Genomic DNA, 115,343 nt, shown 5'->3' with positions numbered 1-115,343 from the left:
TGAGGGAAAACGGTTAGAAAGATAGATTCATGCTCTGTGGGAGACAGTCAGAATCTCATGTACCTCTTTTTACGTTGTGGTAGAATAGAGGCATTTTACCCACTTTTTGGAGGCATTTAATCTGATTTGTCGTATTATGGAGGGGAAAGAAGACACTTGAGGTTGTAAGAAATGAGGAATGTAAAATGATAGAACTCCGGGATGTACGAAAAAAATATCGTTCAGGGACAAAGCACATGGAGATATTGCGCGGAATGAATCTTCGTGTGGAACAGGGAGAGTACGTGGCAATCATGGGGAAGTCGGGTTCAGGTAAGAGCACGATGCTCAATTTGTTAGGAACCCTGGATTTGTTAGATAAAGGGAGTTACGAGCTAGCTGGAAAATCCGTACATAAAATGGGGAAGGCCAGTCGAGCAAGACTCCGTAACGAAGAGATTGGTTTTGTGTTCCAGCATTTTCAACTTATTCCTAATTTATCGGTTTATCAAAATGTACTGCTCCCATTAACCTATGGGAAAAAAAGGTTTAAAAGAAAGAAATCTCGAGTGCTTGCCATGCTAGATGAGATGGGAATCTTAGACAAGAAAAAACAAAAGCCAGATCAATTATCTGGTGGAGAAAAGCAACGCGTTGCAATTGCAAGAGCCTTGGTCAATGAACCATCTCTTATACTAGCTGATGAGCCTACCGGGAGTTTAGATGAAGAAACGACGGAAAGTATTTTAAAGCTATTTGACCGTGTACATGCAAAGGGTGCTACTCTTATTGTGATCACACATGATATGGAAGTAGCTTCTCGTGCTCAGCGTATTTTAACGTTACAGAACGGGGTGCTTATATGAAGCTATTTACATCATTTAAATTGGCTTGCTTTGGCTTATGGTCGAATCGCCTTCGCGTATTATCGGCGATGACCGGTGTGATAATTGGCATGTTTGCGGTCATTGTGTTATCTTCGATTGCCATAGGGGTAAAAGATACACTGATGAAGCAGATGGGGAGCCTCGGAGCAGAGCAAATTCTCGTAATGCCAGGGAGGCTATTAGATACGACAACTGGAGAAAAGGATTTGCTTAGTGGATTGACTAGCGTACCTAGTACACTTACATATGATGATGCTGAAGTGGTAGAAGAATTAGAAGAAGTGAAAACAGTTACTCCTATACTCGAAACTATTAATGTAGTGAAACATGAAGGAAAAAGTGCTCAGTCTTCCATGGTCGGTACCACGGATCAATTCTTGCGAGTTCAGCACGCGGAGCTTTCGGAAGGTCGTTTTTTTACACAAGCGGAACAGGATGCCAAGGCAAGGGTAATCGTGTTAGGAAATAACATACATGAAACTCTTCTTGGAAGTAAGGAAATAGCCGATGATGAGGGAAAGAGTTCTGAAAGACCCACAGTGGAGCCGGAACCTTGGTGGAAGCGGATTATGAACAAACTTCTTGGAGAAAGTGCTTCAGCTGCTGGTCTTTCTACATTAGTTGGTCAAACTGTAACGATTAATGAAGAAACGTATGAGGTCATTGGAGTACTCGCACCAAATGCTACCCTGGGATCTAGTACAGACAATAATGTCATCATTCCAATTAAGACGGCTCTAGAAACAACAGATATGAAAAACCTTACAAAAATGATTGTAGAAGCTAATAGTATAGAAGCTGTCGATCAAGTTGATGGAGCTGTGTTTGGAGCAATTAAGACTAATCACTCTGAAATAGATTTTAGTGTGGTGAAGCAGGAGCAAATGCTTGGAGCTTTAGGCAAGGTTACTTCTATATTGCAGGTGATGTTATTTGGGATTACAGCTACGGCCCTAGTCATTAGTGGTATGGGAATTATGAATGTCATGGTGATGTCAGTTAGAGAAAGAACGAAGGAAATAGGTATAAGAAAGGCACTTGGTGCAACAACCTTCGAAATTTTAATGCAGTTCTTCTTCGAAACGTTGCTGCTATGTATGATTGGTGGAGCTGCCGGGATTGGTTTTGGATATTTGTTTATAGAGTTTTGGAACAATAATGTGGATATATTCTCCTTGGTGTTGCCATTATGGGCAGTGAAGCTTGCGCTTTATACGTCCTTTGGGATTGGTAGCCTGTTCGGTATTTATCCGGCATGGAAGGCTGCTCGGATGAATCCAAGTGAGGCTTTGCGATTTGAATAATTTTGATTAGCAGAAGCAAATAGGATTATTATAGGAATATTATTACAGGTGCCTGGCACCTGTAATAATTGTTTTGCTATTTGATTTTTGGGAAGCTTGTACTTTTTTTATTTACCTAAAGGTTTTTTGTTGTGATTTAGGGAATAAGATAAGATATAGAGTTTCGTAGAAGGGGGAAAAATAGTGAAACAAAAGGTACAAATATTATTAGCTTTATGTTTGTTTGTCTTTAGTGTAAATATGCCAGCAGCTTTTGCGGCGAATGAAAAAATAGATTACGTGGCGTTGGGAGATTCCATCGCTAGTGGTCAAACGCCATATGGAGAAAGAGTTGGACGTGGATTTACAGACATCATTAGCGAGAAGCTTGAGAAGGAAGGACGTTTAGGCTCCTTTACGAAGGAATTTGCTAAATCCGGAGAAACGACGGATGGACTTTTAGAGAAGCTGAAGCGAGAAGATGTTCAAAAGGCGTTGAAGGAAGCTGAATTAGTAACAATCGTCAGTGGTGCTAATGATTTTATCCAGGCCTTTTATGACCCTAAGGATGAAAGTGTGAATGTCGACCTTACAGCTGCAACTTTAATATTGAGTAAGGTGTCGGAGAATCTAACGACTGCGGTTAAACAAGTGAAGGCTATTAATCCAGATGCTGAAATCTATTTGTTCGGCTACTTTTTTCCGTTTCCACATATGACGGATATTGCTACGAGACAGCAGCTACAAATGGCATTCAATATTGTTAATAATCGAATAGCGGCTATTGCAGAAAGTGAAGGGGTACATTTTGTTAATGTAGCGCCAGCGTTTGATGCAAAGGGAACGGTCTATTTGGAAAATCCAAAGGATATTCACCCAAACGAAGCTGGCTACCAAGTAATAGCTGACCAATTTTTCTTAAAAACACTGCCTGAGCTACCACTTGGATGGGGCAGAGTGATGGAGAAAAATATACCCGTGGCCTCTGATAAAAAATGGACAATTACGTTAAGCAAGGATGTAGACATTGCAAGTTTGAATCAATCCATTTTTGTCATGAAGGATGGTTCAATGGCAATACCAGTTGATAAAGCTGTGTCTAAGGCAAACGGAAAGCAAGTAGAAGTTTTCGCTCCAAAAGGTGGATATAAACCAGGTTCCTACGAGCTAATGATCACCAATGAGCTGAAGGGGACAGATGGAAAACCCTTAACGGAAAGTGTGTTAGTGAAATTTGTAGTGAAGTAGAAGTTAGCTTTTGGGAAACTAATGGTTTTTAGTTGATCTGAGTTTCCCAAAGTAGTTGGTAGTTGGGAAAGAAGAAAAAGCCTATTTCATCTTTAAGAGATGAAATAGGCTTTTTCTATGTTATTTGAAGACGGTTACGTAAGAAAAATGGTTGAGTTTTATTATCTGGATATTATTACAGGTGCCTGGCACCTGTAATAATATCCAAATAATAATGGGGGTAATATGGGGCGAATATGGTGGGATATGTAGGGTATAATGGCTGCTTGGGTAAATAGTTAGAAAAGTGACTAAATTTTCTGTTAGTATGTTATTTAAATATATTAATGATGTGGGTGGTGATTGGTTTGGTTTCAGTTGAGCAGTTGGCTTGTAGGCTAGAGAAGTATGGGATTCTTTTGGTTGGTGGGGAGAAAGGGCAGGGAAGAGGGATAGATTATATTAATATTCAGGAGCTTCCGTTAAGGAGTGAGCGTGTTCATCCTTTTGGGTTTATTTTGACTACTTTTGCGGCTTTTGAGGGTGAGCAGGGAATCGTTTCGCATGTGGATTGGCTGATTTCACGAAAGATATCAGCACTAGGTATTCATGCTGCTGGTTGTGCGGTGGTTCCAGAAAGCTTGTTGGAGCTAGCTAATACGCATTCGCTGCCTATTTTTACAATACCAATTGATTTGTCTTATAAGGAGATTTTTAAAGAGTTTAATGAGCTGCTTTTAGGTGAGAATGATGCTCTTCGTGTTCGAATTGAGGAGATGAATCTTCAATTGTTAGAGGCAGTTGCCCAAGATAAGGGAGTTAGTTATATCGTTGCAACGTTAGGGAAGTATCTTGCTTCGCCAATTGTTTTTCTGGATCAAAGCTTAAACATTGTTTCTATTTGGACTAACAATACATACAATCGAGAGGAATATAGCCTTACAGTTAAAGCGGTTTTAGAGCAAGAAAAGGATTGGTTATACAAGGGAAAATACATGGAGGTAGAAAAGGTATTGACCGAGTCGTTTTCTACACAGCATGATTTGACATTTTCTGTTCTCCCTATTATGGAGCATACAGAAAATCACGGATTCTTAATCATATGCAATAACGGGGTAGAGGATTTGATGGTTAACTCTGCCATTCAGTATGGGAGGACGGCATTACTCCTGGATGCCGTAAAAAGAAAATCGTTAGAGCGTTTCTTGAAAAACCAAGAGATACGAACATTGGAAACGATTATTGAAAATAAACGCCGAGAATCTAGTCGCTCTTCTAGCCTTTCTTCTTCTTTAAAAAAAATGCCTTACCTGTATGTATTTCGTTTTGATAATGAAGATTTAATCAACTATGGATTTACCGTCATTTACGATAAGCTGGGTGGAATAAGTTCGGATAATATTATTTGGATATATGAACAGGAGGTTATCTGCCTCACTTCCATTCCGTATGAAACACAACATTTGAAGGAGCTATTATCAGCTTTGCAAGGAGTTCATTGTGGGGGCAGTGATGGTAGACCTATCAGGGTTGAGGCAGATCTTTCGCTTAAGTATAAACAAGCGAAGCGTTGTCTAGAGCTTACAGATCAATGGAATAGCAATCTAATTTTATTTCAGAACATAGGTGTGGAAAGATTTTTATTTTTAATTAAAGAGGAGAGCTCTATGCAGGAGGCAGCAAGGGGATTGCTTAAGCCTTTATTAGAATTCGATGAATGTAACCATGCAGAATTAACAAAAACATTGGATGTCTATTTGAAGAATTTTTTTAGTCTGAAAAAAAGTGCAGAGGAATTATTTGTCCACCGTAATACTGTGAGCTATCGACTAGAAAAAATTCAAGATCTTTACCCGGGTATCAGCTTTGAAAACCAAAATCATTACTTACTATTTACGATTGCTTTAAAGTTAATCAACTAATTTTGTTTAGAGGCTATAAAATAGTCTCTTTTTTTTGTGCTCCTTAACTAATGAAAAATTTATTGGAAAAATCTAAAATTTCTATTAACTAAAGAGAGGACGGGGATATTGATGCAGACTATTTTGTATAACTGTTCGTTAATTGACGGACTAAATAAAGATATAAAGGAAAACTCGTATCTGATAATAGAGGATAAAAAAATAGTAGAGGTTGGCACTGGAAAAGTGGAACAGACAGAATCTGCAAATTTAGTGGACGTAAAAGGAAAAATTGTAATGCCAGGGTTAATTGATTGTCATGTGCATTTAGTGTGGGATGGAACGGAAGATCCGCAAAAGAAGATAGAGCATCTAGACGAATCGAAGGTTGCCCTGCAGGCTTACTCGCATGCACTACTAACGATAAAGGAGGGGATCACCACAGTTCGAGACGTTGCCTCTCCAGGGAAAAGTGTTTTAAATTTACGAGATGTGATAAACAACGGAGGTCTAATTGGCCCGACAATTGTTGCGTCTGGTCCAGCCGTTTGTATGACAGGGGGACATGTCCATTACTTAGGTAAAGAAGCGGATGGTCCCGATGCCGTACGTCGAGCTACCCGTGAGGTAATGAAGGAAGGCGCAGATCTGATCAAGCTTATGGCAACTGGAGGTATTTATACATTTGGAGAGGAGCCAGGTTCTCCGCAGTTAAATGTGGAGGAAATGAAGGCAGCTGTCGAGGAGGCACATAAGAAGAATAAGAAAGTAGCAGCACATGCTGAAGGCTTGATAGGAATTCACAATTGTATAGAGGCAGGAGTGGACACAATTGAGCATGCCATTTATGCAGATGAAAGTGCACTCAAAAAAATGAAGGTGAATGACACTTATTTAGTGCCCACGATGATTGTAATGAAAAGATTGGCTACGGATGAGCATATACCAGCGTGGGCATTAGAAAAGGCAAAGCATGTAGTGGAACCACATGAAAATATGCTAAAGCAGGCTGTACAGCTTGGAGTAAAGATAGCAACTGGGACAGATTGTGGTTCACCGGTGACTCCACCAAGCTACTATTTCGATGAATTATTAATAATGGAAGATGCGGGAATGTCTAGGTTGGAAGTTCTTCAAGCATCTACTCGAGTAGCTGCAGAATGTTTAGGGCTTAATGATAGAGGTTTATTAAAGGAAGGAATGTACGCAGACCTATTAATTTTGGAGGATAACCCATTAGACGATTTGTCTATTTTGAAAGGTAACAAAAGGATTATGAAGGATGGACACTTTATTAATTAAGAAAGGGGATAAGCATATGAATTTGGAAAAGAGGGTTCATCAGCTACGCCAGGTAATGGATGACAAGGAGCTGACATGTTCAGTTATTTTAAACTTTGAAAACCAATATTATTTTAGTGGATTAAAGGCAATCACATATTCTAGGCCGATCGTTTTGTTTGTAGATCAACAACATACAAAGCTTGTAGTGCCATCTTTAGAAGAAAATCATGCTAAGGAAAAGTCTATAGCAGACCAGCTACTTGTTTATTATGAAACTCCTTTACATCAAACACAGGCTAATTCTTATATAGAACTATTTGAAGAAGTGATTGCTTCTTATCCGAAAAATTCTAAGATTGGAGTCGAGTTTGCATCTCTCCCAGTTGAATTAGGAAAGAGGTTGAGAGATAAGGGATTTGATTTAGTTAGCATAGATGATGAGATTATCCATATGAGAGCTATTAAAGAGGAAGCAGAGATAGAACAAATTATAGAATCAGGTAATTTGGTCAGCCTGGCATTAAAGGAGTCGCTAGAGCATGCAACACCTGAAATGACTGAAATGGAGATAGATCAATTTGGAAATACAGCTCTATTTCTAGAGGTAGCAAAGAGGCATCCTAATTCGACGTTAGATTACTTCGTTATGTCACCATCTGGAATAGAACGTACGAATATGCCGCATGTCTTCTCTAATACAAGGCAGCTAAATAAGAATGATCTTGTGATTCACAGCAGACAGGTTGGTATAAATGGATACCGAGCAGAATGTGAACGTACTTTTTTTGTTGGTAATCCTTCATTAGAACAGGAGGAAGCATTTAAGCTGGCTCAAGAAGCGCAACAGGCTGCATTAGACTTTATACGTGTGGGCGTAACAGCAGCAGAGGTAAACGAGGTTGCTTTACAGGTTTTCCGAGATGCCAATATGGAGCAATATGTGAGACATCGGACTGGTCATGGTATAGGGATAGGTCTTCATGAGGAGCCGTCATTAAAGTATTCTAATGATCTTGTATTACAGGAAAATATGGTGTTTTGTGTGGAGCCTGGGCTATACATACCTGGTGTTGGAGGCTTTAGGCATTCAGATACAGTCATTTTAAGGGGGGAGGGCACACAGTTAATTACTCATTATCCAAGTAAGCTGGAGGATTTAATTTTTTAACTAATTAGGGGAGGGAAAGGGATGAGTATTTATTTAATAGCCGTCGTTATTTATTTAGCTGTAATGGCCTTGATGGGGGTTTACTTTAGTAGAAAATCAATTGAGACTAGCAAAGATTTTATGGCAGCAGGCAGAACACTCCCCTTATGGGTTATGACAGGAACTCTGTTAGCTACCTTTGTAGGTTCAGGAACGGTAGTGGGTGGAGCAAGCTTCATTTATCAATATGGTCCATGGGCAGCCATTTTCAATCTATCGGGTGGGATCTTCGGTATTATCGTACTTTATTTTATCGCAGGTAGGGTTCGAAAAGGGGAAGCTTTTACTGTTCCAGAAATTATTGAAAAGCGTTTCGGAAGTCAGGCTAGACTAGTTGCCAGTATTTTAATACTTCTGGCGTATGTAGGAATTACGGCTTACCAGTTTACTGGTGGAGCATATGTTTTACAAATTACAACGGGCTTACCTATACAGACAGGCGCTATTATCATCGCCATACTTGTTATTTTCCTTACAGTGAGCGGTGGGTTATTCTCGGTTGCATACACTGACGCGTTAAGTGCACTTTTAATTGTTTTTGGGTTTTTAATAGGGTTGCCTTTCGTGTTAAATGGAGTTGGAGGCTTGGAGGGATTGTCTCTAAATCTTCCAGAGCAGACAAAGCAATGGAATGGCGGGCTTAGTAACTTGCAATTATTAGGATATTTCTTACCTTTGTTTTTATTGATACTTGGTGATCAAAACATGTATCAGCGATTTGCTGCAGCAAAGGATGAAAAAACTGCAAGAAATTCTACAATAGGTTTTTTTGTAGGAAGCGTTCTGGTAATTGGATTAACGATAACTTTTGCAACTGCGGCAATTGTGATGTTCCCTAATATTACTCCTGATACTGCAGTATTGAATATGGCGATCAATGGATTGCCCTTAGGAATCGGGTTGGTCGTTCTCTGTGCGTGCGTTGCCTTCATCATCACCACGGGAACGTCGTATTTACTCTCGGCTTCAGGAAACATTGTGTATGATATGTACAAAAGGTATAGCAAAAAAGATATTCCCGATAAAAAATTATTAAAGATGAACCGCTATGTTGTAATAGGGTTAGGTTTACTAGCATATGTGCTAGCAATGTACTTCCCATCAGTTCTAGCTATTCAAATGTACTCGTATACGATGTACGGAGCAGCAGTTACCCCTGCACTGCTTGCGACGATTTTGTGGAAGCGCGCCACTAAGCCCGGGATATTAAGCTCCATGGTAGTTGGTGGATTGAGCACAATTTTATGGGAAGTAGTGCTGAGTAAACCATTTGAGCTAAATAGCGTATTATTCGCATTGCCAATGGCCGTCCTCACTTTAATAATTGTCAGCCTACTCACCCAGCCAAGAGTAAGCGTAACGGGAAGCTTGGCGAAAAACTAGAGGTGTGAAATGTTGAATGCGATGAGTTATGTTACAAGTGCCTGGCACCCGTAATACTATGATAAAAATTATGAATGGAAACCCCTTGCTCGGATCTTAGTGGAGCGAGGGGTTTTTCTATGGTTTTAGTGTGAAATGTTATAGAAGTATTATTACAGGTGCCAGGCACCTGTAATATACTACCTCTATAATATAATAGACAGTAAAAGTATATGTTTATTTACAAGTAATTTGGTTTTCATTTATGTATTTAGTTTTATTTTGTATAGTCTTCGCAGAGTGCGTATTGTTTTAGTGATAATAATTGATTATCTTTAAAGAGTAATTAATTATTCTATTTTTAAAAAATAGATATACTAGTTAGATAATAAAAGAAATTAGAAACAGGAGTGGGATTGTGAAAAAGGATTCTATAAAAAAATCGGTAGTCGCTGCTGCACTAGCGACTTCATTGTTTGCCTCAGCAAATGTAACTTTTGCGAGTAGTTCGACACAACAAATTGTAGACCAAGCTCGTATGGACATGAAAAATGCAGCGTATGCTTACGTTGTGCCAGCTCAAAAAGGTAAAATTGCTACTTCTAAAGAATTATATCCCGCTTTAAACAAGGCTAAAGCAAGTTATGCAAAAGCCAGAACTGTTATTACTAAATCGAACGCTAAAAACAAAGCTTCTATGCTAAAAGATTTGGATACTTTGTATTATGAGAAAGTAACAAAAGGAATTATTCCTTATATCGATGCTTATAATTATGCGGATAAATATTTGAACCCGATTATGGAGGATATTGAAGAGGCGGAAGCTGCCCGTAACGTTATCCAAATTGAAAAGTCTTATCATGCGTTATCTGCACAGTTAAAATCTAGAACAGCTATCATGTATCGTTTTTCTGGTAAAGCTGCACGTGATTTATTGTTAAAAGAATATAAGGATCCTGCTAATGCGAAACGTGACGAGTTACAGATTCCCGTAACTATTTTCATGGGAATAGTAGAAGCGGATAAATTAGTACAAGAAGGTAAAAAAGAAGAAGCCACTGCAGCCCTACTTAAAGTTTACCCATTGATAGATAAGGTTCCTGATTCTAATGCATTCCCAGGATTTAAACAATTCCTAAGAGACTTATATAATCAGAAAATAGGTGAAGAAGTAGTTGGGAAGGATACTGTTTCTTTACGTATCTTAGGAACTTCTGATATTCACACTAATATCGTAAACTATGATTATTATAAAGACACAGCTTCTAATAGCTTAGGTCTTGCTAAAACAGCTACATTAATTAAAAATGCACGTACGGAAAATAGTAACTCATTGTTATTCGATAACGGAGATTCTATTCAAGGGACTCCGCTAGGCTCTTATAAATCGTCAGTGGACAAGCTAGTGGATGGAGAAGAACATCCTTCTATTACAGCAATGGAGCTTTTAGACTATGATGGTGCAACATTCGGTAATCACGAGTTTAACTATGGCCTTGATTTCTTAGATGAGGTAATGGATGATGCAGACTTCCCTTATGTAAATGCAAACGTTCGTGATGCAGCTACTGGTAAGTTAGCTTATACACCATACGTATTAATCGACAAAGAAGTGGTTGATGCAGCTGGAAATAAAACAACTGTAAAAGTAGGGGTAACAGGTATTGTACCTCCACAAATCCTAAAATGGGATAAATCTCATTTAACAGGAAAAGTGACAGTGGATGATTCAGTTCAAGCTATCGAAAAAGTTGTTCCTGAAATGAAAAAAGCAGGAGCAGATGTAGTAGTCGTTCTTTCTCACTCAGGTATGGGTGATGCAACACATGAGGTTGGCGAAGAGGATGTAACTTATTTATTAACTAAAGTTAAGGATGTAAATGCAATTATCACAGGTCACGCGCACCAAGTGTTCCCAGGTAAAGTGGATGCTTCCCTAACAAATGTTGATATCGACAAGGGAACTATGAATGGCGTGCCAGTTGTAATGCCTGGTAAGTTTGGTAGTCATTTAGGTGTAATTGATTTAACGCTTGAAAAAGACGGTAAAGGCTGGAAAGTTGCTTCTTCTAAAGCAGAAGTTCGTACAATTGCTAAGGATGCATCTGATGTAGACCAAACAATTGTAAATGCAGTTAAAGAAGCGCATGAAGGAACTATTAGCTATGTTCGCCAAGCAGTAGGTACAACTACAGCGGATATTCATAGCTACTTCTCTCAAGTGCAAGATGATCCATCAATCCAAATCGTTACAGATGCACAAACAGAATATGTAAAATCTAAGCTAAAAGGAACTGCAAATGAGAACATTCCAGTCCTATCTGCAGGTGCTCCATTTAAAGCAGGAACAAGAAGTGACTCAGAATATTACACATATATCCCTACAGGTCAGTTAGCGATTAAAAACGTTGCGGATCTATACTTGTACGACAACACACTTTCTTATGTGAAAGTAACTGGGGCAGACGTCAAAGACTGGTTAGAGATGTCTGCAGGGCAATTCAATCAAATTGATGCAAACAAAACAGGTGAACAACAGTTAATCAATACAGATTTCCGTTCATATAACTATGATGTAATCGATGGAGTAACATATGAAATTGATGTAACAAAACCAGCGAAATATGATCCAGATGGTAATCTAGTGAATAAAGATGCTTCACGTATTGTTAACCTACAATTTGATGGCAAGCCTATCGATTTAAAGCAACAATTCATTGTAGCAACAAATAATTACCGTGCAAACGGAACATTCCCAGGTGTGCGTAATGCAACCGAAACAGAAGTATATCCTGATGAAAACCGTCAAGCAATCATTGACTACATCTTAGAAAAGAAAACAATCGACCCTTCTGCAGATGGAAACTGGAAATTTGCACCTCTTCCAGCAACTGCAAAAATCGTATTCGAATCTTCGAAAAATGCTGCAAAAGTAATTCCAACTGATGGCAACATCCAATTCATGGGTGAAGGCACAGACGGATTTGGTAAGTATTCTATTAAGTAAATAAAAAGATAGTGTTGTATGTAGCTAGAAAAAGATGACTTCGGCAAATAGCCGTAGTCATCTTTTTAATGTGGATAAAAATTAACTCTAGAATGTAAGAGTTATTAAAAGTGTTATTGAGAGGTAAAATAAAAAGCCCCAAATAGGTACACTTTTGAAAGTGGTTACTATCTGGGGGTAAATGGTTATTATCTAATAATTTCATACTTCTTAACATAATTACAATGTTCACATGCTACTCCATTTTGCGTTCTAGTTTCAGGATCTTGGTAGTAGATTAAATCAAATCCACATATTTCGCACTCCATGTGATGAAAAATAGTGCGTGGTCCTATGACAGTGTCAAGTAAATTGATGAATTCCATATGCTGCATAATTCGAACTCCTTATAATTTTGTATGTATACTTAGGCGAAAATGTTATTCATATTTCGTCGGAATTTTTATGTGAGTAAAAAGTTTAGAGAATTTATTTAGTACTTGGGTTACAGGAGGACATAACAGTAGAAAAGTATCCCACATTTTTTCTTGCAGGCTCTAAGTTCCATTCTCCTTTAGTTTTTGCAAAATTAAAATGGCAATCAAACTGATTTTGTAATCCTTCGATATTACTCCATTTCTCATTGGTTTTATGTATTTCAACAAGTTTATTCCATGCATCTAACCTCTTTAACGTTGAAATTTCATAATTAGCAGACGCTAACAAATAGGTGCTAGGTTTCATGCTGACAGAATGGAGGTTGCCCCTTTTAATCCAGTCATTATTATCAAAGTATGTGTCAATATCTGGACTAGTAATTTCAATAGTAATAGTTACTGGTTCTAATAGTTTCTTTGTTTCTATTTTCAATTCTAGTATATTCTTATCTCGAACATTTGTAGTCAACTGTAACTTATTTTGAATTTTTTCTGTGGAGATAAAAAATAATCCGAGAGACTCATTTTTATTATTGGAAATATGTCCTGCATTAAATTTCTTTCCAGAGGGATCCTTATAAAGGGTTATATACTCTTTGTTAGAGAATTTAAAGGGAAGTTCTAAGCTAATGCTAGTTGTTGAAGGCAGGACCGTGAAAGATTGTGTCCAAGTTGAATCTTCCTTTTCTTTTATAATCTCTTTTGAGAAATAAATATAAGGTGAATTTTTCAAGACGTTTGTTGGTCCAAAACTAATATCACCTCCATTTTTGCTAGTTATAAAGGCCTTGTTGTTTATTACACTAGCAGAAGCAGTACTTCCGAATAAAGTTAAATAAATAATAAATATTAGTAAAATAGTAATGTTTGATTTCATAGTATAAATGACTCCTTGTTGTATTATGAAGTTCATTATAACAGGACTTATTTCATAATAAAAGAGCTATTTATTGAAAAAAAGAAAAATATTTTTATTTAAAATAGAATAATGGTTATAAAGACATGTCTGTTCTATTTGGTAAGTATACAAAGATATTTTATTAGGTAAAAAGAATTATTGTTTCATATTTATGACAAGTGCCTGGCACCCGTCATAAATATGAAACTAGTGAAAGTATTTTTCTATTTTTCTTTAAGTGTGGTATTCTGAATAATAGGAATAATTATCAAGTTAATGGAGGCTAGTGCGAATGAAGTTAAAAAGGTATGTGGCTTTGTTTGTTATAACAGTTTCGTTATTTTTAGTTAATAGTGTGTATGCTGAAGCCAAGATAAAAGTAATGTGGGGAAAAACAGAGCTAAAGGTTGGTCAAATTGGAAAAGTAACGGTCCAATCCGATACAACTCTTTGGAAACTAGAGGCTGATCAATCTTTAACAAAGGTACGAAGCTTGAAAAAGGGTGAGGAATACCGTGTATATCGCTATATTAGTTCCCATAATGGTCTTTATGGTGTAGGAGGAGGGAACTTTGTGAAAAAGGATATATCTATTAAGTACGAAACTCCATCTAAAGCTAAGCTAAGATTATTAAACGGTGATAAACCAGATGTAGTCGAAACGCCGGCTAATCCAAAACCAGGAGATACGCTTCCAGTTGAGCCTCCTAAAAAAGATAATCTAACTGTAATCTCTGTTGAGTAGCCTAATTCTGTCCCATCATTGAGTTGATGGGACATTTTATGTGTGTAGATTTGGAAAATATTGAAACAAATAATTAAAAATTTCCTAAATTTAGAAATATTTTTACCGTAATTTACATGTTATGATTAATATAAAAGGAAGGGAGCTCCATATGGGAAAGTCTAAAACGTTCAAAATTTCCGTAGCAGCCTCAGCAATTATAGCAGCTACGCCATTAACCCAAGCTAACGCTGCAACAAATGTGAATCAGCTTGTAATAAATGCGCAAAACGCAAGCACCATATTAAAGTGGGCCATTTCTGTAGAAGGGTTCGCAGATTTCAAAACAAAGCCATATGAAGAATATAATACAGCGATAAAATACATAGAAGCAGCAGAAAAAGCGGCTGCCAGTCTCTCGAGCTCTAAACGATTAAGTGTACAGGCCTCACTGGTAGACGCAAAGGTCCAAGTAAAGCGAGCACAGGCATACATAGATGCAATTACTTCAAGTGAAAAAATAAAAGCCCTAACGTCTAATGTTCAACTAGCAATATCTTCTGGAAATTTAGATGATATAGAGACTGCCTACCACGTGGCTTCTGAAGAATATCGTAAGCAAGCCAAGCTACTGGATAGAGTCTATGGGCAGTCCACTAGAGACGGAATTCGAAACTCAGTAAAGCCCACTTTTGAACATCTCATACAAAGTATTCGATACGATGTAACCGTACATATGCATATAAAAAAGGCAGAACAACTTTCGAAGGAAGATAAATACATAGAAGCTGATTTAGAGCTGATGAAGGCTCATCAATACTTACAGGATTTCAAGAATACTCACAGATTTCACTCCAAGCTAGTAAACAATTATGAGGCTGTGCAGGATGCCATTCCTATGTTACCTCTTTTTGCCACGCCTGAAGGCCAACATACAGTAACCTTGAAATTGTCAAAAGCAATGGAAAACAATATTAATCATTTAGAACCTGGTCAGTTTATTATTCCGGGGGAAATAATTCAGCAGGCAAAGCTTTCAGATGATCGAAAGTCTATTAAATTATCAACTTCAGAATTAGAATCAGCTACGGACTATACCCTGAGATGGAAAGGGCATTCCGTGCAATTTACGACACCTTCAGTTGAGGACACATCAGGTATTTCATTAACCGATCTAATAGATCAATACCTTGAAACGACGGATACTCGTGTGTATATAGCGAAGTTTACAAATAGCGATGGTTCTCCTTATAACGGCCGAGTAAAAATAAACCTGGCTCAAACCAATGGAGAAGCTACTACAGCTATTATTACTTCCTTTAATGGACAAGTTAATACTGGAAGTCAGGAATGGAGCCATTATGCCGACCAGAATGGTCATGTAGTTTTTACGGTAAAGGCTTCTTCAAGTGAGACAACCAGCGTTCAACCAACCATTCAAAAGCTTGATGGCAATCAAACAAGCAAAAAAGCTGCAATTACTTATTTCTACCAGCTGCAAACTAATGCAGGTGAATATAATTTGAAGCTAGAAAATGCACCTATTCATAAGGATTCAAATTTCATAGTAGTTAACGGGGTTAAATACAAATGGGATACGAATGACTTATTTTTTATTCATGGTCAGATTGTTTCCGTAGAGGAATTTATAGTAGCTTTAACTGAGGGAGACATGCTGACGGTTGGGTATAATCTTAATCCAAAAGATATATCAACGTGGAATATTACTTCAGATCTCACTCGTTATGCCCCTGTTACTATTAAGAATCCGGTTAAATCTTCTGTGACTTTTGATGGCTCATATTACGAGATAAGTGGAACAGCTGAACCAGGAAATAAAGTGAAGGTTTATCGTAATGGTGCTTATGTTGGTATGGTAACTGTGGACAAGGAAGGAAATTGGACAGTTGGAACCGTTAGTTTGCTTCAAAACATAGAAAATGCATTTGTTGCGTATCAGTATGGTCCCGGACAGGATGGTATCGATGGCACAGGCTCGGTGGATCAGGCCAATGCTACGATAAAGGAGGGAGCTTTTGCCTCTACATCTATCACTTACCATGATGAAGGCTCTAAAGGAATTTCTATAATGGATACGCTTGATTTCCAATTTATAAATCCTTCATTTAATCACAGCTTTAAGCCAAAGACTTCTGGGACCATCACTATAAATGATGGGTTTGGTAGGTCAGTGGAAGTACGAGTAGATTATGTGGATGAAGATACTTTAAAGATCGTTGATTTTGTTTCAAGAGATGACCATTTTAATTTTGATGCATCCGTTTTTGTTATAACTTCGACCTCTGGCATAGTCAATCAAGACCAGCTAGAATACAGTGTGAAATCCTCGGAATTGGACGGAACAATTCTTCGGGATTCTTCAAAATAATCAATAAAGGCTATTCTTCGATATATTTCCCGGGGAATAGCTTTTATTTTTTATAAATTTATGAAAAAAAATATAGATTCTCGCCTAGTTTCGACAATCTTTTCAGTTTTGTTCTTATAGAATATAAAGTAACATTATTCTTTTTACAAACGAGGTGATGAAGTGCTAAAAGTAAATATCATTTTGGGTAAAACGTCCTTTACACAGTACATGATAAATAAACTACAAGAGGATCGCAAAAATATAGTAATTGTCATGGACTATAATCATTCGGACGATAAAGAACCATTTGTAGAGAAGGGAGCTATGTATTGCTCTCCAAACCAAGCCAAAACTTACATAGAAATTGCAGGAGATGTACTATTCCACCGCTTTGGTTATGTAAAGCCAAGGTTGAACCACTAAGCTGATAGAAAACAGGGTGTTTGAAGATCTACATCTTCGGACAACCTGTTTTTTAGTTTGGGAGAGGGAATTTGGTTTGGGAAAGAGAATGTTTGTGCGGGATTTGACGTAAATAAATAGATCATTGTCGTAAATTTGGCTGGAGTGGGAGATTCGGCTAGTGATTGTAGTAATTTATGAGTTGATTGTCGTAAAGTGATGCAGGATTGTAGTAAAGTAGCCAATCATTGTCGTATATTTGGCTGGAGTAGGAGATACGGCGAGTGACTGTAGTAATTTATGAGTTGATTGTCGTAAAGCAATGCAGGATTGTAGTAAAGTAGCCAATCATTGTCGTAAATTTGGCTGGAGTGGGAGGTCGGCAAGGACTACAAGCCTATTCTCGCATATCGAACACTCCATTAGCTGACGGATAAATGAGTTCCTTCTATATAAATAGCTAAAACTTTCATAAACGTGAACATAAAGCTTTATGAAACGGGTAAACTAGTTGTAATTATTCGCAGGAAATATTGGTGTGATTTGGAGGAGATTTGGATGAAGATTCGCATTGAGTGGACTTATACAACACCTAGAGGGGCGGAGACGTTTTTTCGGTCAGATGAAATGCCTGTTGCTAAAGCGCTGCTTATTGCAGAAGATATTCAGAAAACAGGTAGAGTAAAACAGATAGATTTTATTGATCAGTATGATAGCTCGTGGCTTTTAAAGGAGTTAAAGAGCTACCTGAAAAGTATTGAAACAGAGCCTCATAATGTGCGTGTTTACTTTGATGGAGGCTTTGATATTCAAACAAAGATGTCGGGTATGGGGTGTGTAATTTATTATGAGCAGAGTGGTAAGGCGTATCGCCTTCGGAGTAATGCTCCCTCCGCACATTTAATATCTAATAATGAGGCGGAGTATGCTGCACTACATATGTGTTTGAAGGAATTGGAGCTGCTTGGTGTTCACCATTTGCCTGTGACGTTTATTGGAGATTCGCAGGTTGTCATTAACCAATTGAGTGGGGAGTGGGCAGTTATTGAGCCGAGTCTTTCGGGATGGGCCGATCGCATAGAAGCGAAGATGAAAAAACTTGGGCTTGATCCGACCTATGAGTTAGTGCCGCGTAAGGAAAATGGTGAGGCAGACAGGTTAGCTACCCAGGCATTGAACGGCATTGAGATAATAGCTAACAGTGAATTGCTATAAAAAAAGCCACTTCCTTTAGGAAGTGGACTCTACCTTCTTATCGAACATTCATCTCATTTGGGTGGGAGCCTTTACGTCGATCAATGTTCAGGCTGTTGATTTGTTCCATTTCATCGTTAGTTAATTCAAAGTCAAACACCTGGAAGTTTTCTTCGATTCTTGATGGAGTAACTGATTTTGGAATTACGATGGTATTGTTCTGTAAATGCCAGCGTAAAACGGTTTGTGCTGGTGATTTGCCATGCGAGTCTGCAATTTTTTGAATGATGGAATCTTGCAGTACCTCTCCACCTTGGTCTAGAGGACTCCATGCTTCTACAAAAATATTATGCTTGGCACAGAATTCCTTTAGTTTACTTTGATCTAAGTAAGGATGACATTCTACTTGGTTTAATACCGGTGGGATTTCACATTCCTCTAAAATGCGCTCTAAGTGTTCTATTTCAAAATTGCAAACACCGATCGCCTTTACTCGTCCATCTTTGTATAGCTTTTCCATAGCTTTATATGTTTCGACATAACTATCAAATTGAGGGGTTGGCCAGTGAATTAAATATAAGTCAACATAGTCAAGACCTAGACGTTCAAGGCTTTCTTCGTATGCGCGTAAGGTATTTTCGTAGCCTTGGTCGCTATTCCAAACCTTTGTAGTGATAAATAAATCTTCGCGAGCTACATTGGCATTTTTTAATGCCTCCCCGACGCCTTCTTCGTTTTTATAAATCATTGCTGTATCAATGGAACGATATCCAGCTTCAATTGCTTTAGAAACTGCTTTAGTAGCTTCCTCACTTGGTACTTGCCAAACTCCAAATCCAAGCTGGGGCATTTTTAAACCATTATTTAAGGTAATATAATTCATTCTAGCATTACTCCCATCTCTCATATATTTTGCATACAATTACCATTTTAGTTTAATAGAAAATAATAATTTTTGCATTTAATTGGAACTCCATTCAAGGAAATCAAGGAAAAAAACCTGTACTTTAAGTACAGGTTTCTAATTACTCAGGATTATTTCTTTTTGTGTTTTCTTGCTTCGCTGGAGAATCATTGTTGGATTCTTCTAGAGATTCCTTTGTAACAGGTGTTTGTTTTTTATGTGATTTAGGATATTTGTTTTTACCAGCTTTATCTTGAGCATTTTCATTAAAATATTGAATGCTTGTCATTGCACCTTCTTCAATCATACGGTTATCATCTGGATCCCCTGGATCAGAAAACCCTGTTTTCGTCACGTATGTTGGTGAGTTTTTGCGTGAGTCCATATAAGAGTCCATTTTTGCTTTCGTATTTTTTAAAGCGACCTTAGCTTTACTACGATTTTCTGCTTTATATAAATAAGTAATGGCGAAGGCTGCGACACTTCCGATGAGTAATGCTTGTTTGTTAACTTTTGACATTCTTATCACTCCCTTTTGAGTCTTACTTAAATAATACCCACTTCAAATCTTAACCAAACACCTCCAAATAAAATCAAAAAATATATTTATCCTCTACCCATCAAGCTCCTCATTTTACATAGTAGTCGTTCTCTTCTCTTTTTAATTCCAGAAACGGTTATTCCATACCTTGTAGCAGCTTGTTTGAGAGAGGTCTCCTCCACAAATAGCCAGCGTAATAATTCTTTTTCGTCGACCGATAATTGTTTTATAGCATTGGACAATTGGTCATGTTCAATAGTGGGGAGCTTGTCATTCTCTAGTAGGTTGCTCAATTGTTCTTCTTCTATAACTTGAAAACGTTCTTCGTTGAGATGTTCTTTTTTTAATTCATCGAGTAATGCTCCATAGATCGTCCGATAAGCAAAGGGAGTAAAGTCACCTTTGGTAGCATCATACTTTAACCAAGCTTTCCATAGTGCGATAAATCCAGCCTGTTTAAAGGTATCGTGGTTTTTATAAATATTTAATTTTCTTATGCAGGCAGAGATCATTGGCTTATAGGCATCCAAAATATCTTCAAAACGCTCCATATAATTTCCATTCCATCATGCATGACTATTTTTTTCCTAGGTATTCCATAGCATAACGAGAAGTCTCGCGATATTCGAATGTGGAAATATGAAGAATTGACATACATACGTTATATTTGTTTTGCAAATTTTAATGAAATACGACAAAATAAATTAAAATCCATATTATATTAATAATTACAATTATTCAGTTAATTCAGACTATACAAAGGAGAGGGTATTTAGTATTATTTATTTAAGGGGAAACAGGGGAGTGAAAAAACTGCTGTATAACGATTCTTTATTGATAACGAGATATACACTTATGATTCAATCAGCATTTTGTGGGGGATATAAATCCATTATCACTACAACACATGGAGTTTTCAGATCTTCCTTATCCGTCAATCAACTACTGAATTTAGCATGTATTCGCCATGCTTCTACATTAGAAGGTCGAATGGAGGCAACTAAGAAAATGATGAATTATGCAAACAAGTCACCCATTTTAATAGCTGAAAAAATTGGTGCTTTTCCAACAAGGTCTTATAAAGACTTAGAATGCATATGGATATTTAATCACTTGTTTCAAATAGAGAATCAGGGAAGGGGTTTATGTAAGCTTACGTTTTACGACAAAATAAGCGTGGACGTAGCTGCTTCTAAGTATACATTGATGAAGCAACAGGAACGATTACACACAACAATGAATTCATTCAGTATGTTAAGTGAGAAGGTAGACTTGTTTGATTTCCAATCTTCAAACAAGATGTAAAGAAAAAGAAAAATAGTTTCTCCTTAATAAAACGGCTGTTTACTCCATAATCAGTCGCTTTTTTATATGTAATATATAGTTATTTATACCTATATTAATGATACATTTTATCTATTACAATTAATTAAAAAAGTATGGAATCAAATTTTTGGTAAAAAGAATGTAAAATTTTGATGTGAAATGGATTGAATATATGGAGGGAATAGTATGGATGTAACTAATGTTTATGTTGACTTTAAAATTGCAGTTGAGGAGGGTACCTCGTTTTTTAGAGTTCTTGCCCAGTGTTTCATCTATAAAGATTCTCATGATGATCCAATACAAATAGGGGAAGCCTCCTTACATTTGTTTAATCCAGTAAAAAACTCTTATCTGGATCTTTGTGGAGAAGCAGACTGCTTGTCAGATAGGCTATCATACTCACTAATAACTTTAGAGAAATTTTGTGAAATAGATAAGATCAATAGTATAGTAGCTGTTTTTCACACATTAAATCTCAAAGAACCTTGGGATGAAAGGGAGCTAAGCATTGCCATCTATAAAAAGCTGGAAGAGCAATTATCATTATTAAATGTTGAATTGATTGTAATTTCAAATAGCCGCCATCAAGTAAAAAATAACATAACCGGATTATCACTGTACTTTAATGAGTTAGGGTTTACATCTTTCCAAAAAGAGAAAGAACCTATCATCATGTATAAAAAAATTTCTAATACATATGCTGAAATAAAATAAACGTAGGCAGCCAATTGTGTAATGATTGGCTGTCTACGTTTATATGTCCTCTAAATAAAGTTGATATACTTTTTTTGGTCGTCCTCTTAATTTTTTTTGCTGCTGTGTTGTTACCTTTGCAGCTCCTTTTTCCTCTAGTTTTTTCAGAATACGATTTGCTGCTCTTTCTGTAATCCCTAAGTGGACACTTAGATCCTCCGCTGAAAGGATATTCGTTTGAAGCTTACTCATAACTGCGATTATTTTCTTCAGTTGAAGGGAGGTCGTGTTTAGTTTAGCACTTAACTTTTCCATTGCTGAATCGTATTGAGTATCTACTTGAATATGTTCTTCGTTCCCAAGAGGTCCAATGAGCATTGCCTCTTTCGTTAATATATAGGACTGCGTTTCAATAGTTGTACATAAGTGAGCTGCTTTTTCTGCGTTTAACTGTGCCGCTTGGATTGAGTTGCCGATACCCCACCCAATTTTCACGATAAATGGTAGCTCTGTGGAAAGGTAGCTGACTAGTTTGCAGCTCGCCATGTCATTTGTTATTAGCTTGAAGTCGCTATAGTTCGTTATAATTTCATAAAAAAATGTATTTTGATGAATGATAAATTTCATATTATTTCTTCGGCTAAAGTCGAGAATAGCTTTATATAAGGACATTTGTTTATATTCCAAATCTCTAAAATTCTCTCGAGTGATAGATAGCTCTAAATGTGCTATTACTACTTGGTTTTCAATAAGCTGGAGTATTTGGATTTCTTTTAGTAGCTCATTTACTTTTTCGACCATGCTTCTCTGGGAAGGTACAACCAAAATTAAGTTTACTCCGTATGGCTTCAATATGTCAGGGAGGCGACTCAGTCTTGTCATGCTTACATCTATCTTGCCTTCCTTCCAAAGCTTCACATGGTAGTTTGTCATTTTTTCATATACTTGGTGATCTGCATAGGACTGCATGGTTGCATCAAAGATATAAGGGAAGTCCTCTTTCTCAGTCCATTCCTTCACTCCAAGATAGTTATTTTCCTCATATAAAAAGTCTATCAAGCAACGTTTCATCTGAAAGTCTCGGTTTGTATACATATATTCAGATAATGAACGATAGAAGTCCGTTTGGGTAACATCAAAATGTAACATCGGAATGTCAATATCGGGGAAGTGTTGCTGGACAAAAAAGTGTGGGATTTGTCCGCTAAATAGAACTCCGTCGACTAATCGAATCTGCTCTAAAAAAATATCCTTTAAATGCTCTAATGATTGGTACACCACAAAACTATACTCACATGGTTCTACTGGTAATGTTTCTACCTGCTTAACCCATTCTAGTGAATTCTCGGTAGTCAATATTAAAATGCGAGGCATAATTATAATGTTCTCCTTTTTCTAAAAATTTGTTGAATTTTGTCTAATTATAGTTTACCCTATTCTTTAAAGACATGTACAAAAAGTGTCTTTTAATAAAAAAAGGGGTGATTATTATTACAACCAACAGTGTTGAGGTGAAAGATAACGGCAAGTTTTCCAAGTTTCTTTCTTTAGTTGAACGGATAGGAAATAAACTACCGGATCCATTTATTCTCTTTTTCTATCTTACTTTAGCATTAATGATTGTTTCAGCGATTTTAAATTTACTTGGTGCCGAGGTTATCCACCCGAATACCGAGGAAACAGTCGTAGTTAAAAGTATACTCTCGGGGGAAGGTCTCCAGTTTATATTAGCTAATACTCTTACCAATTTCACAAGCTTTGCGCCACTTGGTCTCGTACTGACAATTATGTTAGGGATCGGATTAGCGGAAAAAGTAGGTTTATTGGAAATGCTTATGAAGCGTGCAATTGTAAAAACACCTACTAAGATTATTACTTTTACTGTATTCTTCATTGGTATTTTAGGAAATATCGCTTCGGACGCTGCTTTTGTAGTAATTCCACCTTTAGCCGCTCTAGTCTTTTTATCGGTTGGTAGACATCCTCTTGCAGGTTTAGCTGTTGGGGTAGCTAGTACAGGTATTGGTTTTACAGCAAATATTCTTATTGCAGGAACGGATGCTTTGCTTTCGGGTATTTCTACGGAAATTGCTAAGGGCATCAATCCAGATGTAATTGTAACACCGCTAGACAACTGGTTCTTTATGAGTGCCTCTACGTTTTTACTTGCAGCTGTAGGTACAATTATTACAGAAAAGTACGTGGAGCCACGTCTTGGTACATATATAGGAGAGCAACAAGCGTTTTCAAAAGACATTAGTCTGTTAGAAAAGAAAGGATTACGTAATACGTTAATAGCTGCAATTATATTTGTTGCGATCGTAGTTATTGGTATGCTAATTCCTAATTCTCCCCTTTTAAATGAGGATGGCACTATTTTACGTTCACCGTTTCTTTCTGGGATTGTTCCTGTTTTATTTTTGTTCTTTGTAACTATCGGTATCGTGTACGGAGTTACCACGAAAAAAATTCAGTCTACTGCTGACGTTCCAAAAATTATGACAGAGGCGATTGGAAGCTTGTCTGGCTATATCGTTTTAATCTTTATGATCGCTCAGTTTGTTGCCTATTTTAACTGGTCGAATATAGCTATTTGGCTAGCCGTAAACTGTGCAGATCTTTTAACTAAGTTTAATATGACGAATATTTTCGTTATCGTGTTATTTGTCTTTTTAGTAGCGTTTTTGAGTTTATTTATCATTAGTGGATCGGCATTATGGGCATTAGTAGGTCCAGTGTTTATCCCAATCTTTATGCTACTAGGGTATCACCCAGCATTTATCCAGCTAGCATATCGCATAGGAGAGTCGTCTACAAACATGGTAACGCCATTGAATCCTTATTTTGCGATTATCTTATCATTCATGCACCTTTACGATAAAAAAGCAGGTATTGGTACGCTTATGTCACTGATGATTCCGTATACTATTGTCTTCCTAATCGTGTGGATTGCTCTAATGTTAGTTTTTGCATTTTTCGGAATTCCAATCGGGCCAGGAGTATCGCTGTATTTAAACTAAATGAATAAGGAGTGAACGTAATTGAGCTTATTTACAATCCCTTCTAATTCAACGAACCAAATGAATGCATGGAGAAGAGATTTTCATCAATACCCTGAGGTAGGGTGGACAGAATTTCGAACAGCTTCTATTATCGCAAATGAGCTAAAAAATCTTGGTTTTCAAGTGCAGGTTGGTAAAGAAGTAGTATCAGAGAATCGTATGGGAGTGCCGTCAGAGGAGATCCTAACGAAAGTTTATGAAAGTGCCGTGGAAACCGGGGGACATATCGAATACTTAGAAAAAATGGTCGGTGGATATACTGGGGTTGTAGGAACTATAGAAGGCTCCAAGCCAGGACCGACTATTGGTTTTCGTTTCGATATGGATGCTTTAGATATTTTAGAATCAAAAGAGTTTAATCATCTACCGATAGCGGAAGAGTTTGTATCTAAATATGAAGGCAGGATGCATGCTTGTGGTCACGATGCTCATAGCTCGATTGGTTTAGGACTAGCTACTATTCTCTCGCAAAATAAAAAGAATATTGAGGGAGTCATCAAGATTATATTCCAGCCCGCAGAGGAAGGCGTGCGAGGAGCAAAGTCCATGGTCGATGCTGGTGTAGTAGATGACGTCGATTACTTTCTCAGCATGCATGTCGGTACAGGATCACCTTTAAGCACGGTAATAGGAGGTTCGAATGGGTTTTTAGCTACTTCTAAAATAGATGCAACCTTCACTGGAAAGGCCGCTCACGCTGGTGCTGAGCCTGAAAAGGGAACGAATGCATTATTAGCAGCAGCCTCTGCCATTCTTGGTCTTCACTCCATTTCGAGGCATAGTGGTGGAGCTTCTCGTATTAACGTGGGTACGTGCATAGCCGGGGATGGACGGAATATTATTCCCTCTCATGCATCGTTAAAGCTTGAGACACGTGGAGAAAACAGTGAGGTGCATACCTATGTGCATGAGCAGGCTATTTCCGTATTGGAAGGAGCAGCTAAAATGCACGGGGCAGAACTGTCCTATGAAATTGTAGGTGAGGCAAGAACGTGCTCTTCCTCCAATGAATTGGCGGAACTTGTGATTAAGGCAGCAAAGGAAGTGACTGGTGTAAATGAAGTTATACCGATCGCTGATTTTGCAGCTGGTTCAGAAGATGCAACATTCATGATGGAACGAGTTCAACAGAATGGTGGTTTATCTACCTATTCCATTTTCGGAACAACACTAGCATCTGGTCATCATCATGAAAGATTTGATATCGATGAAGCGGTGCTACCTATTGCATTGCAAACTTGGTTAGCTACGATCGAACAAATTTATCAACATGAAAGGTGAGTGCTAATGATTAAAATAGAAGATCAAATAACTAGTTTACTAGAATCATACGAAGAGGAAATTATCCAACTTAGTGATCGTATATGGGATATACCAGAAACAAGATTTCAGGAGTTCGAATCTTTTAAGATATTGAGTGATTTTTTAGAGGAAAAGGGCTTCATAGTGGAGCGAGGCGTAGGCGATATTGAGACGGCCTTTACTGCTACCTTTGGCCAAGGTGGGCCGATTATCGGTATTTTAGGTGAATTCGATGCATTGTCCGGTTTAAGTCAAAGAGCTGGAAGTCCAGTCAGAGAGCCGATTATTGAAAATGGTAATGGACATGGCTGTGGACATAATCTATTAGGTACGGCAGGGATAGCTGCTGCTCTTGCGGTGAAAGATTTGATCGAACAAGGCAAAATTAATGGAACCATCAAATATTTTGGGTGCCCTGGAGAAGAAGGCGGGTCAGGTAAAACCTATATGGTCAGAGACGGCGTATTTGACGGCATTGATGCTGCCCTTACCTGGCATCCAAATTCTTATACGGGAATCTTTTCTTTTTCTTCGCTTGCAAATTATCAGGTATATTTCTCGTTTGAAGGAAAGGCGGCTCATGCAGCTAACTCTCCACATTTAGGGAGAAGTGCGTTAGATGCTGTTGAGCTGATGAATGTAGGAGTTAACTATTTAAGAGAGCATATTATTTCTGAGGCAAAGGTTCATTATGCTATTACCAATTCTGGAGGGGCGTCCCCTAATGTCGTTCAGTCAGATGCAGAAGTGTTGTATTTAATCCGAGCTCCCCATTTAAAAGACGTAGATGCAATCTATCAGCGAGTAGTTAATATTGCGGAAGGTGCCGCGTTAATGACGGGTACAAAGCTCACGGTGAAATTTAATAAAGCCTGCTCAAACTATATCCCAAATCATACACTGAACGTGTTGGTGGATGAAAAGCTTCAGCAATTTGGATTGCCTTCCTATAACGAGGAAGAAATGGAATACGCTAAGGCGATGGCTAAAACTCTTACTCCTGAAGAAGTGGAGGCTGCGGTAATTGATGCAGAGAAGCTTTCTGCATATACAGTTTCGGAAGAGTTTTATTCGGCAGATTCTCCATTCTTTACGGAAATTATTCCTTATGTGAAAAATCGTGAGGTTATGCAGGGCTCGACCGATGTAGGCGATGTCAGCTGGGTCGTACCAACTGCTCAGTTTTTCACGACTTGTTTTGTAGCGGGAACACCGTTACACACATGGCAGCTCGTATCTCAAGGGAAAACATCATTAGCACATAAAGGATTGATCTATGCAAGTAAGGTAATAGCTGCAAGTGCAGTAGATTTGTTTGATAATCCACAGCTAATTGAGGATGCAAAAGCAGAATTATTGAAGCAAGTGGGAGATGGATACCAAAATCCACTGCCAGCAGATTTAAGCCCAAGTGCTATGTAATATGAAGACTAAATATTAATCGAAACTAAAAAACAGACCAAAAAGAATGATTCTTCTTGGTCTGTTTTTATCATATTTTGATAAGGGTTAAGTGAAGAAAAATGATACGTTAATCGCAATGCCTACTTAATCAACTAACTATTTTATAGCTAGACTCTTAATTAATTCTTTGTATCTAACATTTCCTTGAATTATGAAACAGTTTATAGCTGTCGGCAAGCTCTACTATCAACTACTCTAAACTAGAATTCTTCTACACGTTTTACTTCCAAGGGTTTGTCCGAAGCAGACGTATTTTTAATCTCGCGCTTTGCCCAATAGGTTGCAAGGAATGTACCGGTAATAACCTGCCAAGCAGAAGAAAATGCACTTGGCAAGGCAGCTAATGGAGAGAAGTAACTATTAGCCAATGACACTCCAAGTCCAGCATTTTGCATACCTACTTCGATAGATATTGCACGTTGGTCCTGCTTAGATAATTTAAATAGTTTTGCTGCAAAGTAACCGAGAAGTAGACCAAACGCATTATGCAGTAACACAGCAACAAAGACTAAAAATCCAGCTGTTGCGATATTCTCCTTATTACCTGCAACGATAGCGGAAATAATAATAGTGATTGCTACGATTGAAACAAGTGGTAGAATCGGAATACTTTTTTCTGTAACAGTCGGTAGAAACTTGCTTACAACTAACCCTAAAATAATCGGTATGATAATAACTTGGATAATAGACATAAACATGGACATCGGATCAACTGGAAGCCATTGCCCGGCAAATATGAGCAGTAGCAAGGGAGTCATCACGGGTGCAAGTAATGTAGAAACACTTGTCATGGTAATAGATAAGGGTACATTTCCTTTTGCTAAGAAGACCATAACGTTAGATGAGGTGCCTCCAGGAACACTTCCGAGTAATACCAATCCTGCTGCAAGTTGTGGGGGAAGATTTAATAGATATGCTATTACGAAAGCAATTGTTGGCATAATGGAAAATTGAGCAACCACCCCTATTAATACAGGAATAGGATTTGTAAAAACGAGTTTAAAATCAGAGGCTTTAAGCGTAAGCCCCATTCCAAACATGACAATACCGAGTAAAATCGTTATGTATGCAGAAAACATGGTGAACATACTTGGCACCATAAATGCTAGTACGGAAAACAAGATTACGATAAAGGCGAAATACTTACCTGCGAAGTTACTGATTGATTGAAGCGTTTTCATTTCTTTCCTCCTTATTCACCTGTTGGTGTCATAATATAATATTGATTATATTATATTTTAATATATAAACAACTAGTTTTTATAATTTTTTGATTATTTTAATTATTAATTTTATCCCCTCAGTTTCTATAGAGGAACATATTTTTATTTTCACTTAATACTTTTCTATGAAGTGACACGTGCTTGTTGTAATATCCTATCTATCCCACTTATCTTAATGAAGTCGCTAAGAGCTAAAGTATTTAATGAAAAAAGATATTGATAAAGCAATATAAAAGTAATGAAATCACATTTAAAATTATTTGATAATTTTAAATTATTTGTTAAAAACTTTACCAGACTATTATTTAAATGATAATATAATCTTATTAATTTAATAGAAATAGAGGTGGGGATGTAATCATGATACATAAAATTGCTTGTATTCCAGGAGACGGTATAGGGCCTGAGGTGATGGCTGAGGCACAAAAAGTGCTTCAGCTTGTGGAAGATATACACGGAGGTGTTACTTTTGAGGTTAATCCTTATGAATGGAATTGTGACTACTATTTAAAGCACGGTAAAATGATGCCGGCAGATGGCCTGTCTATATTAAAAGACTATGAGGCAATTTTGTTTGGGGCAGTAGGAGATCCTAAAGTGCCTGACCATATCTCAGTATGGGAGTTAATCTTACCGATTAGGCGAGAGTTTCAACAATATATTAATCTAAGACCAATCAAGCTATTAAAAGGAATTCAAAGCCCCTTAGTCGGCAAGGGTGTGGAGGACATAGATTTTGTTGTTGTTCGAGAAAATACAGAGGGTGAGTATTCAAACAGTGGTGGTCGCTTGCATGCGGGCACTCCTTATGAAGTTGTAGTTCAAAATAGTGTTTTTACGCGCATGGGTAGTGAGCGAGTGATCAAATACGCGTATGAGCTTGCACAAAAAAGAGGTTCAAAGCATTTATCAGTTGCAACTAAATCTAATGCCATCAACTTTTCTATGCCTTTTTGGGATGAAATTGCAAAGGAAATTGGGGTAGGTTATCCGGAGATAGAACCAAAATTCTATCATATCGATGCACTTGTTGCTTTCTTCGTATCTAAGCCGGAAATTTTTGATGTAGTTGTAGGTAGTAATTTATTTGGAGATATATTAACGGATCTAGGGGCAGCTATTTCAGGTGGTCTAGGTATCACTCCATCAGGGAATATCAATCCAGAAAAACAGTATCCTTCTATGTTCGAGGCCATTCATGGATCTGCTCCCGACATCGCAGGCAAGGGGATAGCCAACCCGATTGCTCAAATATGGAGCACTTCTTTAATGCTTGAGCATTTAGGCTACTCAGATCTAGCTAACGTAATCGTGGACGGAATTGAGGAAACATTAGTGGAAGGTAAAGTTAGAACCCCTGACTTAGGGGGGAATGCTAATACTACGGAGTTTACTGAGGAAATTATGAAACACATTAAATCGTATACATAGGAGAGATGAGAAATGGGTGTAGTTGAAAACAAAGTAATCGTAGTTACAGGCGCTGGTGGAGGAATGGGCCTTCAAGTAGTTCAAGATTTATTAGAGAAAGGAGCAATTGTGGTTGCTTTAGATATTAACACCGATGCTGTAGGTGGGGTGGAACATACAAATTTACGAGTGAAACAGGTTGACCTGTTAAATGAAGATAGTATACAGTCCACTTTTAAAGAGATTAATGATGAGTTTCATAGAATTGATGGCTTGGTGAACATCGCTGGTATTGCACAGGCTGCTAAATCAATTGTAGATGTAGAACTAACCGAATGGCATAGGCTTATCAATATCAATGCAACAGCGACTTTCTTAACATGTAAGGAAGGAATTCGCTACATGAGGGAGGCTAAAAACGGATCAATTATCAACATTGGGTCAGTTTCTGTCACGCGACCACGACCAGGTCTTCAAAGCTATGTAGCATCAAAAGGGGCTGTCGAGGCATTCTCTAAGGCGCTTGCGTTAGAAGCTGCTTCTTATAACGTACGAGTAAATGTAATACATCCTGGTCCTGCTGATACTCAAATGCTAGGACAGTTTTCTTCTCAAGAGGGGGAAGTAGTGCTGAATAAAGATATATTTGCAGAAAGTGTTCCATTAGGTAGATTGATTAAACCGTCTGACATTTCTGCAACAGTTGTGCATTTATTGTCCGATGCAGCTCAAATCATTACAGGTTCAGTGATCCATGTGGACGGCGGTAGAAATATTTAAAGGAGGTGAAAGCTTCTCATGGAAAAAATTAGTATGCTAATTAATGGAGAGTGGGTCAGTGGCAACCAGTGGATTGATGTACGAGATCCCGCTACAAGTGATGTAATCGCTCAAATCGTTCGTGGTAATGAAACGCATGTGCACGATGCTGTGGCAGCAGCAAGACTTGCATTGAAGAGCAAAGAATGGAAGGCCTTCAAGCCTTTTCAAAGAGGACAATTATTAGTGGAGCTAGCTAGCTACGTAAGATTACATGCTGAGGAACTTGCAGCGCTTGAGTCTCTCGACGTTGGAAAACCGATGAATCAAGCCCGAGCCGATGTAGAGGCAGCAGCCCGATACTTCGAGTTTTACGGAGGTATTGCTGATAAAGTGTTCGGTGATACGATCCCAATTGAAGAGAATTTGTTAAATGTAACAGTAGTGGAGCCTATCGGCGTGACAGTACATATTGTCCCTTGGAATTACCCGATTCAAATTACTGCTCGAAGTGTAGGAGCGGCACTTGCAACCGGAAATGTAGTAATTGTAAAAAGTTCAGAGGATACTCCTTTGTCCACAAATTTTCTAGCACAATGGTTTCATGAAAAGCTTCCAAAGGGAGTTTTTCAGCATTTAACTGGATATGGGGCCGAGGTTGGAGCAGCATTAAGCTCACATAAAGGAATCAACCAAATTACTTTTACCGGATCTATACAGACCGGAATATCGGTCATGCAATCTGCAGCAGCGAACATTGTACCTGTAACGCTAGAGTTAGGTGGTAAATCACCCAATATTGTGTTTCAGGATGCCGATCTGGACCGTGCAATCCCTGCCATTGTCAACTCCATTACGCAAAATGCGGGTCAAACGTGCTCTGCAGGTTCACGCCTGCTAGTGCAGGATACAATCGCTGATGAGCTACTAGAGCAGCTTGTTGTCAGGTTTGGAGAGTTATCCATAGGACCAGCATCCATTAATGCAGATGTCGGGCCAATTATTAACCAAAAGCAATACGAACGAATTTTAGATATTTTAGATGAAGCAAGTAAGCACGGTAATGTGCTAGTTGGAGGGAAAGGTGTAGAGGTAAGAGACTATGAGAATGGATTTTATATTTCCCCTACAATCATCGAAGCAAATAGTCACGAAGAGAGCTATGTTCAGGAGGAAATATTTGGTCCAGTATTGAGCGTTGTCCGCTTTCATTCAGTTGAAGAAGCAATTGAGCTAGCAAACGAAACCGAATATGGTCTTGTTGCTGGAGTGTGGTCAAAGGATATTGACGTTGCTCATTATGTAGCTGCTCGTATCGAAGCGGGTCAAGTTTTTATCAACACTTACGGAGCAGCTGGAGGCGTGCAAATGCCTTTTGGTGGATATAAGAAGAGTGGGATTGGACGAGAAAAAAGTCATTTAGCCGTTCAAAACTATGTACAAATTAAAAACCTAGCTATTCAGGTTAAAATTTAGTGGTAAAAGACAACCGTTTCTAAAAGGGATGGTTGTCTTTTTCTATGAATACGTGGAGCTGACAGAATGCCTCACACCGTGAACAAGAAGTCTCTTTTTTAGTGAGAATAGTGTCTTTTTGCCTAACTAAACGGATAGGTTACGATATTTCACCTATTTAGATATAAAACCAAATAGTGTAAAATGTTTCATGCTTTCTCGATACATAAGAAAAGGAGAATTAATAGCATGACAGGAAACACACATATTATAGGCGGTCTTGCAGCAAGTCTTGCTATTTCACAAATGACCGATTATGACCCGGTATTGCTGGTCGTAGGAGGAGTGGCAGGTGCGATTCTACCGGATATTTGCCACGGTGGAAGTATGATAGGGAGATGTTTTCCACTCATATCCAAAGTTATTAACAAAGTGTTTGGACATAGATCCTTTACGCATAGTCTATTGTTCATTCTTCTATTAGTTGCATTGATGAATTATTTTAGCTGGGACAAGTCAATTATGATGGGAGTTTCAGTTGGGGTAGCAAGTCATCTTCTTTTAGACATGGCTACGAAAAATGGAGTTAAATTATTCTTTCCAATGCCTGTGACAGTTCGTTTTCCTATCACTACGAGAACTGGGGGAACAGTCGAGAGTATCGTGTTTGGTATATTATCAGTTCTTACCGTTTATTTTGGATACGGGGCTTTCACTACATATTTTTAATCAGTTATAATGGTATTAATATCCAGTAGAGGGGTGGAAGTTTGAAGAAGGTATTGGTTTTAGGTGGAACTCGTTTTTTTGGTGTTCATTTGGTGGAGGCACTTTTAAATGAAGGAATAGAAGTAACTGTCGCAACCAGAGGAAATACAGCACATGTTTTTTCTAAAAAAGTGAATCATATGGTTATAGATCGATCCAGTTTGTTGGCTGACAAAGAGAAGCTTCAATCAGAAAAATGGGATGTTGTTTTTGATCAAATCTGTTATGCCTCTAGAGATGCGTTAGACGCGGTTGAAGTGTTTAAGGGACATACGAAAAAGTATGTTCTTACTTCTTCAAAGTCTGTTTATGAAGGAAAAGAGCTATCTAAAGAGGAAGGTTTTATTCCAGAAAAGCATTCCATAGTCATGGGAACGAAAGAGAACTTTACCTATGCGGAAGGAAAACGCCAAGCGGAGGCTGTCTTTTTTCAGCACGCGGAGTTTCCAGTAGCTGCTGTTCGACCACCAATCGTCATTGGGGAACATGATTACACCGAACGATTGAAATATTATGTTGGGAAAATTATGAGCGGAGAAGAATTTCATCTAGTAAACTCGGAAGCCTATATAGATTTTATCTCGGAGGAAGAGATTGGACAGTTCCTTGCGTGGATTGGACTCTCTACATTTACCGGAGCTGTGAATGCGACCAGCAATGGTAAGATTAAGCTGAAGGATTTAGTTCATTTAATCGAAACTGAGGTGGGTAAAGAGGCGAGTATTAGTTTAAATCCCATTGAGGGAGAAGATTCACCTTACAATCTATCAAAAACTTGGCTGATTAGTAATGAACGTGCTAGAAGCTTAGGATATTCTTTTCAAGATTTGCATGACTACTTGCCAAAACTGCTAAAAAAATTGTAAATCTATCACTCTGTTTAAAGCTATTAAGCTTGGGCAGAGTTTTTTTGTTGTTTAGGAAACTATAAAGTTTTGAATCTGTGGATAAATTGATGTCTAGCTCCACCGCCTTGCCCCTCGGGTCAAATGGATAAAAGCTCCGGTGGCTTAGGAACTGCCTCCTCGCTTTTCCCCATTTGCCTGTCGGGGCAGTGACAGGCGATTCCGCTTTTCTTGATGTCTAGCTCCACCGCCTTGCCCCTCGGGGTCAAATGGATAAAAGCTCCGGTGGCTTAGGAACTGCCTCCTCGCTTTTCCCCATTTGCCTGTCGGGGCAGACACAGGCGCTTGCGCTTTTCTTGTTGCATCGTTGTTACAAATCTCTCTTATTCTCATAAGTTTATATGTCTTGAACATATACTGGCTTGAGCGATAAACGATAGGAGGGAGAGTAATATAATGAATAAAAGTGGAAAGCTGATTGTATCCACATTAGTAGCGACTTCAGCGATAATTGCGGTGTCTCCAGGGTCTCAGGCTGAAGCCACATCAAACTTAAACCAGTTAGTTGTGGATGCACAAAATGCTGGAAATGTGTTGAAGTGGGCAATTTCGGTGGAGGGGTCGGCAGATGGGGTCACTCAGCCGTGGGAACAATTCAATAATGCGAAGCAAGCAATTGGGAAGGTCGAGGCTGCGCTTGCAAAGGCTAGCTTTTCGGAGAAATTAAAGTACGAGTCTTTATTGATAGAGCCTAAAACTCAGCTACAGCGTGCACAGGGCTATCTAGATGCTATTACAGCAAGCAGTAAAATTCATGCGAAGACAAATGCACTAGCCTTAGCGGTACAGGCAAATAATTTAGATCAAGTGGAAAAGGCTTATCATGAAATGACAGCAGAATTTCGAAAGCAGACGATTCTATTAGACCGTGTATATGGTCAATCAACACGAGATCGGATTAGAGGAGCAGTAAAAGGCCCCGCTGAAAAGCTAATAGCAGAGCTCAAAAATGATGTGACGGTTCATATGCTTGCCAAGGGTGCCCAAGAGGACTTGACAAGGGGACGATACAAAGAGGCTTCTGCTAAAGTATATGAGGCACAGGCGATTTTAACCGCTGAAACATTAAAGTGGGAAAAGAGCCTACAAGCAGCAATTAATAATATTAACAATGCTTTGCCGATGAATGCAGTATCTGCAACCCGTATCGATAATACTACAGTACTTGTTAAGCTAAATAGATCTGTTTCTTCCGTAAAAGCTTCAGATTTTACAGCCAATAATGGGATGACTATTAGTAGTGCATCCCTGAGTAGTGATGATGGACTTAACGTTACATTAAAAACATCAGTACAGGTACCTGGAACGACCTATACGATTAAATATAAAAATGGTTCGGTTAGCTTTGCAGTTCCAGGAAATATATCACCTGTTTATATTGGGGATAAAAATGTTCAGCACAAAGAAACGACAGAGGTTTTGTCACTCTCGACTGTCTTTAAAAACACGAGTAATCAAGCAGTTCGAATTGATATACCAGCTGGTGTCAAGCTAATTTCGGTAAATGGAGTAGCTAACAATAATGCAGGTGCTAAATCGGTTAATGCCCAGACGGATAAGAATGGCGCAATACAAATTGTTTTCACAGCCAATAATTCCAATCAAGCTGCGTTAGATAAAACTATTGCTATTCATAAGATCGTTAAAAATAAGGCTGTAGAAACGCAAACTTCTGGAGTGTTTAATCTTTATGCTCCTCCAAAAGAAGGTGCGATTGGGAATAAAACAGTGAGATTTATCGATAGTAAAAACAATTATTTTGTGACCACAGAGGGAGTTAAGTATAGTTGGAAGATCTATAATGACATCTTTCAAAATGAAGGAATAAATGTCTCGTTGGATAGCTTTAAAAGCGGACTGGATATTGGAGATACTATTAATGGCGAGTACCACCAAGTCTCCACCTCGTTATTTAATATATCAAAGAATGCATCGATAGCAGCGGTCAAGCTAGACACGAAATTTGCGGTCAAGGCAGGCACGCCCGGTTATCGCATCCATGGGAACAAAGTGGAGCTAAAAGGCACAGCAGAACCCAACTATGAATTGTTTTTCTTCAAAAACAATAGCACATCTATCGGTAAGGCAAAGGCCGATAGTAAAGGGAACTGGACCTTTGTAGCTGAAGTAGATACAAATGCCGTAACCGATTTCTCTATCTTTCAACAAACTGCAGGTAAAGCTATACCGGCTTACGTAGGATGGGGAGAAACAACATTGAGGGTAGTCGAAGGTCCATTTGCAGTGGGGAGTATAACAGAAGGAACGAGCAAGGACGATGACCTATCCAACGAAAAAATTACCTTCACCATTTCGCCAGTCCAATATGCCAATGGCGCAGTAATCGCACAAGACCAAGCGATCATTACTAAACAGGCTTCTATTATCGTAGTAGATGGAGACGGCACGAAGGTTAAATACACCAACAACCAAAACAAAACCATCTTCTCCCAAACTAAAGGTGCCTTCTCGATAGACTTCGGTCTGCTCAGCACAAGAAAAAGCGATGGTCAACTCATAGACCAAGGAAAAGACCACAAGCTGACAGGTCCACTTACTATCGTCTCGATAGAAGGAATAACAAACGAATACGGCCTAAAAATCCAAACCAAATCAACAGACCAAATCAAAAACTACTAACATTATGACAGGTGCCTGGTTATTACAGGTGTCTGGGGTTATTACAGGTGCCTGGCACTTGTAAAATATCTCAGTATAACAATTCACGCCGATTGAAACAATGTGAAAAACTATACCAATATTATTACGAGAGCATTGCAGGTGCCAGGCACCTGTAATGATGCTCTCGTAATGCTCTCGATTTAATAACTGTGTTTAATAGACAAAACTGCACCCCCAGAGTTGGGGGTGCAGTTTTGTTGTTTTATAGATTATTTATGGTAGTTATATTTTAAATAATAATAATAATAATAATAATTTTACTTATGATTACGTTTAGCCAAATTTGTAGAGTGGATGTTATTGTACGCGAGCGAAACCGAATCCTGAAGCGTAGTCGTCTCCAGTTGCTGCTCCGTAACCGCCTTTAATATCTACTGCTTTAGCTCTATTTTGTAAGTTTGTGCGAAGTTGAGTATGAGACCAAGATGGGTTTTGTGCCCAAATTTTAGCAGCTAGTCCAGCAACGTGTGGAGATGCCATAGATGTTCCACTGATTGTGTTGTATCCACCATTGTACCAAGTAGAGTAGATAGAAGCTCCAGGTGCAGAGATTTCTACATCCCCTTGTTGAATTACATAATCACCGTCTGTAGAAGCATAGCCACGAGAAGAGAAGTTTGCTACACGATAAGTCCCATTTTCTTGTACATTTTCAAGTGCCGCTACAGCAACAGCGTTTACTAATGCTCCTGGATATCCGATTGTTCCTTGCGCGTAACCGGAGTTTCCAGCCGCTGCAACTATTAATACACCTTTACTATACGCATAGTTAACTGCACTTGATATTAAACTATTATTTGCAGAAGATCCTAATGACATATTAATAACTGTTTTTGTTCCTGTAGAAACAGCTTGATCTGCAGCGTGTCTAATAGCTGCTGCAATATCATCTGAGCTACCTGAGCCACTATCACTTAACACCTTATATGCCCAAAGATCTGCTGCAGGCGCTACACCATAAACTCCAGACTTGTCACTGCCACCATCTGCAAGGGCTGTCCCAGCAACGTGAGTACCATGTCCATTTCCATCAGAACAACTATTGTTGATAACCGTAGTAGAGCCTGTGAAGTTTTTACATTGTTCTACTCTATTTACTAAATCCGTATGATTTCTATTTACTCCCGTATCCAATACCGCGATATTAATGCCATTTCCACCTGAAGTGGAGGTTAAACTACTATTATTGTAAATTGCTTTAATGCCCCAAGGAGTTTGCTGAGATGCGTTTGCTGCAGTCTCGTAATCTGCTGGTTGTATAGTAGAATCTTCTGCTGGCAGATCAAGCGTAACAGTTGGAACCTTTGTTACGGTAATATTCTTATTTTTTTGAAGAGCTTGGAACTGCTTTTCATTCATATCTGTAGAGAACCCATTTTCCGAAAGCTCCCATCTTACTTCGTACTGATTTGCCAAGGACGCTTTGTTCGCCTTGTTATTGGCTTCTACATACACCCGAAACTTTTCTACCCCGACATTAGAATTTCTGTCCTCTACTGAGGATGGTGTTTCTTCCGGTGAGCTTGCTTGGACCGGTGCTGCAAGTGAACCTACAATCAATAGGCTTGCTAGTGCGATTTTAAATTTGCTCATCTGTTAAAACTCCTTTTCGGTTTAGTTTTGTAGTACAATATTAAAACTAACACATTTTGAAAATTTTGTTTATTGGGAAAAAATATTTTACAATAATTAGGAGGGATATTATGAGGATTGGCTCGCTAATAAAATTTTATAGAACAAAAAGAGGGTTAACGCAAACAAGTCTTGCTAATGGAATATGTTCTGTGCCTCATCTCAGCAAAATTGAAAATAACAGTAAAGAAGCAAATGTTGAGACAATCCGTTTGTTGCTGGAGCGTTTAAAAATTGACTTGCAGGATGTACAGGCAAATGAAAAACAAATTTTCGAATTAATAAAGGATTTCTTATGTCATATTCATTATTTAGAAGAGGAAAAGGCGACAGAAGTTTTCAAAACGTTAGAGGGCTATCATGAGCTTATTGTGTTTACGGATCATATTTATTTATATGAACTTTATAAACTACGCTATTATCTATTAATAAATAATAGAGATGCTGCAGAATATCAGCTAAAATGGCTACATGCTCAGAAACAAAATTTTTCCCAATATGAGAAGTATTTACTTTTATACATGGGTGCTTTAATTTTAATGTTAAGGGGGAGATTTGAAGAGGCGGATAAGCAACTTACTCGAATTATTCACGATCAAGCTGAGTTAGGATCCTTTACCGGAGAGCTTCACTATCATCTAGCAGTTGTAAAGGGACATTTAGAAGAGTCTAGTTTAGCAATCATTTACGGTAAGCAGGCATTGCAATTTTATAGTAACCAATACAACTTCAAACGAATCCTTCATACACTTATGTCGCTTGCGTTAAACTACTCACGGGCAAAGATTTTCAATGAAGCATTAAATACGTATACCCACTTGTTAAGAAGCATAGAATTGCTTAACCAGCAGCATCTCCTTCCAAAAATCTATCACAATATAGGTGACTTACATCTGCGGATGGGAGATTATTTGCAAGCTTTAGAGTACTTTCAAAAAAGTAAAGCCATTATCCCTGTGAATTCCGATAATTATCTCTTGTGCCTATATAATTTGGCGCAAACCCAGTTCCGCTTGGAGCAATGGGAAGCATGTAAGGAAAGCTTTACTTTGTTGAAGTCCGAGGCTAAAAAGCAGCAAATCATACATTATCGATTGTTTTCTAGCTTTTATTTATTTTTGTTGGAGGGTGAGAGGGAAAAGGCGATGACCTTTTTAGAGGAAAAATTAGTTCCCTACACAGCTAGAGGAGAAAACCTTAAAGAGATTCACCATCAATTCCTGGTCATTTTAACGGACTATTACCGCCAAGAAGGTAAATTCGAGAAAGTCGTTCTACTAACTAATCAATAGAGGAGAGTGTCCATGATGAAAAAATCTACAAAAGCTCTAATTTTAGCTACATTAGCAGGTGTTGCAATCGCTTTTATTCCTATCCATCCACCAATCGGATCTAGTGCGAGCGGCGAAGTAAATTCTATCCCGATCCACCCACCGATTGGCTCAAGCACAAACACTATCCCAATACACCCACCAATTGGCTAAATCAAAAAGAGAAATCCTTCGGGGTTTCTTTTTTTGTTGTTTAGGAAATTATAAAATACTGAACCTGTGGATAAATTGATGTCTAGCTCCATCGCCTTGCCCCTCGGGGTCAAATGGATAAAAGCTGCTCCTGCGTAAGCTCGTCGCAAACAAAAGCGTTTGCGGTGGCTGAGGAACTGCCTCCTCGCTTTTCCCCATTTGCCTGTCGGGGCAGTGACAGGCGCTTGCACTTTTCTTGTTTCATAGAATTTTGCAGAGAAGGGGGAGAACCTTGCAAAAGAAAAAGCAGAACCTTGCAGAAACGTGAGTAAACCTTGCGGAGACGGCGTTGAACCTTGCAGAGATGAGTGAAAACCTTGCGGAAACGAATCAAAACCTTGCAGAGATTAACAAGAACCTTGCGGAAACTAGCAAACCTAGAAAAGCAAAAATAAAGAACCGTCATCAACATGACGGTCCACGGCCTTATACTCACTTAAACAAATAAGTTAGATTTTGTACATAACTGTTAATCGTTAGGTTGCCGATCATCATTGTAATCATGAGTAAGAGTGCAAAGTAAAGAACGATATATAAGAGAAAGCCATATAGTGGCTCGAAGTTTTCTTGTTTGCTCGTAAGTATAGCACTGATGACATAAAGCGGGATGAAGAAAACAGCTAATAATAAACACACCGTTAGCATTCCATTCCCGAAGGCGAAAGACTTTAAAGACATAAGGATGACAGAAAGAGCAGTACCAATGATTACAATCGGTAGCTGTCCTGCATAGAAGCTAATAATGCTTTTAAAAGAGTGCTGTGGTCCAAAAATAGTATTTATAAAAAAGATGGATAGGATTGCGATTAATGTTAAAACAAACGTGACGAAGAAAACTTCCATAAATGTTGATAAAAAGCTGGGTGGATTGCTCCAGTACTGGTTAACTGCAAAAAGATAAATCGAGAAGGAGAAAAGAGCTGTAAATAGAACAATACTTACAGTAGCATTCGGGAACTCGCTTTCTCCCTTGCTATACGTTGACGACGGACTTTTAAGCTGGCGCATAAAATAATTGGAATACTGCTTTGCGTGATTTTTCAAAGTTGCCAAGTGGTCTTTTACTGCAATGGGTGCCTCTGTTGCAATAGCAGCTTCCTTAATAATCTCTCTTTGATGCCTCAGTAAATAGTTTCCACAATCTGAGCAATAATTTCCTGATACTTGATCATGATTGCAATTTGGACATTGCATCTTTTTTCCTCCTTTTTTGTTCTAGCCTATAAATCTAGCAAGCTCTTCATTAAACTTTTCTTTTTCTTCATAAAACAAACCGTGCCCACTATATTCAAAAGGAACTAACATAGAATTTTGAATTTGCACGTACATAAGCTCTCCTAGTTCATAGGGACAGATTAAATCCCATTTGCCGTGGAGGATAAGTGTAGGAGTATGAATGCGGGTAAGGTCACTTCGGAGGTCTTCATCACGCAGCGTTTCTAAGCATTGCGCCGTTGCATGGCCAGACGCAGCAAGACAAAGATTTTGGAACCAGTGCTGAAAACTTTCGCTCAGGTGACGGTGATAGAATAGATTGCCGAAATCCTGCACCATTTTTGGTCGGTCATTATACGTATCGCTTATTAATTCGTTTACTACAGTTATAGGGGTGCCATAATGAAAATCGTCCTGCATCGTAAACATTGGAGCAGCTGCACCAGCTAGGGCCAGCTTATCTACCTGATGACCGTTGTAACGAGACATATATCGGATGGCAACTGCCCCACCCATCGAATGACCTAAAAGCGTAATGTTCTCCAGCTGTAGCGTGTCTATAATAACTCGGATATCGTCAGCCATTCTGTTGTAGGAGTAGCTTTCCCAAGGGTTAGAGGATTTTCCAAAGCCACGCAAATCAAGACCTATACAGCGGTAGCCAAGCGCGGGCAGCTGATTGAATTGATACTCAAACATTTGGTGGTTAGCTGGCCAGCCATGAATAAATAAAATCGTCTTGTCGGCTGATGGGTTTATATCCTCTATGTATATATTCACACCTTTTTCGACCTTTACATAATATCCCATATAAGCCCTCCCATATTATCCGATATATCAATATATGAGGAAATACATAAGGTTATTCTTTAGTGACAGTTAGGATTGGAGACTGATAGACCATGATGCTCAGCATAAACAAATTTTTGGAAAAAACGATGGCTTATTTTATTCCGGTCAGTGTAGTAATCGGGGTATTAGTATCTGATTACATTGTTGATTTTGCATGGCTAATACCATGGATTTTTGCGTTTATGACCTTTGCTGGTAGCCTAAATTCAAATTTCGCTTCTTTCAAGGATGCTGTTTTACATCCACTTCCAATCTTCGTGACGTTCACCATTTTGCATATTATTATGCCCTTGCTGTCGCTTGGAATCGGACACCTCGTGTTTCCAGGAGAAATGCTAACGATTACAGGACTAGTACTTGCTATGGCTATACCTACAGGGATTACTAGCTTTGTATGGGTTGCAGTGGCAAAAGGAAATAATGTGCTGGCACTTACAATTATTTTATTAGGAGCGCTTCTTTCTCCCATAATTGTTCCTTTAACACTTCATCTTCTAGTAGGTGAAACAGTAGAGATTGATGCACTAGGTATGATGATCGGACTTCTTTGGACGATTGTTATTCCTTCCATTGTAGGAATGATTTTGAATCAGATGACGAAGGGCAAGGTAGTCGATATTTTAAGTGCTAGGCTTTCTCCGTTTTCTAAGGTAGGCATGGGAATAGTAGTAATGTTAAATGGGGCAGTAGTTGCTCCGTTTTTATTAGAGGAAGGCTTTACTTTAATAGGGCTTGGAATTGTTGTAATCATCATCGCTTTTTTAGGCTATGTTCTTTCTTTTTCAGCGGGGAGATTGTTGAAGCAGGGGAAGGAAACAGTAATTGCGATGGTCTTTACTGGAGGGATGCGCAATATAAGCGCGGGAGTTGTTCTAGCAACTGCATACTTCCCGCCAGCAGTTGCTATTCCTGTTGTTCTTGGCATGCTTTTTCAACAAGTGCTTGCTTCCTTGTTTAACTCCTTTATTGAACGTTACTACAGAAAAATGTAATTATTTTTATTTTCAAATAATTACGACTTTTGGCAGTTCAATTATGCTAAAATATTTTCATGATAATAAAGGGGGATAAGAAATGGTAAATAACATAGAGATGATGGGGCAATTCGAGCAATATGCAAAGGATCTTATAAAAGAACACAAAATCCCTGGGGTAGGTATTGCTTTTAATCAAAACAATGAACGAATCTATGAAAAAGCTTTCGGGTATCGAAATGTGGGAAAACAGCTTCCTATCGATGCAGACACGATTTTCGGCATAGCCTCCATGACGAAGTCCTTTACGTGTGTAGCCATTATGCAGCTTCAGGAGACTGGAAAACTGTCTGTCCATGACGAGGTGATTAAGTATTTACCAGATTTTCGAACGCAGGACGAAGAAAAATCCAAGAGGATTACAATACATCATTTGATGACTCATACATCAGGTCTTCCGCCAATTGCAACTCATGTCTATGCAAGGAAGCGTAGTATCGATCAGGATCCATCCGCAAAGGATTATGGTCTAGACCTAATGAACAATCCTGAGCCGGCGATTGACACATATGAGGAGTTACTTCATTACATTGCAAAACAAGACTTCGACTTGCTTGGTGAACCAGGTGAGGAGTTCAGCTATTCCAATGACTGCTACGGAATTCTAGGAATAATTATTGACCGAGTGAGTGGTCAATCCTATGAAGATTATGTAATGGATCATATTTTAAAGCCAATCCAAATGAATAATAGCTTTTTTGATTTGGAGGAATTAAAGAAGAAAGAAAATAATACGACCACACTTTATATGTCACGCTACTCTGCAGAGGGGGTGGACGTATATGAGGCTCCACTTTGGTGGGATGCACCTTCCATGAGAGCAGCAGGTTATTTAAAATCCACCATAAATGACATTCTGAAGTATTTGGCTATGTTTTTAAATGAAGGAATGGCTGGAGAGAATAGAATTCTACAAGCAGAAAGTGTACAGCAGATGGTCTCTCCACATGTAGAGTTCGAAAAGGGACGCTTTTACGGGTACGGTCTAAGAATCATTCCCGATTATTTTGGGACTACCTTTATTAACCATGGTGGCGGCTTGAAGGGAGTGTCTTCGTTTATGGGAATTTTACCTGAGAAAGGAATCTCTGGAGTGCTATTAAGCAGTCTCGCAGATGTTCCATCCGACAAGCTGTTCCTTGGTGCTCTTAATGGCATAGAGGGTCGAGAGCCAGCTGCCAAACACATGCATTTTCAAACACACGATGTGCCAGTAGAGAAGCTTTCCAAATTTAAAGGAACCTTTATTTCTGGAGAGGGGATGAAGGTAAGAGTGGATATAGTGGATGGACGTCTAGCCATTCTAACAGCAAGTGGTCCCAACCCATTAAAATGTGTAGAAGGTAATTTGTTTATCGGAACTTTAGAGGATCAAGAAAATCTAATTGAGTTTCTAAGTGGCGCAGACGGCAACATAAATCGTATTTTTTATAGCTCCCGTCAAATATTAAAAAGCTCGGATCAGGTGTAGCACTCATAGTAGACCATTATCCAGCTAGACCGATTGATTAAGTGGGGTGACCGACCGATTATGTGGCAGAACCGACCGATTATTCGGGGTGACCGACCGATTATGTGGCAAAACCGACCGATTATTCGGGGCGACCGACCGATTATGTGGCAAAACCGACCGATTAGCTAAATGAACCGACAACTCGGGCTGAATACTAGCAAGGTTTATCTTCCCAATTAGACACAGAGCAACGTGATTACGATAAGAAGGAGTGAAAATTAATTGAAAATAGTAGATACGCATTGTGATGCGCTTTTGAAGCTACAGCTAGCTAAACAAGGAAGAATATACAAGGTAAATCCATTAAGCTTTGTTGATGCACCGGAGTTGGAAACGAATATGGTGCGGTTGATAGAGGGCGATGTTCTTGTGCAGTTTTTTGCAGTTTTTATTTTTCCCAACGTGCCGGATGACCAAAAATGGTTATATGCCTTGGAGCAAATAGACTTGTTTTATACAGAGGTGTTGGGAAAAAATCCGAGAATGAAGCATATAAAGAAATGGGAGGATTTAAAAAGTTTAAAGGATGGTGAAATTGGGGCGGTTTTGGCATTGGAGGGTGCTGATGCATTTGGAAATGATCTGATGAAGCTTCGTCAGCTTTACAGGTTAGGTGTGCTATCAATAGGGCTTACATGGAATAATGCTAATTTATGTGCAGATGGAGCAGGTGAGCCGAGAGGTGGAGGGCTTACGCTTTTTGGTAAGGAGGTAGTGCTTTTAAATAATGAGTATGGTGTTTTGACGGATGTCTCTCATTTAAGTGAGAAAGGATTTTGGGATGTGATGAATCTTGCGGAATATCCTTTTGCTTCGCATTCCAATGCTGCAGCGATATGTGAGCACCCAAGAAATTTGAATGATGACCAAGTTAAAGCGATGTTTGCACGTGGTGGGCATATCCATGCAGTTTTTTACCCTCCTTTTATTAACGGGAACCAGACTGCTGAAATTCCAGAGCTTATTAAGCATATAGATCATCTTTGTTCTTTAGGCGGCGTAAAGCAAATTGGGCTTGGGTCTGATTTTGATGGCATGGACTTTTACACGAATGGCCTTCATAATTCCTCCGATTTTCCAGTCTTGATCAATGAGCTATTAAAAAGCTTTTCAGAGGATGAGGTGAAAGGGTTCGCTTACCAAAACTTCTTAAATATGCGAGCAATCCAATAAGATTAAAATTTCATATTATTTACTAAATTCAAAATTAATTGTATAATACAGGAAAAGTTAAGGAGGTTTCTATGAAACCAATTATCGGTGTTTCATCTAATTTAACGGAGCTTGTACTTTCCGTCCCTACAGATAACATTCATGCGGTAACAAGATTTGGAGGCGTTCCAATCGTATTGCCGAATATGGAGATTGAATTGATAGATTCTATCGCAAACTTAATAGATGGTTTACTTTTAACAGGTGGAGGAGATATTGACCCTACACTTTTCGGCGAAGAACCACATAGAAGTCTCGGAAGTATTGTCCCAGAGCGAGATGAATTTGAAGTGGAGCTTATTAAAAAAATGCTAGAGCAAAATAAACCAATTTTAGGTCTATGCCGAGGTGCTCAGATTATGAGTATTGCAGCCGGTGGAGATATGTATCAGGATATTTATGGTCAAATCGAAACAACCTTACTTCAGCATGATCAAAAAGCTCCACGTACTCATGCTTCTCATTTTGTGCAACTCGGAGAAGGAACTGTGTTAAAGCATATTATTGGAAAGGACCGCATTAAAGTAAATAGTTTTCATCATCAGGCGGTGCGCAAAATTCCACAGGGCTATCAAATTTCGGGTATTGCAAGCGACGGAATTATTGAAGCATTTGAAAGTCAAAATCATTCCTTTGTTATTGGTATTCAATGGCATCCAGAGTGCTTAGTCACAACTGGAGATGATTCATCCGAGGCAATATTTAAAGGATTTATTGAAGCATGTAAAAATTCAAGTAAACGACTGTCTTTTCAATAGGCGGTCGTTTTTATTTTGCTCAAAAGCTTAATTATCATTCATGATTTTGATTCGTTTGGGAAAACTAACGAAAGAATTAAAAAGGAGGTAAATCATTCATGCGCTTGCTTATTAAAATAATGTCTGTCGGCTTTCTATGTCTATTTTTTGCCTCCGAGGCTTCGGCTGCCGAAGAGCTTACGCGCGAGCAAATTCTTGATAAGCGGATGGATTACTATATAAAGTACTCCACGGATACATTACCATGGTATTACTTGGCTGCGGTGGACCAATATGAGCGGAATATACAGGAGGTAAGGAAAGATCTGCCTGAGCGAGATGGTGTTGTTGCCGTACAATTTGAGGATGATTTTTGGGTAGGGCCGCTTAATCCGCTTGGGGACGACACTAATCTGACAACCATTTCTTATTTTGAAGGTCAAGGAAGAGATGGCAATAATGATGGAATTGCGGATCGTCAAAATGATGAGGATGTCATGTTTACGCTTGTTCAATATTTAAGCCCTCAAGTTCATTCAGAGAAGGATTTTGAAAAAGCTTTAAAGCGCTATTATGACAAAGATCTAACGGTGAAACAAATATTGACGAATGCAAAGATCTATAAGACCTATGAAGTATTAAATCTGGATAAGCGGGCGTTTGTGCTTGCCATCAGCCACAATTACAGTTATCGCAGTACTTGGGGAGATAAGCGTGGGTGGGGTGGACGACGAATGCATGAGGGCACTGATCTTTTTGCCTATAGCGGCGTTCCAGTAAAATCGGCAACATACGGTATCGTGGAAACCAAGGGCTGGAATGATTACGGTGGCTGGCGAATTGGTATTAGAGATGTGAACAATACGTATCATTATTATGCTCATCTTTCAGGGTTTGCCAAAGGAATCGAGGAAGGGAAAATTGTTGAACCTGGGACAGTCATTGGTTATGTAGGCAGCTCTGGATATGGAAAAAAAGGAACTGCTGGTAAGTTTGCTCCACATCTTCATTATGGAATGTACAAATACAATGGTCGCACAGAATGGGCGTATGATCCTTTTCCTTTATTACAAAAATGGGAAAGAGAAGAGAAAACTCGCTATAAGTTAAATCCAGCAGCTAGATAGTTGCTGGATTTTTCAAGCAATGAAGAGTGCATATATCCAATAAATATGCTTGAACAAGACGAAGGCATATAGGAATAGTGCTCCCGCTATAAGTAACTGTAAAAAGGCATTTGGCTTCAATTTTGTAATTATCAATACGAATAAAATCGGTAAGAGAATTTTAATCGAAAAAAAACCAAGGATGCTCGTTTCATACATATAACGCATCAGTGGATTGGCTTCTTCTATATAACCATTGCTTAAACCAAAATGGGTGATTAAGCTATCACAAATAGCTAACAATAAAAGAAGGATGGCTGTGTAAAGCCATCTATTTTGTTCTGTTACTTCACTTTTAATTTTTGTGTCCAAAAGACCAGCTTCCTTTCTTTAGTTAACTGATATAAGTATGAGGACGTTCGAATCTTATTAACCCTTTTTATGGAATAAAATTTAAAAAATACAACTAATGTTAACTATTTTTAAAATTTAAAAATTAAAAATATGACTTATAAAATAAGAATTTGTTATTTCTTGTAGAATTAGAAAATAAAATAGGAGGACTATAGAATCATAAACTACTATTTAATAAACTAAATTTTCTTGAAATTAAATAGACTGATAGATAGAATTGAACATAATATGTATATCTTTGGAAAATATTGTGGCTGAATTGAAATGGTTTAGCAGCAAAATATTTTTAAAAGATCTATATAAAAATAGGGGGAATCGGAAGCATATGAAAAAATTAGTTGTGGCAATCGTATTAGTAATATCACTTCTTTCGAATTCGTTTGTGGGGGCAGCTTATGCATCTCCACTTGAAACGGTTGAAAAGGCTCAGATCCAAATAGAAAATGCGAAAAAGACTTCTATTAAATCTCCTTTTTTAAGTTCAATCATTGATCAAACTGTCGCTAAATTATTTATGGCGATGCTTTATGTAGTACCGCCAGCTTCAAAGGTGAAGGAAAGTGATGAAAAAGTGATCAAGGTAGTTCGTGCCACTTATGAAAAGCTAACAGCAAAACAGAAGAAGCTAGTAGATATAACTAGATTAGTGGATGCAGAGAATGCTTTAATCGCGTTAAAAGCAGCTAAGGAAGATAAGAAAATTGCTGCAAAAGTTGTAGAATTAATTGATCAAATTAATAAAGAATCTAGTGCAAAACAGTATAAACAAGCAGTTACCGTTGCACTAACTGAATATAATAAACTAACGGACAAGCAGAAGGCATTGGTTACTAATTCTGCGAATCTGACGAAAGAAGCAGCTGATTTAAAAGCAGCTGAACAGGAAGCTGCTAAAATTACGCCGTCAGCAATTGGAAATCTAGTTGAAGGAGATATTTTAGTTGAAAAAATTTCTGCTTTAATTAGCGAGGATTATACAGTGACTTTATTGTCTACGCCTGAGGGAATGGTAGTAGATGGGCAAATTGTACAGCCTGAAATTGGGCAAGCGGATAAGTCAGGGACAGTAGTGTTGCTACTTACAAGAACGGACGGCACAAAGGTAGAACATTCTATAGAGCTTACTGTTAAAGCTAAAGTCAATTTGGACAAGGGACTTTCACAAATTAGCTTATTCAAGGACAGTACCTCATCTACAAACAAGATTGACTTTACGACCATTTCGAATTTTGCTTTGAAAAATAAAGAAACGAACAAAGTTTATAACGTAGGAACTACACCGAACAATCAAAAGAATGTGTATCAGATGAAGGATCTTCCGACTGGATCGTATACGATTGAGCTAACTACACCAGACGTGTTCCAAGTCGACAGCATTCAACTTGGGGAATCGTATAAGGAAACGATATATGATCCTGCTAATAATCCGTTAGTCATTACAAAGAACAAAACAACATATGTAAAAATTGTATTAAAATCAGATATTACTTTACAGGAAATTAAACCGTTGGAAAGCTTAACAGTACCTTACGATATTTCTTATGATGATTTTGTAGTTGCACTTCCAAAGCAAGGTAAAATTGTAGATTCAAGAGGACAGGAGCATACAGTTCCATTGAAATGGGATGTGCGCCCATTCCAGTTTGAAAATTACACGAAGCCAGGAACTAGAACTTTATCTAGTGAATTCTTTGATTTACCTTTAGAGGTATCTAATAGTACGCCAGCACAACGTCTGGAAATGACTATTCAAGTGATATTTCCAGAGCCAGAAAAAAGCAACTCACATATTAGCTTATTCAAAGATAGTACATCCTCTATGAATAAGATGGATTTTACAAACATTAGTAATTTTAGCTTGAAGAATAAAAAGACGAATAAAGTGTATCAAGTAGGCACTACACCGAGTAATCAAAAACATGTGTATCAAATGAAGGATATTCCTGAAGGCTCTTATACCATTCATTTTGATACATTAGATTCAATGAGTGTTAGTCAGATTGAGCTTGGGGAATCCTATAAAGAAACAATTTATAACGCAGATACTAATCCATTGGTGATTACGAAAGGGAAAACTGCATACGTGAAAATTGTTGTATCGTCTGAGGTAACTCTCGAAACAATTAGTCGATTAGAGACTTTAACCGTTCCTGCAGATATTACGTATGATGATTTTCTTGCTCAATTGCCGAAGCAAACAACTATTATTGATTCGGATGGGGAAGTGCATACAGTAGCGATTACATGGGATGTGCGTCCATTCCAGTTCACTAGCTACAAAAAGCCTGGAACCGTTTCGTTAACTAGCCAGTTCTTTAAGCTGCCAATTGAAGTATCCAACAGCACTCCAGCCCAGCGCTTAGAGGTAGGCTTGCAAGTGATTTTCGCTGCACCGAATGCACCTGACGCAGTAGAGGAAGAGGAACAATAATATAATTTGAATGAAAGAATCTCTTTAGGACCACGTGGTCTTAAAGAGATTTTTTTATTATTTGGGTGTAAAGGCGTGATTTTATTAGAATAGGGAAACTTCGTCAATGGAATAAGTGTTTACTTAAAGAAAGGAAGGTTATTATGCTAGTTATTGGGTATTTTAATAAGGTATATTTAATTGGACAAAATACATAGAACAATGGAGGTAGAAGATGGCTAAGATGAATAAAGGGATTATAACGGCGTTATCAGCAATTGGATTGGCTCAAGGATTAAAGGTGTTTACCCATAAAAAAATAACTGGAGAATGGGATTTAAAACAAGCTTTTACAACTGGTGGAATGCCAAGCTCTCATTCAGCAGGTGTTGCAGCTCTAGCTTCATATGTAGCAGCAAACAGAGGCACCCGCCACACGGAAACAGCTTTAGCAGTTGTGTTTGGAGCAATCGTTATGTACGATGCACAAGGTATTAGACGCCATACAGGAGAAATCGCTCAGCTAGTGAACGATTTAGAAGAAAACGTTGTAGCTCTATCTGGTAATTTCCCTAGCTTTGAGGTTGTAAAAAGAGAAGAGGAACTAAAGGAATTACTAGGTCACCAACCAGTAGAAGTACTAGCAGGAGCAACACTGGGCACAGTGTTTGGAATACTTTGCGCCAGACTTGAAGATCGATAACGTGGGACAAGTGTGGATGAAATGTTACTGATGTCTTAAATGTTAGTGGTGTCAGAAATGTTACAGGTGCCTGGCACCTGTAACATTTAAGAGGAAATAAAAAATGGCCAAGGCGATCAGTTAAATCGCTTTGGCCTTTAGTGTTTTAGTTGACTGCGTAATTTTTTGTTTCACCATCATCATATTGGATGTCTAAGTTAAATGCAGTGAAGTCTTCTACTTCAAATGCTTTTGAAACCTCTTCTACTACATCCTCCGTATTCATTTCTTTCGTTAAATTTAAGTCTTTAAAGATAGGATCAAGTGTTTCTGCTGCTCCTTCACCTTCTGTGTTTACAGCCGTGTGCATATTTTTATAAACTGCTGAAGATGAGTCCAACTTATACTCAACAATGACAGCATCTTCGTTGTCTGGAGTATCGATAATCATAGTAAATTCCTGGAAGCCATAGTCTGTTTCAGGATTAGTAACAACTTGTGCAGAATCATCAACTGGGTTTGGCTCAACTACATCAGATTTCATTACATTTTCATCATTCTCATCGTTGTTATCATTGCAAGCTCCTAATAAGAATGTAGTTGAAAGAATGGAGGTAATTATTAACGCTCTTTTTTTATTTATCATCATGTTGCTCCTTCCTTGATGTTCTCGTACTTACTCTTTTAATATCCAAATATAATATACATTAAACAAATATTTTCCTAAAAGTGGGATAAAACTACTTTTAGAAGCTAGGACAGTGTCTATCAATTATTACAGGTGCCTGGCACCTGTAATAATAGTAAGTAATATTGGTTTAATGGGTAGTATATAGGGTATGGAGAATGATGAAAGGGTAGGGTGATTTTTGTGACGAGTTATAAGGAAATTACGAGTGTTGATGAATGGAAAGATGTATTAAAGCTATCTGATGCCCAGAAGATTTTGGTTTTAAAACACAGTACTACTTGCCCAATTAGTGCGAGGGCTTTTCGAGAATTTGAATCATTTGACACGCCATTAGAGAAGTATTTAGTTAAGGTGAGGGAGAGCAGACCGGTTTCAAATGAAATGGAGAGTGATTTGGGCGTTAAGCATGAGTCGCCACAGGTCTTTTTGGTCGGAGACGGAAAAGCTGTTTGGAATGCATCTCATCAGCAAATCAATCGAACAGAATTAGCAGTCGCCACTAAATCTTCTTAAAAGGTGTGTAAATAAATGAATGAAATTTTTACAGTAAGTGATTACCTTGTAAAAAATGCAGAAACTATTGGAGAAGAGCTAACCAAACGTGTAGTTGCAGAAGCGCAAAGCATTGACGAAAATTTAAATATAGAACCATATATAGCAACAAAACAAAGAAATCAAGAACTTATATCTATTTTAGGAGCAGCACTTAATAAACCTAAAAATATTGCTGAAGAGGAATTAGCTGATTGGATCAATGAAGTACGAAGTGATGAGATAGCTAATTTCTCAAGCTTTTCTGCTCATATCGCGACTACTGTTAAAAGTAGAACTATTTTTTTAGAATATCTCAATGAAATTTGTTTGTCTTTAAATATTACTTCAGAAAGCATTGTAAGTATAAACAGTCAAATTAGTTATTTGTTTGATGTGTGGATGGTTAATAAAATGCACGTCTATGAGGATCACAGAGAACAAATGATAATAGAGCATCAAAGAGCAATCAATGATTTAAGCGCTCCTATCGTACCAATTCAACATGGTGTAGCAGTTCTTCCTCTTGTTGGGTCTATAGATTATATTAGAGTGCAGCATTTGTTGACCTATGTATTGCCTACCATTCCTGACATGGACATTGATTTTTTAATCATTGATTTTTCAGGTATTCTAACGATTGACGAGGAAATTGCTCAGCATATTTTCACCATTCATAATGTATTAGAGCTGCTTGGCATACATGTGTTGTTCACCGGCATCCGACCTAATCTTTCCATGGTTATCGTCCAGGCAGGAATCGATTTTAGTTCCTTCCAAACCTATGGTAGTGTAAAGCAAGCGATAGAAAGTATAAATAATAAGTAAGTCGTAATATAACTTTAGCTTCTTTCATAGAGCTGTGGTGGCATAGAGCTACTACAGTTTTTATTTATGCAAAAATAGGATTGTAGAAAAAAGTACAAAGGAATTTCTCAAATAAAATAGCGCATAGCGAGCGAAATTGAATCTTCGCGAGCTTAATGACAATTAGAATAGCTATTTTTTCTTTTATTGGTAAAGGTGCAAGTGAAATTTGGCGAATCGAAGGACCTAAAAATAGGGAGTATATAGGATATTTGATTTGCATGTGTCAGGTTGAATATTCCCCTTTTGATAAATTCTTTAGTTTAGAAGAATCGTAGGAGGGGTAGATGGAGGTTGGGAACATTTATAAAACAAAGGAGGACATGGAATGTTTGATGAATTATATTGGAGGAACACCCTTCACTTTTTACCAGAGCTTTTATTAGCATTATTGGTCTTATTAATAGGTTTTTTTGTAGCTAAGCTACTAGAAAATGCTACGTTTAAGCTTTTAAGGAAGTACCGTGTCAATGAAAGACTTGGAAATATTAAGGGTGAGTGGTCAGTAGAGAAAATTCTTAGTAAGGTAGTTTTCTTTATTGTATTGATCTTTGCATTTATCCTGTTCTTTTCTATTTTAAATATGGGTAATTTAGTATCTCCATTTGTCTCTATGTATTCAGGGATTACAGGTGGTGTGCTCAACATTTTGAAAGCTGGTCTCATCTTACTGTTTGCATGGGTTCTAGCTACGCTTGTTAAAAAAGTCATTAAGATGACTGGGAATAGATTTAGTCTAAATAAATACATTATGAAAACTGGAGGAGATCCTTCCAAGGTAGACCAAGTAAAATGGACAGATACTGCTGCAAATGTGGCATATTATTTAATCTTCCTTTTATTCATTCCAGCAGTACTAAACGCACTTGGAATTGATGGATTAAGTGGACCTTTTGAAGGTATGCTTGCTAGCTTCTTTAATTTCATACCTAAGTTAGTGTCAGCTGCAATCGTGTTTGCAATCGGTTGGTTTGTAGCTAAGCTTGTACGTACATTAGTAGAGAAGTTTCTACAGGCTGCAGGTGCAGATAAGCTTGCAGATAAAATGAAGCTTTCTAGTTTCATAGAAGGAACGAGCCTTTCTAAGATTGTAGGGATCGTTGTATTCGTATTAATTATTATTCCAGTTTCTATTACTGCATTGGAAATTTTAGATTTACAAGGTATTTCACAACCGGCAATTGCAATGTTAAATAATATTCTAGCCATGCTGCCTAAGATTTTCGTAGCAATTGTACTAGTGCTTGTAGGTATCGTTGTTGCTAAGTGGGTCAAAGATGTGGTTGTTACTTTACTCCAAAACCTTGGCATCAACTCGATATTTGGTAAGATGGGCTTCGCTTCAACTGGAGGATCCGCTCCTTCCTTTGCAGCAATAATTGGTACTATCGTTCAAGTGTTTATTATTTTATTGTTCGTAGTGGAAGCTCTACAAGTGTTAGAGCTTGAGTTTATGGTTACTCTTGGAACAGCGATATTTGCTTATTTACCACATGTCCTTGCGGCAGTTGTTATATTGGCAGTAGGATTCTGGTTAGCAAGTCTAGTAGAGAAATTAGTAGGAAGCGTAATGAAGCATTCCTCAGGAACTCCTCATTTCCTACGCTATGTTGCTAAGTACGCAATTTTAGCATTTGCCTTCTTCATGGCATTGAGTCAATTAGGCATTGCAGCAGCTATTATTAACTCTGCATTTATCCTCATTTTAGGTGGAGTTGCTTTAGCGTTCGGTCTAGCGTTTGGTTTAGGTGGACGTGAGCACGCAGCTCGCTATTTAAGTAAAATGGAAAAAAGCATTGAGGATGCAGACGTTTCAAAGGAAAGATATAAAGCGGAAGCTAAGGGAATGAAAGAATCATTCAAAGAAAATTTCCGTGATCCTTCAGAAGCAGAAAAAAGTTTAAGAAGAGGAAAAGGGCCACATATCGATGAGGTTAAACCAGTTGGAGATTTCGAACCACAAAATGGTGTAGATACTCCTACAGAAAACCCTATGGATGCAGCTCATGAAGAGGATTCACCGAGCACTGGATATAACATTCCATCAACAGATGATTTACATCCATATGATGATCTTTCTTCAAATGACGACGATAATAGAAATAAATAATAATAGGAAATGCCCCAGCCTTCATGTGTGCTGGGGCATTTTTATGTCTAACAGTTATCAATCAACGACTATATGTTGAGGTAATTATTACAGGTGCCAGGCACCTGTAATAATTACCTCAACATTAAAAATTTAAACGGCGTTCAATTTTTAGTTTTATTTTGTTTGTTTGGATTGTATAATTGTTAATAGTAACAATTTTCTGAATTAATTAAAGGGGGGATGAAGGTGAAGGCTGCGTTTTTGACAGAGGAGCATGAGCTATTTCGGAAGTCTTTAAGGAGAATGCTTGATAAGGAGGCATATCCTTTTTATGAGGAGTGGGAGGCGAAGCGCGAGATTCCTCGTTCGTTTTGGCTGAAGATGGGGGAGAATGGCTTTTTGTGTCCATGGGTTGATGAGGCTTATGGAGGTTTAGGGTTAGATTTCTCGTATTCTATGGTTTTAACGGAGGAGCTGGAGCGTGTTGGTCAAGGTTTGGCTAGTGGTATGTGTCTTCACTCGGATATTGTAAGCCCTTACATTGCGGAGCTTGGGACAGAGGAACAAAAGCAAAGGTGGCTGCCACGTTGTGTTACTGGGGAGCTTATCAATGCTATTGGTATGACGGAACCGGGTGCAGGCTCTGATTTGGCGGGTATTAAAACGACTGCTCGTCGTGATGGTGACCATTATATTTTAAATGGAGAAAAGACGTTTATAACGAATGGGACGATTGCTGATTTTGCAATTATCGTTTGTAAGACGGACCCATCGGCACAGCCGGCGCATAGAGGCATCAGCTTGCTTGTCGTGGAAAAAGGCATGGAAGGATTCAAGCATGGGAAGAAGCTCGATAAAATCGGTATTCATAGCGGTGATACTGGTGAGTTGATATTTGAGGACGTTCGAGTCCCCATGGATAATTTACTAGGGGAAGAAGGTAAGGGGTTTTATTATTTAATGCAAAACCTTCAGCAGGAACGACTGATTGTAGCTATTCAATGTCAGGTGGAAGCTGAGGAAATGCTTCGAATCACACTAGATTACATAAAGAATAGAAAAGCATTTGGTCAGTCTATCAGTAAATTTCAAAATACTCAGTTTAAAATTGCTGAAATGGCAACGGAAATTGATATAGGGAGAACTTATATTAACTCATTAACTGCTCGCCACATCGCTGGAGAGGATTTAGTGAAGGAAGTGGCGATGGCCAAATGGTGGATAAGTGAAATGGCGAAGCGAGTGGCTGCGGAATGCTTACATTTGCATGGGGGCTATGGGTATATGGAAGAGTACGAGATTGCTAGAAGATATCGGGACATTCCCGTAGCAAGTATATACGCAGGTACCACTGAGATTATGAAGACGATTATTGCTAAAAAGCTAGATTTGTAAATGCGCAAGGAGGTAATCCTTTTGGCAATCTCACCAAATAAAACTACGAAAAAGAAAGAGGAAATTATTCTTTCTGCAGTGAAAATCATGAATGAAAAGGGACATCAGCGAGCGACGATGGAAGAAATCGCAGCAGAGCTTCAAATGACGAAGGGGTCACTCTACTATTATTTTAGGAATAAGGAGGACTTGATCTTCCGATGTCATGAGCTTGTGCTGGAGCAGGCAATTGACGAGCTTCGGGAGGCTTTTCATTCCAATGTTTCAAATGTAGTAAGGCTTCAGCAAATGATTGCTATTCATGTGAAATATGCAGTAAAGGAAAAGGAATCCTTTAACATGATCATTAAGCCGGATGAAACATTTTCAACGGATCACCTTCACCCCATCTTAAAGAAAAGAAATGAGTACGAGGGCTGGTTCGACCGAGTAATTCTTGCTGGTATAGAATGTGGGGAATTCAATATTAATGAACCTAAAATTGTACGCATGATACTATTGGGTGCTCTAAATTGGATTCAGCAATGGTATAAGAAGGCTGGAGATAAATCTCTAGAAGAATTGCAACAAATTTATAGTGATTATTTATTGAAGGTAATGAAGTGAGTTTAATCAATTAAAAAGGGGATTGGTTATTATGTTAATTACTGAACAATTGGCATCACATGTAAAAGAGCGACCTAATCACATTATTACGCAATTCAATGGAAGAGAGCTTACTTATTCCGCATTTTATGAAAAAGCAAAACGGCTTGCTGGCTTTTTTCAAGCAAAGGGCTATCAACAAGAGGATGTGATCGCCCTATATTTAAATAACTCGGATTACTTTTTAATCTGTTATTATGCATGTCAGCTTGGCGGTTTTACAGTTATGCCCGTCAATACAAAGCTTGCTGCACCTGAGATTGAATATATATTCAAGCATTCGGAGGCGAAGGCACTCGTTTATGATGTTCGATTGGAACCTGTATTGCATGAAATACCGGAGACATTTGAAGGGTTTTTACACACTATACAGGTTGGTGGGGATAACACACTAGAGGCTATATTTGCAGATTCAAGCTTAGTAATGAATGAAGTCGCTATAAATGAACAACAGACAAGTGTCATTTTTTATACGTCTGGCACAACTGGGAAGCCAAAAGGGGTCATGCTTTCTGCTCAAAATGTATATGCGACCGCACAAATATGGGGAGAAGCAATGGATCTGAATGAAAGAGATCGAATGCAGATTGTCGCACCGTTATTTCATTGCGCAGCGAGTCATGTGTTTAGTATTCCAGTAATTTATGTGGGAGGGACAATTGTCATAGAGGAGGTATTTTCTCCGGAGCAGGCGTTGACTACAATGGAGCAAGAGAAAATTACTATATTTTTTGGAGTACCTGCGATGTACAGTATTTTACTGAACACATCAAAAATTAAACAAATAGAGCTTCCAAGTTTGAGGCTATTGACGTATGGTGCTGCTCCAATGCCTTATGAGCTCGTTCGAAAGGTGAAATCTTTATTCCCAAATGTAAAGGTTCAAAATCTCTATGGGCAAACAGAGAATTCTCCTGCAGCAACAACCTTAAAGGACCATTTTGCACTGGATAAGGTCGGGTCTGTAGGAGAACCACTACCGAAGACAGAAGTTCAAGTGGTGGATGAGTTTGGAGATCCTTTACCACATGGCCAGGTAGGAGAAATTGTCGTGAAGGGTCCTCAGGTGATGAAAGGTTATTTAAAGAACGAGGAGGAAACGAATCGGGCAATCCAAAATGGTTGGTTATATAGCGGGGATTTAGGTAGGTTTGATGAAGATGGTCTGCTTTATATTGTTGATCGAAAGAAGGATATGATTATCCGAGGCGGAGAGAATGTTTATCCCGTGGAGGTGGAAGAAGTTCTCTATCAAGTTCCCGAGCTGCTAGAGGCGGCAGTTGTTGGAGTTCCTCATACAGTGTATGGGGAAGTGCCTAAGGCGTTTGTTGTTTTAAAAGATGGATATGAGATAACGGAGGAAGAAATATTGGCATTTTGTTCTAAACGCTTGGCAAAATTTAAAGTGCCAGTAGAGGTCGACTTTATGGAAAGCCTTCCTAGAAATGCGAGTGGAAAGGTTTTAAAGAATTCTCTTCGAAACAGTTAGGAGGAACAGTGGATGAAAACAGTATATTTAATAGATGGAGCAAGGACAGCATTTACGAGCTTTGGAGGATCCTTTGCTCAAGTTAAAGCGGATGATTTAGGTGCAGCTACAGCAAGAGAAGCAATGAAACGATCGGAAGTCGGGCCAGACCAAATCGATCATGTCATATATGGAAACGTCATTCATTCTAGTACGAACGCAGCTTTCCTTTCACGTCATATCGGATTGAAGGCAGGCATACCAGTAGAGGTTCCAGCGATGAATGTGAATCGCTTATGTGGCTCAGGCTGTCAATCAATTGTATCGGGTGCTCAAATGATCTTGTTAGGCGAAGCGAATATTATTCTCGCAGGTGGTGCTGAAAATATGTCGATGTCTCCCTATGCAAATTTTACGTCTAGATTTGGTGCTAGTAAGATGGGGACAATGAAGTATGAGGATATGGTGCTTAGCACTTTAACGGATGAGTATATTGGAAGTGGCATGGGGATGACTGCTGAGAAGCTAGCAGAGCAATATAGCTCACCTCGAGAAGAGCAAGACGAGTTTGCCTTACTTAGCCAAAAACGAGCAGCTCATGCACAGGAATCGGGCAGATTTGCAGAGGAAATAGTAGCTGTAGAGGTTCCTTCTAGGAAAGGAACTGTAATGGTGGATCAGGATGAGCATATTAAGGGTGAAGTTACACAGGAAAAGTTAGCATCCCTTAAGCCTTCCTTTTTGCAAAATGGAACCGTGACGGCGGGTAATGCTAGTGGTATTAATGATGGAGCGGCCTCGGTTATTATAGCAAGCGGTGAGGCCGTAGAGAAGCATGAGCTTAAGCCTTTAGCTAAGATTATCTCGTGGGGGATAGCGGGGGTTGATCCATCCATTATGGGAATTGGCCCAGTACCGGCAATTAAACAAGCACTTGCTCGTGCAGAAATGACGTTAGAGGAAATAGATTTAATAGAAGTAAATGAAGCCTTTGCCTCTCAGTATTTAGCAGTAGAAAAGGAGTTAGGATTAGATAGAGACAAAACGAATGTCAATGGAGGAGCAATTGCACTAGGTCACCCAGTTGGCGCAAGTGGGACTCGGGTCTTCCTTTCTTTAGCATATGAGCTTAAGAGAAGAGGATTAAAATATGGAGTCGCAAGTCTTTGTATCGGTGGTGGCCAGGGAATAGCCGTCATTATAGAGAATGTAAATTAATTTAGTATAGGACTTTTACTTTTTTAAGTAGAAGTCTTTTTTAGAGCTATTTGATTGGATTATTAAGGTAGAAGTTTTGATATGTTTTATTGAGGGATAGTGTTCGTCTATTATGAGGCTAATTTAAGTAGTTATTTATACTCGGGACCAACCAATTTTACTTTTAAACCATAATTTACATGTTTCTCTAGATAACTAATGGAATAGGAAGTATAATGTTATTATTAGATAATATTCTGATAATTGAAGCTAGATATGTGTCAAAAAGAATAAAGAGGGAATAAGGATTACAAAGAACATCTAAGAGTTTTTAGGAGGTTATCATGATGAAAATTGGTGTATTAGGTGCAGGTACCATGGGAAATGGCATTGCACAAGTAATGGCTTCTGCGGGACATGAGGTCACGCTTTGTGATATTGATAACGAAATACTAAGAACAGCGGCATCTACAATCGATGCTAATTTATGGAGGCTTTATAAGAAGGAAAACAAAGAGTTTAGTGAGATCGGGTGGGTACTAAGCAGAATTACGTTCACTACTGATAAAACCAAACTAGCAGGACTTGATATAGTAATAGAGGCTATATTAGAAAATCGTGATATTAAGAAAAGAGTCTTTGCTGAACTGGATGCAATTTGTGATCCAAAAACCATACTAGCTTCAAATACCTCTGGTTTAAGTATTACGGAAATAGGATCCGCAACTGGGAGGCCTGACCGTGTCATTGGGATGCACTTCTTTAATCCTGTGCCAGTCATGAAATTAGTAGAAATCATAAAAGGCTCTGAAACTAGTGATGAAACATATGATACCGTAAAAAAACTAGTAGAAGACAGCGGAAAAGAAAGCATTACTATATTAGATGCTCCGTTATTCGTTGTAAATCGTATATTAGTTCCAATGATCAATGAAGCTATCTTTGTTCTAGGAGAAGGCATTGCTTCTGCTGAAGATATAGATAAAGGGATGGTGCTAGGAACAAACCAACCAATTGGTCCACTAGCCCTAGCTGATCTTATCGGCTTGGACACACTTTTATCAGTAGCAGAGACATTGTTTGAAGAAACTGGAGACACCAAATATCGAGTTGCACCACTCTTAAGAAAATACGTTAGAGCCGGTAAGCTAGGTAGAAAAACAGGGAGAGGCTTCTATACGTATTAAAATACAAAACCACATCCAGCATGGATTGTGGTTTTTTATGTGCCAAGTATGTTACAGGTGCCTGGCACCTGTAACATACTTGGCCCATATAACACAGCATCTGAACAAATAAAAATGGTATTTATAATATGGTTTTTCATGTTTTCTGTAATGTTTTTGTAATGGAATGGAGAGTTAGAAGAAAATTATGATGGAAGTTATTATGAGTTCAAGTATCTTCGAACTAAGATATTTGACAGATGCAATGTTACAAAAGATGGGTCGAAATAATTGGTTTATGTTAAGAATGATAAAATATTGATATTTCAGTTTGAATAATAAATCATCTAGAGTAAAAATATATTATTAAATTTAAAATATTAAATTAACGGGACGAAAGTCTATGAGCGTTTAGTTCTAAGGTTATTTTTTGATTTTTTTGGATGCTTTGACTACTTAGTTTGAGAATGTTATTTATTATATTAGGCAATGGACTTAAACTCCTTTTAATCTCTAAAAAAATATAAGGTAAGAGGTTTAGAGATTACAAAATAGGGGGATATGGCTATAGTAAATGGTTTTTTTAGTAAATTAAATAGTTAGAAGTATATTAAAAGTAAAAAATATCCATTAACAAATATTTTCTGTAAAATATTTGTAATCTATTTGGTAAAAGAAGTAAAGTGTATTGGAAGTATCTGTGAAGGAACGGCAAGTTCATCTTGTAGTTAGCTCTCACAGTTATTTTATAAATTCATCAAAATACTAAACAAAAGGGAGATGTATGAAATGTCAGGAATTATTCGCGTAACACCAGCTGAGTTGGATGCAATGGCATCACGTTACAGTCATGAGTCAAGTGAGGTTGCTTCTCAAATCGGTCGTTTGGACGGTATGATCGGTGAATTGCAATCTATGTGGGAAGGTGCTTCTAGTGCAGCCTTTGCTGAACAATATGAAAGACTTAAGCCACATTTCAATGATATGCGTGAGCTATTAAGCGAAGTTAGCGTGCAGTTAAGCCGCACTGGTCAAGCTCTGCAAGATGCAGATCAACAAATTGCAAGCCAAATCAGAGGGTAACTTGGAGTATTGTTCAGGATGTAATATATAGAGCGTCATTCCATATTGGAAGGCGCTTTTCCTTCATTTTCAACTATTTTAAGCAAGCTTACACTCTTTAGGAGAGGTGTTACATTTTGTATATAGAAATTACAGTTGACCTTTCAAAGTATAACGGGAAAGTTATTGACCTCCGACTATCTGATTACTACACGATGAAAAAGATGATTGATATTGCGTGGCAGGCTGCTTCCATTTCCAACCCAAAGCGTGAGGGTCATTGGATACGCGTGGTAAACAAGGATAAATTATTCCCTGGGCATTTAACAATGTCTGAATGCGGCATTACGACCGGCGATCGAATTGAAATCATTTGAAGGAGAAATGGACATGGCCCCTAAACAGAAAGATATGAGCAAAACAAAAACCAAACTTAAAAATAGACCATATACATATTTGAAAAATCGTACGGGTGCGGAAATTAATGAGGAAGCCAATAAAACCACCTTTGTATTTCAAAAGGAAAGAGTTGCTTTTAAGCGTACCGAGGAAATAATCTTCCTAAAAGAAGTTAACCCAAAGATCTCTAAGGAGATTGTTATTACTGACGACGAATTAATCGTTCAAGCCGAGATTCCAAAAGACCATATGCGTTTTAGAGACATTCATCGAGAGGAAGAAAAATCTAGGTGGATGCTAGGTTATCAGCTTGTAGAAAAGGTTTACTCTCACCCTTATCCCCGACTAAACCTAATAGTATGCCCGGAAAATATAATCTTTAGCAAGGCTTTGGATCCAATGTTTCTTTACTATGGTGTATTAGGAAGTTTACCTCCGTATGAAACAGATGAAGATAGGCTCTGGCTTGAAACAAAAGCAGTGGTAGCAGCAGCAATAGACAATTCATTCACCTTTGAAGAGTACTTAAAGTACTCCGAAATATTAGAGCTCAAGGAAGTTGGAGCTACCATCATGGGTATGAAGGATAGCCAAGCTCTATTGGACTATATTACAGAAAAAATGGAACAGCTTGAAATCGTAGAAATGGGCAATATCAAGCTACCAAGAAAGAAATGGAAGTGGACTAAATACTTAGCAATCGGACTTGGCATTCTAATTCTTCCTGCAATCATATTTACTATCATTTATTTTGTACATGAAAAGCCAAAGAACGAAGCTTATACCCTTAGCCATGAATACTTTCTAGGACAAAATTATAGTCAGGTAGTGACCTTATTGGAGCCTTATTCTGTGAAAGGGATGCCCTACATTGTTCTGTATGAGTTAGCGTACGCATCGGTTACTAATGAAAGATTAGACGAAGAACAAAAGAAAAATGTGTTATCTAATATAACCCTTCAAACAGATGCAGAGTACCTGAAATATTGGATTCACCTAGGTCGAGGTGAGGCAGAAGATGCTGTTGACATTGCAAGAGCGATGGAGGACGGAGAGCTTATTACCTTTGGGTTACTAAAAAGACGCGAGGAAGTTAAAGCAGACAAAGACCTTACTGGCGAAGAAATGCAAATTCTTCTGAATGAAATTGACCAAGAGGTAGAGGAATTTGAAAAGCTAATGCTAGAAGCTGAGGAAGCTGAAAGAGAGGCAGAGGAAGAAGCACAGAAAATAGAAATAGAAAAAGAAGCAAAAAATGAAACAGCAGAACCGGAGGCAGCACCAGTACCAGAAACCGCACCAGCAGAAACACCAGCACCAGCGACTCCGGAAACTCCAGCTGCAACCGAAGCACCACCAGCTGCACCAGAAACACCAGCAGCTGAAGAAAACGCAGCAAATTAATGTTAGAAACTACTCACTTATTATTTGGCTATTTTATTAAACTATCAGGGTTTGAAAGAGGGTGTTCAGGTTGTTACAGCTATGGGTATTTTATGGAGAAGATTATCAACGATTAGAGATAAAACAAAGAGAGTTTACAACACTAACCATTGGCCCTGCTATAGAGCATGATGTAACCGTCCAAAGTTTCCCTTTTCTTTTTGGAGAAATAAGGATTGAAAATAAGGAAAATCAATTAGTCCTTCACGATGGGGCACAGGAATTGGGAGTGTTGACAGAAGAAAGTGGTCTTGCAATTGAGCAGAGAGATAAGATCTTAAAAGTGTTCGTATCTTCTTTACCGGTTCAGACAAAAACTTATTTTATCGATTATACAAACGAAGTGTCATTCGACAGTCAAGAGGAACAAGCAACCTTTCATCGTACGAATATTATGTTCCCTGAAGTGGAGACTGGTCATTTCTCTTTCAATAAAATCAATGATGGCTGGATTATCAAAAAGGATTTTGCATGTCCTTTATATCTAAACGGAAAACGTTGCGGTACTAATCAAATTATTCAGCTGGGTGATGTACTACAATGGGCATTTATGGAGATTAAACTGGTTCAAAGAGATTTAATCGAAATAGTGACAAACAAGGAGTATATAAGCCCGCTACCTGAAATAGAATTACCTAAAACGGAAAGATATGCTATGTACCCAGAATATAGAAGGACACCTCGTATGATTTATGACTTACCAGAGGATAAGGTATCTATCTCCTTTCCTGCTCAGGAAAGTGATGCAACAGGTCGAGGATTATTGATGACGATTGCACTACCGCTTGTCATGTTAATCGCGATTGGAACGATTACCATTTTTGTTCCACGAGGGGTATTTGTCATCATATCTATCACGATGTTCATGGCTGTACTTGTTACATCTACGATTAACTTCTTTAAGGAACGAAAAAAGAGAAAAGAGTACGAAGCCAAGCGAAGAAGAGTTTATACGGCCTATATGGCCAACTTACGAGAAGAGCTGGATGGCTTATCGGAAAAGCAAAAGTTTGTGCTCGAGTATCATTATCCTTCCTTTGAAAAAATGAAAATAATGACAGAGGAGTTATCCGGACGTATTTGGGAGAAGAGTTTAGAAAGCCATGACTTTCTACAATTTAGATTAGGCATTGGTGATGTTCCTTCAAGTTACGAAATAAAGCTTAGCTCTGGTGATTTAGCAAACAGAGAAGTGGACGACCTACTAGAAGAGGCGCAAAGGATGGAAAAGGTATATCAAACCATCCAATCTGCACCAATAACAACGGATTTGCATCAGGGTATTTTAGGATTAATCGGTAAGGAAAATGTGGTCAAACGGGAGCTTCAACAAATAATTGGACAGTTAGCCTTTGCTCATAGCTATCATGATATTCGTGTGATTAATATTTTTAATCACAAAGAATACAAGGATTATGAATGGATGAAGTGGCTCCCTCACTCCACACTTCCAAACATGCATGCGAAAGGCTTAATCCACAATGAGGAAACTCGTGATCAGTTGTTGTCCTCACTTTACGAAATAATTCGTGAAAGAGATGTGGATGAGATGAAAGGGAAAGTGAGATTTGCCCCTCATCTAGTGTTTATCATTTCGGATACATCTTTAATAGCAGAGCACGTCATCATGGAATACTTAGAGAAAAAGAATACAAAGGAATTAGGATTCTCGGTAATCTTTGCTGAATCTGCTGAGGAACGGATGACCGAGAACGTTCATACACTCGTTCGATATGTAAACGATCGTGAAGGAGATATTTTAATAGAGGAAGGTAAGGCTGTAAACAGGCCCTTCTATTTGGATGACTACGATGCTACAACTAATGAGCGATTCTCTCGGATGTTGCGAACATTGAATCACCAAATAGGTATGAAAAATTCGATTCCCAATTCAGTTAGCTTTTTAGAGATGTTTGAAGTAAAAGATGTGGAAGATGTTCCTATTCAACAATATTGGAAAACAAATGAATCAGCTAAATCTCTTGCAGTTCCGATAGGGCTCAAAGGGAAAAAAGAGCTTGTTCACTTAAATCTACATGAAAAAGCACATGGCCCTCATGGATTGCTGGCTGGTACAACTGGATCAGGGAAAAGTGAATTTCTTCAAACATATATTTTATCACTTGCGGTTCATTTTCATCCGCATGAAGTTGCATTTTTACTTATCGATTATAAAGGAGGGGGAATGGCACAGCCGTTCAAGAAAATCCCTCATCTGTTAGGAACGATAACGAATATTGAAGGTAGTAAAAACTTTAGTATGCGTGCCTTAACATCTATCAATAGCGAGCTTAAACGTAGACAGCGCTTATTTGACCGGTATGAGGTTGCTCATATCGATGACTATACAACGCTGTATAAAAACGGTCTTTCTCTTGAACCACTTCCGCATCTTTTTCTTATCTCTGATGAGTTCGCAGAGCTAAAGAGTGAGGAGCCAGAATTTATACGGGAGCTAGTAAGTACTGCTCGTATTGGACGAAGCTTAGGAGTGCACCTAATCCTTGCTACTCAAAAACCTGGGGGAATTATCGATGAACAAATTTGGAGTAATGCCCGCTTCCGAGTAGCGCTGAAGGTCCAGGATGCGAATGATAGTAAGGAAATCCTCAAAAATAGTGATGCAGCTTCAATTACCGTGACAGGTAGAGGATATTTGCAGGTAGGAAATAATGAGGTCTACGAGCTGTTCCAATCTGCTTGGAGTGGTGCGCCGTATATGGAAGAAACGTTAGAAGGAGAAGAGGACATTGCAATTGTCACTGATTTAGGTCTAGTTCCACTAACGGGGATTGAAACAAAGGTAAGTAAGAAAAAGAGTAAGATGACAGAAATTGAGGCAGTGACTGCTAAAATTGCTCAAACCCAAGAAGAAATGGCTATCCAAAAGCTCCAAAGTCCATGGCTGCCACCTTTGGCTTTAAGGATTACCCAGTCCAAGCATATAGAAGAAATGGAGGATGCCTTCCTCCTGGGAATGATAGATGAACCAGAAAAACAGGCGCAAAATCCAATTTATTACGAATGGAAGAAGGACGGGAATGTAGGAATCTTTGGTTCTTCAGGTTATGGGAAATCTTATACATTATTAAGACTCCTACTTGGTATAGCAGACAATCTAAGCCCTGCCGAGGCTCACTTTTACATTTTAGATTATGGAAATGGATCTCTTCTTCCTATGAGGCAGCTGCCACATACAGCTGATTACTTTACGATGGATGAGGAGTTAAAACGAGATAAGCTTATAAAGCTAATAAAGGATGAGATATCTAACAGAAAGATAGCCTTCCAATTGGCAGAAGTGAGTAATATCCATATGTACAATAAAGTATCAGAGTCTCCATTACCTCTTATTTACATTGTAGTGGATAACTATGATATTGTACGGGAGGAAATGGAAGAGCTAGAGGCACAGCTGATACAGTTTGGGCGCGATGGACAATCATTAGGTATTCATCTGCTTGTTTCTGCAACAAGAGTACAGTCCATTAGACAATCACTCATGAACAATTTAAAAACTAAAATAGTCCATTATTTAATGGATAGCACAGAGTCATATGGTGTCATTGGAAGAGTCCCATTTGACTTAGAGCCTTTCCCAGGTAGAGCGATTATTAAAAAAGAAGAAGCGAAGTTTGCACAATTATTCCTACCAGCACATGGAGTAGACGATTTCGAGATTTTAGAATCTATTAAGTCGAAAGTACGAGCATTGAAGAGTGCTTATGCAGAAATGCCTGCACCAAAGCCAATTCCAATGTTGCCGCTTGAGTTAAACAGCGACAACTTCCAAAACTATTTAGAGGATGACATAATGCCTGGAATAGTACAGCTTGGCTTGGATGAAGAAACAGTTAGAACGATACCAATTAACTTTAATAAAAATCGTCATCTAATGCTGATTGGTCCGGTTCAAAGAGGTAAAACGAATACGATTAAGTGGTTATTACATCAATTATTAGAAATGGAGAATGGCTTTATTGCTATCTTTGATTCATTTGATCGAGGTCTTGCAGCATTCTCAGACGAACCAAAAGTAGACTACTTAGAAACGAAAGATCGATTGGTAGATTGGATTACCAACGTGGAGCAACATTATGTAGAAGTGGAAAGTAGCTATCTAGAAAGCTTGCAAAACGGACAATCACCAACAATCGTCCCTGCCTATTTCTTCATTGATGGCTATACGAGATTTTTACAGCTCGCAGATGTAGGCATTCAGGATCGTCTATCTAAGCTAATGAAAAAATATACTCATCTAGGCTTTAATGTGATTGTATCGGCTAACAACTCAGAAATTACAAAAGGCTTCGATGCATTTACGAATGAATTGAAGCTCGTAAGACAAGGATTAGTATTTATGAAAAAATCAGAGCAAACGCTGTATACAGTACCTTATGAAAGAAAAGAGGCAGAACTGCCTTTAGGCTATGCGCATTACGTATTCAACGGAAACGCCACAAAGGTTTTAATTCCGTTATGTAAGATGGAGAGGAAGATCACCCAATGAAAAATTTAAAGGGAACGGGATTATGGAAAATAGTTGCTGGGATTGTTCTAATATTAGCTCTCCCTATTTTGTTCTTCCAGCTGATGGGGGTCAGCATATTAGATTTAGACAATCCAAATAAAAGGGTTATTGCCATTGTCAATGAGGATCAGGGAATTACAAAAGGTCAGGAAAGTATTGACATGGGGGTAGAGGTAGTGACAATTCTTGCTACCGATTCACCATATGAATGGAAGGTAGTCGGCAGAGGGGCTGCTGAAAATGGTCTTAAGTCCAATCAGTATGAGGCAATCGTCTATATCCCTTCTAACTTTTCTTCTAATGTAATGTCTTATGATCAGCAAAATCCAGAAAGAGCAGAATTCTCTTATAAGGTGCATTCACAAAAAGCTGGGCTACGAAAAGAGAGAGTGCTCCATGAGATTGAGTCAGCTACCAATCGTGTAAATGAAAAGGTGTCTACTCTTTATTGGACATACGTAGCACAGGAAATGGATCATATTAAAAAGGAATTTGCTAATATTTTAGGTAAGGAAACAGAATTTCTATCGACGATGTCAGCATACTATAAGCCAGAATCTGAAACACTTGCTGAAGAAATGAAACGACAAAAGGAACAGATGGCTGGATTGCTTTCGACAATGAGCTCAGCTAATAATTCCCATGCTGCAAGGATTGAAAATGCGGAAACCTTCGGGAACCAAATGACTGGATTTATCAGCTACGTCCAGCAATATAAAACGTTCCAGGATAGTCAAAAAGAAATTTTAAGACAAGTCCAAGATGACAGTCTTGCAAAGATAAAGGTTGCTGCCGCTTCTCAAGCAGAGCATTTCAATAAAACCGTTCAGCAGCTAGAAGATAGCAACGAAAAGTTAAATGATGAAATTTACAAAGTGAACAATATTATAGATGCCAACCAGGAGAAGTTCAATGCATTGTCTGAGCTCCGAAAAAGTGAGGTAGATCGCCAGCTTAATGACTTACTTGTCGTTCAAAAAACTGCAATCGATCGCTATAACTATTCGGTGCTTACAAGCTTAGAAAAAGGAATTGAGGCAAGAAAGAACGGTACTGCTGTATTAGGGATAATGGATGTTGGAACAGATCCACAGCAACTAGTTACTATCGGTACAGAAATGGAACAAAAGGCTGCAGCAAAAACCGGAACACTTCTTCCTACTTTAGAGGAGGAGCGTACAAAGGTTAATGAAATCCTTACAGCTCTTCAGTCTTTAAAAACAAAAATATCGGAAACAGATCCAGAGTCTACATTGTTAACTGATTTGGATCAGCTACAAGGTGAATTGACAAATGTCACCGCGCTTATTTCTCAAAAAGAAAACATGTGGAGCAGTTCCAATCAAGAAGGAACAAATGATTATGCCACTGCCGCAAAGGAATATACAAGTCTTTTAACAGATTATCAGGCCGTATATAGGGAATATCAATCCGTGCAGCAAATTATAGACACCTACCCGGCTGATACGGTAAGGATAGGGTTGGAGATTAGTCAAAAAGAAGAAGTCTTACTGACTCATCCGAATCTAACAGCTGAACAGAAAACTAGATTACAGGAGTTATTTGGTAAAAGAGTTACCAATACAGAGCTAAGCTCTTTATTGTCCTATTATGCAACTTTAGAGCAGTTTGAATATACGTTGAATGAAGGAGGGGAAAGCACCAACAAGGATGCCCTGCTAGAAGACGAAATTTTAACAGCTTTACTAAAAAATGTGGTAGACGTTAATGAACTAGAATTAGAAGGCTGGACTGCAGTAGAAGAAAGTATACCGGAAACTCAATTGGGAATGACCGATTTAAGTACAACCTTTGCTGCTATTATGTCCGGTCAAAGAGAAACAGTGGAAGGGCAGCATTTATCCTTACTAAATGATTTAGATACGATCGATAAGCAGGCGAATTTATTGCTGCAGCAAATTCAAAACCCAGCTACTATGTTAGGTGCAGAACCACAGCAAACAGTAGGTGAGGGAGAAGTTGCATCCAGTCAACAAAATGTAAGTAATCAGCTAGTGTCTCTTAGTCAAATGATGAATACGTTATCGGACCGTCAGAATAACTTGGTAAATTACGCAAATGAATTGCACGCAAAAGCAGATAACATTAAAACTACATCTGATGAGTTTAGTAACAAATGGGAGACAAACGTGGATGCTATGTCTGATTTTGATGGAGATATACAAAGCTTCCTAGCAAACACTTACGTAGATGGACAGGAAAATGGATATGCATTTAACCATTTTGTGAATCCACTAGGAGTAAAAGGAGCAACTGCTGTCTCAGAGGAAGGACAAAAGGTTCCACCAGTTATCTTATTTATCGTCCTACTAATTAGTAGTCTACTAATAGGTTACTTTACGTATCACTTAAAGGATGGGGCAGTTGGGCTTCGTATAGCAATGACAATCATCTTATCTCTTTTAGTTGGGATTATTATTAGCCTATACAGTATTAACATGTACATCTTAAATGACGATCGTGCCATTCAGTGGACGATATTTACGGTGCTATTACTATTAGCAAGTGCTTCCATTGTTCGAGCAGCGTTAGAGTTTGGTCAGGCAGCCGGGTGGCTAGCTGGAATAGTACTTATGTGTATTTACATTATTCCGCTGTTGATTTTAGCGGTGCCAGATGTGAACGTACCTGATATTTTATCCAACGTGTATCTTTCAATAAAATATGAGGCGGAGACAAACTTTACGATAGGAGTAATCATTACAGGCGTTATAGCAATAATAATGCTAGTAGTATCCTATTTTGTAAGCAAGAATAATGGCCAAAACGCTACGACAGTAGATGAAGCATATGAAGGCTAAAAAGGTCATTTTAGTTGTCCTCTGTACAGCGCTACTCTGTTTTCCTAAAAGTGGAGTAGTGCTAGCAGATGAAAATAAAACAATCGATGAATTAGAGCCATTGTTATATGAAAAGCTAGAATTTAAAAAAAATACCGATTATCTACATGATGTGAAGAAAACAGAAATGAAAAACACGATTCCTATTAAGCAGTTTGATATATATTTTGACGGTAGGAAGAAGCTGCCTAATCGTAATGACTCATCTTTCCTTTTCCAAAGTGATGAAAGAGGTGAGAATAGCACGGTGGCAGCACGCTCCGTAGAATTAAAGCTTTTCACTTCTGGGGAGAAAGAGACAAACACAAAAGGGAACTTCTCACAGCAACAGCAAGAAGGAAGTTCAAATGGAAACCTTCTTACACTTGTTTTCCTATTGATTATAGCCAGTGGGATTATTATTCTCTTTGTAGTATTTTTGCCAAAGCTCGCACAAACGTCAAACGGTACTCCAAAAAAGAAGAAGGGTATAAGGGAGGGTGAATTAATTTGATTATGTATTGGTATATGAAGCTAGCAGAAGTTAAGGCGAAGATAACTAGGTTAAATGCGTGTCAAGCTTCTCTCGCAGGGAAGCAGGGAGAATTTCAGTCCAATGAGCCTAAATGTATGGACCCGGAGCTTACTCCAACTACTTGGCATGGAACACTTGCGACAGCCTTTGATGAGATTCGTGAAGCAGGAATACATCAACCTTATTTAGAGATTATAGGAACTCAATTTGGTGCTGTATTTGCAGCAATTGCGGCAAAAATTGCTGAACTTCAAGCAGAGATAGTTAGTATCCAAGCGACTATTGATCGGCTATTAGCTGAGGAAGCTGCCAACAATATGAAATAATAGCGGGGGTGTATGTATATGTCAGAGGAAATAAAAATTGTTTATGCGGATGTAGAGAACCAATTAGAGCAAATGACAGCCTCCAATGAAGCGTTAAATCCCACAAAAGAGGCGCCAATTGAAGGAAATGTGCTAGACGTGGCTACTAAGTTAAATGAGCTCTCCGTAAATCTAGAAACTTTGTTAATTAAATATCAACAGCTATTAGGAGAAAATATCCTTACAACTAAGGAATCTGTCACATTTATGAAAGAGACGGATGAAACCATATCAACGGGTATTAATAGCTCTGGTGGCCATAGGATGTTGGCTCAATGAAGGTATTGGATGTAGATTTACTTCAGACAGGAATAAAAAATAACGTGGATATGTTGTCGCGTTTAGAGGAAGAAATGAAGGTAATTGAAACTTCTATAACTGGTTTAGTGGAGTTGGATCACTCATTAACTGGGGAGGGGGGAGCGGCTATCCGATCATTTTACAACGATTGCCATCTCCCTTTCCATAAATACTTTTTAGAATTTAATCAAAATTTCAAAATAAAGCTAAACCAAATAAAATCTGCTCTGGATTCGTTGGAGCCTGATTACGCTGGTCATATTCAAGAGAGCTTTCTGGAAGGAGAGGTTGAAGAAGGACTGGTAGTAATATCTAACACTACTAGTAATTTAACTGAGGAGTCAAATGCCATAATAGATGGGGTTGCTGATATAGTAGCATTGCCTCATCTAGATGATAGTGAGGTACAGCAAGGTGTAACAGACTCTCGTAAAAAGAAGGATGTTACGGTTGAAAACTTACATGAGTTTGATACAACCCAGACTTCCGCACTTGTAGCCGTTGAGTCAACTTTAAATGCTCTTAATAAATGGCTAATGGAGATAGAAGGAATGATGAGTGCAGGACTAACTGATACTCATTTTCCTGCAAAAGCATGGGCGGAATTTACAGCTTGTACTCCAATCCTGAGTGAGCTATCCGGTAATGTAAATGACCCTGGATCAGTGGCGGATAAAGATGCTTCTGGTGAAGCTGGTAAAGTTTCTGAAGATAATAGATTTGATCAAGTTAATGATTCTCTCGGGTACTATGGTAATGCTACTACTATTGTGAAGGATGCTGAATCAGGGTTTCTTATGTGGATGGCTACTAGGAATGGGGAACTGTCTTCTGATCTTAGATTTTATGTTCCTCAAAAAGGTGGCACTTCTTATCGAATTTATGCTAGTCCACTGGCTATGGGAGTTTTGGGCTTTCCAAATCAGAGTGGTGGGATGCTAAAATATGCTGGAAAGAAGCAAGGGCAGTCTGGCTGGTCACCGCAAGGAGAAATGGTGTTAGAGAAACATCCTCATCTTAGGTATTGGGGAGAGAATACTACTTTAGCGGAAAAGGGTAAAACTATTGGTTCCGCAACTCTGAGGGGGACAGCAGAAGGTTTTAAGGATGTATTCGATTTAAGAGGAATTGCACAAAATGGGTTAGTAAAAGGAGCCACTAGAGCTGTTGCTCCTATTACCGCTGGTTTAAGCTACTATGATAATTATAGTACTGCCAAGGAGAATGGATCGAGTGAAGGTGCAGCACATGCAAGAGCAGTTGGAGAAACTGCTGCAGATGTTGCAATCGGTAGCGCCATTCAGGTTGGCTTAACTGCAGCGGGTACTGCCTTAATACCGATCCCAGGACTAGGCACTTTTTTAGGTGCAGCAGCAGGTGTTGGTGTCAATATGTTACTAAACGCCAAAGGTAAAGATGGTGAATCCGCAATGGATAAACTAAAAGGAATCTTCCGTTAAGAAAGAGGAGAGACATTTGGTAAGTAAGTTGAAGGAAGAAGACTTTGAGGTTTTAAGAATACCTTTAGAGTCTGGAAGACAAGGACCATCTCAATTGGCAACAGCCTTAATATTAGGGGCAATATTCATGCCTATGATTTATGCATTAGAATACTACGTGGCAGCTTACGATTCTATTTTCCCGTATAAACAGAAAATTTTAGAGGTGCACTTTTGGTTTACTGGTGTATTGGTTATTCTCTCAATTGTTTATGCTATTCCATTTATATATCGTAGAAGCCAAAGAGTCCAATATTTATTGACCATATTAGTCTCTCAAAATCTTTTTACTTTTCCTTTATTTATTTGTGCATTGTTTTTTATAGGAAAAGAAGGGGAAGGGATGAAGGCTACGCCAGATTCTCTTCTAAATTTTACATACATTTTATTATTTATTGGTTTACTTGTTTTTCTCATAACATTTGTTCGATTTTATACTTTGTTACGAAAAGGACAGTATAGAAAAGGATCTAGCAAGGAGATCCTTCGGATAAAATTTGAAAAAAAATCGTTGTTACCTACAGCTATAATAGTTGGAATTGGATTAGTATTGGTTCTTCAATATATTGTTAGAAATTCTGCTATACATGACATAAATATGTACGGTGTAGTTCTTATTGGTATAACACTGTTTTATGTGATGCTATTTGTTTTACCTGAGCAGCTAGTAATCTTATATTGTAAAATTCGATTTAAAAGTTTTAATTTTAATGAGCATGGTTACTTGAATAGTTTGGAATCTGAATAGAGAAGGTGAAACTGATGGGAATTGAATTATGTGCACTAATGTTCGAAAACTTGCTAGTTTATAAAACAGAGGGTAAAAAAGAAAGCTGGCAGGAAGGTATTTATTATTTGGACGATATTGCTTTAAGTAAAGATGTATATAGAAATGGACCACTATTTTTCTCTTACAAAGGGAACGACACTGATCAAACATTAGGGGAATTTACATATTATTTGCCAATAAGTAGTCCAGTCGAGGTAACAGAGGACTCTGACTTTACTTTTCAAAAGGATTTTAAACTAGATCGAGCGTTATTATTAAGGCAGGCTGACGAAAAGCTTGATATCAATATTGCATTTGCTGAAGTACAAGCATTTTCTAATGAAAATAATTTAGAGATTGAAGATTACTTTTATTGTATTCTTTTAAATGTGTATGGAGAATATATAGTCGATTTATATGCTCCATTAAAAAGTCAGGGTGATGAAGAATGATCGTAGAAAATCATCAAATTGCTTCTCGTCATGTAGCTTCTAAACTATACAATTTTGTCCCTGAAGAAATTGAATTAGCTTTCCAAGATTTCGTGCAGATATTATCTGAATACAATTATACACCTACAGGAGTGGTATTTTATTCGATTATTGGTGAGTCCTCAGAAGGGGTTATGACAGCTGAGATATTTATACAAATAAGTGAAACTTCTATAGCTATACCTCGTGAGGAAGCAGTGAAGTTTACGAGCTATTTTTGTGTAGATCATTTACTTATGACACGAGTGCAGGGTGATTTTGACATGAAATCTCAAGAAAAATATCAAGAATTATCTACCTATATGGAGCAGAAAAACTATATTCAGAAAACCCCACTATTTGTTCAAATCAAAAAAATGCATACAACCGATTCTTCTTATGTGGAAATGAGTATAGGTGTTTTATAATTTATAAATAATGACAATCAAAAACTTAGCCTATGCCATTGTTGGTATGGGCTTGGTGCTATTTTGGGGTCATACAAAAGTTTAGGTAGATGAGCAATGAATATTTTGTGATTGCAAAGGGTGGTAGTAGAGGAATGTTTCTAAATTAACTCGTGTATGGAGTTTAGCTGAAAAGACACTCCGTTCAAATTAAGGGGTGATTTAATTGAGATTAGTAGAGGAAGATTTTGAAGTATTAAGAGAACCGTTAGAATCTGGCAGACAAAGTCGAGAAAGTCTCAGTGCTTCTTTAATCCTTGGCATCTTTATACAAGCTTTAATGTTTTCTTTAAATTATTTTATGATTGGGGATATCACTACTTTTCCATATAATGAGGAGATAATAAATATTCATTTTTGGATTACTGCAAGTTTGATAGGATTAAGTTTGCTTTATTCTATTCCGTTTGTTTACAAAAGAAGTGAAAGAATACAATATTTGCTTGTCATTGTTGTTTCACATAATATGTCTTCGATTCCTCTCTTAATTATGTCTCTGTTTTTAATAGGTTTGAAAGATGAAGGCATGACTACAAACGAAGGTACTTTATTGAAAATCGCAACTATTACTTTAGGAATAGGACTATTTTTATTTGTTGCTACTTTTGTTCGATTTTATATCTTACTAAAAAAAGGTCAATATCGAAAAGGTTCCAAAAAAGAAGAACAAAGAAGTGAATTAGCAACTATGGCTTTTTTTCCAAGAGTTGCATTACTATGCGGAATTGGATTAGTTTTGATTACTAAGTATATCTCTAAAAACTCCAATTACTATGACAGCAATTCTGCTTTACTTATTGTTGGTGGCATATTTTTATTTTTTGTAATGATAGTCATATTACCCGAGCAACTCGTTATTTTATATTGTAAGTATAAATACAAGAGTTTCAATTTTAATGAGCGAGGTTATTTGTATTCTAGTGAGAATCAAAACGATGGATAGGAGTTTAATAAATGAACGGAGTTGAATAGAAAAACAATGGGCACATTAAGGGAGGAAGATTTTGAAGTACTAAGAGAACCGTTAGAATCTGGTCGCCAAAGTAGGGAAAGTATAAGTGTTGTATTAATACTAGGTATTTTTTTACAAGCATTGATGTTTGCTATAAATTATTATTTAGCAGCACCTTACTCTCTTTTTCCGTTTAAAGAGGAGATAATTAACATACATTTTTGGTTAACTGTTACTATAATCGGATTAAGTATTGTATACTCTATCCCGTTTGTTTATAAAAGAAGTGAAAGGATACAGTACGCACTTTCCATTTTGGTTTCCCATAATGTCGGTTCCATTTCATTCCTGATTATTTCCCTATTTACAATAGGGTTGGAGGATGAGGGTTTGACTAACAATGAGTATGCCTTATTGCAAATCACCTACGTTATTTTAGCAGTAGCACTTTTTTTATTTATCCTTATAATGGCACGTTATTATATACTGCTTAAAAAAGGTGACTACCGAAAAGGCACTCAAAAGGAAGAACAACGAAACGAACTAGCAAATATGTCGTTTGTTCCTAAAGTCGTACTAATAGGGGGAGCTGTATTTATACTTATAACGAAGTGGATCTCTCATAACTCTAATTACTATGACAGTAGTACTCCGGGTATCCTTGTTTTGGGCATGATTGTATTTTACGCAATGATAGCAGTCTTACCGGAGCAGCTAATCATTTTATATTGTAAGTGTAAGTATAAGAGCTTTAACTTTAATGAACGAGGCTACTTATATTCTATTGGAAAACAAGAGGTTAAGAGAAAACAACGGGTAGAAGCATAGACACAATGTTACAGGTGCCTGGCACTTGTAATATTTCATAAAAAAGTATATAAAAAACGCATCCGTTTTAAATAGGGGTGCGTTTTGCTTTTTAAGGGAAATGTATTTTATTTTGAGGATTGATTTTATAAAACTAATAATAATTAGGACCGAGGAACGCTGCTTCATTATCGTTGTTTTTTTACTTGAATTCGTGCTACTTGATTTAAATTGATTGTGTATTTATTTTCAGTTTGCACAAACATTCCACCATTTATGTATTCGCGCTCTGCTGTTCTAATGTCTGTGTCTGTTTCAAATAGTAGTTGATGGCCATCGTGAAAGGACAATAAAAATTTATATTTTTTTATTTCATCGACGTTTTTCAACCAATCACCTCCTTTTGGAAATTGTATCATTTATATATATTAATTACAATATAATTGGTAATTATACAGTATTATTTAATTGCTTTTGAGGTGGAAATATAAAAAATAGGTTTTAATGAGCACATAGTATATAATTAATGGACAAACATAATGTGTTTTAGATGAAATTTAAAGGAGTATGAATTGATTGAGTAAAAAGTCTATAAAAAATGAGTTACCTGAAAACTATGAGGATCTTAAAAAAGCAGCTAACCGTACTGGAAGCTGGAGAACTCGTTTAAGTGCCGTTGAAGAGTTGGGAAATTATAATACAAGCCAAGTGATTGATATACTAAAAGTAAGATTAGACCATGACCCAGTTTTTCAAATTCAAGAAGAAGCATATCGCTCATTGCTTGAGTTAGGGGAAGATGTCGTGTTACCAAAGCGTAAAAAATTCGAATTGGTAAAAGGAGCAAATAAAGTATTTGTTCGCGTGAAAAAGAGCTTACCAAAAGATCATACGTTTGACGACTATTTAACTAAGCTAAAAAGAATGCGTATCGATGTATATGATGCGTATGAAGGTGAAAAAGGCTTAGAATGGCTAGAAGAAGAATGGAAAAAATTATAAGGAATTCTGGAAAAGGTCAATTTGTATTGACCTTTTTTTGTATATTTATGGATGAAATATTACAGGTGCCAGGCACTTGAAATAATGTAAAATAAACTATATAAATATAAAAAAGATTTTGTTAGGAGGATTAGTATGAATAAGCTTTTATGGGATACGTCAGATCGACTTCGTGAATTATTGTGTGAGCTTGTGAGCTGGAATAGTATTACGTTAACAGATGGAGAAAGGGAGTTTGCTCCTAAGTTAATAGAAAAGATTCGAGAGCTTGAGTATTTTCAAACCCATCCGAGTCAGCTCCAGCTTCATGATGCTGGCTTGGGAAGACAGGTAGTGACAGCTTTATATAAGCATCCTTCTGCAACAGAAACGGTTGTTCTTATTAGTCATTTCGATACTGTGCAGACAGAAGAATATGGTACTTTGGAGCCTTTAGCTTATTTTCCGGAGGAGTTAACTAGAAAGTTAATGGAGAATCCTAGTGAGTTACCGGAAGATGCTCAAGAAGATTTGGCAACCGGCAAGTATTTGTTTGGCCGTGGAACGATGGATATGAAGATGGGATTAGCCTTACATATGCAGTTGATTGAAAAAGCTACTGTGGAAGAATGGCCAATTAATTTAATTCTCACAAGTGTACCTGACGAAGAGGTAAACTCTGCTGGTATGCGTGCGGCTGTTACTCAGTTAGTTCGAATTCGTGAAGAGTTTAATTTATCATATAAGCTGTTTTTAAATAGTGAGCCTTCATTTTCACAGGTGCCAAAGGATATTGACGAGTATATCTACTCTGGTACGATAGGTAAAATTATGCCCGCTGCACTATTTTATGGAAAGGAAACTCATGTAGGAGAGCCGATGAAAGGGATGACGGCTAACTATATTGCTTCTTTCTTAACACAGCGTATGGAATATAACCCTATATTTACAGAGCATGACCTTGGGGAAAGTACTCCGTTGCCAGTTTCTTTACAGCAAAAGGATTTGAAAATGTCTTATTCAACGCAAACACCGTACCGAGCAGTTGCTTTGTACAACGTGTTTTTATTAAGAAGAACTGCTTCTGACATTATGGATCTGTTTGAACAGGTTGCAAATGAGGCAATGGACGCTTTGAATAAAACCTATCAACAAATTTGTGAAAGGGAGCAGGTCCAAGGAATAGGACAGGTCAGAGTTTTGAAATATGACGAGCTGCTTGCGTATGCCAATAAAAAATTAGGGATAGAGGAAGTTCAAAGACTTAAGCAAGAAGTACTTGCTGAAGAGGAATGGGACGATCGTGAAAAATCACTTCGAATAGTAGATAGTCTTATGATTCAATGTCAGGAGCTCTCACCAGCTACTGTCTTGCTCTTTGCCCCACCATATTATCCAGCGGTTAACACATCCAAGGATCCACTGATTATAGAAGCGGTGGAGCTAATGAAGCAATCTGCACAATCCTTTAATAATACAGTAAAACAAATACATTATTTTAATGGGATATGCGATTTGAGCTATGTAAACTATGAAGACGATGGAAACGGCTGGACAGCATTTGAAAGCAATACACCAGTATGGGGAGATACTTATGATATCCCATTTGAAGATATGGCAAAATTAAAGGGGCCAGTACTGAACGTAGGACCCTTCGGCAAGGATGCTCACCAAAAAACAGAAAGACTACATATAGACAGTGCTTTTGTTGAAATGCCAGTAATGCTAGAAACCCTTATTAAAAGCCTATACAAATAAAAAATAGACGCCCCCTGTAACGTGGGCGTCTATTTTTGTGTCTTCTGAAAATATTATTACAGGTGCCAGGCACTTGTAATAATATAGGTGATCGTTAGAGTTTAAATTTGTTTATGAGGTTATGAAGTTGTTGTGCTACTTCGGATGTTTCAGCGGAATGCTGTGAAATCTCGTCTATAGAGGCAGAGGTTTCTTCTGTTACAGCTGAAATGGTGGTAGTCACTTGTTCAATTTCTCTTATAGATTCTGTTAGATTTTCGATAAGATCTACTACTTGCTTAGAGTTAGCAGCTTCTTCGGTTGTCATTGTAGAAATCCTTGAGATTTCCTCTGCTGTCTTACCGACAGCTGTAGAGATATTCTGTAAGGATTGAGAAGTTTGCAGAACGGTTACATTTCCAGTTTCGATTAGTTTGGTGCTGGTGTCCGTAGAGGTTACTACGTGTGAGATGTTTTCCGTTATCTCTTTTACGATTTCTTCTACTTGTTTAACCTCTAGATTAGACTGTTCTGCTAGCTTGCGAACTTCTTCTGCTACAACTGCAAATCCTTTTCCATGCTCACCAGCACGAGCTGCTTCTATAGAGGCATTAAGTGCTAGTAGATTTGTTTGAGCTGCTATGCCCGCGATGGACCCAGTAATGTGCTGTATTTTATTAGTTGCTTCATCAAGCTTAACAATCATTGCGCTAGTTTCAATGGAGGCATTTCTTATTTTGTTCATGTCTCGACTAGTTTCTTCGGCTTTTTTGAGTCCTTCTTGAGCAATCTGCATAGTGGTCATTGATTGTACCGAGCACTGGTCCGCAGTTTCCTTTGAATGCTGTAGGCCGGTCGCTAAATTGTTTAAGATAACAGTTGAGCTTTCAGCAGATGCTGTTCCAGTTGATATAGATGCAACGTTTTCGCTCATATTATTGGCAATCTGATGAGCTGCTTCCTTCATTTCATTCAAAGAGGCTGTAGTTTCTTCTGCATTTTTCATTAGTTGGGAGGAAGTATCTTGTATCGTTCCAATGATCGTGCGTAGGTTACAAGCTAGCGTATTAAGCGTCCTACTTAAATTGCCAACCTCATCCTTACTTGTAAACTTTGTGTCTTTAACAGCTAAGTTTCCATTTGCGATCTCTTCTGCATGCGCAATCAAAACAGATAATGGCTTTGTTTTTCTTCTAATTAAAAGAAGAGTAACTATAGAAGCTAACAATAAAGGAAAAATGCTTAATAATAATCCTTTACTAACTACATCCCATGTTCTTTCAGAGACGATGTCCGCATTAAAATCTATTACACTAATAGCAATAATTTCTTTAGAAGGGTCATGATCCTCGAAGATTGGAGCATAGCCAGACAAACGATTCATCCCAGCGTACTCATAGCTTTCTGAGTAGGTAGGGTGCCCCATCTCGACAAGCATATCAACTGCTTCTTTATCTATGTAGAATTGATCTCCTGCTTTAAAGCCAGTTTCTTTTAAGTTATCATCCGTAGCTAAGATGGTTCCTTCCAAGTCAATAATATACTGGGTTTCAAATATATCTTTATGTGCCGTAGTCCAGTTGAGCTGTTCGCCTACGCTTTTAATAGCAGCAGCGTCTCCAGTTAGAATTTTATTCATATCTTCAGGTGTAATTAAACCGGTAGTAATATTAGCACAACCATATGCTTCAATCCCAGCTGCTTTGTAAAGTTCCCCATAGGCAGTTTTATAAGTAGCTACAGAAGTAATCGTAAGCATAACAATCATTACCCCGACGATAATTGTACCGAGATGTAGAGTAAGTGTATTTTTCCATTTCAGTTTCACAATAGTAATCTCCTATTCTTTTTGGCAAATAATAGTTAACCATCTATTTATAACACATATATCCTAATGATAGATAGAGGAAAATAACAATAATATTATAATTCATGCTAATAAATTAGGCATATTGTACTTATTTGTTCAAATTTAAAACGGGAGGAGAGTCTTAGTATACTTTTTGGCTTGTAATCTGATTGTTACACAACTGTAAAATCACTAATGTTTAAACCATGTTAGTATGGGTATAGAGAAATTTTTAACGAGAAAAAATAGAGAAATTTTTCAATACTTCTTTGGGGGAACATCAAAATTGACTTCTTTGTTTAAAAAACTTATCACGATCTTAACACTAACTCTAGTTTTAGCCATGGGAACATTTGCGGGAAGTACAGAAGCAGCTAGCTCTGTAAAATCCAACGAAATAGTATCAAGTGCGAAAAGTCTAATAGGAACTAAATATCGTTATGGTGGCACAACGAAGGCAGGATTTGATTGCTCTGGATTTATTGGGTACGTGTACAAAGGTAAAGGTGTCTCTCTTCCGAGAACTGCTGCTGGAATGTACAGTAAAGGAACGCCAGTAAATAAAGCTAAACTAGCAGTTGGGGATTTAGTATTCTTCAATACGACTGGTAAAGGTGTATCACATGTTGGGATGTTTATCGGGAATGGTCAATTCATTCATGCTTCATCATCAAAAGGTGTAAGAATCGATAAAATTAATGATCCTTATTATTGGGGTAAAAAATACGTAGGCGCTAAAAAAGTTGCTAACGTTCAAGTAGCTAAAAAATAATACAAATAAATAATATAACCGTTTCGGCTAATGAGCTGAAACGGTTTTTTCGTTTAAACGTAAATTTCTAGTTTTTTAAAGCTATGTTAAAGTTATTGGTCAATTTTGATTAACAATTCTTTTTTATAGTGACTGTAAACATAAACAAAGGAATTTTCAAATGGCTATTAAGAACATAAATAGATGATGAAATTGGGGTTGGTGACAGTTTTTCAGCTTTGTTTATGCGAGTAAATTTATTAGCGCTTTATCGATGCTAAAGCTGTTCCCGTTTATTGATTGGAGTGCCAGACGGCGACTCCAGTGAGATGTGTGAGACAGATAAGACATCACAACCACGCGCGCAAGCGTTGGGTGGTGGCTTATCGCTCCCCCGCGGAAAGCGTCCTGCTGTGGCGAAAAATCAATTCTACTCTCTGATTTAAGATTTCTTTGCATCATAAATCAACCCTACTCTTTAACATAGTCTTTTTTAATAACAAAGCTAACTGGAGTGCTAATGCATCCTGAAAGTTAGTAGGATTATAACCTGTTACTTGTGCTATTTTGTTTAGACGGTAGGTGAGGGTATGGCGATGAATCCCGAGTTCCTCAGCACAAATAGAGAGCTGAAGACTGCAATCAAAATATTTCTGCAAGGTAGTTTGTAGTTTAATATCCAATGGCTCTAGTATTTTTTTTGTATAGGTTTGAACCTCAAAGGATTCTTTATTTTTAAACAGAGAGTAAATTTCTACCTCCTCGAAGGAAATGACTGGTTTGTTAGGATTTCCGTATTGAAGAGCGAGCTTGGCTGTTCGGTAAGCATAATGGACTTGCTCTAATAATTGAACTTCTCTACCTAGCCCAATGGAAAGAGAATAATATTTCATTAGTTTTTCTGCTAATAAGGTAACTTTGCGAGTGAATGTTGTTTTATCCAAGCCAGAAATTAAAATAAAATGCTCGCTCGCTTGGTAATGACCGACCAAAATAGAATCTGTTTCTAGATAGTATTCTATTTCCTGAATAATATTTTGATAAGAGGAAGACTCTGGATCTACCTCAAGCATCATTGCATAAAATGGGGCTTTGTTTTGAAACCCTATTTTGTTGAGCCTTTCCTGTAAATATTTCTGGATTGGCTGTCCACTCATTAATTCTTCGAAGACGAGCTCTTGTATTTTCCGCTTCCACTCTCTCTCAGAGACTATTAATGCTTGATGTACCATCATTTCAGTTGTTAACTGAAGAAGTGTTGCTATCTCCTCCATGTCGGTAGGTTCACCTGTTACTCCAATGATCCCGACTATTTCATTTTGATAAAATATAGGTAAATTAATGCCACACTTTGTTCGGGGAAAAAGGTGATTATTATCCTTTGTAATCCTTAGCGGCGACTTAGTTTTAGCTACTTCAATAGCACCTTCATGTATATGATTTACTCTTAGCTCATCGCCAGAGGCAAGTATGACTCCATTTGTCTGCATAACGTTAATATTTCGATGAAGACGAAGCATAGTTTGCTGTACTATCTGTTCGGCTAATTGCTTGGTTATCAATTGAATCACCTCAATGTATAAAAAACTAGCTGTTATAATACAGGAAAATTATACATTAAGTATAATGTAATCATTTTTTCTTTGCAATATAATCTTTGTAAGCGCTTTAATCGGAGGAGAGAATATATGAAAATTGTAATTAGTCCTGACTCTTACAAGGGTTCATTGTCAGCAACTGAGGTTGCTAGGGCTGTTTCCAACGCGATTCATGAGGTTGATCCATCTATTGAAACTGTATTACTACCTGTAGCAGATGGTGGGGAAGGAACGCTAGAACCCCTTGTCATTGCAACTGGTGGAAGATTTGTAACAGCAAACGTTCAAGACCCATTAGGAAAACAAATAGAGGCGGTTTATGGGGTGTTAGGAGACAAAGAGACTTGTGTCATTGAAATGGCGAGAGCTTCTGGTTTGACTCTATTGTCGCAAGATGAAAGAAATCCGCTAATGACATCAACGTTTGGTACAGGTGAACTGATTCGTCACGCACTCGATCAAGGATTCCGAAAGTTTATTGTTGGAATAGGGGGGAGTGCAACGAATGATGGCGGGGCAGGGATGCTACGTGCATTAGGAGTTGAATTTAGGAATAAGGTAAAAGAAGAAATACAAGCTGGGGGAGGCTCTCTTGTAAATCTTGAAGAGATAGATATCAGTCGAATGGATAAGCGAATTCAACGTTCACAGTTCATATTAGCTTGTGATGTGGATAATCCCTTATTAGGCAAAAATGGTGCTACGGCTGTGTTTGGTCCACAAAAAGGGGTAACTCCACAAATGGAGGAACTGCTAGAGAATGGTTTAAAGAATCTTGCAAATAAAATAGCGGAAGTGAAAGGTATTAGGGTGCATCAGATGCCAGGTGCTGGTGCAGCTGGAGGACTTGGAGGTGCTTTTCTTGCTTTATTTCCTGTCCAATTAAAGCCAGGCATAGAAGTTGTCATGGAGGCCATTCAATTTGAAAAGCACTTAGAGGATGCAGACTTCGTCATTACAGGAGAAGGTAAAACGGACAGACAAACTCTCTCTGGTAAAGCTCCGATGGGAGTTGCTGTTGCTGCAAATAAAAAAGGGATTCCCGTTATATTGCTCTCTGGCTTTATAGAGAAAGAAAGCAAAGTAGACTTGTCTACCTATTTTTCTAAGCTTGTTAGTATAGTAGACCATTCAGTGAGTGTGGAAGAATCCATAAAAGACCCGGTTCATTATTTAAGTGTAAGAACTAAGGAAACAATGCAAGCCATTCTAAAGGAAGAGGTGTAAGGTCATGTTGTTTTTAGTTATTTTGTTAGGAGTTGTTTTTGTTGTAGTGGCAACAGCAGTGTTCAAGCTACATCCCTTTTTGGCTCTATTAATCAGTGCCTTCTTTGTAGGTATTGCTTCTGGTATGCCACTGCTAACTGTTGTAGAGAATGTTAACTCTGGCTTTGGCGGTTTAATGACGAGTATCGGAATTGTAATTGTTGCGGGAACAATTATAGGGGTTATTCTTGAAAAGTCTGGTGGAGCTTACCGAATGGCAGAGGTTGTCCTTCGTATTCTAGGTGAAAAAAGACCGCAGCTTGCCATGTCCATCATAGGTTTTATCGTATCAATACCTGTATTTTGTGATTCTGGATTTATTATTTTATCAAGTTTACAAAAATCATTAGCAAAACGTGCGAAGGTCAAGGTAGCATCTATGGCAGTAGCTTTGTCTACAGGGCTTTATGCAACACACACATTAGTGCCTCCAACTCCTGGACCAATCGCAGCAGCCGGAAATATTGGAGCAACAGATTATCTTGGAACCATTATTTTAGTTGGTTTGTTTGTAGCCATACCTGCCACTATCGTAGGTTATTTATGGGCCGTGAAGGTTGGGACTAAAATCGACGTGCCAGCGGATCAGGAAGATGCACTGGATTACGAAGAGGTTATTAAATCCTTTGGAAAAATGCCATCTACCTTTAAAGCATTTTTACCAATCGTACTACCAATTTTATTAATCGGAATAGGTTCGGTAGCTGCATTAGTAGGCGATGAATCAGGATTAACGAACTTCTTAAGATTCCTTGGTTCTCCAACTGTGGCACTATTGTTCGGTGTATTAGCTTCCTTCTTTTTGCTACCTGAAATTAGTGAAAAAACGTTGTCTGGTTGGATTGGTGAAAGCCTTAAGGAAGCAGCACCAATTTTATTAATCACCGGTGCAGGAGGAGCTTTTGGGACAGTAATTAAAAACTCTGGAGTAGCAGAGCTTCTACAGGAAATGGACTTAGGGGTATTGGCTAATGGAGCATTATTCCTACTAGTGCCATTCCTTATTGCGGCAGCACTTAAAACAGCACAAGGCTCCTCAACAGCTGCACTAGTTATTACTTCATCACTGGTAGCACCAATGTTACCAACTCTAGGCATAGAGGGTGCATTACCGTTAGCGCTAGTTGTTATGGCGGTAGGAGCAGGAGCGATGACAGTGAGCCATGTAAATGACAGCTATTTCTGGGTAGTAACTCAATTTAGTGGCATGAAGGTTACAGACGCGTACAAAGCCCAAACAATGGCAACTCTACTCCAAGGTATTACAACAATCATCGTTACAGCAATCCTTTGGTTTATATTTGTTTAATGATATAGGAGCTATGTTTTGGTGCTTATGTTACAGGTGCCAGGCACCTGTAACATAAGCGATGCCAGTAAATATAAGTAACCTTGAAACATAAACGCCTTGATGAAGTTAAAAACCCCATCTAGAACCGGTGCATTCGCCGGTGTTTAGATGGGGTTTTGAGTTTAGTTGAAATTAATCATGTCATCGCGATAGTTTTGTTTTAGGTCAGATTCAAGGAAGTTCATATATCTAACAAGTAGCTGTGATGCTTTTCCTCTTGTAAGGACTTCGTTAGGATTGATACGATTTTTTCTGTCTGGATTGATTAAGCCTAGTTCACTTGCTACATAGATGCTATCTTTTGCTGATTTTGGTATTTTGTTGTCGTCAATGAACTTCGTTGTGTAACCAGGAGTCGGTGCACGTCCCTCTAATCCAAGAGAACGAATAATAATGGTTACTGCCTCTGCTCTAGTGATAGATTTATTTGCTCCAAATATGTCAGCATTCACTGGAGTTACAATTTCTTTATTTAGTGCGCTTTCAATATACACATAGTTCGAATTTATAATATCTAAAAATTAACGGTTTATTTAAAGGGATATTAAGATATAATTCCTTTAAATTTACAAAAATGAAAAGTAGAGTTAAAAATACACAAAATTTTTAGAAAATTTTCTAAAAAGGTGTTTTCAATTTTGAGAAAAGGAGTATAATTGCATATAATATATTGCACATTTATAAAAGTTGCAATTTACTAAATAATTAAATTGATAGGGGTAATACAACATGAATAGTGTGAAAATCAAGGTTACAGAAAATGAAATCAAAAATGAGAAAACACCTGCCGGCCAACTTGCCTTTGGTACTAAATTTACAGATCATATGTTTATTGCGGACTATACAACAGGTATTGGATGGCATGATCATCGGATTGTCCCTTATCAACCGATTACGTTAGACCCTTCTGCAACTATATTACATTATGGGCAAACGGTATTTGAAGGCATGAAAGCGTATTTGTCTAAGGATGGCGTAGTTCGTTTATTTCGACCAGAACAAAACATGAAACGTATGAATATTTCCTGCGATCGACTCAGTATGCCTCAAATAGATGAAGAGTTTGCTATAGAAGCATTGAAAGAGCTGCTTGAGATTGATAAGGAATGGATTCCAAATGAACCGGGAACATCTCTATATATCCGACCATTTATGATTGGGACTGAAGCACATTTAGGTGTTTCTCCATCTAAGACTTATAGCTTTATGATTATTATGTCGCCCGTTGGCTCTTATTATAAAGAAGGTATCCATCCTGTAAAAATATTAGTAGAAAGTGAATACGTTCGTGCAGTGGCGGGTGGTACAGGAATGGCTAAAACAGCTGGTAATTATGCTTCTAGTTTAAAGGCACAGGAAGTGGCTGATAAAGAGGGTTACTCGCAAGTATTATGGCTAGATGGAATTGAACGAAAGTATATTGAAGAAGTAGGAAGCATGAATGTGTTCTTTAAAATAGATGGAGAGGTTGTTACTCCAGCCTTAAACGGTTCTATTCTAGATGGCATTACTAGAAAATCCATTATCGAGCTATTAAAATATTGGGGTGTGCCGGTAGCGGAACGCAAGGTGTCAATGGAGGAAATTAGAGAAGCTTATTTAAACGGTAAGCTGGAAGAAGCATTTGGAACAGGAACTGCTGCAGTTATTTCTCCAATTGGTGAGCTTCGCTGGAAAGGCGAGCTATTCTATGTAAATAACGGAGAAACTGGTGAGTTATCTAAGAAATTATATGATACATTGACTGGCATTCAAAGTGGAACAGTGGAAGATCCTTTTGGCTGGGTTACAGAACTAAAATAAAAGTGTGAATCGCTCCTAGGTTAAGAAAAGGAGCGGTTCTTTTCTTTGAAAAATGAATTAATGTTATGAATTTGTTGCAATTTACAGCTCGTTTAATGAAGGACATGAGATGGATCTTGCAAGAAATCATGTCTTTACAGGTTGTGCAACTGTCTCCATTATTCACACGCTGTACATCCAATTAATTTAATTAGTAGGAATCTCGTAGTCAAAATGTATATCTTGTTTAATCCGAAAATTTTCACAATAGGCTACGTAGGTTCTTTCTTTAATATCTGGGTAATTTTTTATTAAATTGGGAAGCAACTCGGTGTTTACAAAAGGATAGTCACTTTTCTTATCGAAAAAATAATATTGAAACGAACTATAAGGATAGTATTCCATCTTATTGGTCATAGCCTTGGAAGTCGTTAAAGGGTTTTGATGAATGTAACTACTGACATTTAATAAGCCTATAGGGTCGGAAACCATACTGGAAAAAAATCTAGTTTCATAGAGTTGTCCAAAATAATTATATTTACGTTTGAAGTATTCTGAGTAAGTCTTGTTGATGGATAACATCACTTCCGAAAGTGGTGTCTCAGGGGAGCGGATTAAAAGGTGGTAATGATTATTCATAATACAGTAAGCAATAATTATGAAATTCGATTTTTTATATGTACGTTGTAAAGCACGGAAAAAGAGAGAAACATCTCCTTCGTTCAAGAAAATATTCTGTCGATTATTGCCTCTCATTGTCACGTGATAATAAATCTCTGGCTGCCAAATCCTCCGCATTCTCCCCATTTTGCTAACCTCCATCTATTCTTTTAACAAACATACTATAAACCTATAAAATGTACAATAATGGAAATTATGCAATATTCACAATAATTTGATTTTTATAGATATTATTCGATGAAATTCTTGTTTTATCGCTTAAAATCGTGTTGAAAATAAAATTAAAGCGCTTTGTTATAGGTACTTTACAGGTGCCAGGCACCTGTAATGATTCTGTAATGTGTATAATTTGGTCGGTATATTGTGTTAAAATAGCCATAAAGAGGGGGATTCCGTATGAAAGAGCAGATATTAATTATAGAGGATGAGGAAAATATTGCTCGTGTTCTACAATTAGAGCTGGAATTCGAGGGGTATTCTGTCGAGATTGCTTATACAGGTACAGATGGCCTTATTAAATATAGAGAAAAGCCGTGGGATCTTGTGCTGCTAGATTTGATGCTGCCAGGGTTAAATGGGTTAGATGTATTAAGGAGAATTAGAGCGACAGAGGCTAAAACTCCAGTTATTTTATTGACTGCAAAGAGCGGGCTGGAGGACAAGGTGAAGGGGTTGGATCTAGGGGCAAACGATTATGTGACGAAGCCGTTTGAAATTGAAGAGCTTCTTGCTCGTGTACGTTCAGCCATTCGTTTCAATAAATACTCTGCTTCAGTATCAGATCAAGTAGACAATGTTCATGTTTTCCATTCTATTACTTTAAATGAGCAAACGAGAGAGATTACTAATGATGGGGAACAAGTCAATTTGACACCACGAGAGTATGATTTACTACTTTACTTAATAAAGCATCCTAACCAAGTGTTATCAAGGGAGCAGCTTTTAGACGCTGTGTGGGGCTTTGATTATTATGGGGATACAAATATTGTGGACGTTTACATAAGATATGTACGAAAAAAATTAGAGGAGAAAAATTGTTCTTCTTTCATTCAAACCGTAAGAGGCGTGGGATATGTTTTGAAGGAGCTAAAAAATGAAGCTTAAAGCAAAAATTCATCTTTTCTCTACATTTTTAACGCTAGTAATTTTAGGATTAATGAATATAGGTATCTATTTTATATTTGAGTCAATGGCTTTTGATACCGAGTACAATCAGTTGAATAATGAAGTAGACGAGCTGATTGGCGCTCTCAGTAAAATGGGAGCGGATGACGATCCAGCTACTATTTTACGTGCTTTTATCCCTCCTAATGGAGGAATTAGAGTGATCAACGCCAAGGGTGAATCTATCGTCTTTGTAGAGTCAATCGAAGAGATGAAAGATTATAAACCGGAGTTAGAGAATGGAGAGCGATATACCTCAGGTTATTTTCGAGGTGTCCCCGTCCTAACTATAACAAAGCCAGTCATATGGCAAAATGGCGAAGTTGTTGAAATCCATACGCTTAAACAGCTTGTTGAGGTAGATAAAAATTTAAAATTCCTTCGTTGGACCTTAATAGGGGTAACTATAATAGGGATGCTCCTTATGACAATTTCAAGTGTCACTTTAGGTAATATCATTACTAAACCTATAAATAAATTAATTAAAACCATGTCCCAAAGCAGGATGTCAGGAAAATATCAAAAAATAGAGTTAAGTAAAAATCGTAAAGATGAAATGACTCAGATGGGAATAGCGTTTAATGAAATGATGGAGCAGCTAGAGGAAAACTACAATAAGCAGGAACAGTTTGTTTCTGATGCTTCACATGAATTAAAAACGCCACTCACTGTCATCGAAAGCTATGCAAAGCTATTGTCTCGTCATGGCTTCAAAGATAAAGCAATAGCAGAGGAATCAGTAAATGCAATCATTCATGAGACGGCAAGAATGAAAGAGATGATTTCTCAAATGTTGTTACTGGCCAAAGGGAATGGACAGCACACTCAAAAGTCGGAAACAATTGAATTGTATGAGCTGGTGGAAAATACCTTGCAATCTATGCGCACTGCTTATAATCGTAAATTTATATTAAAAGGTGATGGCCCTGTCTACGTGAATACAGATATGGAGCAGCTAACACAGCTTCTTTTTATTATTCTAGATAATGCGAGGAAATACAGCGAAAAAGAAATTAAGACGACGATTACCGAGGAAGAAAATCATACAGTAGTCGCAATTTTAGACTATGGGAACGGTATTCCTAAAAAAGATATTGATCATATCTTTGACCGATTTTATCGTGTCGACGAGGATCGAAATAGGAAAACAGGTGGAACTGGTCTTGGATTGTCCATTGCAAAAGAGATTGCCAACCGTTTATCTCTCGAACTGGAAATAGATAGCACAATTGGGTTTGGTACTACTATTTATATTTTTATTCCAAAAACTCCAATTCTCATCAATTTTTAATGTTTATCTTTTAAAATAGAATTGGGGGGAGGGAAGCATGAATGAAATTTACTAAAATCAAAAAATATACATTGATTTTTGTGTCAGTGATCGTCATTGTAGGCACTGGGTTTTTGTTTAATGTTACCCAAACGAACAGGCAATTTATGTCAGAGAATGATGTTCGTTCCCAGCTAGAGCAATTGTATGATGCAGAAGTAACTGATATAACGTTAAAAGAAAATGTATACAAGGCTGTTATTACAAAAGGTGGCTCTGTTTATTTAGTAGAGGTTAACTCTACAAATGGAGATATTTACACAATGGAGCAGACGAATGAATATATGTTAACAGGTATTTCTCAGCCTGTTGAGCAATCGGAATTCGCCACATATAGTGATACTTTTGAAGTTAGGGAATATCCATTAACTAGTAATATACGTAAGAAAGAAACAAACAATAACATTGTAGTAGAAATGAGTCCCATTACGCAAATACAGGTAAAAGAGGACACAATGAGCATGGTTAATAAAGTAGAAACCGCTCAAGCGACTGAAATGAAGTTGATTAAGTCTAGTATTTCAGCCACTTCTTCAATCCAAGAAAAGTTAAGTGATTCTAAAGTAGACAAGCCAATTACAGAAGTAATTAAAAATGCAATAAAGGATGTCTTGAAAACTGAGCCTGTGAAAACAGAGGAAGTTAAAAAGGAACCAGTCAAAGTGGAGGTTGCCAAGTCCGATGAGGGCAAGGCTGATGCTAAGGCAGAGGCTGCAACTGATTCTATAGAAGGTATTAAAACAGACTCTTCTAAAACAGAACCAACCAAAACAGATATAAGCAAGACGGAAACTACTAAAAATGAAACCTCCAAAGTGGAGTCTGTAAAGGTAGAATCTACTAAGGTAGAGACTAGCAAGACAGAAGAACCGAAAAAAGAGGAAGCTAAAAAGGAAGAGCCAGACGCTAGCTCTACTAGTACCAATAAAACACAAACTGAAACCAAAAAACCTGAAGAAGCGAAGCAGGAAAGTACTGCTACCGTGTTAATTACTCCGGAGCAAGCAACTAAAATAGCCCAACAACAATACAAGGGAACCGTAGATAGTAATTCCTTTATAAAAACAAATGAAGGTGGCTACTATTTAATAGTGATGCAAACCGCAGATGGTAACTCGAAGGATAGTAAGGATAAAAAAACAAAAGCGACGATCCAGGTACATGCAATCTCTGGAAAAATATTATCAGTAACATGGGAATAAAAATTCTCATCAATTTCTAATAAAACTCTCTGTGTATTCTCATTTAGTTCAGATATGATGAATATATAGAAAAATTATCTTTAATGTTGTTGAACGAGTTTTGAAGGAGCTCTTTCTCCAACTTAGTATAATCGGGGATATCTAACACACGAGCGATAAAACGATGTGGAAGTACGAAGGCAAAAAATTTACGGCGTATTAAATATACCTTGAGCGATAACAAGGAAAAAACACCTCATTCTACCATCCCCGTAGAATGAGGTGTTTTTATTTACATTTTAACTTTTTTGGAAAATAGTATATCCTTTATTTAATCGATGAAACAGAGCTATATTTCATAGTTTACAATACTCTAATAGAGGTGATTACACATATGTATGACGTGGTAGCATTAGGTGAGATATTAATCGACTTTACACCCTATGGGCAATCCGACAATAAAAATACATTATTTGAAAGAAATCCGGGTGGAGCCCCAGCGAACGTATTGGTTATGCTTAGTAAATTAGGGCTAAAAACATCCTTTATCGGTAAAGTAGGGGCAGATGACTTTGGGACGTTTCTTAAGGAAACTTTAGTATCTAATCATGTAGATACGACTGGTATAGTGACAACTGGGCAAGTCAACACGACCTTGGCTTTTATTCATCTCCATCCGGATGGAGACCGTTCTTTTAGTTTTTACCGTAAACCAGGTGCTGATATTACTTTAGAGGAAAAAGAAGTGAACTATGAATTAATCGACAAAGCAAAGTTATTTCATTTTGGCTCCGTTTCCATGACTAGTGAACCTGCGAGACAAGCTACTCTTAGTGCAGTTCAATATGCCAAAAACAAAGGAATACTAATTTCATACGACCCTAATTTACGTGAAAGTCTATGGGACGATTTAAGTGAAGCGAAGAAAGTCATTACCGATAGTTTGAATTTTGCGGATATATTAAAGGTATCTGAAGAAGAGCTTCACTTTTTAACTGACACAATGGACTATGCAAATGGAACTGAAATATTAAGTAGAAACTATGGGATTCCATTGATTTTGGTGACTTTGGGCGAGAAGGGATGCTTTTTTAGATATAGGGATACCACAGAAATGATTCCACCTTACGTAGTAGAAGCAATTGATACAACTGGATCAGGAGATGCTTTTTGTGGGGCTTTACTATACAAAATTTTAGCAGAGTCTAATATGGAGAATTTGAATATAGACAAGCTAAAATCTAGTGTGCTCTTTGCTAATGCAGCAGGAGCATTAGCTGCTACAAAAAGAGGTGGAATACCTGCTCTTCCTGAATTGAAGGATATTTATCAGTTACAGGAGGGCAGTCGTAACGAAGTCTAATATTGGCTTTAAATAAAAAACGTGAAATCAAGTCACTGATTTCACGTTTTTTATTTATTACTAGTATGTCCTGTGTAGTATTATTTTTTTCTTTTTGTCAATCTTCCTAGCGCAAATGCACCTGCTGCAAGACCGATCATAGTGTTCGTTTTTTTGTTAAACACTTGTTTTACGACAAGGTTCATGTTTGCAGGTCGTTCAGCAAGACGTCTCATGAAGTAACCATACCAGTCTTTTCCGAATGGTACATATGTGCAGAAGTTAAAGCCTTCTTTTGCTAGTTGTAACTGCATATCAGTACGGAAACCATATAGCATTTGGAACTCAAATTTATCATGTGAAATATTATTATCAACTATAAATTGCTTGATATGATTGATGACATTATGATCGTGTGTTGCGATAGAAGTAAATTTACCATTTAATAAGTGCCATTCAATTAGCTCTATATAATTTTGGTCAATTTCCTCTTTTGTTTGATAAGCTACGTCTGCAGGTTCTTTGTAAGCACCTTTTACAATACGTAGACGGAAGTTTTTATACTTTTGAATATCTTCAGCTGCTCTAAAGAAGTATGCTTGGATAACTGTTCCAACTTGATCATATTCCTTAGATAGCTCGTCCAATATGTCAAAGGAAGGCTGTAAATGTTTGTTAGATTCCATATCGATATTAATAAATGTATTATATTTTTTTGCGACTGCAATAATATCTTTTAAATTTTGTAAAGCAAAATCATAATCTATATCCAATCCTAATTGGGATGGTTTTAATGAGATATGAGCATCAACTTGATGTTCCTCTATTGCTTCGATCACTGCGATAATTTGAGCTTTGGCTTCTAAAGCCTCTTCTTTTTCAAAGACAAATTCGCCTAAATTATCTACCGTACAAGAGATACCTTGAGCATTAAGCTTTTTAATACTTTCCATCGTTTCTTCGATATTAGTCCCAGCTACAACATGTTGGGCACCCATTTTTAAACCATACTTTTTAGCGGCCCCATTTAATACTTGGTTTTCTGATAATGTCATAAAAATATCTTTTAACATGATGATACTCCTATCTCTATTGTGATAATTAATTATAGCATATAACACCTTTTTTCGTGCAAGTAGGACAAATAACCTCATACACCAAATGCAAATAATCACTATTTTTACCTTTTTTTAAATAATTAGAAAATGTCTTGCGTAAATAGTCGAATTGAGATAACTTTTAGTAGTATATGAATCTATTAGTAGGAGCATTTATACATATTATATTAGGAGGTAAGACATGAGAAACAAAAAAATTAAACAGACCGCAGTAGCGGCAATAGTGGCTACATCATTATTCTCAGCTTCAAGCATTTCCTTCGCAAGTACACCTTTTCAACAGGTAGTAGATAATGCCAGAAAAGACATCAAACAAGCATCCTATTCTTACAATACACCTGCTCAAGCTGGGAAATTAGCAACGAGCAAAGAGTTGTATCCTATTTTAAATAAAGCTAAAACAAATTATCAAAAGGCAAGAAACGAAATTAATAAATCGAATGTAAAAAATAAAGCTGCTCTTCTAAAAAGTCTAGATGAATTATATACGGAACGAGTGACAAAAGGACTTATTCCTTATATCGACGCATATAACTATGCAGACAAATACTTAACACCAATCATGAAAGAAATAGAAGCTGCTGAAGCTAGTAATGATTGGGCTAAAATCGAAAAAGGGTACCACAAGTTATCTGCCCAATTAAAAACAAGAACAGCAATCCTATATCGTTTTACGGGAAGAGATGCTCGTCATCTATTGCTAACTCAATACAAGGATCCAGCTAATGAAGTAAGAAACGAATTGATGGTTCCGGTGACCGTTTATATGAAGGTCAAGCAAGCGCAGGCATTACTGACTGCAGATAAAACAGAGGAAGCAAATAAAGTAATTGAAACAATCCAGCCACTTCTTGACAGACTACCAAGTGACAAGGACCTTCCTGCAGTTAAACAGCTTTTAGAGATGGTTCATGCATTAGCTGATCATGTAGATGCAGACTTCACTCTATCTGTTATGCATGTCAATGATACACATGGCCACGTAGAAAAAGGGCCAAAACGTGTCACGGCAGTGAAAGAATATAGAACGTTGCATCCAGATGCGCTACTTGTAGATGCAGGAGATGTATTGACTGGTACACTATATTTTAACGAATTCAAGGGACAAGCAGACGTAGAAATGATGAATCTCATGAACTATGATGTGATGACGTTTGGTAACCACGAATTTGATTTAGGGTCTTCTCCTGAGGGACATAAAGCTTTAAAAGAGTTTATCGAGAAATCCAATTTCCCATTTGTTAGCTCCAACGTAGACTTCTCTCAAGATGATTTATTCAATGGGCTATTTAATGTAAAAGTATCATCGGACCCTAAAAATGGACAAATCTACAGCGGTATCGTAAAGGAAATTAACGGTCAAAAAGTTGGTATCTTTGGTTTAACGACTGCTGAAACAGAAGGAATTTCAAGTCCAGAAAAAGTGAAATTTACAGACTACATTAAAGCAGCTCAAACGATGGTAGATGAGTTTGAAAAACAAGGAATTAACAAAGTAATGGCAGTTACTCATATTGGTTACGATGACAACCCCGCAGTAGATAATGATTTGATGCTAGCAGCCGCTGTCACAGGAATCGATGTAATTGTTGGTGGACACAGTCATACACAGCTGGACAAGCCTGTGATTGTTAATAAAGACAGTAAGGGTGTTGAGAAAGATCCTACCGTGATTGTGCAAGCATATCAATATAGCGAATTCCTAGGCACTTTAGAGGTAGACTTCGATAAAGATGGTAAAGTAATAGCTCATGAAGGTGCTTTAATACCGATAAAAGATCAAAAAGATGATGAGGAAGCCCTTAAGCTTATCGAAAAGTACTCCACGAAAGTTAAAGAAGTTGAATCAAAAGAAATTGGAGTAACTACAGATAAAGATTTAGAAAATCTTCGCCTAAGTGGTGATGATTCACAGTCAAGCGTACGTAAAAATGAAACGATACTCGGCAATATAATTACAGATGGAATGTTAGCAAAAGCTAAAAAGTATGATGCCAAAGTAATCATGGCACTTCAAAATGGTGGAGGAATTCGTTCAGATATTAAAGCAGGACCAATCACTGTTGGTGACGTAATTACGGTACTTCCTTTCGGTAATACATTAGCGACAATGGAAATCAGTGGTGCTGACCTGAAGGCTGCATTTGAGATCAGCTTTAAATCATATCCAAAGGAAAATGGAGGATTCTTACACGTTGCTGGAGGTAAGGTAGAATTTGACTCATCGAAGCCAGCGGGTGAAAGAGTTGTTTCTATTAAATACTTTGGTGCTGATGGTAAATTAGTAGACGTGAAGGATACAGAGACTTATGTAATTGCTACCAATGCGTTTACAGCTAAGGGTGGAGACAGCTACGATGTTTTCGAGAAAATTTATAAAGCTGGTAAAGTAACTGACTTAGGTCTTTCTGATTGGGAGAATTTAAGAGAACAGTTTGAATCCCTTGATAAAATACCTACAGAAATAGAAGGTAGAATTGTAGATGTAAAAAAATAGTCTTAACTTTTTTCAGGAGGCTGGGACGTAACTAGTCTATAAATTAAAAAACATGAAACGGAAACTCGATTTCATGTTTTTACTTCATTTTAAAGGTCCGCACAATTTCTTGTAAGAAACCTTTCAATTTTAGTTGTTTGAAGTGGAGGTGGCGACTCCTGGGGGAACAGCACGAGCTGAAAGCCCCGCAGGAGCGAAGCGACGAGGAGATTGAAGCCGTGCCCCCGGAAAGCGTCCACTGTAACGGAAAACAACTACAGGTATATTTGAATAGAAGCCTCGAAAAATTTACAAGGTCGTAAAATTTTCGAGGCTTTTTATTTTTGAGTAGAGTTTTGTCCCACCCTCTTTTTAGATGAGAATAAGTAGGAGGGAACAAGTATACGTAATATTCTTTAAAAAGGATTGACACATGACAATAGGGCTGTAAGTGTAGTTTGCACTTACAACCCTTTTTTAAATGAAGATATTTTCTAGGCTTTAAATTCCCACAGATTCTCCGTGAATTTTTTAATTGATTCTAAATTCGGCTCATAGCCTATCCCATAGCCTGTCGGCACTGTAATATATCCATCCTTGGCAACGACTTCAGGAGTAATAATATCCTCCTCCCAATAACGGGATGAACTCGATGTGTCTCCCGGAAACGTAAAGTTAGGTAACGAGGCAAGTGCAATATTATGTGCACGACCAATACCAGCTTCCAGCATTCCACCACACCAAACTGGTATATTTTTTTCTAAGCAATAGTCATGAATTTTTTTTGCTTCTGTAAGTCCCCCGACGCGACTTATTTTTATATTAATAACTTTAGCGCTACCTAATTCTATGGCTTTTTTTACATCTTCAAGTGACAGGATACTTTCGTCTAAGCAAATAGGTGTTTTAATTTCTCGTTGAAGTTTTGAGTGGTCAACTATATCATCGTAACCTAAAGGCTGCTCAATCATTAAAAGATTATATTGATCAAGCTGCCTAAATATTTCTATGTCATCTAAGGTATAGGCTGAATTAGCATCTGCCATTAAAGGTAATTCGGGAAACGCTTCTCTTAGAGCAGAGATTAAAGAAATATCGCTTCCGGGTTTGATTTTCACTTTAATACGTTTATACCCTGCCTGTACGTAATTCTTTACGACACTTATAAGTTCATCAGAACTCTTTTGTAAGCCAATGCTGACTCCCACTTCGATATTTTTGAAGGTCCCACCAAGTGCTTCAGATAAAGGAAGACTATTTCTTTTTGCGTAAAGATCCCAAATAGCACCTTCTATCGCAGCCTTAGCCATATTGTTTTTACGAATAGGGGAAAATATAGCAGACACTTCATCTGGATGATTTATATCCTTATTTAATAGTAACGGGATTAAGAAATCCTTAATAATATGTAAATTAGTTTGAAAGGTTTCCTCGTTATACCAAGGGGCATGAAAGGCGGTAGACTCACCCCAGCCGGTATTTCCACTTTCGTCCATAACTTCGACTAACAAAAAAGGCTTCTCCTGTACACTGCCAAAGCTTGTTACAAACGAATTTTTCATCGTCATATTTAGATGATGTAATTTTACTTTTTTAATAATCATTTTTATAGAACTCCTTAATTGGGAGGTTATTTCATCTTTTTTATAAACTGATAATAATTCACCGGTTCCTTAGTTTTACGAACAGCAATTATGGAATAATTTTCAATGAATAGAGTTTGTATGATTTTTCTAATCTGAAGGTCCCATTTTAATGCTAGATCAGGCTCTGTGACCCGCATTTCTTGAATCAGTTGAGGAATTGGCACTTCATAAGCTTCCTCAGTCGGTACAAATATGCGTGGCTCGATTAAGACAGGATAATTATTTTCTGTAAAGTCAATGTGAAAAGGCTGTGTAAACTTTGTATTCTCCGGCATCGATTATCCTCCGCTTTCTTACTCTTAATCTACCACTTTTTATACTTAATTTCATTGATATCCTACTAAAATTAAGAATTTTCATCGGCACCTTCAAAAAGAAAATGACTTGGGATACTTTGATACATCAGCTGTCTATTTTTAAAGGCATCCTTTTGTTCCACTATTAACCCTGAAACAATGGCATTCATAAAAGAAAACAAAGGTGCAACGGCATCAAAGGTTGACTTGTTTTGTGTAGATACAGGGAATAACACGTCGCTATATTCATGTATAGGGGCAAGCATAGAATCACTTATGCCAATAATATAAGCCTTTTGTTTTCTAACTAATTCTGCAATTTGAAGCGTTTCTTTCAAATAACGGTGAAACGATATAATAATTACTACCGAATTTGAATTCATGCTAGCAATGGTCCTAATCACATCTTCTGTGTCCGGTCTTATAAAGTGAACATTTTCTTTTACTAAACCAATTGAAAAGGAAAGCCAATTGGCGGCAGGGTAGGAGGTACGAAGGCCTAATACATATATTGATTTTGCCTTTGAAAGTCTTTGTACGGCTGCGTAATAAGATGCGGCATCGATTTGATCCATAGTAGCTTGAATAGATTGAATATCTTTTTCCATGACTTGTCTATGAAAGCTTTCTTCCTTAGATAATTCAATTTCTGTGTATTGGTAAGGACTTGTTGAGGATTCGTTGATAAAATAATGTTCACGCATAAGCTTTTGAAGTTCTACATAGCCGGAAAAGCCAAGTGTATAGGAAAATCGAATAACAGTGGATTCACTAATTCCTATTCTTCCTCCTAATTCGGCAGCTGAACAAAGCGCTATATCCCGAGGATGATCTAATACATAAGTAGCCATTTTTTTTTGGCTTTTAGACATAGTAACAAAATTTTCACGAATAAGATTTTGTAATTGCACGGGGTTCTCCTTTTGAAGTTAAGGCGTTATTTTTTATGTCGTTTGAAGGTTAAGCTTCAATTTCTGATAATGCTTAATTTATCATAATATTCCATTCATTACAATTACTTTTTTTAGATAGGGGTTTTAAATAGTATATATCAATGTATATATATAAAATCCTTTTTTTATAAAGGACACAAACAATAAGGTACAGAATGTTCTTATTTATAGGTGAAAGTTAATTGATTTATGTTTTAGGTCAACGGTTTTAGCTAATCCAATCAAGTTCATAAAAATTTCACAACTGCATTTTCGCGCAACCCAATAAAAAACCCCACGTATGGTGGGGGATAGTTATTTATTCTCTTTTTTCTCCTGAACTATTTTTTCTTCTTCGTCAAAAAATGGACAGCCTTCTCCAATCATATTAAGGGAGGCAATTTCATCTAGATCTTGCCTTCTTTTCATTTCATTAGAATCAACAGGATTTGAATTTGAGCTCAACCAATATCCCCTCTCAACTTTTACTTCAATATATTCTAGCGGAAAAGAAAAAAGTCCAAAAAAAAAATTTCATTCCGTAAATTGAGGCTAAAATTCTATTATTTATGCGTATATCATCGCATTATGTCATAATCACGATATATATTTAATTCTGAAAATTGCAGAAAAAAGTAGATAGAGTAAAATAATAAAAAAGAAGGAGGTCTATTAATGTCGGTTCAACATTTTGTAGATGGAATGAATAAAAGTATAATTCATGTGGAAAAGTCAGTAGAACAAATGGTGCATCAAACTAGCATGACAAAAATCGACCAGCAACAAATAATGCGAGCTTTAATTGAATTGAGTGAAAAAGTAAAGCTGATTGAGATGTATATTCACATACCAAAAAAAGAAGACCACTCTTGATGTCTTCTCCATGGAATTTATTTAAGTTATTTCTTTAATGACTTTTTCTATATCTTTAAGTGGTGCATGGCAACTATTATTTTGACAAATTTCTACCGACAAGGTTTCTAAAGGCGCTGTGGTTGACCAAATATCAAACGGTCTATATGTTGTCTGAAGCACCTTTAAGATATCGCTTATTGGGTTACCAATTAACTTAATTTCTCTTCCTTTGCTATTTAACGATTGGAATGCCATTAGCGAAGACAATAGAGAGGTAGGATAAAGTGTAATTTCCTCAGCAAAAGTGGAAATAGTATTTTCAGCTAGTTGAAGCATATCTGGATTGTCGGTAATTTTAGCTAACCTCCAAAACTGCCAAGCGATTGTCCCGTTCCCAGCAGGAATAATTTGATCCATAATTATTTTTTCTCGAACAATTAGTTTTTCTCCACGCGTACTCGTAAAATAAAATCCACCATTTACTTCATCTTTAAAGTTGTCCATGATCTCTGAGGCTATCTGTTTTGCCTTCTCTAAATACTCTTCCTCATCCGTTGCTTCATAAAGCTCAACAAATGCCCACAACAAATTTGCATAATCATCCAAATAAGCAACGTTCTTCGCTTCACCATCTCTATAAGTTGCGTATAAAACATTTTCCTTAATAAGATGATTTTCAATAAATTGCACAGCTCTTTTTGCAGAGCTTATAAAGTGAGGATTCGTAAAAGCTGCTCCAGCTTTGGCAAGAGCGGCAATCATTAAAGCATTCCATGAGGTAATTATTTTGTCGTCAATATGTGGGTAAGCCCTATTCTGACGATGCTCTAATAGAATAGCTTTAGAAGCATCTAATCGTTCTTCCAATTCATCCTCCGATATATTAAATTCCTCTAGAATAGAAGCAATATCAGTATAGATTAAATTAGGTATATTTCTTCCATCAAAATTACCTTCTTCTGTAATATCATAGGATCTTGCAAAAAGTGTACCTTCATCCTCACCCAAGACTTGTATTACTTCCTGAAAAGACCAAACATAATAAGTTCCTTCTTCACCTTCACTGTCCGCATCAATTGCTGAATAGAATGGACCTTCGGGATGAGTCATTTCTCGTTCAACAAATTTAACAGTGTTGTATACAACTTCTTCATACTGAGGGATTCTAGTAATTTGATAAGCCTCCGTATATGCCATTAAAAGTAATGCCTGGTCATAGAGCATTTTCTCAAAATGTGGAGTAAGCCACATTTCATCCGTTGAGTATCTAGCAAATCCACCACCAAGATGATCGGAAATTCCACCACGAGCAATACCGTCCAATGTAATTTCAACCATATGAAGGGCATCATCCTCATCAGTTTCATGATAATACCTCATTAAAAAGAGCAACTGTAGAGGGGAGGGAAACTTAGGTTCTTTACCGAAGCCTCCGTGCTGAGAATCGAACATACCAGCTAACTGATGAAAGGCAGTTTCTATTATATTTGGCTCTATAGCTGTATGGTTGTTAGTTGTAGTAGTTACTTGAAAGGCTTCTATTAATTTTTCACTTACTTCTTCTAGTTGATCAAATTCATTTTCATATGCTTTATGTAAGCGAGGCAATAAATCTAACAGTCCAGGTTTCCCATATTTTTGTTCCTTTGGAAAATAGGTTCCCGCGTAAAAAGGCTTTTGGTCAGGCGTTAGAAAAACATGGAGTGGCCAGCCGCTTTCTCCAGTTAGCATTTGACAAATAGTCATATATATCGAGTCAATATCCGGTCTTTCTTCACGATCTACTTTAATCGATATGAAATGCTTATTTAATATGTCAGCGACCTCTTGATCCTCGAACGATTCTCTTTCCATTACGTGACACCAGTGGCATGTACTATAGCCAATGCTTACAAACAGAGGTTTGTTTTCCTTGTGTGCTTTTTCAAAAGCTTCCTCTCCCCATGGAAACCAATCAACAGGATTATTGGCATGCTGAAGTAAATAGGGAGATTTTTCTTTGGATAATCTATTGTGACATTGTGACGACATGAACATCCCACTTTCTGTCTTTAAATGTTATTAAATACTTTACCCTTACTGCTAATTAGTTACTCTTTATTTCTTGAAAATATCTCTAGTATAGCTGAATTTTAGTGGCATCAATTTCATGATTTTTCTATGTAAATAAAGCGAAACTTTAATAGAAAATAAAATGACTAAAGTTCTTTTAATAACACACAGGAGCTAAGTTTTATTGATGAAGAAAAAAAGAATCCTGTTTACGCTTAGGTAAACAGGATTCTTTACAATTGCTAAATACTTACGCCGAGTGACACAAGTAAATAGTTGAGGGAAACGATTGCTACAGATATGTGCAATAAAACCGTTAACCAGTTTTTTTGTGTCCCTTGAAAGTCTTGTACTAGCATAGCCACTGACCATATAAAAATAAATAGGTAAGCAAACTGTAATAGTATAGCTGGCAACATAATAAAAACCTCCTCTCTCTTAACATATGAAATAGATTAGTAATGGATTCCGCTCGTGCCTGTCTACAAAATAATTTCTTAATTCACACGAGTAGGCACTATTTTATTTACTGGTTAGTTATAAACCTTTTTATTTACTATATAACGCTCCTTCACGTTATTTTCATGCCATTTCATACAAATGCTTCTATGTCTTCGTTCCTAATATTCATGTTTTTCTCTAAAAGTCTTTGACAAGAGTGGAGAAATCATGTAAATTATCAAATGGGCGAACAATTACCTTTGTTTTTAATATAAATATTCGTGTTTGGGAGTGTTGAGGCGTGGAAAACGTATTTGATTATGAGGATATTCAATTAATTCCTGCGAAATGTGTGGTTAACAGTCGTTCGGAATGTGATACAACAGTTTCGTTAGGTGGGTATAAATTTAAATTACCGGTAGTCCCTGCAAACATGCAAACAATTATAGATGAAAAAATAGCTTTGTATTTAGCTGAAAAAGGATATTTTTATATCATGCACCGATTTCAGCCAGAAAAGCGTATAGATTTTATTAAGGATATGCAATCTAAAGGCTTGATTGCTTCGATAAGTGTTGGTGTCAAAGAGGAAGAATATCATTTCATAGAGGAATTAGCGAACAAGTCATTAGTACCTGAATTTATTACAATAGATATTGCACATGGTCATTCTAATGCCGTGATTAATATGATTAAGCATATTAAAAGTTATTTGCCAAAAAGCTTTGTGATTGCAGGAAATGTAGGAACTCCAGAGGCTGTACGGGAGTTAGAAAATGCAGGAGCAGACGCTACTAAAGTTGGGATTGGACCAGGGAAGGTTTGTATTACAAAGATTAAAACAGGCTTTGGAACTGGTGGATGGCAGTTAGCTGCGTTACGCTGGTGTGCAAAAGCTGCTAGTAAACCAATCATAGCGGATGGCGGTATTCGTACACATGGCGATATAGCTAAGTCTGTTCGATTTGGTGCATCCATGGTAATGGTCGGTTCACTTTTTGCTGGTCATGAGGAATCTCCTGGAGTGACGATTGAAAAAGATGGAAAACGTTTTAAAGAATACTTCGGATCTGCTTCTGAGTTTCAAAAAGGGGAAAAGAAAAACGTTGAAGGCAAAAAAATGTTCGTCGAGCATAAAGGACATCTTGAGGATACTTTAAGAGAAATGGAGCAGGATTTACAATCTTCCATTTCGTATGCAGGCGGAAACAAATTGGACGCTATTCGTAATGTAGATTATGTCGTTGTGAAAAACTCCATTTTCAATGGAGATAAGGTATATTAATTTTAAAAAAAGGACTGCACAGTGAATTAAACTGCGCAGTCCTTTTGAATATACACGAAAGCGTATATATTACTACTTTCTACTAATTATTCGTGCTATTACATAAAAATACGAATAATTAAATAAATATTTTCCCAGGGTTTAAAATTCCATTCGGATCAAATAATAATTTAATAGACTTCATTAGCTCCACTGCCTCACCATGCTCCTTAAGCTGGTATTTCATTTTACCGACTCCAACTCCGTGCTCCCCTGTACAACTGCCACCCAAGTCGATCGCTTTTAAAGCAATCTGGTCATTTGTATACTTGGCTTTTGCTACTTCTGTTGGATCGTTAGGGTCGTACATGACCATCGTATGGAAATTACCATCACCCACATGTCCGAACACGCCACCTAGAAGACCACTTTCCTCTATTAGCATGCGACCAAATACGACCATTTCTGCTAACTTGGAAATAGGTACACAAGCATCGGCCCCAGTGTTATCTTTTCCTTTAATATGCTTATAGGCATAAGAAAGTTCATGACGAGCCTTCCAAATGTCAGCTCGGTCTTTTGGGGAATTGGCGCGCTCCCAATTGTTGCAGTCTAAATCTTTCATTAATTCTTCTACCACGGTTGCTTCCTCTTCCACGATATTGGGAGTACCTGCAAATTCAAAGAATAGAGAGTGCTCTTCTGGGAATCCATAATCCCCATATACATTTACTTGTTTTATACTTTCAGCATCTACTAATTCCATTCTAAGTACCGGAATCCCACACGATAAAACTGCTTGAGCAGCTTCAGCACATTTTCCAGGTGACTCAAACGTACAACGAGCAGCTATCACTTTTTCTGGAATGCCATGAAGCTTTAAAGTAACCTTTGTAATTACTCCTAACGTTCCTTCTGATCCAGCCATAATTCCATTCAAGTTATAGCCCGAGGAAGATTTTTTTGCCTTGGATCCTGTATGGATAACGGTACCGTTTGCTAAAACAACTTCTAAATCTAAAATTTGATCTCTCATTGAGCCGTATCGTACAGCGGTCGTTCCACTTGCATTATTTGCAACCATTCCTCCAATGGAGGCATCAGCACCAGGATCAATTGGAAAGTATAGACCGTGCTTATTGACAAAATGGTTTAGCTGTAGACGAGTGATACCTGGCTCCACAGTAACCATCATATCCTCAGGATTAAATTCTATTATTTTTTTCATATTATCAAAACTAATAGAAATCCCCTTGTGAATTGGAATAGCTTGACCTTCAAGGCCAGAACCAGCGCCATATGGAGTAACAGGTACTTTATGTTCATTAGCTATTTTAAGAACGGTCACAATGTCCTCTACACTATCCGGGAACAATACAAAATCTGGCTCCACAAAAGGGTGGGAGGATTCATCTCGACTATGTCTATATAATTCTGATTCACTTTTACTTATTTTCTCTTTTCCTAGTACTTCTTCAAATTGGTCAAATAGATGTGCTTCCATAAATGACAATCCTCCTGTATATCTAAAAATTCAAAATATTTATTTACAATAATATTAACATAATATATTATTCATGTATACAGTATACAGGAAGGAGAAATTATTTTGAAAAAGCTTTCTCCAAAAGAATCTTTAGCTGATCAAGCGTTTAATGCTTTAAAGGACGCTATCATTAGTGGAAAACTAGCACAGCAGGAAGAATTACCGGAAGAAAAGCTAGCGTTAGATTTAGGGATTAGTCGAACTCCCCTGCGTGAAGCTTTAAAAAGATTAGCAGCTGAGGGTCTAGTTGAAGTAAATAAGGCTAAACCGGCAATTGTAGCAACTTTTACAAAAGAAGACGGGCTACACTATATGGAAATACGTAGATTATTAGAAATATATAATATTGACCAAAATGCAAATTATATTTCCGAGGAAGTATTGTGTGCACTAGAAGAAAATCTTGTGGAGCAATTAACTTCCATTAAAGAAGAAAGATACAACACGTTTAACGACTTAGATCAACAGTTTCATTTGCTGATTGGAAGTATAGGACCCAACAGAAAGCTGGGTGAACTGATAAATGATGCTAACGCTGGAAGTAATCGTGCTTTTCTGATTCTTTCCAATACATTAGAGGTCAGCGCAGAGGAGGCTTATTATGAGCATGAAGAGATAGTACGTGCCCTGCGGGTACAAGATAACGATTTGGCTAAACAACTTATGGCAATTCACCTAGATAATGTAGAAAGAAGATTTTTATTATATTTCAATGAGGAGGAAAAGAAATGAAAAAATTATTAGCTATACTACTGATCACTTTACTTACGTTAAGCGCATGTGGAAGGCCATCAACAAGTACGTCAACATCTAGCTCAGGGGAGGAACAAGAGCAATATACACTTCGAATTGCATACTTAGTATCTGAAGAGCAATCTACTCATCTAGCAGCTAAGTCTTTTAAAGAAAAGTTAGAGGAAGAATCGGATGGACGTTTAAAAGTTGAACTATATCCAAATGGACAATTATATGCATCCGATCGTGAAGGAATTGAAGCTGTACAGTTAGGTAATATTGAAATGACTATTCCAGCAGTAGCACCATTAGCTTCTTTCAATAAAAAGTTTATGGTTTTTGACTTACCATTTTTGTTTAATGACCATGATGCAGCATATCGTGCGCTCGATGGAGAATTAGGAGATAAGCTGCTTGCTGAATTAGAGAGCAATGATATGAAGGGACTTGTTTTTGCGGAGAATGGATTCCGTCATATGTCTAATAACGAGGGACCAATAGAGGGAATAGAAGATTTAAAGGGCTTAAAATATCGAACATTAGAAAACCCGGTACATACAGACACATTTAAAGCTTTTGGTGCCAATGCCTCACCTTTTGCTTTTGGGGAATTATACACGGCACTGCAACAAAATACATATGAAGCAATGGAATCACCCATTTCTTTATATTATACAAACAAGTTTTACGAGGTTCAGGAATATCTAACTTTAACTAGCCACGTCTATGCTGCAACTATTTTGTTGATGAACAATGACTTCTTTAATAGTTTACCAGACGATTTGCAGGAGTTAGTGCAAACTGCATCTGAAGAGTATCGAACAGAGCAACGTGAAATTGCTCAAAAGCAAGATGTAGAATTTCTTGAGAAATTAAAAGAAGAGGGCATGCAAGTAAATGAGCTGACTGATGAGCAACGGGACGAGTTCAAGGCCGCAACTCAATCCGTATATGACAAATACGTGGCTGAAATAGGAGAAGATTTAGTTAATATGGCAGAAGAAGCAAACAATCAATAATAGAGCAGGGGTGAAACGTATATGCTAAAGAAATTTGCAAGGTTCGAAGAGATATTGCTAGTACTTTCCCTTGGTTTAATGGTTGCACTTATTTTTGGTCAAGTAATAGGCAGATATGTTTTTTCCTCTGCACCAAGCTGGACAGAGGAAATGGCGAGATATATTCATATTTTCCAAGTATGGATTGGGGCAAGCTATGCAGTTAAATTAAGACAGCACATTCGCGTGGAAGCATTTATCACCCGCTTCCACGGGGTGTTTCGTCAGGTGCTTGAGATTTTATCCATAGTAATTTGGTTTGTAATGGCACTGTTTTTAGCTGTGTTTGGTACAGAGCTTGTTTTAAGTAGTATTAATCATGGACAACTGGCTCCAGCTATGCAAATACCAATTTGGATTCCGTATTTAGCTATACCACTTGGTGGGATTGGGATGGCTATTCGGTTAGTCATTCAAGTAAAAGAAGTGATACGTGGCAATTACGAAAAACCTAAGGAAGAGGAGATTATGCTATGACAGTAGCTCTTTTGTTCGGTACACTGTTTATTTGCCTTTTAATTGGAGTTCCTATTGCTATCTCTTTAGGTGTTTCCGCACTAGTTGCCATTTATTTTGGTTCTAATCTTCCACTCGGTATTATAGCCCAAAAAGCATTTACATCCTTGGATTCATTCCCGCTATTAGCAATTCCTTTCTTTATGCTGGCTGGAGTACTAATGAGTAAAGGCGGAGTTTCTAAAAGATTGCTGGACGTAGCTACTGCTTTAGTAGGTTGGATAGTAGGGGGATTGTCTCTAGTAACCATAGTAGCATCCATGTTTTTTGCGGCTATTTCGGGATCAGGACCTGCAACTGTAGCTGCAATTGGCGGTTTTATGATTCCAGAAATGAAAAACAAAAAGTATGACGGAGGATATGCAGCGGCTGTATCCGCTTCAGCAGGATCTATAGGCGTCATTATTCCACCTAGTATTCCATTTGTGTTGTATGGGGTAATAGGAAGCGTATCTGTAGGAAGCATGTTCCTAGCAGGGATATTACCAGGTATTATCATTGGTATTGGTCTGATGATCACCGCGTATTTTATTGCTAAAAAACGAGGCTATAAGTCCGAGGGAACTGCCCGCTTTTCATTTAAGGATGTGTTAAAAGCTATATACGATGCCAAGTGGGCATTGCTTATCCCAGTTATTATTTTGGGTGGGATTTATGGAGGCTTCTTTTCGCCAACGGAAGCTGCTGTCGTAGCAGTGGTCTATGCTTTAATTATCGGCTTGTTTGTTTATAAGGAGCTTACATGGAAATCCGTATTTGAATGCTTCCGCGAAGCGGTTGTTATTAATGCTACTACGATGATTATTATCGGTCTTTCCGTTTCTTTTGCATATTTCATGACTTTAGAACAGGTGCCTAATGATATTTCTTCTTTCTTGACTGAATTATCTACCAATCCAATTGTCATTTTACTAGCTATTAATGTCATACTATTAATAGTAGGAATGTTTATCGATACAATATCTGCGTTAGTCATTCTAACACCGATTCTTTTGCCGATTGTTATTGCAGTCGGTGTCGATCCCATTCATTTTGGGGTAATATTAGTTACTAACTTAGCTATTGGTTTTATCACACCACCTCTTGGAGTAAACCTATTTGTAGCTTCTAGTGTTGGTAATGTGAAGTTTGAAAGAATCATAATGGCCATTATCCCATTTTTGTTCAGCATGATTGTTTGCTTAATCCTCATCACCTTCTTACCGAGTTTATCTTTATGGCTTCCAAGTATTCTAAGTAATAAATAATTGTGAAAGAAGGATAATTATATGTCTTTACAACTTAACCCACGTGCGATAGCACTTGAACAACCTGGTATTCGTCAGTTCTCGAATCAGCTCGTTAATTTCCCAAATGCAGTTAATCTAACAATAGGACAACCAGATTTCCCTACTCCGCAGGCAGTGAAGGATGCGGGAATACACGCTATTCAAAATGATTTAACTGGTTATTCTCACAATGCTGGGTTAATAGAGTTAAGAGAAGCTGTTAATAATTTTTTTACAGATAAATATGGTTTTTCCTACAACCCAACTAAAGAAATTGTCATCACAAACGGTGCGAGTGAAGCTATCGATACAGTTTTTCGAACTATTTTAGAAGAAGGCGACGAGGTTATATTGCCGGCTCCGATATACTCGGGCTATGAACCTGTTATTAAATTTTGTGGCGCTAAGATCGTTTATTTAGATACAACTAATACTGGTCTACAGCCTTCAGCAGATGAATTAGAGAAGCTTATTACAGATAAAACGAAGGCTATTTTGTTTAATAATCCTTCAAACCCTACTGGCATGGTTATTGAAAAGCAGGTAATGGATCAGCTAGTGGAAATGCTAAAGGATAAAGAGGTTTATATTGTCTCCGATGAAATTTATAGTGAGAATACATTTTTAGGAGAGCATGTTTCGTTTGCTTCCTATCCGGAGCTGCGAGACAAATTATTTTATATCCATGGGGTTTCTAAGTCGCATTCGATGACTGGCTGGAGGATTGGATTCATATTAGGTCCTGAGAAAATTATGGAGCATGTGTTAAAAGTACATCTTTACAATTCTATTTGTGCTTCTTTGCCATCACAGTACGGTGCACTAGAGGCATTAACCAATTCCAAGGACATCCCAAGCGCAATGAATATGGAGTATGTAACAAGACGTGACTATGTATATGATCGCTTGTTAAAGATGGGTCTTCCTGTCATTAAGCCGAATGGTGCATTTTATATTTTTCCTTCCATAGAACGTTTAGGTATGAAGTCTTTTGATTTTGCAACGAAGCTACTACATGAAGGTGGAGTAGCAGTAGTTCCTGGCAGTACCTTTACACCTTATGGAGAGGGCTATATTCGAATTTCCTATGCTTATTCCATGGCCGTATTAGAAGAGGGTTTAAATCGTTTAGAACGTTTTATAGAAAAAATTCAGTCCCAATGAATTCTATTACATGACGAAATGGAGAATACAATGAAAAAAGTAATTACGTATTCACTTGCACTTGGAATTTTTAGTAGTGTTATACTCGCTCCCGTAGCGAATGTACAGGCAGCGTCATTAACAAAAGCGGAAGCACTAGTTCAGAGAGCGGAGAAAGAAGCAACGGCTTTAAAATGGCAAATTTCTATTGAACATACCCAGTCTATTAAAACTCCAGATATGAAGGTATTCAATTCGACTAAATCTGCTTATCTAACGGCACAAAAAGAGATTTCCTCGATAAGTGATCCAGCTAAAAGGGCAGAATTAGAAAAAAAATTAGAGGAAACAGCCGGGATTCATTATAAACGCTCCATGGGATATGTGGATGCTATTACGTCTGGCAATAAAATTCAAAAGCTGGCTAACACTCTTCAACAAGAGTATAGAAAGGATCCAAGCTCTAAGCTTACGGAAACTGCTTATCATGCTTTATCCGAGGAAATTAGAAAGCAAGGAAAGCTTTTATATAGAGTTTATGGTAAGTCAACACGCGACGCTTTTATTACTCAATATAAGAGTCCTGCCGAACAGATGCTACTTAATGTAAAATCTGCAAAGCTAGCGAAAGGCTTAATAACTAAGCTGGACCAGGCTATCCAAAAGAAAACCAAGCAAGACTCCATTCTAAACGAATTGTTTTTAACTTTAGAATCCATAAAAGATGATACGATGTATTATCGACTATTTGAAGAATACAGCAAGGTCATGCGAAAGGACATAAATTTTGTTGCACAAGAAAAAGACTTCAACATTTATTTTGGTCAAATGAACCAACTGATCAATAAAAAAGATGTAACGGGAGTTTTCTCGTTATACGGTAAGGATTTTCCTGACTATGAATTTTTAAAAGAGGATATTCAAACTTCCTTCAATGAAAATGATACAAAGTTCGAACTGGTAAACGTTTATGTCTACTCCATCATTAGTGGCTATGCCTATGTGGAAGTTGAGGACCTTGCTACTACAGGAAATAAGAAGGAATCTATTTTAAATGTATATCTATTGAAAAAAGAAAATAAGGAATGGAAAATTGTCGATATTTTTACTCCTTACTAACTATTTTCTTCAAACAACCAACGAGAGAAAACTTGTTGGTTGTTATTTTTTGCTCCAAGAATGTTAAACTAAATGATATGAAAATTCAATTAAATTAATAGAGTCAATAGGAGGAGTAGAATGAAAACATTGTTATTAACAGGATTTGAACCGTTTTTACAGCTTACTGTCAATCCAACTATGAAAATTGTGGAACAGTTAAATGGTTTAGAGATTAATGGTCATAGGATTGTTGGTAAGATCCTACCGGTAGATTTTCGTGCCTCTGGTAAGGAGCTACTTCAATTACTGGAAGCAGAAAAGCCAGACGTACACATATCTTTAGGCTTAGCAGCTGGCAGGTATAAAATTACTCCTGAGAGAGTTGCTATCAATGTACAAGATGGGGATGTAGACAACAAAGGAAATAGGCCCGTTGATGAAGTGATCCAGGCAAACGGAGAACCGGGTTATTTCTCTACGTTGCCAATTCGAAAAATGGTGGAAAAGCTAATCCAAAATGGTTTTCCTGCTGAAATTTCTAATACAGCAGGAACCTACCTTTGTAATAATGTCATGTATGAAGCACTACATTATGCACAGAAGTCCAATAATAAACTGATTTCGGGGTTCATCCATATTCCGGCATCTCATGAACTAGCGATTGCACATGGGAAAATTCCGAGCTGGTCTCATGAGGACTTGAAAAATAGTATTATCACTTGTATTGGTGCGTTAGAACATCATGACAATTGAAATGCCAACTTTTTTTAGAACAGGGGAGAGGACTTTACGTTTTAGTTTTAAAGAGACTATAAGTCAAGAAGTATGGAGTCAAGTACATTTCTTTGCTGAAATGGTTTCATTAGAATGGAATCATCTTATAGAGGAAGTGGTGCCAAGCTATCATACAATTACGGTGTTTTTTATTGATTCGTCGGCATTAGACAAAGTCGATATTAATGAATTCTTATTCCAATGGCAGCATAAAAATTTAGCTTTAGAAAAAATGCCAACTAGATTAGTACATATTCCCGTTTGTTACGAGGAGCCGTATTCGTTAGATATGGATAGAATAGCTTCTTTAAATGGTCTTTCTTCCAAACAGATTATTCAGCTTCACACACAACCATTATATACCGTATATATGATTGGATTTTTACCCGGTTTTCCTTATTTAGGAGAGTTACATAAAAGCCTTTGCATTTCTCGCCTAGACAAGCCTAGAAGTATAGTACCAAAAGGCTCTGTTGGAATTGGAGGAAATCAAACAGGCATTTATCCCTTAGAATCACCAGGAGGATGGAACATTATTGGAAGAACACCTTTGGAGCTCTATTCGGCTTTTAGAAATGACCATTTTCTATTAAGAGCAAGAGATTTAATTAGATTTTTTCCCATTTCAATACATGAATATGAAGAGATAGCTAGTGAGTTAAAACAAGATTCTCTTGCTATGAAACGTTTTGTAGAGGAGTTGTCTAAATGATAACAATTGATATAAATGCGGATGTAGGGGAAAGCTTTGGAGCCTTTAGCGTAGGGGAAGACCAGGAATTATTTAAAGTGATTACTTCAGCTAATATTGCTTGTGGATTCCACGCGGGAGATTTTTCGGTAATGAACCGAACAGTAAAGGAAGCTAAGAAAAATAATTTATCCATTGGTGCTCACCCAGGTTTTCCAGACCTGCAAGGATTTGGACGTAGGAATATGATAATGTCACCCGAAGAAATCTATGAGATGGTTATCTATCAAGTTGGGGCCTTAAAGGCTTTCTGTCAGCTTCATCATGTACGACTTAGGCATGTAAAGCCACATGGTGCTCTTTACAATATGGCTGCAAAAGATTCCTCTGTTGCTAAAGCAATTGCGCAGGCGACGTTTGATATGGAACCAGACTTGATTTTATATGGGTTATGCAACAGTGAACTAATAGATGCGGGAAAAATGATAGGTCTTCAAACTGCACAGGAGGCTTTTGCCGATCGCCTTTATGATGAGGATGGGCAGCTAGTTAACCGAACAGAGCCAAATGCTATTTTGACTACTGATGAAGATATCGTTACGCAGGTTTTACGAATCGTAAAAGATCGACAAGTAAAGACCAAGTCTGGGGATAGTATAAGAATCCATGCTAATACCTTGTGCTTTCATGGCGATGGCAAAAATGTCTCGGCAGTCGTTAGGAAAGTTAGAAAAGTCCTAGAGGAAAACAATGTGAGGATTGCACCTTTGGAGTTGGGAATATGAAGGCGCTTTTTAAAGTTATAAAAGAGGGGGTTTACGCATCCTATCAGGATTTAGGCAGACCAGGGTATCGGAAATTTGGGATGCCTGTTGCTGGACCGATGGATAAATATGCTTTTCAAATGGGGAATAAAATTGTATCCAACTCTCCAAACTCCTTAGCATTAGAACTATTTTTA

101 protein-coding genes (1 of these 101 cut by a window edge) are annotated in these 115,343 nt (G+C 37.7%); 77 read left to right on the top strand and 24 right to left on the bottom strand.

The genetic code is table 11. The features are described 5' to 3' along the window. Positions 1-185: 185 nt before the first annotated feature. The 8 genes from MKX96_RS15685 to MKX96_RS15650 all read left to right on the top strand — a co-directional run bounded on the left by MKX96_RS15685 (position 186) and on the right by MKX96_RS15650 (position 12,137). Positions 186-845 (top strand): ABC transporter ATP-binding protein, encoded by a 660-nt coding sequence (locus MKX96_RS15685; protein ID WP_340885055.1) that lies wholly within the window; start codon positions 186-188, stop codon positions 843-845. Further along, complete coding sequence (locus tag MKX96_RS15680; protein WP_340885054.1) at positions 842-2,170, top strand: ABC transporter permease; 1,329 nt, start codon at positions 842-844, stop codon at positions 2,168-2,170. The genes MKX96_RS15685 and MKX96_RS15680 overlap by 4 nt, the downstream gene beginning before the upstream one ends. 183 nt (positions 2,171-2,353) lie before the next feature. Continuing rightward, positions 2,354-3,397, top strand: coding sequence for an SGNH/GDSL hydrolase family protein (locus MKX96_RS15675; RefSeq protein WP_340885051.1), 1,044 nt, complete (start codon positions 2,354-2,356; stop codon positions 3,395-3,397). Between the two features lie 347 nt (positions 3,398-3,744). After that, entirely contained in the window at positions 3,745-5,298 is a 1,554-nt protein-coding gene (locus MKX96_RS15670) for a helix-turn-helix domain-containing protein (RefSeq protein ID WP_340885049.1), read from the top strand. A gap of 111 nt (positions 5,299-5,409) precedes the next feature. Next, a complete protein-coding gene (locus MKX96_RS15665) occupies positions 5,410-6,579 on the top strand; it encodes a metal-dependent hydrolase family protein (protein WP_340886079.1) in 1,170 nt (389 codons plus the stop codon). A gap of 16 nt (positions 6,580-6,595) precedes the next feature. Further along, positions 6,596-7,729, top strand: coding sequence for a M24 family metallopeptidase (locus MKX96_RS15660; protein WP_340885045.1), 1,134 nt, complete (start codon positions 6,596-6,598; stop codon positions 7,727-7,729). Between the two features lie 21 nt (positions 7,730-7,750). Next, on the top strand, positions 7,751-9,151 hold the full coding sequence (locus tag MKX96_RS15655; protein WP_340885041.1) for a sodium:solute symporter family protein: 1,401 nt from the start codon (positions 7,751-7,753) through the stop codon (positions 9,149-9,151). 397 nt (positions 9,152-9,548) lie between these two features. Continuing rightward, on the top strand, positions 9,549-12,137 hold the full coding sequence (locus MKX96_RS15650) for a bifunctional 2',3'-cyclic-nucleotide 2'-phosphodiesterase/3'-nucleotidase (protein WP_340885039.1): 2,589 nt from the start codon (positions 9,549-9,551) through the stop codon (positions 12,135-12,137). A 468-nt stretch (positions 12,138-12,605) separates the two neighbouring features. Here MKX96_RS15650 and MKX96_RS15645 read toward each other — a convergent pair whose 3' ends face one another. Continuing rightward, positions 12,606-13,430: a DUF2599 domain-containing protein gene (locus MKX96_RS15645; RefSeq protein ID WP_340885036.1), complete on the bottom strand. Its 825-nt coding sequence runs from the start codon at positions 13,428-13,430 to the stop codon at positions 12,606-12,608. A gap of 313 nt (positions 13,431-13,743) precedes the next feature. Between MKX96_RS15645 and MKX96_RS15640 the strand changes: the two genes are divergently transcribed. From MKX96_RS15640 to MKX96_RS15625, 4 genes are all read left to right on the top strand, one after another. Further along, entirely contained in the window at positions 13,744-14,196 is a 453-nt protein-coding gene (locus MKX96_RS15640; RefSeq protein WP_340885034.1) for a VCBS domain-containing protein, read from the top strand. A 151-nt stretch (positions 14,197-14,347) separates the two neighbouring features. After that, entirely contained in the window at positions 14,348-16,564 is a 2,217-nt protein-coding gene (locus tag MKX96_RS15635; RefSeq protein ID WP_340885032.1) for a hypothetical protein, read from the top strand. A gap of 162 nt (positions 16,565-16,726) precedes the next feature. Beyond that, complete coding sequence (locus MKX96_RS15630; RefSeq protein WP_340885030.1) at positions 16,727-16,969, top strand: hypothetical protein; 243 nt, start codon at positions 16,727-16,729, stop codon at positions 16,967-16,969. 537 nt (positions 16,970-17,506) lie between these two features. Continuing rightward, complete coding sequence (locus MKX96_RS15625) at positions 17,507-18,163, top strand: ribonuclease H family protein (protein ID WP_340885029.1); 657 nt, start codon at positions 17,507-17,509, stop codon at positions 18,161-18,163. A gap of 37 nt (positions 18,164-18,200) precedes the next feature. Here MKX96_RS15625 and MKX96_RS15620 read toward each other — a convergent pair whose 3' ends face one another. The 3 genes from MKX96_RS15620 to MKX96_RS15610 all read right to left on the bottom strand — a co-directional run bounded on the left by MKX96_RS15620 (position 18,201) and on the right by MKX96_RS15610 (position 20,138). Then, entirely contained in the window at positions 18,201-19,025 is an 825-nt protein-coding gene (locus MKX96_RS15620; protein WP_340885026.1) for an aldo/keto reductase, read from the bottom strand. Between the two features lie 142 nt (positions 19,026-19,167). Next, a complete protein-coding gene (locus MKX96_RS15615; protein WP_340885023.1) occupies positions 19,168-19,566 on the bottom strand; it encodes a hypothetical protein in 399 nt (132 codons plus the stop codon). Positions 19,567-19,652: 86 nt separating this feature from the next. Further along, positions 19,653-20,138, bottom strand: coding sequence for a sigma-70 family RNA polymerase sigma factor (locus tag MKX96_RS15610; protein WP_340885021.1), 486 nt, complete (start codon positions 20,136-20,138; stop codon positions 19,653-19,655). Between the two features lie 253 nt (positions 20,139-20,391). On the opposite strand from MKX96_RS15610, the gene MKX96_RS15605 reads away from it, so the two are divergent. Further along, positions 20,392-20,892 (top strand): competence protein ComK, encoded by a 501-nt coding sequence (locus MKX96_RS15605; RefSeq protein ID WP_340885018.1) that lies wholly within the window; start codon positions 20,392-20,394, stop codon positions 20,890-20,892. A gap of 207 nt (positions 20,893-21,099) precedes the next feature. Next, a complete protein-coding gene (locus MKX96_RS15600) occupies positions 21,100-21,627 on the top strand; it encodes a hypothetical protein (protein WP_340885016.1) in 528 nt (175 codons plus the stop codon). A 39-nt stretch (positions 21,628-21,666) separates the two neighbouring features. Here the strand turns inward: MKX96_RS15600 and MKX96_RS15595 are convergent, their stop codons facing one another. Beyond that, on the bottom strand, positions 21,667-22,980 hold the full coding sequence (locus MKX96_RS15595; RefSeq protein ID WP_340885013.1) for an HTH domain-containing protein: 1,314 nt from the start codon (positions 22,978-22,980) through the stop codon (positions 21,667-21,669). Positions 22,981-23,054: 74 nt separating this feature from the next. Between MKX96_RS15595 and MKX96_RS15590 the strand changes: the two genes are divergently transcribed. Genes MKX96_RS15590 through MKX96_RS15580 form a run of 3 tightly spaced genes read left to right on the top strand, consistent with a single transcriptional unit; the run spans position 23,055 to position 27,392 of the window. After that, entirely contained in the window at positions 23,055-24,626 is a 1,572-nt protein-coding gene (locus MKX96_RS15590) for an AbgT family transporter (protein ID WP_445678200.1), read from the top strand. A 21-nt stretch (positions 24,627-24,647) separates the two neighbouring features. After that, the gene (locus MKX96_RS15585) at positions 24,648-25,949 is read left to right on the top strand and encodes an amidohydrolase (RefSeq protein WP_340885008.1); all 1,302 of its coding nucleotides are present in this window, start codon (positions 24,648-24,650) and stop codon (positions 25,947-25,949) included. A 6-nt stretch (positions 25,950-25,955) separates the two neighbouring features. Continuing rightward, positions 25,956-27,392 carry a M20 family metallopeptidase gene (locus MKX96_RS15580; RefSeq protein WP_340885005.1) on the top strand — a complete coding sequence of 479 codons (1,437 nt, stop codon included), beginning with the start codon at positions 25,956-25,958 and terminating at the stop codon, positions 27,390-27,392. A 242-nt stretch (positions 27,393-27,634) separates the two neighbouring features. On the opposite strand, the gene MKX96_RS15575 is transcribed toward MKX96_RS15580, so the two are convergent. Beyond that, positions 27,635-28,615 (bottom strand): bile acid:sodium symporter family protein, encoded by a 981-nt coding sequence (locus MKX96_RS15575; RefSeq protein ID WP_340885003.1) that lies wholly within the window; start codon positions 28,613-28,615, stop codon positions 27,635-27,637. Positions 28,616-29,017: 402 nt separating this feature from the next. On the opposite strand from MKX96_RS15575, the gene MKX96_RS15570 reads away from it, so the two are divergent. The 6 genes from MKX96_RS15570 to MKX96_RS15545 all read left to right on the top strand — a co-directional run bounded on the left by MKX96_RS15570 (position 29,018) and on the right by MKX96_RS15545 (position 36,594). Further along, positions 29,018-30,088, top strand: a complete 1,071-nt coding sequence (locus MKX96_RS15570; protein WP_340885000.1) for a tartrate dehydrogenase — start codon at positions 29,018-29,020, stop codon at positions 30,086-30,088. A gap of 12 nt (positions 30,089-30,100) precedes the next feature. Further along, complete coding sequence (locus MKX96_RS15565) at positions 30,101-30,847, top strand: SDR family NAD(P)-dependent oxidoreductase (protein WP_340884998.1); 747 nt, start codon at positions 30,101-30,103, stop codon at positions 30,845-30,847. Positions 30,848-30,865: 18 nt separating this feature from the next. After that, positions 30,866-32,302, top strand: coding sequence for an aldehyde dehydrogenase family protein (locus MKX96_RS15560; protein WP_340884996.1), 1,437 nt, complete (start codon positions 30,866-30,868; stop codon positions 32,300-32,302). 228 nt (positions 32,303-32,530) lie between these two features. Then, complete coding sequence (locus MKX96_RS15555) at positions 32,531-33,010, top strand: metal-dependent hydrolase (protein WP_340884994.1); 480 nt, start codon at positions 32,531-32,533, stop codon at positions 33,008-33,010. Positions 33,011-33,051: 41 nt separating this feature from the next. Beyond that, positions 33,052-33,915: an NAD-dependent epimerase/dehydratase family protein gene (locus tag MKX96_RS15550; RefSeq protein WP_340884992.1), complete on the top strand. Its 864-nt coding sequence runs from the start codon at positions 33,052-33,054 to the stop codon at positions 33,913-33,915. Positions 33,916-34,350: 435 nt separating this feature from the next. Then, the gene (locus MKX96_RS15545) at positions 34,351-36,594 is read left to right on the top strand and encodes a hypothetical protein (protein WP_340884990.1); all 2,244 of its coding nucleotides are present in this window, start codon (positions 34,351-34,353) and stop codon (positions 36,592-36,594) included. Positions 36,595-36,933: 339 nt separating this feature from the next. Here the strand turns inward: MKX96_RS15545 and MKX96_RS15540 are convergent, their stop codons facing one another. Continuing rightward, on the bottom strand, positions 36,934-38,229 hold the full coding sequence (locus MKX96_RS15540; protein WP_340884988.1) for a S8 family peptidase: 1,296 nt from the start codon (positions 38,227-38,229) through the stop codon (positions 36,934-36,936). Between the two features lie 110 nt (positions 38,230-38,339). Here MKX96_RS15540 and MKX96_RS15535 point away from each other — a divergent pair, with 110 nt between their 5' ends. Together MKX96_RS15535 and MKX96_RS15530 are read left to right on the top strand one after the other, a co-directional pair. After that, on the top strand, positions 38,340-39,560 hold the full coding sequence (locus MKX96_RS15535; RefSeq protein WP_340884986.1) for a helix-turn-helix domain-containing protein: 1,221 nt from the start codon (positions 38,340-38,342) through the stop codon (positions 39,558-39,560). A gap of 12 nt (positions 39,561-39,572) precedes the next feature. Then, on the top strand, positions 39,573-39,752 hold the full coding sequence (locus MKX96_RS15530; protein WP_298468228.1) for a hypothetical protein: 180 nt from the start codon (positions 39,573-39,575) through the stop codon (positions 39,750-39,752). 471 nt (positions 39,753-40,223) lie between these two features. Here MKX96_RS15530 and MKX96_RS15525 read toward each other — a convergent pair whose 3' ends face one another. Together MKX96_RS15525 and MKX96_RS15520 are read right to left on the bottom strand one after the other, a co-directional pair. Continuing rightward, positions 40,224-40,985 carry a hypothetical protein gene (locus tag MKX96_RS15525; RefSeq protein WP_340884982.1) on the bottom strand — a complete coding sequence of 254 codons (762 nt, stop codon included), beginning with the start codon at positions 40,983-40,985 and terminating at the stop codon, positions 40,224-40,226. Positions 40,986-41,006: 21 nt separating this feature from the next. Beyond that, the gene (locus MKX96_RS15520; RefSeq protein ID WP_340884979.1) at positions 41,007-41,816 is read right to left on the bottom strand and encodes an alpha/beta fold hydrolase; all 810 of its coding nucleotides are present in this window, start codon (positions 41,814-41,816) and stop codon (positions 41,007-41,009) included. A gap of 92 nt (positions 41,817-41,908) precedes the next feature. Here MKX96_RS15520 and MKX96_RS15515 point away from each other — a divergent pair, with 92 nt between their 5' ends. The 5 genes from MKX96_RS15515 to MKX96_RS15495 all read left to right on the top strand — a co-directional run bounded on the left by MKX96_RS15515 (position 41,909) and on the right by MKX96_RS15495 (position 47,481). After that, entirely contained in the window at positions 41,909-42,850 is a 942-nt protein-coding gene (locus MKX96_RS15515) for a bile acid:sodium symporter family protein (RefSeq protein WP_340884976.1), read from the top strand. An 82-nt stretch (positions 42,851-42,932) separates the two neighbouring features. Further along, positions 42,933-44,363: a serine hydrolase domain-containing protein gene (locus MKX96_RS15510; RefSeq protein WP_340884973.1), complete on the top strand. Its 1,431-nt coding sequence runs from the start codon at positions 42,933-42,935 to the stop codon at positions 44,361-44,363. 264 nt (positions 44,364-44,627) lie between these two features. Next, complete coding sequence (locus MKX96_RS15505) at positions 44,628-45,578, top strand: dipeptidase (RefSeq protein ID WP_340884971.1); 951 nt, start codon at positions 44,628-44,630, stop codon at positions 45,576-45,578. A 71-nt stretch (positions 45,579-45,649) separates the two neighbouring features. Next, on the top strand, positions 45,650-46,375 hold the full coding sequence (locus tag MKX96_RS15500; protein WP_340884969.1) for a gamma-glutamyl-gamma-aminobutyrate hydrolase family protein: 726 nt from the start codon (positions 45,650-45,652) through the stop codon (positions 46,373-46,375). 98 nt (positions 46,376-46,473) lie between these two features. Further along, positions 46,474-47,481, top strand: coding sequence for a M23 family metallopeptidase (locus MKX96_RS15495; protein WP_340884967.1), 1,008 nt, complete (start codon positions 46,474-46,476; stop codon positions 47,479-47,481). A 12-nt stretch (positions 47,482-47,493) separates the two neighbouring features. Here MKX96_RS15495 and MKX96_RS15490 read toward each other — a convergent pair whose 3' ends face one another. Further along, positions 47,494-47,832 carry a DUF5658 family protein gene (locus MKX96_RS15490; RefSeq protein ID WP_340884964.1) on the bottom strand — a complete coding sequence of 113 codons (339 nt, stop codon included), beginning with the start codon at positions 47,830-47,832 and terminating at the stop codon, positions 47,494-47,496. 367 nt (positions 47,833-48,199) lie between these two features. On the opposite strand from MKX96_RS15490, the gene MKX96_RS15485 reads away from it, so the two are divergent. Continuing rightward, on the top strand, positions 48,200-50,305 hold the full coding sequence (locus MKX96_RS15485) for a hypothetical protein (RefSeq protein WP_340884961.1): 2,106 nt from the start codon (positions 48,200-48,202) through the stop codon (positions 50,303-50,305). Between the two features lie 214 nt (positions 50,306-50,519). Then, a complete protein-coding gene (locus tag MKX96_RS15480; RefSeq protein WP_340884958.1) occupies positions 50,520-50,987 on the top strand; it encodes a divergent PAP2 family protein in 468 nt (155 codons plus the stop codon). A 145-nt stretch (positions 50,988-51,132) separates the two neighbouring features. On the opposite strand, the gene MKX96_RS15475 is transcribed toward MKX96_RS15480, so the two are convergent. After that, positions 51,133-51,615 carry a YusW family protein gene (locus tag MKX96_RS15475; RefSeq protein ID WP_340884956.1) on the bottom strand — a complete coding sequence of 161 codons (483 nt, stop codon included), beginning with the start codon at positions 51,613-51,615 and terminating at the stop codon, positions 51,133-51,135. A gap of 222 nt (positions 51,616-51,837) precedes the next feature. On the opposite strand from MKX96_RS15475, the gene ytxJ reads away from it, so the two are divergent. From ytxJ to MKX96_RS15365, 22 genes are all read left to right on the top strand, one after another. Continuing rightward, positions 51,838-52,170, top strand: coding sequence for a bacillithiol system redox-active protein YtxJ (gene ytxJ, locus MKX96_RS15470; RefSeq protein WP_340884955.1), 333 nt, complete (start codon positions 51,838-51,840; stop codon positions 52,168-52,170). Positions 52,171-52,185: 15 nt separating this feature from the next. Continuing rightward, positions 52,186-53,016, top strand: coding sequence for an STAS domain-containing protein (locus MKX96_RS15465; protein WP_340884952.1), 831 nt, complete (start codon positions 52,186-52,188; stop codon positions 53,014-53,016). 367 nt (positions 53,017-53,383) lie between these two features. Further along, positions 53,384-55,165, top strand: coding sequence for a mechanosensitive ion channel (locus tag MKX96_RS15460; protein ID WP_340884949.1), 1,782 nt, complete (start codon positions 53,384-53,386; stop codon positions 55,163-55,165). Positions 55,166-55,393: 228 nt separating this feature from the next. Continuing rightward, positions 55,394-56,542 carry an acyl-CoA dehydrogenase family protein gene (locus MKX96_RS15455; RefSeq protein WP_340884947.1) on the top strand — a complete coding sequence of 383 codons (1,149 nt, stop codon included), beginning with the start codon at positions 55,394-55,396 and terminating at the stop codon, positions 56,540-56,542. A gap of 21 nt (positions 56,543-56,563) precedes the next feature. After that, a complete protein-coding gene (locus tag MKX96_RS15450; RefSeq protein WP_340884944.1) occupies positions 56,564-57,148 on the top strand; it encodes a TetR/AcrR family transcriptional regulator in 585 nt (194 codons plus the stop codon). Positions 57,149-57,179: 31 nt separating this feature from the next. Continuing rightward, positions 57,180-58,676, top strand: coding sequence for a class I adenylate-forming enzyme family protein (locus tag MKX96_RS15445; protein WP_340884942.1), 1,497 nt, complete (start codon positions 57,180-57,182; stop codon positions 58,674-58,676). Positions 58,677-58,688: 12 nt separating this feature from the next. Beyond that, complete coding sequence (locus tag MKX96_RS15440) at positions 58,689-59,873, top strand: acetyl-CoA C-acetyltransferase (protein WP_340884941.1); 1,185 nt, start codon at positions 58,689-58,691, stop codon at positions 59,871-59,873. Positions 59,874-60,199: 326 nt separating this feature from the next. After that, positions 60,200-61,039, top strand: coding sequence for a 3-hydroxybutyryl-CoA dehydrogenase (locus MKX96_RS15435; protein WP_445678219.1), 840 nt, complete (start codon positions 60,200-60,202; stop codon positions 61,037-61,039). A 768-nt stretch (positions 61,040-61,807) separates the two neighbouring features. Beyond that, positions 61,808-62,101 carry a WXG100 family type VII secretion target gene (locus tag MKX96_RS15430; RefSeq protein ID WP_169358737.1) on the top strand — a complete coding sequence of 98 codons (294 nt, stop codon included), beginning with the start codon at positions 61,808-61,810 and terminating at the stop codon, positions 62,099-62,101. Between the two features lie 116 nt (positions 62,102-62,217). After that, complete coding sequence (locus tag MKX96_RS15425) at positions 62,218-62,457, top strand: EsaB/YukD family protein (RefSeq protein ID WP_169358738.1); 240 nt, start codon at positions 62,218-62,220, stop codon at positions 62,455-62,457. Positions 62,458-62,470: 13 nt separating this feature from the next. Then, the gene (gene essB / locus MKX96_RS15420) at positions 62,471-63,883 is read left to right on the top strand and encodes a type VII secretion protein EssB (RefSeq protein WP_340884934.1); all 1,413 of its coding nucleotides are present in this window, start codon (positions 62,471-62,473) and stop codon (positions 63,881-63,883) included. A gap of 70 nt (positions 63,884-63,953) precedes the next feature. After that, complete coding sequence (gene essC / locus MKX96_RS15415) at positions 63,954-68,432, top strand: type VII secretion protein EssC (protein WP_340884932.1); 4,479 nt, start codon at positions 63,954-63,956, stop codon at positions 68,430-68,432. Continuing rightward, on the top strand, positions 68,429-71,275 hold the full coding sequence (gene esaA / locus MKX96_RS15410) for a type VII secretion protein EsaA (RefSeq protein WP_340884930.1): 2,847 nt from the start codon (positions 68,429-68,431) through the stop codon (positions 71,273-71,275). The genes essC and esaA overlap by 4 nt, the downstream gene beginning before the upstream one ends. After that, positions 71,265-71,807 (top strand): type VII secretion EssA family protein, encoded by a 543-nt coding sequence (locus tag MKX96_RS15405; protein ID WP_340884928.1) that lies wholly within the window; start codon positions 71,265-71,267, stop codon positions 71,805-71,807. Before esaA ends, MKX96_RS15405 begins: the two co-directional genes overlap by 11 nt. Positions 71,808-71,809: 2 nt before the next feature. Further along, complete coding sequence (locus MKX96_RS15400; protein ID WP_340886077.1) at positions 71,810-72,154, top strand: YwqH-like family protein; 345 nt, start codon at positions 71,810-71,812, stop codon at positions 72,152-72,154. A gap of 18 nt (positions 72,155-72,172) precedes the next feature. Then, entirely contained in the window at positions 72,173-72,472 is a 300-nt protein-coding gene (locus MKX96_RS15395) for a YwqI/YxiC family protein (RefSeq protein WP_340884926.1), read from the top strand. Further along, positions 72,469-73,953 carry a ribonuclease YeeF family protein gene (locus MKX96_RS15390; protein WP_340884924.1) on the top strand — a complete coding sequence of 495 codons (1,485 nt, stop codon included), beginning with the start codon at positions 72,469-72,471 and terminating at the stop codon, positions 73,951-73,953. Before MKX96_RS15395 ends, MKX96_RS15390 begins: the two co-directional genes overlap by 4 nt. Before the next feature lie 16 nt (positions 73,954-73,969). Beyond that, positions 73,970-74,740: a hypothetical protein gene (locus MKX96_RS15385; RefSeq protein WP_340884922.1), complete on the top strand. Its 771-nt coding sequence runs from the start codon at positions 73,970-73,972 to the stop codon at positions 74,738-74,740. Between the two features lie 14 nt (positions 74,741-74,754). Beyond that, positions 74,755-75,213: a DUF5085 family protein gene (locus tag MKX96_RS15380; RefSeq protein ID WP_340884920.1), complete on the top strand. Its 459-nt coding sequence runs from the start codon at positions 74,755-74,757 to the stop codon at positions 75,211-75,213. Next, the gene (locus MKX96_RS15375; RefSeq protein WP_340884919.1) at positions 75,210-75,659 is read left to right on the top strand and encodes a DUF5085 family protein; all 450 of its coding nucleotides are present in this window, start codon (positions 75,210-75,212) and stop codon (positions 75,657-75,659) included. The genes MKX96_RS15380 and MKX96_RS15375 overlap by 4 nt, the downstream gene beginning before the upstream one ends. A 205-nt stretch (positions 75,660-75,864) precedes the next feature. Next, positions 75,865-76,641: a hypothetical protein gene (locus tag MKX96_RS15370; RefSeq protein WP_340884917.1), complete on the top strand. Its 777-nt coding sequence runs from the start codon at positions 75,865-75,867 to the stop codon at positions 76,639-76,641. Positions 76,642-76,677: 36 nt separating this feature from the next. Continuing rightward, positions 76,678-77,478 carry a hypothetical protein gene (locus MKX96_RS15365; protein WP_340884915.1) on the top strand — a complete coding sequence of 267 codons (801 nt, stop codon included), beginning with the start codon at positions 76,678-76,680 and terminating at the stop codon, positions 77,476-77,478. A gap of 167 nt (positions 77,479-77,645) precedes the next feature. On the opposite strand, the gene MKX96_RS15360 is transcribed toward MKX96_RS15365, so the two are convergent. After that, complete coding sequence (locus MKX96_RS15360) at positions 77,646-77,846, bottom strand: hypothetical protein (protein ID WP_340884913.1); 201 nt, start codon at positions 77,844-77,846, stop codon at positions 77,646-77,648. 187 nt (positions 77,847-78,033) lie between these two features. Between MKX96_RS15360 and MKX96_RS15355 the strand changes: the two genes are divergently transcribed. Continuing rightward, the gene (locus tag MKX96_RS15355; RefSeq protein ID WP_340884911.1) at positions 78,034-78,459 is read left to right on the top strand and encodes a HEAT repeat domain-containing protein; all 426 of its coding nucleotides are present in this window, start codon (positions 78,034-78,036) and stop codon (positions 78,457-78,459) included. 135 nt (positions 78,460-78,594) lie between these two features. Continuing rightward, the gene (locus tag MKX96_RS15350) at positions 78,595-80,196 is read left to right on the top strand and encodes a M20/M25/M40 family metallo-hydrolase (protein ID WP_340884908.1); all 1,602 of its coding nucleotides are present in this window, start codon (positions 78,595-78,597) and stop codon (positions 80,194-80,196) included. Positions 80,197-80,290: 94 nt separating this feature from the next. Here MKX96_RS15350 and MKX96_RS15345 read toward each other — a convergent pair whose 3' ends face one another. Beyond that, positions 80,291-82,003: a methyl-accepting chemotaxis protein gene (locus MKX96_RS15345; protein ID WP_340884906.1), complete on the bottom strand. Its 1,713-nt coding sequence runs from the start codon at positions 82,001-82,003 to the stop codon at positions 80,291-80,293. A 307-nt stretch (positions 82,004-82,310) separates the two neighbouring features. Here MKX96_RS15345 and MKX96_RS15340 point away from each other — a divergent pair, with 307 nt between their 5' ends. Continuing rightward, the gene (locus MKX96_RS15340; protein ID WP_340884903.1) at positions 82,311-82,796 is read left to right on the top strand and encodes a C40 family peptidase; all 486 of its coding nucleotides are present in this window, start codon (positions 82,311-82,313) and stop codon (positions 82,794-82,796) included. Positions 82,797-83,233: 437 nt separating this feature from the next. Here MKX96_RS15340 and MKX96_RS15335 read toward each other — a convergent pair whose 3' ends face one another. Beyond that, on the bottom strand, positions 83,234-84,337 hold the full coding sequence (locus MKX96_RS15335; protein WP_340884901.1) for a CdaR family transcriptional regulator: 1,104 nt from the start codon (positions 84,335-84,337) through the stop codon (positions 83,234-83,236). A 126-nt stretch (positions 84,338-84,463) separates the two neighbouring features. On the opposite strand from MKX96_RS15335, the gene MKX96_RS15330 reads away from it, so the two are divergent. After that, positions 84,464-85,600, top strand: coding sequence for a glycerate kinase (locus MKX96_RS15330; protein ID WP_340884899.1), 1,137 nt, complete (start codon positions 84,464-84,466; stop codon positions 85,598-85,600). 4 nt (positions 85,601-85,604) lie between these two features. Continuing rightward, a complete protein-coding gene (locus MKX96_RS15325; RefSeq protein WP_340884896.1) occupies positions 85,605-86,948 on the top strand; it encodes a GntP family permease in 1,344 nt (447 codons plus the stop codon). 164 nt (positions 86,949-87,112) lie between these two features. On the opposite strand, the gene MKX96_RS15320 is transcribed toward MKX96_RS15325, so the two are convergent. Then, entirely contained in the window at positions 87,113-87,442 is a 330-nt protein-coding gene (locus tag MKX96_RS15320; RefSeq protein ID WP_445678199.1) for an S-layer homology domain-containing protein, read from the bottom strand. Between the two features lie 277 nt (positions 87,443-87,719). On the opposite strand from MKX96_RS15320, the gene MKX96_RS15315 reads away from it, so the two are divergent. After that, entirely contained in the window at positions 87,720-88,793 is a 1,074-nt protein-coding gene (locus MKX96_RS15315; protein WP_340884891.1) for a branched-chain amino acid aminotransferase, read from the top strand. Positions 88,794-88,979: 186 nt separating this feature from the next. Here MKX96_RS15315 and MKX96_RS15310 read toward each other — a convergent pair whose 3' ends face one another. Then, positions 88,980-89,579 (bottom strand): transposase, encoded by a 600-nt coding sequence (locus MKX96_RS15310; protein WP_340884888.1) that lies wholly within the window; start codon positions 89,577-89,579, stop codon positions 88,980-88,982. A gap of 270 nt (positions 89,580-89,849) precedes the next feature. Between MKX96_RS15310 and MKX96_RS15305 the strand changes: the two genes are divergently transcribed. From MKX96_RS15305 to MKX96_RS15290, 4 genes are all read left to right on the top strand, one after another. Beyond that, on the top strand, positions 89,850-90,557 hold the full coding sequence (locus tag MKX96_RS15305; protein WP_340884886.1) for a response regulator transcription factor: 708 nt from the start codon (positions 89,850-89,852) through the stop codon (positions 90,555-90,557). After that, entirely contained in the window at positions 90,547-91,908 is a 1,362-nt protein-coding gene (locus tag MKX96_RS15300) for a sensor histidine kinase (RefSeq protein WP_340884884.1), read from the top strand. Before MKX96_RS15305 ends, MKX96_RS15300 begins: the two co-directional genes overlap by 11 nt. Positions 91,909-91,949: 41 nt before the next feature. Continuing rightward, complete coding sequence (locus tag MKX96_RS15295; RefSeq protein ID WP_340884882.1) at positions 91,950-93,149, top strand: PepSY domain-containing protein; 1,200 nt, start codon at positions 91,950-91,952, stop codon at positions 93,147-93,149. A gap of 373 nt (positions 93,150-93,522) precedes the next feature. After that, positions 93,523-94,491 (top strand): carbohydrate kinase family protein, encoded by a 969-nt coding sequence (locus tag MKX96_RS15290; RefSeq protein ID WP_340884879.1) that lies wholly within the window; start codon positions 93,523-93,525, stop codon positions 94,489-94,491. An 80-nt stretch (positions 94,492-94,571) separates the two neighbouring features. On the opposite strand, the gene MKX96_RS15285 is transcribed toward MKX96_RS15290, so the two are convergent. Continuing rightward, on the bottom strand, positions 94,572-95,543 hold the full coding sequence (locus tag MKX96_RS15285) for a proline dehydrogenase family protein (RefSeq protein ID WP_445678198.1): 972 nt from the start codon (positions 95,541-95,543) through the stop codon (positions 94,572-94,574). A gap of 226 nt (positions 95,544-95,769) precedes the next feature. Between MKX96_RS15285 and MKX96_RS15280 the strand changes: the two genes are divergently transcribed. Then, positions 95,770-98,085 (top strand): 5'-nucleotidase C-terminal domain-containing protein, encoded by a 2,316-nt coding sequence (locus MKX96_RS15280; RefSeq protein ID WP_340884877.1) that lies wholly within the window; start codon positions 95,770-95,772, stop codon positions 98,083-98,085. Positions 98,086-98,558: 473 nt separating this feature from the next. Here MKX96_RS15280 and menC read toward each other — a convergent pair whose 3' ends face one another. The 4 genes from menC to MKX96_RS15260 form a co-directional block, all read right to left on the bottom strand. Beyond that, positions 98,559-99,668, bottom strand: coding sequence for an o-succinylbenzoate synthase (menC, locus tag MKX96_RS15275; RefSeq protein WP_340884874.1), 1,110 nt, complete (start codon positions 99,666-99,668; stop codon positions 98,559-98,561). Positions 99,669-99,694: 26 nt separating this feature from the next. Beyond that, positions 99,695-99,985, bottom strand: a complete 291-nt coding sequence (locus MKX96_RS15270; protein WP_298467017.1) for a hypothetical protein — start codon at positions 99,983-99,985, stop codon at positions 99,695-99,697. A 71-nt stretch (positions 99,986-100,056) separates the two neighbouring features. Then, a complete protein-coding gene (locus tag MKX96_RS15265; RefSeq protein WP_298467020.1) occupies positions 100,057-100,917 on the bottom strand; it encodes a MurR/RpiR family transcriptional regulator in 861 nt (286 codons plus the stop codon). 336 nt (positions 100,918-101,253) lie between these two features. After that, complete coding sequence (locus tag MKX96_RS15260) at positions 101,254-101,403, bottom strand: hypothetical protein (RefSeq protein ID WP_169358770.1); 150 nt, start codon at positions 101,401-101,403, stop codon at positions 101,254-101,256. A gap of 210 nt (positions 101,404-101,613) precedes the next feature. Here MKX96_RS15260 and MKX96_RS15255 point away from each other — a divergent pair, with 210 nt between their 5' ends. Further along, positions 101,614-101,811 carry a hypothetical protein gene (locus MKX96_RS15255; protein WP_169358771.1) on the top strand — a complete coding sequence of 66 codons (198 nt, stop codon included), beginning with the start codon at positions 101,614-101,616 and terminating at the stop codon, positions 101,809-101,811. Between the two features lie 21 nt (positions 101,812-101,832). Here MKX96_RS15255 and MKX96_RS15250 read toward each other — a convergent pair whose 3' ends face one another. Further along, positions 101,833-103,824 (bottom strand): thioredoxin domain-containing protein, encoded by a 1,992-nt coding sequence (locus MKX96_RS15250; RefSeq protein ID WP_340884869.1) that lies wholly within the window; start codon positions 103,822-103,824, stop codon positions 101,833-101,835. A gap of 263 nt (positions 103,825-104,087) precedes the next feature. Beyond that, on the bottom strand, positions 104,088-104,264 hold the full coding sequence (locus MKX96_RS15245) for a hypothetical protein (RefSeq protein ID WP_169358773.1): 177 nt from the start codon (positions 104,262-104,264) through the stop codon (positions 104,088-104,090). A gap of 323 nt (positions 104,265-104,587) precedes the next feature. Here MKX96_RS15245 and guaC point away from each other — a divergent pair, with 323 nt between their 5' ends. Next, positions 104,588-105,571 carry a GMP reductase gene (gene guaC / locus MKX96_RS15240; protein ID WP_298467027.1) on the top strand — a complete coding sequence of 328 codons (984 nt, stop codon included), beginning with the start codon at positions 104,588-104,590 and terminating at the stop codon, positions 105,569-105,571. Between the two features lie 118 nt (positions 105,572-105,689). Here the strand turns inward: guaC and MKX96_RS15235 are convergent, their stop codons facing one another. Further along, positions 105,690-107,054 carry an FAD-binding oxidoreductase gene (locus tag MKX96_RS15235; protein ID WP_340884864.1) on the bottom strand — a complete coding sequence of 455 codons (1,365 nt, stop codon included), beginning with the start codon at positions 107,052-107,054 and terminating at the stop codon, positions 105,690-105,692. 105 nt (positions 107,055-107,159) lie between these two features. Here MKX96_RS15235 and MKX96_RS15230 point away from each other — a divergent pair, with 105 nt between their 5' ends. The 10 genes from MKX96_RS15230 to MKX96_RS15185 form a co-directional block, all read left to right on the top strand. Next, positions 107,160-107,828 carry a GntR family transcriptional regulator gene (locus MKX96_RS15230; protein WP_169358776.1) on the top strand — a complete coding sequence of 223 codons (669 nt, stop codon included), beginning with the start codon at positions 107,160-107,162 and terminating at the stop codon, positions 107,826-107,828. Beyond that, complete coding sequence (locus tag MKX96_RS15225) at positions 107,825-108,850, top strand: DctP family TRAP transporter solute-binding subunit (protein WP_251552731.1); 1,026 nt, start codon at positions 107,825-107,827, stop codon at positions 108,848-108,850. The genes MKX96_RS15230 and MKX96_RS15225 overlap by 4 nt, the downstream gene beginning before the upstream one ends. Positions 108,851-108,871: 21 nt before the next feature. Then, a complete protein-coding gene (locus MKX96_RS15220; protein WP_251552732.1) occupies positions 108,872-109,366 on the top strand; it encodes a TRAP transporter small permease in 495 nt (164 codons plus the stop codon). Next, positions 109,363-110,652 carry a TRAP transporter large permease gene (locus MKX96_RS15215; protein ID WP_340884860.1) on the top strand — a complete coding sequence of 430 codons (1,290 nt, stop codon included), beginning with the start codon at positions 109,363-109,365 and terminating at the stop codon, positions 110,650-110,652. Before MKX96_RS15220 ends, MKX96_RS15215 begins: the two co-directional genes overlap by 4 nt. Before the next feature lie 21 nt (positions 110,653-110,673). Continuing rightward, entirely contained in the window at positions 110,674-111,837 is a 1,164-nt protein-coding gene (locus MKX96_RS15210; RefSeq protein WP_340884857.1) for an aminotransferase class I/II-fold pyridoxal phosphate-dependent enzyme, read from the top strand. A gap of 30 nt (positions 111,838-111,867) precedes the next feature. Beyond that, the gene (locus MKX96_RS15205) at positions 111,868-112,935 is read left to right on the top strand and encodes a hypothetical protein (protein WP_251552735.1); all 1,068 of its coding nucleotides are present in this window, start codon (positions 111,868-111,870) and stop codon (positions 112,933-112,935) included. A 120-nt stretch (positions 112,936-113,055) separates the two neighbouring features. Then, positions 113,056-113,670 carry a pyroglutamyl-peptidase I gene (pcp, locus tag MKX96_RS15200; protein ID WP_340884853.1) on the top strand — a complete coding sequence of 205 codons (615 nt, stop codon included), beginning with the start codon at positions 113,056-113,058 and terminating at the stop codon, positions 113,668-113,670. Next, positions 113,660-114,403 carry a 5-oxoprolinase subunit PxpB gene (pxpB, locus tag MKX96_RS15195; RefSeq protein ID WP_340884850.1) on the top strand — a complete coding sequence of 248 codons (744 nt, stop codon included), beginning with the start codon at positions 113,660-113,662 and terminating at the stop codon, positions 114,401-114,403. The genes pcp and pxpB overlap by 11 nt, the downstream gene beginning before the upstream one ends. Further along, on the top strand, positions 114,403-115,167 hold the full coding sequence (locus MKX96_RS15190; RefSeq protein WP_340886071.1) for a LamB/YcsF family protein: 765 nt from the start codon (positions 114,403-114,405) through the stop codon (positions 115,165-115,167). Before pxpB ends, MKX96_RS15190 begins: the two co-directional genes overlap by 1 nt. After that, on the top strand, positions 115,164-115,343 hold the beginning of the coding sequence (locus MKX96_RS15185) for a 5-oxoprolinase subunit C family protein (RefSeq protein WP_340884847.1). 678 nt of this gene lie beyond the right edge of the window; the window shows 180 of its 858 coding nt (coding positions 1-180); the start codon lies at positions 115,164-115,166; its stop codon lies beyond the right edge, outside the window. Before MKX96_RS15190 ends, MKX96_RS15185 begins: the two co-directional genes overlap by 4 nt.

Origin of the sequence: Psychrobacillus sp. FSL W7-1493 (genome assembly GCF_038004905.1) — a bacterium.
Classification (GTDB): domain Bacteria; phylum Bacillota; class Bacilli; order Bacillales_A; family Planococcaceae; genus Psychrobacillus.
This window is presented reverse-complemented; position numbering and strand designations above follow the sequence as displayed.

Excerpts from the sequence above, each read along its gene's own strand:
- MKX96_RS15685 (WP_340885055.1), top strand. The coding sequence starts at position 186 with ATGATAGAACTCCGGGATGTACGAAAAAAATATCGTTCAGGGACAAAG.
- MKX96_RS15680 (WP_340885054.1), top strand. The coding sequence starts at position 842 with ATGAAGCTATTTACATCATTTAAATTGGCTTGCTTTGGCTTATGGTCG.
- MKX96_RS15665 (WP_340886079.1), top strand. The coding sequence starts at position 5,410 with ATGCAGACTATTTTGTATAACTGTTCGTTAATTGACGGACTAAATAAA.
- MKX96_RS15660 (WP_340885045.1), top strand. The coding sequence starts at position 6,596 with ATGAATTTGGAAAAGAGGGTTCATCAGCTACGCCAGGTAATGGATGAC.
- MKX96_RS15655 (WP_340885041.1), top strand. The coding sequence starts at position 7,751 with ATGAGTATTTATTTAATAGCCGTCGTTATTTATTTAGCTGTAATGGCC.
- MKX96_RS15645 (WP_340885036.1), bottom strand. The coding sequence starts at position 13,430 with ATGAAATCAAACATTACTATTTTACTAATATTTATTATTTATTTAACT.
- MKX96_RS15640 (WP_340885034.1), top strand. The coding sequence starts at position 13,744 with ATGAAGTTAAAAAGGTATGTGGCTTTGTTTGTTATAACAGTTTCGTTA.
- MKX96_RS15635 (WP_340885032.1), top strand. The coding sequence starts at position 14,348 with ATGGGAAAGTCTAAAACGTTCAAAATTTCCGTAGCAGCCTCAGCAATT.
- MKX96_RS15625 (WP_340885029.1), top strand. The coding sequence starts at position 17,507 with ATGAAGATTCGCATTGAGTGGACTTATACAACACCTAGAGGGGCGGAG.
- MKX96_RS15620 (WP_340885026.1), bottom strand. The coding sequence starts at position 19,025 with ATGAATTATATTACCTTAAATAATGGTTTAAAAATGCCCCAGCTTGGA.
- MKX96_RS15615 (WP_340885023.1), bottom strand. The coding sequence starts at position 19,566 with ATGTCAAAAGTTAACAAACAAGCATTACTCATCGGAAGTGTCGCAGCC.
- MKX96_RS15610 (WP_340885021.1), bottom strand. The coding sequence starts at position 20,138 with ATGGAGCGTTTTGAAGATATTTTGGATGCCTATAAGCCAATGATCTCT.
- MKX96_RS15600 (WP_340885016.1), top strand. The coding sequence starts at position 21,100 with ATGGATGTAACTAATGTTTATGTTGACTTTAAAATTGCAGTTGAGGAG.
- MKX96_RS15595 (WP_340885013.1), bottom strand. The coding sequence starts at position 22,980 with ATGCCTCGCATTTTAATATTGACTACCGAGAATTCACTAGAATGGGTT.
- MKX96_RS15590 (WP_445678200.1), top strand. The coding sequence starts at position 23,055 with ATGTACAAAAAGTGTCTTTTAATAAAAAAAGGGGTGATTATTATTACA.
- MKX96_RS15580 (WP_340885005.1), top strand. The coding sequence starts at position 25,956 with ATGATTAAAATAGAAGATCAAATAACTAGTTTACTAGAATCATACGAA.
- MKX96_RS15575 (WP_340885003.1), bottom strand. The coding sequence starts at position 28,615 with ATGAAAACGCTTCAATCAATCAGTAACTTCGCAGGTAAGTATTTCGCC.
- MKX96_RS15570 (WP_340885000.1), top strand. The coding sequence starts at position 29,018 with ATGATACATAAAATTGCTTGTATTCCAGGAGACGGTATAGGGCCTGAG.
- MKX96_RS15565 (WP_340884998.1), top strand. The coding sequence starts at position 30,101 with ATGGGTGTAGTTGAAAACAAAGTAATCGTAGTTACAGGCGCTGGTGGA.
- MKX96_RS15560 (WP_340884996.1), top strand. The coding sequence starts at position 30,866 with ATGGAAAAAATTAGTATGCTAATTAATGGAGAGTGGGTCAGTGGCAAC.
- MKX96_RS15555 (WP_340884994.1), top strand. The coding sequence starts at position 32,531 with ATGACAGGAAACACACATATTATAGGCGGTCTTGCAGCAAGTCTTGCT.
- MKX96_RS15545 (WP_340884990.1), top strand. The coding sequence starts at position 34,351 with ATGAATAAAAGTGGAAAGCTGATTGTATCCACATTAGTAGCGACTTCA.
- MKX96_RS15540 (WP_340884988.1), bottom strand. The coding sequence starts at position 38,229 with ATGAGCAAATTTAAAATCGCACTAGCAAGCCTATTGATTGTAGGTTCA.
- MKX96_RS15535 (WP_340884986.1), top strand. The coding sequence starts at position 38,340 with ATGAGGATTGGCTCGCTAATAAAATTTTATAGAACAAAAAGAGGGTTA.
- MKX96_RS15530 (WP_298468228.1), top strand. The coding sequence starts at position 39,573 with ATGATGAAAAAATCTACAAAAGCTCTAATTTTAGCTACATTAGCAGGT.
- MKX96_RS15525 (WP_340884982.1), bottom strand. The coding sequence starts at position 40,985 with ATGCAATGTCCAAATTGCAATCATGATCAAGTATCAGGAAATTATTGC.
- MKX96_RS15520 (WP_340884979.1), bottom strand. The coding sequence starts at position 41,816 with ATGGGATATTATGTAAAGGTCGAAAAAGGTGTGAATATATACATAGAG.
- MKX96_RS15515 (WP_340884976.1), top strand. The coding sequence starts at position 41,909 with ATGATGCTCAGCATAAACAAATTTTTGGAAAAAACGATGGCTTATTTT.
- MKX96_RS15510 (WP_340884973.1), top strand. The coding sequence starts at position 42,933 with ATGGTAAATAACATAGAGATGATGGGGCAATTCGAGCAATATGCAAAG.
- MKX96_RS15500 (WP_340884969.1), top strand. The coding sequence starts at position 45,650 with ATGAAACCAATTATCGGTGTTTCATCTAATTTAACGGAGCTTGTACTT.
- MKX96_RS15495 (WP_340884967.1), top strand. The coding sequence starts at position 46,474 with ATGCGCTTGCTTATTAAAATAATGTCTGTCGGCTTTCTATGTCTATTT.
- MKX96_RS15485 (WP_340884961.1), top strand. The coding sequence starts at position 48,200 with ATGAAAAAATTAGTTGTGGCAATCGTATTAGTAATATCACTTCTTTCG.
- MKX96_RS15480 (WP_340884958.1), top strand. The coding sequence starts at position 50,520 with ATGGCTAAGATGAATAAAGGGATTATAACGGCGTTATCAGCAATTGGA.
- MKX96_RS15475 (WP_340884956.1), bottom strand. The coding sequence starts at position 51,615 with ATGATGATAAATAAAAAAAGAGCGTTAATAATTACCTCCATTCTTTCA.
- MKX96_RS15465 (WP_340884952.1), top strand. The coding sequence starts at position 52,186 with ATGAATGAAATTTTTACAGTAAGTGATTACCTTGTAAAAAATGCAGAA.
- MKX96_RS15460 (WP_340884949.1), top strand. The coding sequence starts at position 53,384 with ATGTTTGATGAATTATATTGGAGGAACACCCTTCACTTTTTACCAGAG.
- MKX96_RS15445 (WP_340884942.1), top strand. The coding sequence starts at position 57,180 with ATGTTAATTACTGAACAATTGGCATCACATGTAAAAGAGCGACCTAAT.
- MKX96_RS15440 (WP_340884941.1), top strand. The coding sequence starts at position 58,689 with ATGAAAACAGTATATTTAATAGATGGAGCAAGGACAGCATTTACGAGC.
- MKX96_RS15435 (WP_445678219.1), top strand. The coding sequence starts at position 60,200 with ATGAAAATTGGTGTATTAGGTGCAGGTACCATGGGAAATGGCATTGCA.
- MKX96_RS15430 (WP_169358737.1), top strand. The coding sequence starts at position 61,808 with ATGTCAGGAATTATTCGCGTAACACCAGCTGAGTTGGATGCAATGGCA.
- essB (WP_340884934.1), top strand. The coding sequence starts at position 62,471 with ATGGCCCCTAAACAGAAAGATATGAGCAAAACAAAAACCAAACTTAAA.
- esaA (WP_340884930.1), top strand. The coding sequence starts at position 68,429 with ATGAAAAATTTAAAGGGAACGGGATTATGGAAAATAGTTGCTGGGATT.
- MKX96_RS15405 (WP_340884928.1), top strand. The coding sequence starts at position 71,265 with ATGAAGGCTAAAAAGGTCATTTTAGTTGTCCTCTGTACAGCGCTACTC.
- MKX96_RS15400 (WP_340886077.1), top strand. The coding sequence starts at position 71,810 with ATGTATTGGTATATGAAGCTAGCAGAAGTTAAGGCGAAGATAACTAGG.
- MKX96_RS15395 (WP_340884926.1), top strand. The coding sequence starts at position 72,173 with ATGTCAGAGGAAATAAAAATTGTTTATGCGGATGTAGAGAACCAATTA.
- MKX96_RS15390 (WP_340884924.1), top strand. The coding sequence starts at position 72,469 with ATGAAGGTATTGGATGTAGATTTACTTCAGACAGGAATAAAAAATAAC.
- MKX96_RS15380 (WP_340884920.1), top strand. The coding sequence starts at position 74,755 with ATGGGAATTGAATTATGTGCACTAATGTTCGAAAACTTGCTAGTTTAT.
- MKX96_RS15375 (WP_340884919.1), top strand. The coding sequence starts at position 75,210 with ATGATCGTAGAAAATCATCAAATTGCTTCTCGTCATGTAGCTTCTAAA.
- MKX96_RS15365 (WP_340884915.1), top strand. The coding sequence starts at position 76,678 with ATGGGCACATTAAGGGAGGAAGATTTTGAAGTACTAAGAGAACCGTTA.
- MKX96_RS15350 (WP_340884908.1), top strand. The coding sequence starts at position 78,595 with ATGAATAAGCTTTTATGGGATACGTCAGATCGACTTCGTGAATTATTG.
- MKX96_RS15330 (WP_340884899.1), top strand. The coding sequence starts at position 84,464 with ATGAAAATTGTAATTAGTCCTGACTCTTACAAGGGTTCATTGTCAGCA.
- MKX96_RS15325 (WP_340884896.1), top strand. The coding sequence starts at position 85,605 with ATGTTGTTTTTAGTTATTTTGTTAGGAGTTGTTTTTGTTGTAGTGGCA.
- MKX96_RS15315 (WP_340884891.1), top strand. The coding sequence starts at position 87,720 with ATGAATAGTGTGAAAATCAAGGTTACAGAAAATGAAATCAAAAATGAG.
- MKX96_RS15310 (WP_340884888.1), bottom strand. The coding sequence starts at position 89,579 with ATGGGGAGAATGCGGAGGATTTGGCAGCCAGAGATTTATTATCACGTG.
- MKX96_RS15305 (WP_340884886.1), top strand. The coding sequence starts at position 89,850 with ATGAAAGAGCAGATATTAATTATAGAGGATGAGGAAAATATTGCTCGT.
- MKX96_RS15300 (WP_340884884.1), top strand. The coding sequence starts at position 90,547 with ATGAAGCTTAAAGCAAAAATTCATCTTTTCTCTACATTTTTAACGCTA.
- MKX96_RS15295 (WP_340884882.1), top strand. The coding sequence starts at position 91,950 with ATGAAATTTACTAAAATCAAAAAATATACATTGATTTTTGTGTCAGTG.
- MKX96_RS15290 (WP_340884879.1), top strand. The coding sequence starts at position 93,523 with ATGTATGACGTGGTAGCATTAGGTGAGATATTAATCGACTTTACACCC.
- MKX96_RS15285 (WP_445678198.1), bottom strand. The coding sequence starts at position 95,543 with ATGTTAAAAGATATTTTTATGACATTATCAGAAAACCAAGTATTAAAT.
- MKX96_RS15280 (WP_340884877.1), top strand. The coding sequence starts at position 95,770 with ATGAGAAACAAAAAAATTAAACAGACCGCAGTAGCGGCAATAGTGGCT.
- menC (WP_340884874.1), bottom strand. The coding sequence starts at position 99,668 with ATGATTATTAAAAAAGTAAAATTACATCATCTAAATATGACGATGAAA.
- MKX96_RS15270 (WP_298467017.1), bottom strand. The coding sequence starts at position 99,985 with ATGCCGGAGAATACAAAGTTTACACAGCCTTTTCACATTGACTTTACA.
- MKX96_RS15255 (WP_169358771.1), top strand. The coding sequence starts at position 101,614 with ATGTCGGTTCAACATTTTGTAGATGGAATGAATAAAAGTATAATTCAT.
- MKX96_RS15250 (WP_340884869.1), bottom strand. The coding sequence starts at position 103,824 with ATGTCGTCACAATGTCACAATAGATTATCCAAAGAAAAATCTCCCTAT.
- MKX96_RS15245 (WP_169358773.1), bottom strand. The coding sequence starts at position 104,264 with ATGTTGCCAGCTATACTATTACAGTTTGCTTACCTATTTATTTTTATA.
- MKX96_RS15235 (WP_340884864.1), bottom strand. The coding sequence starts at position 107,054 with ATGGAAGCACATCTATTTGACCAATTTGAAGAAGTACTAGGAAAAGAG.
- MKX96_RS15225 (WP_251552731.1), top strand. The coding sequence starts at position 107,825 with ATGAAAAAATTATTAGCTATACTACTGATCACTTTACTTACGTTAAGC.
- MKX96_RS15220 (WP_251552732.1), top strand. The coding sequence starts at position 108,872 with ATGCTAAAGAAATTTGCAAGGTTCGAAGAGATATTGCTAGTACTTTCC.
- MKX96_RS15215 (WP_340884860.1), top strand. The coding sequence starts at position 109,363 with ATGACAGTAGCTCTTTTGTTCGGTACACTGTTTATTTGCCTTTTAATT.
- MKX96_RS15210 (WP_340884857.1), top strand. The coding sequence starts at position 110,674 with ATGTCTTTACAACTTAACCCACGTGCGATAGCACTTGAACAACCTGGT.
- MKX96_RS15205 (WP_251552735.1), top strand. The coding sequence starts at position 111,868 with ATGAAAAAAGTAATTACGTATTCACTTGCACTTGGAATTTTTAGTAGT.
- pcp (WP_340884853.1), top strand. The coding sequence starts at position 113,056 with ATGAAAACATTGTTATTAACAGGATTTGAACCGTTTTTACAGCTTACT.
- pxpB (WP_340884850.1), top strand. The coding sequence starts at position 113,660 with ATGACAATTGAAATGCCAACTTTTTTTAGAACAGGGGAGAGGACTTTA.